General features: G+C 64.8%; 100 protein-coding genes (2 of these 100 cut by a window edge). 48 read left to right on the forward strand and 52 right to left on the reverse strand.

The genetic code is table 11. The features are described 5' to 3' along the window. Both ACZ9H4_RS11940 and dacB read right to left on the reverse strand, forming a co-directional pair. Positions 1 to 46: the beginning of a sterol desaturase family protein gene (locus tag ACZ9H4_RS11940; protein ID WP_476119125.1), read on the reverse strand. The gene continues 917 nt to the left of window position 1, outside the view; the window shows 46 of its 963 coding nt (coding positions 1–46); the start codon lies at positions 44 to 46; its stop codon lies beyond the left edge, outside the window. A gap of 218 nt (positions 47 to 264) precedes the next feature. Further along, the gene (dacB, locus tag ACZ9H4_RS11945; protein WP_408140481.1) at positions 265 to 1,920 is read right to left on the reverse strand and encodes a D-alanyl-D-alanine carboxypeptidase/D-alanyl-D-alanine endopeptidase; all 1,656 of its coding nucleotides are present in this window, start codon (positions 1,918 to 1,920) and stop codon (positions 265 to 267) included. 221 nt (positions 1,921 to 2,141) lie between these two features. On the opposite strand from dacB, the gene ACZ9H4_RS11950 reads away from it, so the two are divergent. The 6 genes from ACZ9H4_RS11950 to ACZ9H4_RS11975 all read left to right on the forward strand — a co-directional run bounded on the left by ACZ9H4_RS11950 (position 2,142) and on the right by ACZ9H4_RS11975 (position 7,924). After that, positions 2,142 to 2,804 (forward strand): response regulator, encoded by a 663-nt coding sequence (locus ACZ9H4_RS11950; protein ID WP_408140483.1) that lies wholly within the window; start codon positions 2,142 to 2,144, stop codon positions 2,802 to 2,804. 4 nt (positions 2,805 to 2,808) lie between these two features. Next, a complete protein-coding gene (locus ACZ9H4_RS11955; RefSeq protein ID WP_408140484.1) occupies positions 2,809 to 4,110 on the forward strand; it encodes an ATP-binding protein in 1,302 nt (433 codons plus the stop codon). A gap of 153 nt (positions 4,111 to 4,263) precedes the next feature. Next, positions 4,264 to 5,787 (forward strand): DegQ family serine endoprotease, encoded by a 1,524-nt coding sequence (locus ACZ9H4_RS11960; RefSeq protein ID WP_408140486.1) that lies wholly within the window; start codon positions 4,264 to 4,266, stop codon positions 5,785 to 5,787. Positions 5,788 to 6,087: 300 nt separating this feature from the next. Beyond that, entirely contained in the window at positions 6,088 to 6,585 is a 498-nt protein-coding gene (locus ACZ9H4_RS11965; protein WP_476119127.1) for a peptidase associated/transthyretin-like domain-containing protein, read from the forward strand. Between the two features lie 150 nt (positions 6,586 to 6,735). After that, a complete protein-coding gene (locus tag ACZ9H4_RS11970) occupies positions 6,736 to 7,128 on the forward strand; it encodes a DUF427 domain-containing protein (RefSeq protein WP_408140490.1) in 393 nt (130 codons plus the stop codon). A gap of 34 nt (positions 7,129 to 7,162) precedes the next feature. Continuing rightward, a complete protein-coding gene (locus tag ACZ9H4_RS11975; protein WP_476119128.1) occupies positions 7,163 to 7,924 on the forward strand; it encodes a CoxG family protein in 762 nt (253 codons plus the stop codon). 240 nt (positions 7,925 to 8,164) lie between these two features. On the opposite strand, the gene ACZ9H4_RS11980 is transcribed toward ACZ9H4_RS11975, so the two are convergent. Continuing rightward, on the reverse strand, positions 8,165 to 9,160 hold the full coding sequence (locus ACZ9H4_RS11980) for a helix-turn-helix domain-containing protein (protein WP_408140494.1): 996 nt from the start codon (positions 9,158 to 9,160) through the stop codon (positions 8,165 to 8,167). A gap of 184 nt (positions 9,161 to 9,344) precedes the next feature. On the opposite strand from ACZ9H4_RS11980, the gene ACZ9H4_RS11985 reads away from it, so the two are divergent. Continuing rightward, positions 9,345 to 9,977, forward strand: coding sequence for an isochorismatase family protein (locus tag ACZ9H4_RS11985; RefSeq protein WP_476119129.1), 633 nt, complete (start codon positions 9,345 to 9,347; stop codon positions 9,975 to 9,977). A gap of 208 nt (positions 9,978 to 10,185) precedes the next feature. On the opposite strand, the gene ACZ9H4_RS11990 is transcribed toward ACZ9H4_RS11985, so the two are convergent. Continuing rightward, positions 10,186 to 10,827, reverse strand: a complete 642-nt coding sequence (locus ACZ9H4_RS11990) for a TetR family transcriptional regulator (RefSeq protein WP_408140925.1) — start codon at positions 10,825 to 10,827, stop codon at positions 10,186 to 10,188. A gap of 428 nt (positions 10,828 to 11,255) precedes the next feature. On the opposite strand from ACZ9H4_RS11990, the gene ACZ9H4_RS11995 reads away from it, so the two are divergent. The 3 genes from ACZ9H4_RS11995 to ACZ9H4_RS12005 are packed head-to-tail and all read left to right on the forward strand — an operon-like array spanning position 11,256 to position 17,304. Then, positions 11,256 to 12,488: an efflux RND transporter periplasmic adaptor subunit gene (locus tag ACZ9H4_RS11995; RefSeq protein WP_408140498.1), complete on the forward strand. Its 1,233-nt coding sequence runs from the start codon at positions 11,256 to 11,258 to the stop codon at positions 12,486 to 12,488. 18 nt (positions 12,489 to 12,506) lie between these two features. Further along, entirely contained in the window at positions 12,507 to 15,728 is a 3,222-nt protein-coding gene (locus ACZ9H4_RS12000; RefSeq protein WP_476119130.1) for an efflux RND transporter permease subunit, read from the forward strand. A 1-nt stretch (position 15,729) separates the two neighbouring features. Beyond that, on the forward strand, positions 15,730 to 17,304 hold the full coding sequence (locus ACZ9H4_RS12005; protein WP_476119132.1) for an efflux transporter outer membrane subunit: 1,575 nt from the start codon (positions 15,730 to 15,732) through the stop codon (positions 17,302 to 17,304). A 153-nt stretch (positions 17,305 to 17,457) separates the two neighbouring features. Here ACZ9H4_RS12005 and ACZ9H4_RS12010 read toward each other — a convergent pair whose 3' ends face one another. Next, complete coding sequence (locus ACZ9H4_RS12010) at positions 17,458 to 18,867, reverse strand: nucleobase:cation symporter-2 family protein (protein WP_476119134.1); 1,410 nt, start codon at positions 18,865 to 18,867, stop codon at positions 17,458 to 17,460. A gap of 455 nt (positions 18,868 to 19,322) precedes the next feature. On the opposite strand from ACZ9H4_RS12010, the gene ACZ9H4_RS12015 reads away from it, so the two are divergent. The 3 genes from ACZ9H4_RS12015 (at position 19,323) to fghA (ending at position 23,017) form a co-directional block, all read left to right on the forward strand. Beyond that, positions 19,323 to 20,804: a xylulokinase gene (locus ACZ9H4_RS12015; protein ID WP_476119136.1), complete on the forward strand. Its 1,482-nt coding sequence runs from the start codon at positions 19,323 to 19,325 to the stop codon at positions 20,802 to 20,804. A gap of 239 nt (positions 20,805 to 21,043) precedes the next feature. Then, on the forward strand, positions 21,044 to 22,150 hold the full coding sequence (locus ACZ9H4_RS12020; RefSeq protein ID WP_042321278.1) for an S-(hydroxymethyl)glutathione dehydrogenase/class III alcohol dehydrogenase: 1,107 nt from the start codon (positions 21,044 to 21,046) through the stop codon (positions 22,148 to 22,150). Positions 22,151 to 22,165: 15 nt separating this feature from the next. Next, positions 22,166 to 23,017 (forward strand): S-formylglutathione hydrolase, encoded by an 852-nt coding sequence (gene fghA, locus ACZ9H4_RS12025; protein ID WP_476119139.1) that lies wholly within the window; start codon positions 22,166 to 22,168, stop codon positions 23,015 to 23,017. Positions 23,018 to 23,143: 126 nt separating this feature from the next. Here fghA and ACZ9H4_RS12030 read toward each other — a convergent pair whose 3' ends face one another. The 4 genes from ACZ9H4_RS12030 to ACZ9H4_RS12045 all read right to left on the reverse strand — a co-directional run bounded on the left by ACZ9H4_RS12030 (position 23,144) and on the right by ACZ9H4_RS12045 (position 26,556). After that, entirely contained in the window at positions 23,144 to 23,926 is a 783-nt protein-coding gene (locus tag ACZ9H4_RS12030) for a metal ABC transporter permease (RefSeq protein ID WP_408140510.1), read from the reverse strand. Next, positions 23,919 to 24,890 (reverse strand): ABC transporter ATP-binding protein, encoded by a 972-nt coding sequence (locus ACZ9H4_RS12035; RefSeq protein ID WP_408140512.1) that lies wholly within the window; start codon positions 24,888 to 24,890, stop codon positions 23,919 to 23,921. The genes ACZ9H4_RS12030 and ACZ9H4_RS12035 overlap by 8 nt, the downstream gene beginning before the upstream one ends. Continuing rightward, a complete protein-coding gene (locus ACZ9H4_RS12040) occupies positions 24,887 to 25,879 on the reverse strand; it encodes a metal ABC transporter solute-binding protein (protein ID WP_408140514.1) in 993 nt (330 codons plus the stop codon). The genes ACZ9H4_RS12035 and ACZ9H4_RS12040 overlap by 4 nt, the downstream gene beginning before the upstream one ends. A gap of 197 nt (positions 25,880 to 26,076) precedes the next feature. Beyond that, positions 26,077 to 26,556 (reverse strand): Fur family transcriptional regulator, encoded by a 480-nt coding sequence (locus tag ACZ9H4_RS12045; RefSeq protein WP_408140516.1) that lies wholly within the window; start codon positions 26,554 to 26,556, stop codon positions 26,077 to 26,079. Between the two features lie 309 nt (positions 26,557 to 26,865). Here ACZ9H4_RS12045 and ACZ9H4_RS12050 point away from each other — a divergent pair, with 309 nt between their 5' ends. The 7 genes from ACZ9H4_RS12050 (at position 26,866) to ACZ9H4_RS12080 (ending at position 33,336) form a co-directional block, all read left to right on the forward strand. Then, positions 26,866 to 27,648, forward strand: a complete 783-nt coding sequence (locus ACZ9H4_RS12050; RefSeq protein WP_408140518.1) for an L-iditol 2-dehydrogenase — start codon at positions 26,866 to 26,868, stop codon at positions 27,646 to 27,648. A gap of 100 nt (positions 27,649 to 27,748) precedes the next feature. After that, on the forward strand, positions 27,749 to 29,071 hold the full coding sequence (locus tag ACZ9H4_RS12055) for an ABC transporter substrate-binding protein (RefSeq protein ID WP_476119142.1): 1,323 nt from the start codon (positions 27,749 to 27,751) through the stop codon (positions 29,069 to 29,071). A 179-nt stretch (positions 29,072 to 29,250) separates the two neighbouring features. Next, complete coding sequence (locus ACZ9H4_RS12060; RefSeq protein ID WP_408140521.1) at positions 29,251 to 30,186, forward strand: carbohydrate ABC transporter permease; 936 nt, start codon at positions 29,251 to 29,253, stop codon at positions 30,184 to 30,186. A gap of 38 nt (positions 30,187 to 30,224) precedes the next feature. After that, entirely contained in the window at positions 30,225 to 31,058 is an 834-nt protein-coding gene (locus ACZ9H4_RS12065; protein ID WP_408140927.1) for a carbohydrate ABC transporter permease, read from the forward strand. Next, positions 31,055 to 31,768 (forward strand): HAD family hydrolase, encoded by a 714-nt coding sequence (locus ACZ9H4_RS12070; protein WP_476119143.1) that lies wholly within the window; start codon positions 31,055 to 31,057, stop codon positions 31,766 to 31,768. The genes ACZ9H4_RS12065 and ACZ9H4_RS12070 overlap by 4 nt, the downstream gene beginning before the upstream one ends. A gap of 103 nt (positions 31,769 to 31,871) precedes the next feature. Then, positions 31,872 to 32,981 (forward strand): ABC transporter ATP-binding protein, encoded by a 1,110-nt coding sequence (locus ACZ9H4_RS12075; protein ID WP_408140525.1) that lies wholly within the window; start codon positions 31,872 to 31,874, stop codon positions 32,979 to 32,981. A 58-nt stretch (positions 32,982 to 33,039) separates the two neighbouring features. Further along, the gene (locus ACZ9H4_RS12080) at positions 33,040 to 33,336 is read left to right on the forward strand and encodes a DUF1330 domain-containing protein (protein WP_168664795.1); all 297 of its coding nucleotides are present in this window, start codon (positions 33,040 to 33,042) and stop codon (positions 33,334 to 33,336) included. A 25-nt stretch (positions 33,337 to 33,361) separates the two neighbouring features. Here the strand turns inward: ACZ9H4_RS12080 and ACZ9H4_RS12085 are convergent, their stop codons facing one another. From ACZ9H4_RS12085 to dalD, 3 genes are all read right to left on the reverse strand, one after another. After that, positions 33,362 to 34,309 (reverse strand): sugar-binding transcriptional regulator, encoded by a 948-nt coding sequence (locus ACZ9H4_RS12085; RefSeq protein WP_476119145.1) that lies wholly within the window; start codon positions 34,307 to 34,309, stop codon positions 33,362 to 33,364. Positions 34,310 to 34,390: 81 nt separating this feature from the next. Further along, complete coding sequence (gene xylB, locus ACZ9H4_RS12090) at positions 34,391 to 35,872, reverse strand: xylulokinase (protein WP_476119146.1); 1,482 nt, start codon at positions 35,870 to 35,872, stop codon at positions 34,391 to 34,393. A gap of 118 nt (positions 35,873 to 35,990) precedes the next feature. Continuing rightward, positions 35,991 to 37,400 (reverse strand): D-arabinitol 4-dehydrogenase, encoded by a 1,410-nt coding sequence (gene dalD / locus ACZ9H4_RS12095; RefSeq protein WP_476119147.1) that lies wholly within the window; start codon positions 37,398 to 37,400, stop codon positions 35,991 to 35,993. Positions 37,401 to 37,954: 554 nt separating this feature from the next. Between dalD and ACZ9H4_RS12100 the strand changes: the two genes are divergently transcribed. The 7 genes from ACZ9H4_RS12100 (at position 37,955) to ACZ9H4_RS12130 (ending at position 46,094) form a co-directional block, all read left to right on the forward strand. Beyond that, complete coding sequence (locus ACZ9H4_RS12100; RefSeq protein ID WP_408140534.1) at positions 37,955 to 38,935, forward strand: AraC family transcriptional regulator; 981 nt, start codon at positions 37,955 to 37,957, stop codon at positions 38,933 to 38,935. Positions 38,936 to 39,073: 138 nt separating this feature from the next. Then, on the forward strand, positions 39,074 to 40,027 hold the full coding sequence (locus ACZ9H4_RS12105; RefSeq protein ID WP_408323564.1) for an ABC transporter substrate-binding protein: 954 nt from the start codon (positions 39,074 to 39,076) through the stop codon (positions 40,025 to 40,027). 59 nt (positions 40,028 to 40,086) lie between these two features. After that, entirely contained in the window at positions 40,087 to 41,607 is a 1,521-nt protein-coding gene (locus ACZ9H4_RS12110; RefSeq protein ID WP_476119148.1) for a sugar ABC transporter ATP-binding protein, read from the forward strand. Next, complete coding sequence (locus ACZ9H4_RS12115) at positions 41,594 to 42,601, forward strand: ABC transporter permease (protein ID WP_408140540.1); 1,008 nt, start codon at positions 41,594 to 41,596, stop codon at positions 42,599 to 42,601. The genes ACZ9H4_RS12110 and ACZ9H4_RS12115 overlap by 14 nt, the downstream gene beginning before the upstream one ends. A gap of 55 nt (positions 42,602 to 42,656) precedes the next feature. Continuing rightward, entirely contained in the window at positions 42,657 to 43,745 is a 1,089-nt protein-coding gene (locus tag ACZ9H4_RS12120; RefSeq protein WP_408140542.1) for an alcohol dehydrogenase catalytic domain-containing protein, read from the forward strand. A gap of 70 nt (positions 43,746 to 43,815) precedes the next feature. Then, positions 43,816 to 45,360 carry an FGGY-family carbohydrate kinase gene (locus ACZ9H4_RS12125; protein ID WP_408323565.1) on the forward strand — a complete coding sequence of 515 codons (1,545 nt, stop codon included), beginning with the start codon at positions 43,816 to 43,818 and terminating at the stop codon, positions 45,358 to 45,360. Then, positions 45,357 to 46,094, forward strand: a complete 738-nt coding sequence (locus ACZ9H4_RS12130; RefSeq protein WP_476119150.1) for an SDR family oxidoreductase — start codon at positions 45,357 to 45,359, stop codon at positions 46,092 to 46,094. Before ACZ9H4_RS12125 ends, ACZ9H4_RS12130 begins: the two co-directional genes overlap by 4 nt. Positions 46,095 to 46,127: 33 nt before the next feature. On the opposite strand, the gene kynA is transcribed toward ACZ9H4_RS12130, so the two are convergent. Genes kynA through kynB form a run of 3 tightly spaced genes read right to left on the reverse strand, consistent with a single transcriptional unit; the run spans position 46,128 to position 49,017 of the window. After that, entirely contained in the window at positions 46,128 to 47,060 is a 933-nt protein-coding gene (gene kynA / locus ACZ9H4_RS12135) for a tryptophan 2,3-dioxygenase (RefSeq protein ID WP_476119151.1), read from the reverse strand. A 10-nt stretch (positions 47,061 to 47,070) separates the two neighbouring features. Next, positions 47,071 to 48,321 (reverse strand): kynureninase, encoded by a 1,251-nt coding sequence (kynU, locus tag ACZ9H4_RS12140; RefSeq protein ID WP_476119153.1) that lies wholly within the window; start codon positions 48,319 to 48,321, stop codon positions 47,071 to 47,073. Between the two features lie 57 nt (positions 48,322 to 48,378). Beyond that, positions 48,379 to 49,017 carry an arylformamidase gene (gene kynB / locus ACZ9H4_RS12145; protein WP_476119154.1) on the reverse strand — a complete coding sequence of 213 codons (639 nt, stop codon included), beginning with the start codon at positions 49,015 to 49,017 and terminating at the stop codon, positions 48,379 to 48,381. 130 nt (positions 49,018 to 49,147) lie between these two features. On the opposite strand from kynB, the gene ACZ9H4_RS12150 reads away from it, so the two are divergent. Continuing rightward, on the forward strand, positions 49,148 to 49,663 hold the full coding sequence (locus tag ACZ9H4_RS12150) for an Lrp/AsnC family transcriptional regulator (protein ID WP_042321345.1): 516 nt from the start codon (positions 49,148 to 49,150) through the stop codon (positions 49,661 to 49,663). A 181-nt stretch (positions 49,664 to 49,844) separates the two neighbouring features. On the opposite strand, the gene ACZ9H4_RS12155 is transcribed toward ACZ9H4_RS12150, so the two are convergent. Next, entirely contained in the window at positions 49,845 to 50,354 is a 510-nt protein-coding gene (locus ACZ9H4_RS12155; protein ID WP_408140553.1) for a flavin reductase family protein, read from the reverse strand. Positions 50,355 to 50,610: 256 nt separating this feature from the next. Here ACZ9H4_RS12155 and msrA point away from each other — a divergent pair, with 256 nt between their 5' ends. Next, positions 50,611 to 51,159, forward strand: a complete 549-nt coding sequence (gene msrA / locus ACZ9H4_RS12160) for a peptide-methionine (S)-S-oxide reductase MsrA (protein ID WP_408152403.1) — start codon at positions 50,611 to 50,613, stop codon at positions 51,157 to 51,159. A 12-nt stretch (positions 51,160 to 51,171) separates the two neighbouring features. Here the strand turns inward: msrA and ACZ9H4_RS12165 are convergent, their stop codons facing one another. From ACZ9H4_RS12165 to pdxH, 3 genes are all read right to left on the reverse strand, one after another. After that, positions 51,172 to 52,611 carry a DUF72 domain-containing protein gene (locus ACZ9H4_RS12165; protein ID WP_476119155.1) on the reverse strand — a complete coding sequence of 480 codons (1,440 nt, stop codon included), beginning with the start codon at positions 52,609 to 52,611 and terminating at the stop codon, positions 51,172 to 51,174. A 70-nt stretch (positions 52,612 to 52,681) separates the two neighbouring features. Next, a complete protein-coding gene (locus ACZ9H4_RS12170; RefSeq protein WP_408140559.1) occupies positions 52,682 to 53,896 on the reverse strand; it encodes a class I SAM-dependent methyltransferase in 1,215 nt (404 codons plus the stop codon). A gap of 140 nt (positions 53,897 to 54,036) precedes the next feature. Beyond that, the gene (gene pdxH / locus ACZ9H4_RS12175; RefSeq protein ID WP_476119156.1) at positions 54,037 to 54,678 is read right to left on the reverse strand and encodes a pyridoxamine 5'-phosphate oxidase; all 642 of its coding nucleotides are present in this window, start codon (positions 54,676 to 54,678) and stop codon (positions 54,037 to 54,039) included. Between the two features lie 222 nt (positions 54,679 to 54,900). Here pdxH and tcdA point away from each other — a divergent pair, with 222 nt between their 5' ends. Further along, positions 54,901 to 55,758, forward strand: coding sequence for a tRNA cyclic N6-threonylcarbamoyladenosine(37) synthase TcdA (gene tcdA / locus ACZ9H4_RS12180; RefSeq protein WP_476119157.1), 858 nt, complete (start codon positions 54,901 to 54,903; stop codon positions 55,756 to 55,758). A 112-nt stretch (positions 55,759 to 55,870) separates the two neighbouring features. Here tcdA and trxA read toward each other — a convergent pair whose 3' ends face one another. Together trxA and ACZ9H4_RS12190 are read right to left on the reverse strand one after the other, a co-directional pair. Next, positions 55,871 to 56,719, reverse strand: a complete 849-nt coding sequence (trxA, locus tag ACZ9H4_RS12185) for a thioredoxin (RefSeq protein ID WP_408140565.1) — start codon at positions 56,717 to 56,719, stop codon at positions 55,871 to 55,873. Positions 56,720 to 56,822: 103 nt separating this feature from the next. Then, positions 56,823 to 57,698, reverse strand: a complete 876-nt coding sequence (locus tag ACZ9H4_RS12190; protein WP_408152409.1) for a pirin family protein — start codon at positions 57,696 to 57,698, stop codon at positions 56,823 to 56,825. A 178-nt stretch (positions 57,699 to 57,876) separates the two neighbouring features. Between ACZ9H4_RS12190 and ACZ9H4_RS12195 the strand changes: the two genes are divergently transcribed. Next, positions 57,877 to 58,758 (forward strand): EamA family transporter, encoded by an 882-nt coding sequence (locus ACZ9H4_RS12195; protein ID WP_408140569.1) that lies wholly within the window; start codon positions 57,877 to 57,879, stop codon positions 58,756 to 58,758. Between the two features lie 103 nt (positions 58,759 to 58,861). On the opposite strand, the gene ACZ9H4_RS12200 is transcribed toward ACZ9H4_RS12195, so the two are convergent. Both ACZ9H4_RS12200 and tsaE read right to left on the reverse strand, forming a co-directional pair. Continuing rightward, positions 58,862 to 60,457, reverse strand: coding sequence for an N-acetylmuramoyl-L-alanine amidase (locus ACZ9H4_RS12200; protein WP_408140571.1), 1,596 nt, complete (start codon positions 60,455 to 60,457; stop codon positions 58,862 to 58,864). Beyond that, entirely contained in the window at positions 60,439 to 61,014 is a 576-nt protein-coding gene (tsaE, locus tag ACZ9H4_RS12205; protein ID WP_476119158.1) for a tRNA (adenosine(37)-N6)-threonylcarbamoyltransferase complex ATPase subunit type 1 TsaE, read from the reverse strand. The genes ACZ9H4_RS12200 and tsaE overlap by 19 nt, the downstream gene beginning before the upstream one ends. A 17-nt stretch (positions 61,015 to 61,031) precedes the next feature. Here tsaE and queG point away from each other — a divergent pair, with 17 nt between their 5' ends. The 3 genes from queG (at position 61,032) to xerD (ending at position 63,832) form a co-directional block, all read left to right on the forward strand. Continuing rightward, complete coding sequence (gene queG / locus ACZ9H4_RS12210) at positions 61,032 to 62,270, forward strand: tRNA epoxyqueuosine(34) reductase QueG (RefSeq protein ID WP_408140575.1); 1,239 nt, start codon at positions 61,032 to 61,034, stop codon at positions 62,268 to 62,270. Positions 62,271 to 62,411: 141 nt separating this feature from the next. Next, entirely contained in the window at positions 62,412 to 62,882 is a 471-nt protein-coding gene (locus tag ACZ9H4_RS12215) for a methylated-DNA--[protein]-cysteine S-methyltransferase (RefSeq protein ID WP_408140577.1), read from the forward strand. Then, positions 62,879 to 63,832 (forward strand): site-specific tyrosine recombinase XerD, encoded by a 954-nt coding sequence (gene xerD / locus ACZ9H4_RS12220; RefSeq protein WP_408152415.1) that lies wholly within the window; start codon positions 62,879 to 62,881, stop codon positions 63,830 to 63,832. The genes ACZ9H4_RS12215 and xerD overlap by 4 nt, the downstream gene beginning before the upstream one ends. 42 nt (positions 63,833 to 63,874) lie before the next feature. Here xerD and ACZ9H4_RS12225 read toward each other — a convergent pair whose 3' ends face one another. After that, the gene (locus tag ACZ9H4_RS12225; RefSeq protein ID WP_408323575.1) at positions 63,875 to 65,434 is read right to left on the reverse strand and encodes a class I adenylate-forming enzyme family protein; all 1,560 of its coding nucleotides are present in this window, start codon (positions 65,432 to 65,434) and stop codon (positions 63,875 to 63,877) included. Between the two features lie 369 nt (positions 65,435 to 65,803). Here ACZ9H4_RS12225 and ybaK point away from each other — a divergent pair, with 369 nt between their 5' ends. Both ybaK and plsY read left to right on the forward strand, forming a co-directional pair. Next, complete coding sequence (ybaK, locus tag ACZ9H4_RS12230; RefSeq protein WP_408152419.1) at positions 65,804 to 66,295, forward strand: Cys-tRNA(Pro) deacylase; 492 nt, start codon at positions 65,804 to 65,806, stop codon at positions 66,293 to 66,295. A 125-nt stretch (positions 66,296 to 66,420) separates the two neighbouring features. Continuing rightward, positions 66,421 to 67,056, forward strand: a complete 636-nt coding sequence (gene plsY, locus ACZ9H4_RS12235) for a glycerol-3-phosphate 1-O-acyltransferase PlsY (protein WP_476119159.1) — start codon at positions 66,421 to 66,423, stop codon at positions 67,054 to 67,056. Between the two features lie 346 nt (positions 67,057 to 67,402). On the opposite strand, the gene ACZ9H4_RS12240 is transcribed toward plsY, so the two are convergent. Further along, a complete protein-coding gene (locus ACZ9H4_RS12240) occupies positions 67,403 to 67,888 on the reverse strand; it encodes a YajQ family cyclic di-GMP-binding protein (RefSeq protein ID WP_007180572.1) in 486 nt (161 codons plus the stop codon). Between the two features lie 185 nt (positions 67,889 to 68,073). Here ACZ9H4_RS12240 and murB point away from each other — a divergent pair, with 185 nt between their 5' ends. Next, entirely contained in the window at positions 68,074 to 69,126 is a 1,053-nt protein-coding gene (gene murB / locus ACZ9H4_RS12245; protein ID WP_476119160.1) for a UDP-N-acetylmuramate dehydrogenase, read from the forward strand. 259 nt (positions 69,127 to 69,385) lie between these two features. Here the strand turns inward: murB and ACZ9H4_RS12250 are convergent, their stop codons facing one another. Beyond that, positions 69,386 to 70,612 carry an argininosuccinate synthase gene (locus ACZ9H4_RS12250; RefSeq protein WP_408152422.1) on the reverse strand — a complete coding sequence of 409 codons (1,227 nt, stop codon included), beginning with the start codon at positions 70,610 to 70,612 and terminating at the stop codon, positions 69,386 to 69,388. A 255-nt stretch (positions 70,613 to 70,867) separates the two neighbouring features. Continuing rightward, positions 70,868 to 71,797 (reverse strand): ornithine carbamoyltransferase, encoded by a 930-nt coding sequence (gene argF / locus ACZ9H4_RS12255; protein WP_408140591.1) that lies wholly within the window; start codon positions 71,795 to 71,797, stop codon positions 70,868 to 70,870. Between the two features lie 439 nt (positions 71,798 to 72,236). On the opposite strand from argF, the gene ACZ9H4_RS12260 reads away from it, so the two are divergent. After that, on the forward strand, positions 72,237 to 72,584 hold the full coding sequence (locus tag ACZ9H4_RS12260; RefSeq protein WP_168665907.1) for a DUF3579 domain-containing protein: 348 nt from the start codon (positions 72,237 to 72,239) through the stop codon (positions 72,582 to 72,584). 219 nt (positions 72,585 to 72,803) lie between these two features. On the opposite strand, the gene rpsT is transcribed toward ACZ9H4_RS12260, so the two are convergent. Further along, positions 72,804 to 73,082, reverse strand: coding sequence for a 30S ribosomal protein S20 (rpsT, locus tag ACZ9H4_RS12265; RefSeq protein WP_408140593.1), 279 nt, complete (start codon positions 73,080 to 73,082; stop codon positions 72,804 to 72,806). A 538-nt stretch (positions 73,083 to 73,620) separates the two neighbouring features. On the opposite strand from rpsT, the gene murJ reads away from it, so the two are divergent. Beyond that, positions 73,621 to 75,171: a murein biosynthesis integral membrane protein MurJ gene (murJ, locus tag ACZ9H4_RS12270; protein ID WP_408140595.1), complete on the forward strand. Its 1,551-nt coding sequence runs from the start codon at positions 73,621 to 73,623 to the stop codon at positions 75,169 to 75,171. 5 nt (positions 75,172 to 75,176) lie between these two features. Then, positions 75,177 to 76,019, forward strand: a complete 843-nt coding sequence (locus tag ACZ9H4_RS12275) for a SirB1 family protein (RefSeq protein WP_408140928.1) — start codon at positions 75,177 to 75,179, stop codon at positions 76,017 to 76,019. 94 nt (positions 76,020 to 76,113) lie between these two features. Here ACZ9H4_RS12275 and ACZ9H4_RS12280 read toward each other — a convergent pair whose 3' ends face one another. From ACZ9H4_RS12280 to lpxK, 5 genes are all read right to left on the reverse strand, one after another. Further along, complete coding sequence (locus tag ACZ9H4_RS12280; RefSeq protein ID WP_408140596.1) at positions 76,114 to 76,872, reverse strand: 3-hydroxyacyl-CoA dehydrogenase; 759 nt, start codon at positions 76,870 to 76,872, stop codon at positions 76,114 to 76,116. A gap of 249 nt (positions 76,873 to 77,121) precedes the next feature. After that, entirely contained in the window at positions 77,122 to 77,787 is a 666-nt protein-coding gene (adk, locus tag ACZ9H4_RS12285; RefSeq protein WP_408140597.1) for an adenylate kinase, read from the reverse strand. Positions 77,788 to 78,010: 223 nt separating this feature from the next. Next, the gene (gene kdsB, locus ACZ9H4_RS12290; protein ID WP_408140599.1) at positions 78,011 to 78,811 is read right to left on the reverse strand and encodes a 3-deoxy-manno-octulosonate cytidylyltransferase; all 801 of its coding nucleotides are present in this window, start codon (positions 78,809 to 78,811) and stop codon (positions 78,011 to 78,013) included. A gap of 151 nt (positions 78,812 to 78,962) precedes the next feature. Further along, the gene (locus ACZ9H4_RS12295) at positions 78,963 to 79,166 is read right to left on the reverse strand and encodes a Trm112 family protein (RefSeq protein ID WP_121315547.1); all 204 of its coding nucleotides are present in this window, start codon (positions 79,164 to 79,166) and stop codon (positions 78,963 to 78,965) included. Next, the gene (gene lpxK, locus ACZ9H4_RS12300; protein ID WP_408152425.1) at positions 79,147 to 80,163 is read right to left on the reverse strand and encodes a tetraacyldisaccharide 4'-kinase; all 1,017 of its coding nucleotides are present in this window, start codon (positions 80,161 to 80,163) and stop codon (positions 79,147 to 79,149) included. The genes ACZ9H4_RS12295 and lpxK overlap by 20 nt, the downstream gene beginning before the upstream one ends. Before the next feature lie 569 nt (positions 80,164 to 80,732). Here lpxK and xseA point away from each other — a divergent pair. From xseA to ACZ9H4_RS12315, 3 genes are all read left to right on the forward strand, one after another. Then, positions 80,733 to 82,112, forward strand: a complete 1,380-nt coding sequence (gene xseA / locus ACZ9H4_RS12305) for an exodeoxyribonuclease VII large subunit (protein WP_408140602.1) — start codon at positions 80,733 to 80,735, stop codon at positions 82,110 to 82,112. Positions 82,113 to 82,331: 219 nt separating this feature from the next. Beyond that, positions 82,332 to 82,910: a superoxide dismutase [Fe] gene (gene sodB / locus ACZ9H4_RS12310; protein WP_042321432.1), complete on the forward strand. Its 579-nt coding sequence runs from the start codon at positions 82,332 to 82,334 to the stop codon at positions 82,908 to 82,910. 997 nt (positions 82,911 to 83,907) lie between these two features. After that, positions 83,908 to 84,480 (forward strand): glycine zipper family protein, encoded by a 573-nt coding sequence (locus tag ACZ9H4_RS12315; RefSeq protein ID WP_476119161.1) that lies wholly within the window; start codon positions 83,908 to 83,910, stop codon positions 84,478 to 84,480. 322 nt (positions 84,481 to 84,802) lie between these two features. On the opposite strand, the gene ACZ9H4_RS12320 is transcribed toward ACZ9H4_RS12315, so the two are convergent. Then, positions 84,803 to 86,257 (reverse strand): NYN domain-containing protein, encoded by a 1,455-nt coding sequence (locus tag ACZ9H4_RS12320; protein ID WP_476119162.1) that lies wholly within the window; start codon positions 86,255 to 86,257, stop codon positions 84,803 to 84,805. A 373-nt stretch (positions 86,258 to 86,630) separates the two neighbouring features. Then, entirely contained in the window at positions 86,631 to 87,278 is a 648-nt protein-coding gene (gene clpP / locus ACZ9H4_RS12325; protein ID WP_476119163.1) for an ATP-dependent Clp endopeptidase proteolytic subunit ClpP, read from the reverse strand. A gap of 271 nt (positions 87,279 to 87,549) precedes the next feature. Between clpP and ACZ9H4_RS12330 the strand changes: the two genes are divergently transcribed. Next, positions 87,550 to 88,533 carry a sigma-70 family RNA polymerase sigma factor gene (locus tag ACZ9H4_RS12330; RefSeq protein WP_476119164.1) on the forward strand — a complete coding sequence of 328 codons (984 nt, stop codon included), beginning with the start codon at positions 87,550 to 87,552 and terminating at the stop codon, positions 88,531 to 88,533. Here ACZ9H4_RS12330 and ACZ9H4_RS12335 read toward each other — a convergent pair. From ACZ9H4_RS12335 to ACZ9H4_RS12345, 3 genes are all read right to left on the reverse strand, one after another. Continuing rightward, on the reverse strand, positions 88,489 to 89,763 hold the full coding sequence (locus ACZ9H4_RS12335; protein WP_168664603.1) for an EAL domain-containing protein: 1,275 nt from the start codon (positions 89,761 to 89,763) through the stop codon (positions 88,489 to 88,491). The two genes, ACZ9H4_RS12330 and ACZ9H4_RS12335, sit on opposite strands and share 45 nt — an antisense overlap. 236 nt (positions 89,764 to 89,999) lie before the next feature. After that, positions 90,000 to 91,460: a multidrug transporter subunit MdtD gene (mdtD, locus tag ACZ9H4_RS12340; protein ID WP_408140613.1), complete on the reverse strand. Its 1,461-nt coding sequence runs from the start codon at positions 91,458 to 91,460 to the stop codon at positions 90,000 to 90,002. Positions 91,461 to 91,600: 140 nt separating this feature from the next. Beyond that, positions 91,601 to 93,016 carry an aminotransferase-like domain-containing protein gene (locus tag ACZ9H4_RS12345; protein WP_476119165.1) on the reverse strand — a complete coding sequence of 472 codons (1,416 nt, stop codon included), beginning with the start codon at positions 93,014 to 93,016 and terminating at the stop codon, positions 91,601 to 91,603. Positions 93,017 to 93,219: 203 nt separating this feature from the next. Between ACZ9H4_RS12345 and ACZ9H4_RS12350 the strand changes: the two genes are divergently transcribed. Further along, positions 93,220 to 93,525, forward strand: a complete 306-nt coding sequence (locus tag ACZ9H4_RS12350; protein WP_408152428.1) for a DUF2917 domain-containing protein — start codon at positions 93,220 to 93,222, stop codon at positions 93,523 to 93,525. Between the two features lie 53 nt (positions 93,526 to 93,578). Here the strand turns inward: ACZ9H4_RS12350 and ACZ9H4_RS12355 are convergent, their stop codons facing one another. Continuing rightward, positions 93,579 to 94,820 (reverse strand): citrate/2-methylcitrate synthase, encoded by a 1,242-nt coding sequence (locus ACZ9H4_RS12355; RefSeq protein ID WP_476119166.1) that lies wholly within the window; start codon positions 94,818 to 94,820, stop codon positions 93,579 to 93,581. A gap of 127 nt (positions 94,821 to 94,947) precedes the next feature. Between ACZ9H4_RS12355 and ACZ9H4_RS12360 the strand changes: the two genes are divergently transcribed. Next, on the forward strand, positions 94,948 to 96,339 hold the full coding sequence (locus ACZ9H4_RS12360; RefSeq protein WP_476119167.1) for a CoA transferase: 1,392 nt from the start codon (positions 94,948 to 94,950) through the stop codon (positions 96,337 to 96,339). Positions 96,340 to 96,353: 14 nt separating this feature from the next. Here the strand turns inward: ACZ9H4_RS12360 and ACZ9H4_RS12365 are convergent, their stop codons facing one another. Continuing rightward, positions 96,354 to 97,100, reverse strand: a complete 747-nt coding sequence (locus tag ACZ9H4_RS12365) for a GntR family transcriptional regulator (RefSeq protein WP_042321463.1) — start codon at positions 97,098 to 97,100, stop codon at positions 96,354 to 96,356. 192 nt (positions 97,101 to 97,292) lie between these two features. Here ACZ9H4_RS12365 and ACZ9H4_RS12370 point away from each other — a divergent pair, with 192 nt between their 5' ends. After that, a complete protein-coding gene (locus ACZ9H4_RS12370) occupies positions 97,293 to 98,138 on the forward strand; it encodes an aldo/keto reductase (protein ID WP_476119168.1) in 846 nt (281 codons plus the stop codon). 56 nt (positions 98,139 to 98,194) lie between these two features. Here ACZ9H4_RS12370 and ACZ9H4_RS12375 read toward each other — a convergent pair whose 3' ends face one another. From ACZ9H4_RS12375 to ACZ9H4_RS12430, 12 genes are all read right to left on the reverse strand, one after another. Next, positions 98,195 to 98,668, reverse strand: a complete 474-nt coding sequence (locus tag ACZ9H4_RS12375) for a hypothetical protein (RefSeq protein WP_408152432.1) — start codon at positions 98,666 to 98,668, stop codon at positions 98,195 to 98,197. Positions 98,669 to 99,031: 363 nt separating this feature from the next. Beyond that, the gene (locus ACZ9H4_RS12380; RefSeq protein ID WP_476119169.1) at positions 99,032 to 99,886 is read right to left on the reverse strand and encodes a hypothetical protein; all 855 of its coding nucleotides are present in this window, start codon (positions 99,884 to 99,886) and stop codon (positions 99,032 to 99,034) included. A gap of 479 nt (positions 99,887 to 100,365) precedes the next feature. Continuing rightward, positions 100,366 to 102,552 carry an ABC transporter ATP-binding protein gene (locus ACZ9H4_RS12385; protein ID WP_476119170.1) on the reverse strand — a complete coding sequence of 729 codons (2,187 nt, stop codon included), beginning with the start codon at positions 102,550 to 102,552 and terminating at the stop codon, positions 100,366 to 100,368. Further along, entirely contained in the window at positions 102,549 to 103,415 is an 867-nt protein-coding gene (locus ACZ9H4_RS12390; RefSeq protein ID WP_476119171.1) for an ABC transporter permease, read from the reverse strand. The genes ACZ9H4_RS12385 and ACZ9H4_RS12390 overlap by 4 nt, the downstream gene beginning before the upstream one ends. Beyond that, positions 103,412 to 104,422, reverse strand: a complete 1,011-nt coding sequence (locus tag ACZ9H4_RS12395; protein WP_476119172.1) for an ABC transporter permease — start codon at positions 104,420 to 104,422, stop codon at positions 103,412 to 103,414. Before ACZ9H4_RS12395 ends, ACZ9H4_RS12390 begins: the two co-directional genes overlap by 4 nt. A 31-nt stretch (positions 104,423 to 104,453) precedes the next feature. Further along, on the reverse strand, positions 104,454 to 106,118 hold the full coding sequence (locus ACZ9H4_RS12400) for an ABC transporter substrate-binding protein (RefSeq protein WP_476119173.1): 1,665 nt from the start codon (positions 106,116 to 106,118) through the stop codon (positions 104,454 to 104,456). 341 nt (positions 106,119 to 106,459) lie between these two features. Beyond that, positions 106,460 to 107,479 (reverse strand): HoxN/HupN/NixA family nickel/cobalt transporter, encoded by a 1,020-nt coding sequence (locus ACZ9H4_RS12405; protein ID WP_408140632.1) that lies wholly within the window; start codon positions 107,477 to 107,479, stop codon positions 106,460 to 106,462. Positions 107,480 to 107,509: 30 nt separating this feature from the next. Continuing rightward, complete coding sequence (locus tag ACZ9H4_RS12410; RefSeq protein WP_408140634.1) at positions 107,510 to 108,037, reverse strand: cupin domain-containing protein; 528 nt, start codon at positions 108,035 to 108,037, stop codon at positions 107,510 to 107,512. Between the two features lie 203 nt (positions 108,038 to 108,240). Next, positions 108,241 to 110,346, reverse strand: a complete 2,106-nt coding sequence (gene fusA / locus ACZ9H4_RS12415; RefSeq protein WP_408140636.1) for an elongation factor G — start codon at positions 110,344 to 110,346, stop codon at positions 108,241 to 108,243. Positions 110,347 to 110,648: 302 nt separating this feature from the next. Continuing rightward, the gene (locus ACZ9H4_RS12420) at positions 110,649 to 111,158 is read right to left on the reverse strand and encodes a DUF192 domain-containing protein (protein WP_408140638.1); all 510 of its coding nucleotides are present in this window, start codon (positions 111,156 to 111,158) and stop codon (positions 110,649 to 110,651) included. 145 nt (positions 111,159 to 111,303) lie between these two features. Next, positions 111,304 to 111,498 (reverse strand): hypothetical protein, encoded by a 195-nt coding sequence (locus tag ACZ9H4_RS12425; RefSeq protein WP_408140640.1) that lies wholly within the window; start codon positions 111,496 to 111,498, stop codon positions 111,304 to 111,306. Positions 111,499 to 111,964: 466 nt separating this feature from the next. Then, the gene (locus ACZ9H4_RS12430) at positions 111,965 to 112,534 is read right to left on the reverse strand and encodes a pseudouridine synthase (protein ID WP_408152439.1); all 570 of its coding nucleotides are present in this window, start codon (positions 112,532 to 112,534) and stop codon (positions 111,965 to 111,967) included. Between the two features lie 338 nt (positions 112,535 to 112,872). Here ACZ9H4_RS12430 and icd point away from each other — a divergent pair, with 338 nt between their 5' ends. Further along, on the forward strand, positions 112,873 to 113,234 hold the 5' portion of the coding sequence (gene icd / locus ACZ9H4_RS12435) for an NADP-dependent isocitrate dehydrogenase (protein WP_408140644.1). It continues 895 nt past the right edge of the window; only the first 362 of its 1,257 coding nucleotides appear in the window; its start codon is at positions 112,873 to 112,875; its stop codon lies off the right edge, out of view.

Consider the following 113,234-nt stretch of genomic DNA (forward strand, 5'->3'; position numbering starts at 1 on the left):
AGACTGGCGCCATGGCGAGCAGCAGCAATTCAGCATCGAATTGCATGGTGTCTTCCTCCGTGGTCCCTGACCGCAGCGCTGTGCGCAGCGGGTCGTGTCGTTATTGTTCGAGCGAGCCGCGCAGCTTTCGGAAGAAGTCCCTTCGGAGAACCGTGCCGGGCGCGCGCTTTGCGCGACACGCATGGCGCTGCGTGCGTGTCGATCGCTGCCCGACAGCGTACACGCTTAGGACCTTCGCGCGCACGGCTTCGCTAGAAGAAATCCTCAGTGGCTCGCGCGCTTGCGCGGGTTTTTCCTGGGCTTGCCGCGCGGTTCGTCGACGGGGTCGGCGATCTTCCTGAAGCCTTGCGACGGTCCTTCGTAGACCCATTCGAGCAACGCGTCGTGCGCGGCGCGCGCCGCTTCCGAATGCGGATCGTTGATCAGGCTGACGACCACGTAACTGTTGCCGTCCGCCGACGCGACATAGCCCGCGATCGCGCGCACGTCGCGCAAGGTGCCGGTCTTGATGTGCGCGTTGCCGCCCGCGCCCTGATTGGCCAGGCGATTGCGCATCGTGCCGTCGACGCCCGCGATTGGCAGTGACTCGACGAACACCTGCGCGACCGGGCTCGCATTGGCCCGCTGCAACACGTCGGCGAGTGCGAGCGCGGTGATGTGCTCGTCGCGTGAGAGGCCTGAGCCGTTGTCGAGCGTCAGGTATTCCGTGTTGAGGCTGTCGCGGCGCAGGAACGCCTCCACGGCGCGCGCCGCTTTGGCGGGCGTCGCGGGCGCCCTCTCTTCGGCCGCGCCGATCGTCAGGAACAGATTGCGCGCCATCGTGTTGTTGCTGAACTTGTTGATGTCGCGAACGATGTCGGAGAGCACCGGCCCCTGGTGCGTGGCGACCAGTTTCGCGCCGACGGGCACCGCGCCTTCACGCGTCGTGCCGCTGAACGTGCCGCCGGTCTGCTGCCACAGCGCGAGAAAGCCGCCCGCGAAAAAGGTCGAGTGATCGAGCACCGCGACGTTGATCGTGCGCGGGTCGCAGCGTATCGAATAGTCGCCGGTGAACGAGGCCACGAGGGTGCCGTTCGGCTGCTGCGTGACGGTGGGCGACACGGAGGCCGCATCGCCGCGGCAGGGGCCGTTGACCGCGCGCATCTGATTGTCTATTTGCAACTGCGCGAGCGCCGGCAGCACGTCGATCGCGACGCGGCCGTCGGGCGACGGCGTCACGGTGAACGACAGCGATTTGAACGCGTACAGCAGCGGATCGGGGCCCACGTTGTACGGCGCGGTGGCGTCGTCGTCGAACGGCGGGAGGTCGCGTGTCGACGGATCGAAGTAGCGCTTGTCGAGCACCAGCGCGCCGTCGATGCCGGTGATGCCCGCCTTGTGAATCTTCTGCACGAGATCGATCAATTCTTCCGGCACAAGCTTCGGATCGCCGGTGCCTTGAATGTACAGACTGCCGTGCAGCACGCCGTTGCCGTCCAGGGTGCCGTCCGCGTATGCACTCGTGCGCCAGCGATAGTCCGGGCCGAGAATCGACAGGCCGGAGTAGGTGGTGACGAGCTTCATCGTCGACGCGGGCATCATCGGCTTGCCGGCATTGAGCGCGACGATCGGCGTGCGGTCGCCAACCTTCTCCACCACCACGCTGATCGACGACAGCGGCACGTGCGCGCGCTGCAACGCGGCCATCACCGGTTGCGGCAGCACCGTCGTGACGCTGACGCTTGGATGCGCAGCCTTGACGCGCGCCTGCGCGGCGAGTGGCAACGCCGCGGCCGAACTGAGCGCGGCGCACACGATGAGCCATGCCGACGCGAGCGGCGCGAGCCGGTGCGGCGTGCGCGCGGCAGCGGCGGGTGCCGCGGAACGGCGCGGACGCAACGCCACGCGGCGTGCGATGGAAGACAGGAAAGCGTGCGTCATGAACGGGTGAGGAACTCAATTTTGGGGCGTGGGGCTTGCGGCAACCCACGCAGCATTGATTCATTGCGCGGCGCGTGCGGGGCGAATTGCGGCCACGCGACGCAAAGCGCCCATTGTAGTGACCTGCCGCCAGGCTGCGGTGAGAAAAAAGCATCACGCACCGCGCAGGGCGGGGGCGGCGCTAGAATGCGGCATCATCAAACGTTTCGGAACGTATAACCATGCGCATTTTGCTAGTCGAAGACGACCGGATGATCGCGGAAGGCGTGCGCAAGGCGCTGCGCGGCGAAGGCTTCGCGGTCGACTGGGTGGAAGACGGCGAAGCCGCGCTGAGTGCGGCGAGCGGGCAACCTTACGATCTGGTGCTGCTCGACCTCGGCCTGCCCAAACGCGACGGTCTCGACGTGCTGCGCACGTTGCGCGCACGCGGCCACGCGCTGCCGGTGCTGATCGTCACCGCGCGCGACGCGGTGGCCGAGCGCGTCAAAGGCCTTGACGCCGGCGCCGACGACTACCTCGTCAAACCTTTCGATCTCGACGAACTCGGCGCCCGCATGCGCGCACTGATCCGGCGCCAGTCCGGGCGCAGCGATTCGACGATCCGCCACGGCACCCTCACGCTCGATCCCGCGTCGCACCAGGTCACGCTCGACGGCGCGCTAGTCGCATTGTCTGCACGTGAATTCGCTTTGCTGGAAGCGCTGATCGCGCGGCCCGGGGCGGTGCTGTCGAAGAGCCAGCTCGAAGAAAAAATGTACGGTTGGGGCGAGGAGATCGGCAGCAATACCGTCGAGGTCTACATTCACGCGTTGCGCAAGAAGCTCGGTGCGGACCTGATCCGCAACGTGCGCGGTCTCGGCTACATGATCGCGAAGGACGCCTGAGCCGATGCGTTCGATTCGCCGACAACTGCTGGTCTGGCTGCTGGCGCTGGTGTTGCTCGGCGTCGGCATCGCGGGCTGGCTGATTTACCGGCAGGCGCTCGCCGAAGCCAACGAACTGTTCGATTACCAGTTGGAGCAGATCGCCGCGGCGCTGCCATCGGAGCCGTTCTCGCAGGTGCTCGGTTCGCGCGACACCGGCGACGAAGGCATCGTGCTGCAGATCTGGAATCGCAACGGCGTGCTCATGTACTACTCGCGGCCGCGTGCGCCACTTGCACCGCGCGCCGAACTCGGCTTTTCGACTGAACGCACGGAGCGCGGCGAATGGCGCGTGTATGGCGCGATCGTCGGCGATAACGTCGTGCAACTGGCGCAGCCGCTGTCCGTGCGCAACCGGCTCGCCGCGAATGTGGCGCTGCGTACCTTGTGGCCGTTGATCGTGCTGCTGCCGTTGCTGGGTCTCGCCGTGTGGGTGATCGTCGGACGCGGGCTGCGACCGTTGCGGCGCGTGACGAGCGCGCTCGACGCGCGTCATCCCGAGGCGCTCGATCCGTTGCCGGACCGGCGCTTGCCGCTCGAAGTGCAGCCGCTCGTGCGCGCGTTGAACGGACTGCTTCAGCGGCTCGCGACCGCGCTCGATATTCAGAAAGCCTTCGTCGCCGACGCCGCGCACGAATTGCGCACGCCGCTCGCCGCCGTGCAGATTCAGGCGCAACTGGTGGCGCGCGCGAAAGACGATGCCGCCCGCAATGAGGCACTCGCGGATCTGCAGGCGGGCGTCACGCGTGCCACGCGTCTCGCCGAGCAATTGCTCGCGCTCGCGCGCTCCGAACCGGATGGTGTGGCCATCACGGACGCGATCGATCTGCGCAGGCTGTTGCAGGAGTGCGTGGCGGCCTACGCGCCACTCGCGCTGAATCGAGGTGTCGATCTCGGTGTCGAGGCGAGCGAAGCGGCCACGGTGATCGGCGATGCCGATGCGCTGCGCGTGATGTTCAACAACCTCGTCGACAATGCCACCAAGTACACGCCGCAGGGTGGCCGCGTCGATGTCAGCCTGCGCGTCGAAGGCGGGCATCCGGTCGTGCGGATTGCAGACAATGGACCGGGGATCGACCCGGCCGACCGCGATCGCGTGTTCGATCGCTTCTACCGTGCCGGCGCCGGCGCGAATCGCGCGCGCGCCGATGTGGCGGGAACCGGGCTGGGCCTCGCGATCGTGCGCCGCATCGCGACACAACACCACGCGAGCGTCTCACTCGACGAATCGCCTGCGGGCGGCTTGCAGGTCACGGTGCACTTCTGACGATGAGCCTTTCTTTTCTCAATCCGGGTTGATCGAGGGTTAAACGTATCGCGAAAATCGGTTTTTGCCGATTGACGCTGCTTAAGACTCTTTTAAGCGATCCCACGTACGCTCCCCGACATCCCAGAAGCTCTCTCCAGTCAGGAGTACACGATGAACGCGAAAACCTTGTCTCGCAGCGCTGTTGCAGTAGCTGTCGCCGTTGCGCTTTCCGCCGGCTATGTGGCGGGGCATCGCGATGTGCCCGCACCGCAGGTGATCTCGCCGGCGCAAGCCGCGATGATGCCTGCCGAAGCCGCGGCCAAAACCGGCATCCCCGATTTCTCGGGTCTGGTCGAAACCTACGGGCCGGCCGTCGTCAACATCAGCGCGAAGCACGTGGTCAAGCGCACCGCGCTGCGTGGTAATGGCGGCAACGCCAGCGGCAATCAGTTGCCGATCGATCCGAGCGATCCGTTCTATCAATTCTACAAACGCTTCTTCGGCGGCATGCCGGGCATGCAAGGTGGTGGCGACGGCGACGGCGGCGGCGATGCGCCCGATCAGCCGAGCGCGAGCCTGGGCTCGGGGTTCATCCTCAGCAATGACGGCTACATCCTGACCAATGCGCACGTCGTGGACGGCGCGAACGTCGTCACTGTGAAGCTCACCGACAAGCGCGAGTTCAAGGCGAAGGTGGTCGGCGCCGACAAGCAGTCCGATGTCGCCGTGCTGAAGATCGACGCGAGCAACCTGCCGACCGTGAAGATCGGCGATCCGCGTCAAAGCAAGGTCGGTCAGTGGGTGGTCGCAATCGGCTCGCCTTATGGCTTCGACAACACCGTGACCTCGGGCATCATCAGCGCGAAGTCGCGTTCGCTGCCGAACGAAAACTACACGCCGTTCATCCAGACCGACGTGCCAGTGAACCCGGGCAATTCGGGCGGCCCGCTGTTCAACCTGCAGGGCGAAGTGATCGGCATCAACTCGATGATCTATTCGCAGACCGGCGGCTTCCAGGGCCTGTCGTTCGCGATTCCGATCAATGAAGCGATCAAGGTCAAGGACCAGCTCGTCAAGACCGGTCACGTGAGCCGCGGCCGTCTCGGCGTCGCGGTGCAAGGTCTGAATCAGACGCTGGCCGATTCGTTCGGCATGCAGAAGCCGCAAGGTGCGCTGGTCAGCTCGGTCGATCCGGGCGGCCCGGCTTCCAAGGCCGGTCTGCAGCCGGGCGACGTGATTCTGTCGCTGAACGGCGATCCGGTCGCCGACTCGTCGGATCTGCCGTCGAAGGTCGCAGGTCTGGCGCCAGGCAGCTCGGCCACCGTGCAGATCTGGCGCGACAAGGCTACCAAGGACCTGAAGGTGACCATCGGCTCGTTGTCGGATACGAAGGTTGCGTCGAACAAGGCCGATGAGCCGACGCAGTTGCAAGGCCGTCTCGGCGTCGCGGTGCGTCCGCTGACGCCGGAAGAGAAGAGCGGCGCGTCGGTGTCGCACGGTCTGCTGGTGCAACAGTCGGGCGGCGCGGCGGAGAACGCCGGCATCCAGGCGGGTGACGTGATTCTGGCGGTCAACGGCCGTCCGGTCAGTAGCGTGGATCAGCTCAAGCAGATGATCAGCAGCGCCGGCAACAGCATCGCGTTGTTGATCCAGCGGGACAACGCGCAGATCTTCGTTCCGGTCGATCTCGGCTAACAGGTTGTTTTGAACGGCCGGCCCGGTGATCGTCGAGGCGGCAGTTTGACCGACGCATCGCCCGCTCTGTCCGGCTTTGGCAGTACCTTTTGCCGGTCCTTGCATTTACTGCAAAGGACCGGCTTTTTTTTCGCCTGTCAAAAAGTGCGTGAAAAGCGTGGCGCACCCCTGCGACGCCGCGTGGCAGCGGTTTGCGGACGACGTCCCGGCGACTGGCACGCAGGTTGCACCTGCCTTGATCCGGACCCATCGCGGACACCGGATATACCGGACGACAAGTCCTCAACAAGGAGCGAACCGATGAAAACCCAACGCAATCAGCGAGGGATCGTAGTCGCCGCGCTTTGCGCGGCGCTCACGCTCGGGCTGGCGGGCGGCGTGCAGGCACAACAGGCGAGTGAGGTCACCGGTGGCACCACCACCGACGACAGCAGCGCGGGCAACACCAATGGCGGCGGGCTGCCGCAAATCCAGCAGCAGGGCGACGTCTCATTCGTGTCGGGCGGTGTCGGCCTCGACGAATCGAAAGCGCTGCAACACGCGCAGAGCCAGTGGCCGCTGTCGCTGCGCTTTACCGGTCCCAGCTCCGAATTTCTCGCTGACGTTCATGTGCGAATAGTCGACGCCCATAACAGCGAGGTGTTGAACACCAGCTCGCGCGGGCCTTACATGCTGGTCAGGCTGCGCCCCGGCCGCTATACCGTGCACGCGAGCTACAAGGACCAGGAACAGTCCAAGGCGGTGACCGTCCAGGCCAAGGGCAGCGCCAGGTCGGCGTTCTACTGGAATACGAAGTAAGCGGGTGCGGCTTCACGACGGCAATGCGGCTGAGGTGCCCGCTGCACGAGGAAGCCCGCGCAATCGGCGGCGGTTTGGCCGATAATGAAGCCACGGGCGCGCCCGTGGCTTTCCTGTTTGTACGACCGCACACCATCACGGAGCCGAGACATGAGCGATGCCTTGACACCACACGGTAGCCCCGGCGCGAGCACGGGCGGCCACACGATCACGATCCGTAGCAACAGCCACCGGGTGCGCGTGATCCACGGCGGCGTGACCATGGCCGACACCCAGGCGGGGCTCACGCTCACCGAGACCGGTTTGCCGGACGTGTTCTACTTCCCGCGTGAGCACGTCAACATGGCCCGGCTCGAACGCTCGACGCATACTTCGCACTGTCCGCACAAGGGCGACGCTTCTTACTTTCATCTGCGCACCGAAGACGGTGTGGTAGAAAACGCCGTGTGGAGCTACGAGGCGCCGTTCGAGCCGGTTGCGCGGATCAAAGGGTATCTCGCGTTTTACGCATCGCGCGTCGACCGCATCGATCAGACGTCCTGATCCCGCTGTCGCGCGTTCATCGGAAGAGGCTGCCATGGAACTGAACAACGCGTTACGGATTCCACTTGCGCCATCCGATGTCTGGGACGCATTGCAAGACCTCGCGATGTTGCGCGCCAGCCTCGATAACTGCGAGTCGTTCACGCGCCTCGCGCACGGCGAGTACGAGTTGATCATGACCGTGCCGCTCGGCCCGTTGCGCGCGCGTTACGAAGCGCGCGCCCACGTGGCCGGCCAGGACTCCGGACCGGCGGATGCCCAGCGCCGCACAATCAATTTCAAGGCGCGCGCCGAGGGCATCGGCGCGTTGCGTGGGCAGATCGAAGTGCGCTTGCGCGCGGACGAAAGCGCGCACGGCGCCGGCAAGGAGCGCAGCACGCGTATCGACTATACGATCTGGGCAACCTCGTCCGGACCGCTTGCCGAATTGCCGACGCGCCAGCTCGAAAACGCGCTGCATCAACTCGCCGATGATTTTTTCACCGAATTCGACGCGGTGGTCCGGGCGAGGCACGGACAAGGCCCGAACCGCGCGCGCGGTTCGCCTGTGCGTCGGCAGCATGTGTTTTTAAGGCCGATCACGCTGGCGGGCATCGCCCGGCGTACGCGCATGGAGCACGGCAACGCGATGACAGGGCGGGTGGCGAGTGCGTCGCACGGCGTTTCGCAGGGTCTGTCGCATGGCGTCTCGCGGCGCGAGCACGGTTCGCACGTGGTTCCGAATTGGGCGTGGGCCGTGATGATTTTTCTGGTCGCGCTGTTACTGTATGCGGCGCGGTGGCTTAGCGAGGCTTGACGACGGTACGATCGTCGCGCAGCCATTGCGCGGCGATGACGAATCGCGCTGCTGTCGCGTCGGCGCGACTACGAAATCACGGTGGACCACTACGGAACACTGTTGATCGCTGACATCCCCAGGCGCGTTCCCTGAACGCGTTAGTCTCGCCTCTATCGTTGTTCTCGCGCTCGCCGTTCATGTCCCCGCGCTTTCACCCGGTGTCGCCGACTCTCAGCCGCGTGCGCGCAACATCTTTGCTCAGCCGCCACCAAACTCCCGTCGCCACGCGGATGGCGACGTGCGAAACGCATCCCCGAAATGTTGCCGCAGCGAAGCCGCCGAGCCGAAGCCCGCAGTCCCCGCGATCGCTTCCACCGACGCGTCGGTGCTTTCCAGCAACTGCTGCGCGCGGGCAAGCCGCTGCGCCAGCAGCCACGCGCCGACCGTCGTGCCGGTGGCGAGCCGAAAGCGTCGCGTGAAGGTGCGGCGGCTCATCAACGCGCGCCCGGCGAGCGTGTCGAGCGTGTGCGGCAGGTGCAGATTGCCGCTCACCCAATCAAGCAGGCCGGACAGCCGGTCGCCGCGCAGGTTCGGCGGCATCGGCTGCTGGACGAATTGCGCCTGGCCGCCTTGCCGGTGCGGCGGCACCACCAGCCTGCGCGCCACGTAGTTCGCCGCCTGCGCGCCGCACATCTTGCGCAGCACGTGCAGGCAGCAGTCGAGGCCGGCGGCGGTGCCGGCCGAGGTCATCACATTGCCGTCGTCCACGTACAGCACGTCGGGGTCGAGCCGCACGCGCGGATAGCGGCGCGCGAAATCGTCGGCCCATGCCCAATGGGTCGAGGCAGGACGATCGTCGAGGATGCCGGCGGCGGCCAGCACGAACGCGCCCAGACACAGCCCGACCAGTTGCGCGCCGCGTGCGTGAGCCGCGCGCAACGCGTCGAGCAACGCGGCGGGCGGCGTCTCGTCGGGATCGCGCCAGCTCGGCACGATGATCGTGTGCGCCTCGGCGAGCGCGTCGAGTCCGTGCGTGACGGCGATCGAGAAGCCGGCCGTGGTCGTCAGCGCGCCCGTCTCGGCGGCGCAGACGCGCAAGTCGAAGTCCGGCAGGCCGCCGCCGCGGCGATCCTCGCCGAATACCACGCACGGCACCGACAAATGAAACGGGCTGATGCGGTCGAACGCGACCACGGCCACGATGTGGCGGGGTGCGCCGTCCAGCAGGGCGCCCGGCGGAGCGGGATGCGCCATCGATCACCTCCTGACATTCAACGGATGGCCCGATTCTAGCGAATCTTGTCGTTCGGGCCGCTGTCGCGAAAACGGCGACGGGCGAACAATGCAGTCATCGCGTCACCGAGCCGCTCGGCACCACGCCAAGCCGCGCGGCGCGAACCTTTCCCCGTTCATTCCATCATCCGCCAGGAGCCTTGCCATGACCACGCCGCGCCGTGCGCTGATCGTCATCGACGTGCAGAACGAATACGTGACCGGCGATCTGCCGATCGAATTCCCGGAAGTACAGACTTCGCTCGCCAATATCGGCCGCGCGATGGACGCGGCGCGGGCCGCCGGCGTGCCGGTGGTGGTCGTGCAGAACGTCGCGCCGGCCACCTCGCCGCTGTTCGCGCGCGGCAGCGCGGCGGCGGAGCTGCATCCGGTGGTCGGCTCGCGCCCGCACGATCACTACGTGGAGAAGTCTTTGCCGAGCGCGTTCACCGGCACCGATCTGGCCGACTGGCTCGCCGCGCGGCGCGTCGACACGCTGACCGTGGCCGGCTACATGACGCACAACTGCGACGCGTGGACCATCAATCACGCGGTTCACGCGGGGCTCGCCGTCGAATTCCTGCACGATGCGACCGGCTCGGTGCCGTACGAGAACAGTGCGGGCTTTGCCAGCGCGGAGGACATCCACCGGGTATTCAGCGTGGTGCTGCAATCGCGCTTCGCGGCGGTGGCGAGTACGGACGAGTGGATCACGTCGGTGCAAGGCGGGGCGCCGCTCGCGCGCGACAATATCTATACGTCGAATCAGGCGGCACGGGCGCGACGGGCGGTTGCCTGAAGCGGGAGCATGATGAGGCAAGGCATGCGTCGGCTGGGTGAGGCGGTTTGGGGCTGCTGTCGCAGCTCGTAGTCACACGACCCAAAGCGGCCGCACCCACCACCAGCTGTCGCGCCCAAACGAAAGCGGGCGAGGTTGCTTACCCCGCCCGCTTTTCTGGCGCTAACGACGCCGCCCCTCAAGCCGCGGCATGCGCACCGCGCGGCCGTTACGCCGTCCGCTTGCGCAGCGCCGGGCTTAGCCGCAGCGCGTCGAACATGCCTTCGACCATCTGTTGCGCATGCGCGCCGAAATCCGTCGCATCGGGCAGGAACAGCATGTCGCGCAGCGAGCCGCTGACAAACGCATGCACCATCGCCGCCGCGAGTTTCGTATCGAGATCCGCGGGCATTTGTCCCTTCGAGACCGCGTTGCGCAGACCGCCTTCAATTTTGGCGAGCCCCTCGCGCATATTGGTCTGATAGCGTTCCATCACCGGGCCCATTTCCTCGACCAGCTCGCACTTCAGAAACAGGATGTCGAATACGCGCCGGCGGCGGGGGTCGTTGGCGGTGTCGCGCAGGCAGACCACGCAGATTTCCATCACGCGCTTGAGCGGATCGGGTTCGTTGGGGTCTTGCGACGCGGCTTTGAGTTCGTCCAGCGGTAGCAGCACGCGGTCGAACATTTCGGTGAAGAGGTCGCTTTTGTGGGCGAAGTGCCAGTAGATTGCGCCGCGCGTGACGCCGGCGGCCTGGGCGATATCGGCGAGCGAAGTGCGCGATACGCCTTTCTCGAAGAACACGCGTTCGGCCGCGTCGAGAATACTGGTGCGCGTCTCTAACGCCTCTTCTTTGGTTCTTCTGACCATATTGGTATGACCTGCCCTGATTGTGGGGTTTTCCCGGGCGTTTTTAAGTCGGCCCGATGACAATCTGTCTACTATTTCGGAATTTCGGAACCATTCTTGCGAGCCCCCCGCCCACAAGAGATGTAAATGCACTTTTACATGCATTCGTGAACGTATATATAATAGCACCCCACGACCGGATAGCCCAAGCCGTGACGACCGGTTAATATCCGTCACTGTTGCCTTCCAAAACGCTCTGCGCGTTGCCCGAGAGGGCGGCGCCGTGCGGCATTCCACGGTATGGCGCATTCGCACCACGATGCCCCGGCAGGTGCGCGGTGCAGCCACGGGCTTCCGGTCAAGCGTCGCAAGACGCATGTGTGCGCCGCGGTCCCCGGGGTAGGGATGCGCGCACTTTTTCATTCTCAGTCTTTGACAGAGGTCGCTCCATGCGCGTCGAACGGGTTCCATTCCGCTTAATCAGTGCCGCGACGGCTGCCGTATTGCTGGCAGCGTGCGGACCAAAACAATCTGCCCCGCCGCCACAGACGCCCGAAGTCGGCGTCGTCACCGTCGAGCCGACGACCGTGCCGGTTGTCACCGAACTGCCTGGCCGCACCAGCGCTTTCCTCGTCGCGCAGGTGCGCGCACGGGTCGACGGCATCGTGCTGCGCCGCGAGTTCACGGAAGGCAGCCAGGTGAAGGCCGGTCAGCGCCTGTACAAGATCGATCCGGCGCCGTACATCGCGACGTTGAACAACGCGAAGGCGACGCTTGCCAAGGCGCAGGCCAACCTCGTGTCGACCAGCGCGCAGGCCAGCCGCTTCAAGGTGCTGGTCGCCGCCAACGCGGTCAGCAAGCAGGACTACGACAACGCGGTCGCCGCGCAAGGCCAGGCCGCGGCCGACGTCGCCGCGGGCAAGGCCGCGGTCGACACCGCGCAGATCAACCTCGGCTATACCGACGTGACGTCGCCGGTGACCGGCCAGATCGGCGTGTCGCAAGTCACGCCGGGCGCGTTCGTGCAGGCGAGCGCCGCGACGCTGCTCGCCACGGTCCAGCAACTCGATCCGGTCTACGTGGACCTGACCCAATCGAGCCTCGACGGTCTGAAGCTGCGCCGCGACGTGCAGGAAGGGCGCCTGAAGACGAGCGGTCCGGGCGCGGCGCAGGTCTCGCTGATTCTCGAAGACGGCCGCGTTTATTCGGAGAAGGGCAAGTTGCAGTTCACCGACGTGACGGTCGACCAGGGCACCGGCTCGGTCACGGTTCGCGCGATCTTCAAGAACGCGGACAAGGTGCTGCTGCCGGGCATGTTCGTGCGCGCGAAGATCGAGGAAGGCGTCAACCAGAACGCACTCGTCGTGCCGCAGATCGGCATCACGCATGACCAGAAAGGTCAGCCGACCGCGCTCGTCATCGGCGCCGACAACAAGGTGGAGCTGCGTTCGCTCGTCACCGCCGGCACCTTCGGCACGAACTGGGTGGTCGCAGGCGGCCTGAAGCCGGGCGATCGCGTGATCGTCCAGGGCACCGACAAGGCGCGCCCGGGCCAGCAGGTCAAGCCAGTTGCCGCGCAACTTCCCGCCACCCCCGCTTCCGACGCAGCCGCCCAAGGCGCGCCGGCCGCCAGCGGTGCTGCCCAGACGGCTCAACCAGCCTCTGCTGCATCGGGCGCGTAATAACAGGGAGCCCGCCTCATGGCAAAGTTCTTTATTGATCGCCCGATTTTTGCATGGGTGATCGCCATCATTCTGATGCTCGCGGGTATCGCGTCGGTCTTTACGTTGCCGATCGCGCAATACCCGACCATCGCGCCGCCGGCCGTGCAGATCAGCGCAACGTACCCGGGCGCATCGGCGAAGACGGTGGAAAACACCGTCACGCAGGTGATCGAGCAGCAGATGAGTGGTCTCGACCACTTGCTGTATCTGGCGTCCACCTCGGACGACTCGGGCACGGCAACCATCACGCTGACGTTCGCGGCCGGCACCAATCCCGACATCGCGCAGGTGCAGGTGCAGAACAAGCTGCAGCTTGCCACGCCGCTCTTGCCGCAAGCCGTGCAGCAGTTGGGCACCAAGGTCACGAAGTCGAGCAGCAGCTTCCTGCTGGTGATGGCGTTCGTGTCCGAAGACGGCAGCATGAGCAAGTACGACCTGGCGAACTACGTCGCGTCGAACATTCAGGATCCGGTCAGCCGTATCGACGGCGTGGGCACGGTGACGCTGTTCGGCTCGCAGTACGCGATGCGGGTCTGGCTCGACGCGAACAAGCTCAACAACTTCGGCCTCACGCCGGTCGACGTGGAAACCGCGTTGCAGGCGCAGAACGTTCAGGTGGCAGGCGGTTCGCTCGGCGGCACGCCGTCGGTGCCGGGCCAGGTGCTGCAGGCCACCATCACGCAGGCGACGCTGCTCAATACGCCTGAACAGTTCGGCAACATCCTGCTGAAGGTGAACACGGACGGCTCGCAGGTGCGTCTGCGCGACGTGGCGCGTATCGAGCTGGGCGGCGAAAACTACAACTTCGACACCAAGTACAACGGCCAGCCGACGGCCGGCTTCGGTATTCAGCTCGCCACCGGCGCGAATGCGCTGGCCACCGCGAAGGCGGTGCGCGCGAAGGTCGCCGAACTGTCGAAGTACTTCCCGCACGGTCTGGTCGTCCAGTATCCGTACGACACCACGCCGTTCGTGCGTCTGTCGATCGAGGAAGTGGTCAAGACGCTGCTCGAAGGTATCGTGCTGGTGTTCCTGGTCATGTACCTGTTCCTGCAGAACCTGCGCGCCACGCTGATCCCGACGATCGCCGTGCCGGTGGTGCTGCTGGGCACGTTCGCGGTCATGGGTCTCGTGGGCTTCTCGATCAACACGCTGTCGATGTTCGGGCTCGTGCTGGCAATCGGCCTGCTGGTGGACGATGCGATCGTGGTGGTGGAGAACGTCGAGCGGGTGATGCAAGAGGAGGGTTTATCGCCTCGAGAGGCGACCCGCAAGGCGATGGACCAGATTACCGGCGCGCTGGTCGGCGTGGCGCTCGTGCTGTCGGCGGTGTTCGTACCGGTGGCGTTCTCGGGCGGTTCCGTCGGCGCGATTTACCGGCAGTTCTCGCTGACGATCGTGGCGGCGATGGTGCTGTCCGTGCTGGTCGCGTTGATTCTGACGCCGGCGCTGTGCGCGACGATCCTCAAGCCGATTCCGCAAGGGCACCACGAAAAGACCACCGGCTTCTTCGGCTGGTTCAACCGTACGTTCAACAAGAGCCGCGACAAGTATCACTCGGGCGTGCACCACGTGATCAAGCGCTCGGGTCGTTGGCTGATCATCTACATGGTGGTGATCTTCGCGGTCGGGCTGCTGTTCGTCAGACTGCCGAAGTCGTTCCTGCCTGATGAAGACCAGGGCACGATGTTCGTGCTCGTGCAAACGCCGTCGGGTTCCACGCAGGAAACCACTGCGCGCGCGCTGAAGGACGTGTCGGACTATCTGCTCACGGACGAGAAGTCGATTGTCGAATCGACCTTCACGGTGAACGGCTTCAGCTTCGCCGGCCGTGGCCAGAACGCGGGTCTCGTGTTCGTGCGGATGAGGGACTACGCGCAGCGCCAGCATGCGGACCAGAAGGTTCAAGCGCTGGTCGGGCGTCTCTACATGCACTTCGCCAGCTACAAGACCGCGGTGGTGTTCCCGGTCAATCCGCCGTCGATTCCTGAACTCGGCACGGCTGCGGGCTTCGACTTCCAGTTGCAGGATCGCGCGGGTATCGGCCACGCGAAACTGATGGAAGCGCGCAACATGCTGCTGGGTCTCGCTGCGAAAGATCCGACGCTGGCGCAGGTGCGTCCGAACGGCCTGAACGATACGCCGCAGTTCAAGGTGAACATCGATCGCGAGAAGGCGCAGGCGCTCGGCGTGTCCGTGTCCGACATCGACCAGACGTTCTCGATTGCCTGGGCATCGGCATACGTGAACAACTTCCTCGATACGGATGGCCGGATCAAGAAGGTGTATCTGCAAGGCGAGGCGCCTTTCCGGATGAAACCGGAAGACGTCAGTGCCTGGTTCGTGCGCAACAGCGCCGGCGCGATGGTGCCGTTCTCCGCGTTCGCCAGCACCGAGTGGGCGTTTGGTTCACCGAAGCTGGAGCGCTACAACGGTATCTCGTCGGTGGAAATCCAGGGCGCGGCCGCGCCGGGCAAGTCGACCGGTCAGGCGATGACGGCGATGGAAGCACTCGTGGCGAAGCTGCCCGCGGGCGTCGGCTACGAATGGACGGGCTTGTCGTTGCAGGAACGCCAGTCCGGTTCGCAGGCGCCGATTCTGTACGGCATCTCGATTCTCGTCGTGTTCCTGTGTCTCGCGGCGCTGTATGAAAGCTGGTCGATCCCGTTCTCGGTGATCATGGTGGTGCCGCTCGGCGTGATCGGCGCACTGCTGGCCGCGACGCTGCGCGGGCTCGAGAACGACGTGTTCTTCCAGGTGGGTCTGTTGACCACGGTCGGGTTGTCGGCGAAGAACGCGATTCTGATCGTGGAATTCGCCCGCGAACTGCAGCAGGGTCAAGGCATGGGGCCGATCGAGGCCGCGCTGGAAGCGGCGCGTCTGCGGTTGCGTCCGATTCTGATGACCTCGCTCGCGTTCATTCTCGGCGTGATGCCGCTCGCGATCAGTAACGGCGCCGGTTCGGCCAGCCAGCACGCGATCGGCACCGGCGTGATCGGCGGGATGTTGACGGCGACCTTCCTCGCGATTTTCATGATCCCGATGTTCTTCGTCGTGATTCGCGCGAAGTTCGGCGGTGAGAAGGAAGACCCGGATGAGGCGCTCGCACACTACGAACAGCACCATCCGCATGATCCGCAAGGTGGCGGTGCGGCTGGCGGGTCGACTGATGAAGGCTCGGGCAAGGACGGACATTGAGATGCAAAAACATTCTCTGATTGCAGTGGCGGTCGCGTTGTTCGCCGCGGGTTGCACGATGGCGCCGCGGTATCAGCGCCCCGATGCGCCCGTGACGGCAACCTTCCCGACCGGTGGCGTGTACGACACGCAACCGGGCGCGACCCAACCGGGCGCGACCCAGCCGGATGCGGCCCAGCCGGATGCGGCCCAGTCTGGCTCCGCCGGCGCGCGCAGCGCCAACGGCCAGCCGGCCGCCGACATCGGCTGGCGCGATTTCTTCGTCGATCCGCGCATGCAGCGGCTGATCGAAATCGCGCTGAAGAACAACCGCGATCTGCGCGTGTCGGTGCTGAACATGCAGGCGTCGCAGGCGCAGTACCGGATCGTGCGCGCCGGTCTGTTCCCGACGCTCGACGCTGCGGCTTCCGGCACCCGCTCGCGCACGCCGCGCGACCTCTCGTTCACCGACCAGCTGATTACCTCGTCGTATTCGGTGGGTCTGAATGCGTCGTGGGAAATCGACTTCTTCGGGCGGATCCAGAGCCTGAAGGATCAGGCGTTGGCGACCTACCTGGGCACGACTCAGGCGCGCAAGGCGGCCGAAATCGCGCTGGTCTCGCAGGTGGCGAACCAGTATCTGACGGTGCTCGAACTGGATGACCTGCTGAAGGTCACGCAGAACACGCTGAAGACCGCGGACGAGTCGTACCGGATCAACAAGGTTCAGTTCGATACCGGTACGGGTTCGGAACTCGATCTGCGTCAGGCGCAGACGGTGGTCGAGGTGGCGAAGGCGAATCTGCAGGCGCAGATGCGTCTGCGGGCGCAGGCCGAAAACGCGTTGGTGCTGCTGCTCGGCGAGGCGATCCCCGCCGACCTGCCGCCAGGAATGACGTTGGACGACCAGAATCTCCTGACGGACATTCCGGCGGGTCTGCCGTCCGATCTGCTGACGCGTCGGCCGGACATCATGGAGGCCGAGGAGAATCTGCTGGCGGCCAACGCGAATATCGGCGCGGCGCGCGCGGCGTTCTTCCCGCAGGTCACGCTGACCGGCAGCGTCGGCACGCTGAGCCCGACGCTGGGCGGTCTGTTCAAGGCGGGTTCTGCGGCGTGGAGTTTTGCGCCGTCGATTACGGTGCCGATCTTCCAGGGCGGCGAGCTCAAGGCCAGCCTCGATGTCGCCAACATCCAGAAGAACGTCCAGATCGCCACGTACGAAAAAGCGATCCAGACGGCCTTCCGCGAAGTGGCGGACGGACTGGCGGCGCGCGGCACCTACGACCAGCAGATCGAAGCGCTGGAACGCGATACGTCGGCCGAACAACGCCGGCTGGATTTGTCGAACCTGCGGTATTCGAACGGGGTCGACGGCTATCTGGCGGTGCTGACCGCGCAGACCGCGCTGTACCAGTCGCAGCAGTCGCTCGTGACCGCGCGCATGGAACGCCTGCAGAACCTGGTCACGCTGTATCAGGCGCTCGGCGGCGGCTGGATCGAGCATACCGGCGAGCAGCCGCGTCCGGCGGATGCGCCGGTCGACTACGGCGCAGCCAGTGCGCCGGTAGCGGCTTCGGCACCGAGCGCGGGCTGACTGAGTTGAGCTTTTCACCAGCGCTTGCGTGGAGCGGTCTCTGATTCAGGGAAGCCGCTTCGCGTAGCCGGACAAACAAAAACGCCACGGCATGCCGTGGCGTTTTTTTATCGCTGCCGCAGCTCACACCGCGCTAGTCAGCGGCAGCGACGCTCAGTGCAAATCCACCGTGCGCAGCATCTCGTCGCCTTGCGGTTCCGCACCGCCGCGTCCGTCGAAGTCATGCCCCGCGCGGCGAATCTCGCACTGCGCCTTCTTCTCGCTCTTCACGCCGTTGAAGATCAGGTTCAGCACCACTGCCGACACCGACGCCAGCAGAATCCCGCTATGCAAGAGCGGCGACAGCGCCGGCGGCAGCTTCGAAAAGAAGTGCGGCGACACCACCGGCACCAGACCCAGACCGATACTCACCGCGACGATGAACAGGTTGTGCGGGTTCCTCACGAAGTCGACTTTCGACAGAACCTTGATGCCGTTCGCCGCAACCATGCCGAACATCACGATACCCGCGCCGCCGAGCACGAAAGCCGGCACCGACGCGACCACCTGCGCCATCTTCGGGAACAGGCCGAGCAGCACGAGGATCACGCCGCCCATCGCGCAGACGAAGCGGCTCTTCACGCCGGTTACGCCGATCAACCCGACGTTCTGCGAAAACGACGTATGCGGAAACGAGTTGAAGATGCCGCCGATCAGCGTGCCCAGGCCGTCGACGCGCAGGCCGCGCACCAGCGTCTTCTGATCGACCGGACGATCGACCATGTCGCCGACCGCGAGGAACATGCCGGTCGATTCGATGAAGGTGACGAACATCACGGTGACCATCGTCGCGATCGATAGCGGGTCGAAGTGCGGCAGGCCGAAGTGGAACGGCATCACGAAGCCGACCCACGGTGCGAGCGTGACGCCTTCCATGTTGACGCGGCCGAGCGCCAGCGCGATCACGAAGCCCGCGACGATGCCGAGCAGCACCGAGATGTTCGCAAGGAAGCCGCGCGCGAATTTGTTGATCAGCAGGATCAGCATCAGCACGAGCAGCGACAGCCCGAGGTAGACCGGGCTGCCGTAGTCGGGATTGCCCACGCCGCCGGCTGCCCAGTTGATGCCGACTTCCATCAGCGACAGGCCGATCACCGAGATCACCACGCCGATCACCACCGGCGGGAAAAAGCGCAGCAGCTTGCCGACCGCGGGCGCGAGCAGGATGCCGACCACGCCGGCCGCGATCGTCGAGCCGAAGATGTCGAGAATGCCGAGCGAAGGATTCGTGCCGATCGCGACCATCGGACCGACGGCCGCGAACGTGCAGCCCATGATGACCGGCAGACGGATGCCGAAGATCCATAGCCCGAGCGTCTGGATCAGCGTGGCGATGCCGCACGAAAACAGATCGGCGCTGATGAGGAAGGCGATCTGGTCCTTCGGCAGCTGGAGCGCCGCGCCGACGATCAAGGGCACCGCGACGGCGCCCGCGTACATCACCAGAACGTGCTGAATGCCGAGGGTGAGCAACTGGCCTGCGGGCAGTCGCTCGTCGCACGGGTGAACCGTGTTCGGTTGCATATCGTCTGTCTCCACCATCTGTTTTGGGATGGCTCCAAGGTATCGGGGACGAAAAGGTGCAACAAGACCACTGGGGCCTATTCCGGCATTCCCGGTGACGATATGCGCGCGCGTCGTTTGAAAGCTGAATTAAAGGTGTGTGCATGGCCGATCGGCGGTGAGCCCTTGGCAGTGGCGCTGCGAGGCCGCTCGCCGCGCGTGCCCGGCGCGCCGGGATATATGTGAGAATCAATGAGGTGTATCGCGGCTGGCGCATAGTCCTGTTTTCATGCGGCTCGCGGCGTGGCGGGGTTAACCCGCGATTGGCGATTTTCAGCGTGCGTTCTGGTGCGAGTGCTCGTGTGCGCATCAGGGCGTTTTTCAGCGTGAACGTTGGCGCGTTTCGCGCATGCCCGATGTCGCTTCTCCATGCACTCAATACGTCCAATCCCCACCCATCTGACGACCCATCGCCTATGAGTTTTCTCGGCATCGACCTCGGCACCGGCTCCCTCAAAGCGGCAATCGTCGACGAACACGGTCGCGAGCAGGCGGTGGCGAGCGTCGCTTATGCGCTCGACACGCCGCACGCGGGTTGGGCTGAAACGCCGGTGCAGACATGGTGGCGCGCGCTCTGCGATGCGATGGCGCGCTTGCCCGAAGGCTTGCGCCGCGACGTGCAGGCGATCGGCTTTTCCGGACAGATGCACGGCGTCGTGCTGATCGACGCGGCGGGCGAAGCCGTGCGACCCGCAATGCTCTGGCCCGACACGCGCGCGGTGGACCTGCTCGATGCGTGGCCCGAGCCGCAGCCGAATCCGGTCGCGCCGGGCATGGCCGGTCCGTTGCTGCGCTGGATCGTGCTGCATGAACCGGAGGCCGCGCGCCGCACGCGTTGGGCGCTGCAACCGAAGGACTGGCTGCGCGTCGCACTCGGCGGCGCGGTGGCGACCGACCCGTCCGACGCATGTGCGACCGCGCTCGCCGATCCCGCCGGCGTGTGGGACGCGGCGCTGCTCGAACGCTTACGGATACCGCGCGAATGGTTCGCACCGCTGGCGCCGTCGTATGCGGCGGGGGGCGTGTTGTCGGAGAGCGCGGCGCGCGCGCTTGGCCTGCGCGCCGGCATCGTGCTCGCCACCGGCGCCGCGGATACGCCCTGCGCGGCGCTCGGCAGCGGACTCGCGCACGACGGCGACGCGTTGCTCACCACCGGCACCGGCGGACAGATCGTCGTGCTCGCCGCGCATGAGCCCGCGGCGGTGAAGGGCTTGCATCGCTATCGGGCGGCGAGCGATCACTGGTATCGGATGGCGGCGATGCAAAACGTCGGCATCGCCTTGGAAAGGGCACGCGGATGGCTGTCGTATGAATGGGCCGATGCTTATCGTGATGCATTCGGTGATGCATTCGGTGATGCATTCGGTGATGCATTCGGTGATGAAGCGGGCAGGATTGCCAACGACCACGCCACCCCGACCTTCCTGCCTTACCTCACAGGCGAGCGCACGCCATGGCTGAACCCGCAGGCGCGCGGCGGCTGGCTCGGTCTCGCGCTCGATCACACACGCGGCGCATTGATGCGCGCCGCGTTCGAAGGCGTCGCGTTCTCGCTGCGCGCCGGGCTCGACGCGGTTCGTGCGAGCGGCGCCACGGTGACGGCCTTGAAGCTCGCCGGCGGCGGTTCCGTCGACGCGCGTTGGCGCCAGTTGCTCGCCGATGCGCTGAACGTCGAACTGCATGCGGTCGATTGTCCGAATGCCGCGCCGCGTGGCGCAGCCATGCTCGGCGGCCTGGCGAGCGGCCATTGGCGCGCGGACGATCTGGCCGCGCTCGCGCCGGGCACGACGCGCGTCGCGGGTCCGCAAGGCGATGCCGCGCTCGAAGCGCGCTATGCGCGCTTTCTCGATCTGTATGGCCGCGTCGAGACATGGTTCGGCGGCCCGACGCCGCGCTAGCCGCGGCAATGTCCGGTCAGGACAATGTGATGACGCGCTTTGCAATACCATTACGCTTTTCGCGCGCTAAGCTGCAAGCCGGCCTGCGCCGCTGGCCGTCACCGCTTCGGCACCGGCCACCGGCGTCGCGCACGAATCACGTGCAGCAGGCGCAACGCAACACCCGCGGATCACCCGCGCGCCGCGATGTAACGAACCACGGCGCGCGTCGCATTCACAGACTCACAGGAGCATTGACGATGAAGACCAAAGCAGCAATCGCATGGAAAGCCGGCGCCCCGTTGACGATCGAGGAAGTCGATCTGGAAGGGCCGCGCGCCGGTGAAGTCCTGATCGAAGTGAAGGCGACGGGCATCTGCCATACCGACTACTACACGCTGTCGGGCGCCGATCCGGAAGGCATCTTCCCGGCGATTCTCGGCCACGAAGGCGCGGGCGTGATCGTCGATACGGGGCCGGGCGTCGGCACGCTGAAGAAGGGCGACCACGTGATTCCGCTGTACACGCCGGAATGCCGTCAGTGCAAGTTTTGCCTGTCGCGCAAGACCAACCTGTGTCAGGCGATCCGCTCGACGCAAGGCAAGGGCTTGATGCCGGACGCCACGTCGCGATTCTCGCTCGACGGCAAGCCGCTGTTTCACTACATGGGCACGTCCACGTTCTCGAACTACATCGTCGTGCCGGAAATCGCGGTCGCGAAGGTGCGTGAAGACGCGCCGTTCGACAAGATCTGCTACATCGGCTGCGGCGTGACGACCGGCGTCGGCGCCGTGGTGTATTCGGCGAAGGTCGAGGCGGGTGCGAACGTGGTCGTGTTCGGTCTCGGCGGCATCGGCTTGAACGTGATCCAGGGCGCGAAGATGGTCGGCGCGGACAAGATCATCGGCGTCGATCTCAACCCGGGCCGCGTCGAACTGGCGAAGAAGTTCGGCATGACTCACTTCATCAACCCGAACGAAGTCGAAAACGTGGTCGACCACATCGTGCAACTCACCGATGGCGGTGCGGACTATTCGTTCGAATGCATCGGCAATACCAAGGTGATGCGCCAGGCGCTGGAGTGTACGCACAAGGGCTGGGGCCAGTCGTTCATCATCGGCGTGGCGGCGGCGGGCGAGGAGATCAGCACGCGTCCGTTCCAGCTGGTGACGGGCCGCGAATGGAAGGGCTCCGCCTTCGGCGGCGCGCGCGGGCGCACCGACGTGCCGAAGATCGTCGACTGGTACATGGAAGGCAAGATCAATATCGACGACCTCATCACGCACCGTCTGCCGCTCGAACGCATCAACGAGGGCTTCGATCTGATGAAGAAGGGCGAGTCGATCCGCTCGGTGGTGCTGTACTAAACGGGGAGCGTCGCGATGCTTGAACTATTGTCGTCGCATGCGTGCCATGGGGGCGAGCAGCGGTTTTATCGGCACGACTCTCAGACCATCGGTTTGCCGATGCGCTTCTCGGTCTTTCTGCCGCCGCAGGCTCTGCAGGCCAACGCAAAGGTGCCCGCGCTGTTCTATCTCGCGGGTCTGACTTGCACGGAAGAAACCTTTCCGATCAAGGCCGGCGCACAGCGCTTCGCCGCGCAGCACGGCATCGCGCTGATCTCGCCGGACACCAGTCCGCGCGGCGCGGGCGTGCCGGGCGAAAGCGCGGCGTGGGACTTCGGCGTGGGCGCGGGCTTTTACGTCGACGCGACCCAGGAGCCGTGGGCGAAGCACTACCGGATGTACTCGTACGTGCGCGACGAGCTGCGCGACACGGTGCTCGCGAATCTGCCGGTGGATGGCGCGCGCCTCGGCGTGTTCGGGCATTCGATGGGTGGTCACGGCGCGTTGATGCTGGCGCTGCGCAATCCGGAGCTCTATCGGTCGGTGTCGGCGTTCGCGCCGATTGCCGCGCCGACGCGCTGTCCGTGGGGCGAGAAGGCGTTCAGCGGTTATCTGGGCGATGACCGCGAGGCGTGGAAGCAGTACGACGCGAGCGAACTGGTCGTGCATGCGTCCCGCAAGTTCGCGGCTGGGATTCTGGTCGATCAGGGGCTCGCGGATCAGTTCCTCGCCGAGCAGTTGAATCCGGATGTGTTCGAGGCCGCTTGCCGGACGGCAGGGCAGCCGCTGACGCTGCGTCGTCATGCGGGCTATGACCACGGCTATTACTTCATCTCGACGTTCATCGAGGATCATCTCGCGCATCACGCGGAGGTGCTGCTCGGGTGATGTCGTTGTAGTTCGCGAGGGCGATGGCGGCGGCATGGAGGTGCGCTGCCGCCATCGGCGAGGCATGGCACGCAAGCGGCCGATGAGCCGCGCGCCAATCTCGCAGCGGCTTGGCCGCTCACTGACTCAACGCCGCTTCAACAAACTCCCGCCATACACCAGCGCCGACAACACGGTGATCCAGAAGCTCGTCGGCCAATCGGTGTAGAACGCCAGCGTCAGACCCAGCCACGCCTGCAGCAACGCGAACACGGCGGCGAGCACGAGACCGGTCGACAGCCGCGTCGTCACGTTCTGCGCCGCGGCGGCCGGGCCGACCATCAGCGTGAACACCAGCAGCACGCCGACGATCTGCGTGCACGCCGCGACGGCCAGCGCGGCAATCGCGAGAAACAGCACCGACACCCGGCGCAGCGACACGCCCTTGGCCTCCGCCAGTTCCGGCTGCAACGACGCGAACAGCAGCGGCCGCATGATCGCCGCGAGCGCCGCCAGACTGACTATGCCCAATGCCGCGAGCACACCGAGCGTCGAGGTATTCACGCCGAGCACGTTGCCAAACAGCAGCGCGGTGACCTGCGTCGCGTACGCGGTGAAGAAATGCAGGAACAACAAGCCGAAGCCGAGCGACAGCGACAGGACCACGCCGATCGCGACATCGCGTCCGGCGAGCCGCTCGCCGAGCGCGCCCATGCCGACGCCCGCCGCGAGCGTGAAGCCGATCATCCCCCAGATCGGCGAGATGCCGATCAGCACCGCGCCGGTCGCGCCGGTGAAGCCGACGTGCGAGAGCGCGTGGCCGGCGAAGGTTTGTCCGCGCATCACCAGAAAATAGCCCACCACGCCGGCCAGCACCGCGACGATCCCGGACGCCGCGAAGGCATTCACCATGAAATCGTATTCAAACATCGTGCGTGTGTCCGTCGCGTGAGTCGTGCTGGTGGGAATGGCCGTGCGAGTGCCCGTGAGCGTGCGAGTGACTGTGGCCGCCGTCCTCGTCGTGTTCGTGCTCGTGATCGTGCTTTTCGACTTCGACGTCGCCCGACATCACGAAGATGCGGCCGTTCACGCGCATCACGTCGATCGGCGAGCCATAGAGGCGCGACAGCACCGGCCGCGTGATCACTTCGTCGACGGTGCCGAGCGCCGCCACGCCGCTACCGAGATACAGCACGCGGTCGAGCGAGTTCAGCAGCGGATTCAGCTCATGCGCGGAAAACAGCACGGCGATGCCAAGTTCGCGCTGCACACTGCGCACCAGTTCGACCACGCTCTTCTGATGATGCGGGTCGAGGCTGATCAACGGTTCGTCCAGCAGCAGCAGTTTCGGATTGCCGAGCAGGCACTGCGCGAGCAGCAGCCGCTGACGCTCGCCGCCCGACAGTTCCGACAACGGCCGCTCGGCCAGCTTGCGGCCGCCGACCAGATCGAGCACGCGCTCGACGTCGGCGCGGGTTTTCGCATCCGCATGCGGCAAGCCCCAGCGGTGGCCGTCGGCGGCCATCGCGACGAAATCGCGGCCCCGCACGCGGCGGCCGGCGAGCGCGCTGCGCGTCTGCGGCATATAGCCGATCGACGCGTTGCCGCGCTCGACCGGCTGCCCCAGCACGCGGATCGCGCCTTGCGCCGCGGGCACGAGGCCGAGCACGGCGCGCATCAGCGTGGTTTTACCCGCGCCGTTCGGCCCGAGCACGCCGATGAATTCGCCCTGATTCACCACGAAGCCGGTGTCGCGCAAGATGGTGCGGCCGCCGAGTTCGAGGGTCACATGATCGAGTTCGAGCACAGGCGCGGTGCGGGGGGCGCTTGCGGCGGCGCTTGCCGCCGGGCTGCCTGAAGCGCTGGCTGGCGCGTTGCGGCCAGTCAAGGTCATTGGGTTTTTCCTTTGGCGCCAGAGCTTGCCGATTTCGCCGCCTTCGCATTGTTCGCACCGCTCGCACCGTTCGTGCCGCCCACGGCCAGCGCCGCGCCCAGCGCGTCGAGCTGCGTGAGCATCCACGTCTGATAGGTCTCGCCGGCCGGCTGGGTTTCGGTGACGCTCATGGTCGGCACCTGCGATTGCTGCGCGAGCTTCAACATGCGTTGGGTCAGGGCCTCGGTTGCCTGGCTGTTATAGATCAGAACGCGTACCCGCTTCTCGCGCAGATCGCGTTCGAACGCGGCGATATCGGCCGCGCTGGCTTCGGTGTCGTTCATGGCCGCGAGCTGGAAGCGCTGATTGCGCATCGTCAGCCCCAGCGCGTCCGACATGTAGCCGAACACCGGCTCGGTCGCCGTGACCGGCGCGCCCGCATAGCGGCCATGCAGTTCGGCGACCTTGGCGTCGATCGGCTTGAGCGAAGCGAGAAACTTCGCGAGGTTCGCATCGTACGCCGACTTGTGCGCCGGGTCAGCCGCGACGAGCGCGTCGCTCACCGCGCGCGCCACTTTCGGCATGGTCGCCGGGTCGTACCAGAGGTGCGGATTATCGCCGCTCTTCCTGCCAGTGAGGTCGGCGGCGACGATCGTGGTGCGCTTTGCGCCCTTTGACGCGGCCAGCAGTTTCGCCATCCACGGATCGTAGTCGGCGCCGTTGTAGATCACAAGGCTCGCATGCTGCAACGCGCGCGCGGTCTTCGGGCTCGCTTCGAACAGATGCGGGTCCTGATCCGGATTGCTGAGAATGCTCGTCACGTCGACGCGATCGCCGCCCAGTTGCTGCACCACGTCGCCATAAAAATTCTCGGCGGCGACGACCGGGATTTTCGCGTCGGCGGCCAACGCGCCGTGGCCGAACGCGAACGCCGCCGCGCCCGCGGCCAGGTACTTCGACAGCTTCAGCGCACGGCGCGCCCCGATCAACATCGAGCCGATTTTTTTCATCGTTGTTTCCTGCTGCGTGAGAGTTGGGTGGGTCACAAATGTTGAGACGGGCGCGCCCGCTGGCGGCGACGTTCGTCCAGGTCCTGTGCGGTTCGCTGTGCTGCTTCAGCCATCACGGCTACATGCATGGCAGCCGCCGTGCGTGGTTTCGGGTGGGCGTTCGTGCCCGGCGTCATGCACTGCCTCATACGGAAGCCTCATGCCGAAGCCCCGGCCGGCCGCGCGGCGCGGGCGCACATGGCACACAGGCCGCTCAGCTCGATCACCTGCCGATGAACCTCGAAACCATGTGCCGGCGCGCTATGCGACAACTGATCGGCAAGGTCGTCGCCGGGAATCTCGACGGTCGCGCCGCAGCCGTCGCACATCAGAAACTGGCTGCGGTGCGGCACGCCGATTTCACAGCAGGCGACGTATGCATTCTTCGATTCGATCCGGTGGACGAAGCCGTGCGCGAGCAGAAAATCGAGCGCGCGGTAGACGGTGGTGGGCGGCATCCGTCCGCGCTGCGGCGCGAGCGCATCGAGCAGCTCGTACGCGCCGACCGGCCGCTCGCTGGCGACGACCGCCGCATACACCTGACGCCGCAGCGGCGTCAGCGCGAGTCCGTGCAACGCGGCGTGGGCGTCCGCATGCGCGAGCCGCACGGCATGGTGTTCCGCAATCGACGTGGCCATCGGCATGGACCTCCTGGCGGCAAAAGGCTTCGAAACGAAGCGAGGTCGAAATGATATAACGTATCTCGAATTTTTGTCAGCGGCTTGCGCAGAATGTTGTTTGGCTGATCCCCGCACGCCGTCATCGTGCGGCCGAAGGCGGCAGAAGGGTGCGCGGGTCTCCTGTCGCGCTGCACCATCGAAATCTGGTCGAGCGCCTTGACATGACCCGGTCCGTATCCGATCATTCGATCACTAACAGAGCAATTGTTCGCGCAATGAGCGTTCGCTCACTGCGCCACAAAAAGCAGAACGAACCGGAGACATGCGGTGGCGGCACGATTGCAAGACAAGGTGGCCATTCTGACGGGCGCGGCCAGCGGCATCGGTGAAGCGGTGGCCCGGCGCTATCTGGACGAGGGCGCGCGCTGCGTGCTGGTCGACGTGAAGCCGGCCGACAGTTTCGGCGACGCGCTGCGCGCAGCCCACGGCGAGCGCGTGCTGAGCGTGAGCGCCGACGTCACGCGCCGCGATGACATCGACCGGATTCTCGCGAGCACGCTCGCGCGCTTCGGCCAGGTCGACATTCTGTTCAACAACGCGGCGCTCTTCGATATGCGCCCGATCCTCGATGAATCCTGGGACGTGTTCGACCGCCTTTTCGCGGTCAACGTGAAGGGCATGTTCTTCCTGATGCAAACCGTCGCGCGCCGGATGGTCGAGCAGGGCCGCGGCGGCAAGATCATCAACATGTCGTCGCAAGCCGGGCGGCGCGGCGAGGCGCTGGTGTCGCACTACTGCGCGACCAAGGCGGCGGTGTTGAGCTACACGCAGTCCGCGGCGCTCGCACTCGCGCCGCACCGGATCAACGTGAACGGCATCGCGCCGGGCGTCGTCGATACGCCGATGTGGAATGAAGTCGACGCGCTCTTCGCCCGCTATGAAAACCGGCCGCTCGGCGAGAAGAAGCGGCTGGTGGGCGAAGCGGTGCCGCTCGGCCGCATGGGGGTGCCGGACGATCTCACCGGCGCCGCGCTATTTCTCGCCTCCGCGGACGCCGACTACATCACCGCGCAAACCCTGAACGTCGACGGTGGCAACTGGATGAGCTAGGCGAATGCGTCGGGCGCAGGCCCTCGAAACCCGCGCGCGCCATCGCCATTTCCGTAAAACAAACGCAGCACCACATAACGTACGAGAAAGGAGACAACACATGAAACCAGCATTCAAATCCACGCTGAAGGCGGTCAGCGCCGGCGCGGCAGCATGTTTTGCGTTGAGCGCATCGGCGGCCACGGTGACGATCGCGACGTTGAACAACCCGGACATGATCGAGCTGAAGAAGCTCTCGCCCGCGTTCGAAAAAGCGAATCCGGACATCAAGCTGAACTGGGTGATTCTCGAAGAAAACGTGCTGCGTCAGCGCGCCACGACCGACATCACCACCGGCAGCGGCCAGTTCGACGTGATGACGATCGGCGCCTATGAAACGCCGCAATGGGGCAAGCGCGGCTGGCTCACGCCGCTCACCAATCTGCCCGCCAGCTACGATCTGAACGACGTCGTGAAGACGGCCCGCGACGGGCTGTCGAGTGGCGGCCAGCTGTACGCGCTGCCGTTCTACGTCGAGAGTTCGATGACCTATTACCGCAAGGATCTGTTCGACAAGGCCGGCCTGAAAATGCCCGACCAGCCGACCTATGACCAGATCGCGCAGTTCGCCGACAAGCTCACCGACAAAGCCAACGGCCAGTACGGCATCTGCCTGCGCGGCAAGGCAGGCTGGGGCGAGAACATGGCGTACAGCACGACGGTGGTGAACACCTTCGGCGGCCGCTGGTTCGACGAGAAGTGGAACGCGCAGCTCACGTCGCCGGAATGGAAAAAGGCGATCACGTTCTACGTCGATCTGCTGAAGAAGAACGGCCCGCCGGGAGCCAGCTCGAACGGCTTCAACGAAAACCTCACGCTGATGTCGTCGGGCAAGTGCGCGATGTGGATCGACGCGACGGTGGCGGCCGGCATGCTCTACAACAAGAACCAGTCGCAGATCGCTGACAAGGTCGGTTTCGCCGCGGCGCCGATCGCGGTCACGCCGAAGGGTTCGCACTGGCTGTGGGCGTGGGCGCTGGCGATTCCGAAGTCGTCGAAGCAGGCCGAATCGGCGAAGAAGTTCATCACGTGGGCGACGTCGAAGGAATACATCGAACTGGTCGCGAAGGATGAAGGCTGGGCTTCGGTGCCGCCGGGAACGCGCCAGTCGACCTATGCGCGCCCCGAGTACCAGAAGGCCGCACCGTTCGGCGCGTTCGTGCTGAAGGCGATCGAAACGGCGGACCCGGATCACCCGACCCTCAAACCGGTGCCTTACACCGGCGTGCAGTTCGTGGGGATTCCTGAGTTTCAATCGTTCGGCACCGTGGTCGGTCAGAGCATTTCCGGTGCGATTGCCGGTCAGATGACGGTCGGTCAGGCGCTGGCGGCGGGCAACGCCACCGCGGATCGCGCGGTGAAGCAGGCCGGCTATCAGAAGTAACGTAGCAACCCAGCCACGTCAGTGATGTGGCACGCGCCGGCTGACGCCCGTCAGCCGGCTCACGCAGCACAGCGGGGCCGTCCCGGCCGCGAGCGAGCGGTTGGGGCGTCGCACGATGCCGCAACGGTTCATGCGGCTCACGCGGACGCCCCCGCGCATTACCGAACAGGTGGTCAATCATGCGTCCTTTGCGCCTACCTCTCATGCATGCCCAGCCCCAGACCGAAAAAGAACGCGAAACCCGTAAAGCCAATTCCGCCCGCTGGCTAGTGTCGCCATCGGTCGCCGTGCTGGTGCTGTGGATGGCGATTCCTCTCGCGATGACGATCTGGTTTTCGTTCTCGCGCTACAACCTGCTGAATCCGGATCTGCGCGGCTTCGCCGGCCTCGACAACTATCGCTACCTCGCGAGCGACCCGTCGTTCTGGCCGTCGATCGCCAACACGCTCGAGTTGATCATCTCCGTGCTGGTGATCACGGTGGTCGGCGGCGTGCTGATGGCGATCCTGTTCGACCGCAAGTTTTACGGCCAGGGTGTCGCGCGGCTGCTCGCCATCGCACCGTTCTTCGTGATGCCGACCGTGAGCGCGCTGATCTGGAAGAACATGATCCTGCATCCGGTGTACGGCCTCGTCGCGCAGGGCATGCGCGCGATCGGCCTGCAGCCGATCGACTGGTTCGCCGTCTATCCGCTCACCGCGGTGATCATGATCGTCGCGTGGCAGTGGCTGCCGTTCGCGTTCCTGATTCTGTTCACGGCGATCCAGTCGCTCGATCAGGAGCAGAAGGAGGCGGCGCGCATCGACGGCGCGGGTCCGTTCTCGATGTTCTTCTACATCACGCTGCCGCACCTGAGACGCGCGATCGCGGTGGTGGTGATGATGGAAACGATTTTCCTGCTGTCGATCTTCGCCGAAATCTATACGACCACGGGCGGCGGTCCGGGCACCGCGACCACCAACCTGTCGTACCTGATCTTTTCGCTGGGCCTGCAACAGTTCGACGTCGGTCTCGCGTCGGCGGGCGGCATTCTTGCTGTCGTGCTGGCCAACATCGTGTCGTTCTTCCTCGTGCGGATGCTCGCGAAGAACCTGAAAGGGGAGTACGAAAAATGAGCCACGTTGCCTCTACCCCGGCATCGACGACCACGCCGATGACCGTGCCGACCAAGTCGCCGTTCGATGCAATCCGTCGCGGCATCCCCGGCGTGATTGCGTGGCTCGTCGCGCTGCTGCTGTTCTTCCCGATCTTCTGGATGACGATCACCGCATTCAAGACCGAGCAGCAGGCGTACTCGTCGTCGCTCTTTTTCGTGCCGACGCTGGAGAGCTTTCGCGAGGTGTTCGCGCGCAGCAATTACTTTTCGTTCGCGTGGAATTCGGTGCTGATTTCGGTGGGCGTCACCGTCTTGTGTCTGATTCTCGCGGTGCCCGCCGCGTATGCGATGGCATTCTTTCCGACGCGCCGCACGCAGAAGGTGCTGCTGTGGATGTTGTCGACCAAGATGATGCCGTCGGTCGGCGTGCTGGTGCCGATCTACCTGCTGTGGAAGAACAGCGGCCTGCTCGATACGGTGTCGGGTCTGGTGATCGTCTACACGCTGATCAATCTGCCGATCGCGGTGTGGATGTCGTTCACGTACTTCGCCGAGATTCCGCGCGATATTCTCGAGGCAGGGCGTATCGACGGTGCCGCGACCTGGCAGGAAATCGTCTATCTGCTGATGCCGATGTCCCTGCCCGGTCTCGCGTCCACCGCGCTGCTGCTCGTGATCCTTTCGTGGAACGAAGCGTTCTGGAGCATCAATCTTTCCAGTTCAAACGCCGCGCCGCTCACGGTGTTCATCGCGTCGTATTCGAGTCCTGAAGGCCTGTTCTGGGCCAAGCTGTCGGCGGCTTCGCTGCTGGCGGTCGCGCCGATCCTGATCGTCGGCTGGCTGTCGCAGAAGCAACTGGTGCGCGGCCTCACGTTCGGGGCGGTCAAATGACGGCGGGAGCAAGTGGGGGCGCGTTGTCAAGCAACTATGCGTTGATCTGCGATTGCGACGGCGTGCTGATCGACAGCGAAGCCGTGGCGGCGCGCATGCTGGTGCACGAACTCGAAGCGCGCTGGCCCGATACCGACGTCGAACCGGTAGTGCTGCCGCTGCTCGGACTGCGAATCGAAAAGGTGCTGCAGAGCACGGCGGCGCAACTCGGCAAAAGCCTTAGTGTTGCCGAGATCGACGCGATTCGCCGCGCGGTGGAAGCCGCGGCGATCGAAGCGCCGGCGGTCGAAGGCATCGAGGCCGCGCTCGCCCAGGTGCCGCTCGTCAAGGGCTGCGCGAGCAACAGCTTCCGGCCTTACGTGGAGACCGTGCTGACGCGCACGGGTCTCGTGCGCTTTTTCGGCGAGCGGCTGTTTTGCGCCGACGCGGTGCCGAATCCGAAGCCCGCGCCCGACGTCTATCTGGCGGCGGCGCGCGGACTCGGGCTCGCGCCTTCCGCGTGCCTCGTGGTGGAGGACAGCGTGACCGGCGTGACGGCGGCGAGCGCGGCGGGCATGACGGTGCTCGGTTTCATCGGCGGAGGTCATGCGAGCGACGCGCAGATCGACAAGCTGCATGCGGCCGGCGCGCGTCACGTATTCGACGACATGCGGCAATTGCCGGACATCGTCGCGCAATGGACGCTGAGCGCGACGGCGGCGGCGCCCTGAGCGCAAGCCCGGCTCGCGACGGCTAAAGGTCAGCGGTCAACGGCCAGGCATCGAACGCACACAGCAACACATAGCGACACACAGCATTACACGGAGACACATCATGGCAAGCGTAACTCTGCGCAACATCAGAAAGGCCTACGACGACAACGAAGTGATGCGCGACATCAACCTCGACATCGCCGACGGCGAGTTCGTCGTGTTCGTGGGCCCGAGCGGCTGCGGTAAATCGACCTTGATGCGGATGATCGCCGGTCTCGAAGACATCAGCGGCGGCGACCTGACCATCGACGGCGTGCGCGTGAACGACGTGCAGCCCGCCAAGCGCGGCATCGCGATGGTGTTCCAGTCGTACGCGCTGTATCCGCACATGACGCTGTACGACAACATGGCGTTCGGCCTGAAGCTCGCCGGCACCAGGAAGCCCGAGATCGACGCGGCCGTGCGCAACGCCGCGAAGATCCTGCATATCGATCATCTGCTCGATCGCAAGCCGAAGCAGCTTTCAGGCGGGCAGCGCCAGCGCGTGGCGATCGGCCGCGCGATCACGCGCAAGCCGAAGGTGTTCCTGTTCGACGAGCCGCTGTCGAATCTCGACGCCGCGCTGCGCGTGAAAATGCGCCTCGAATTCGCGCGTCTGCACGACGAACTGAAGACCACGATGATCTACGTGACGCACGATCAGGTCGAAGCGATGACGCTGGCCGACAAGATCGTCGTGCTGTCGGCGGGCAATCTCGAACAGGTCGGCAGCCCGACCATGCTGTATCACGCGCCCGCCAACCGCTTCGTCGCCGGCTTCATCGGCTCGCCGAAGATGAACTTCATGGAAGGCATCGTGCAGTCGGTCACGCACGACGGCGTCACGGTGCACTACGAAACCGGCGAGACGCAACGCGTCGCGGTGGAGCCGGGCTCGGTCAAGCAGGGCGACAAGGTGACGGTCGGCATCCGCCCCGAACACCTGCACGTGGGCATGACCGACGACGGCGTCTCGGCCCGCACGATGGCCGTCGAATCGCTCGGCGACGCGGCGTATCTGTATGCGGAATCGAGCGTCGCGCCGGACGGACTGATCGCGCGGATCCCGCCACTCGAACGACACGCAAAAGGCGAAGTGCAAAAGCTCGGCGCCACGCCCGAGCACTGCCATCTTTTCGACAGCGAAGGGAAAGCATTCCAGCGTAAGATCGTTGAAGTGCTGGCCGCGTGACGCGATGGGAAGCGGCGGGCGCGCCGCTTTCCTTTCCACCACGCTGCGGGGAACGCTCATGTCCGCCTACGTCGTCATCACGCGCGAGAAAACGCTCGACCCCGCGAAGCTCGAAGAATACAAACAGGTCGCGCCAGCCACCTTCGATCAGCGGCCGGTCGTGATGCTGGCGAGCCACGGGCGCAGGGAAGTGCTGGAGGGGCCCGCGCTCGAAGACATCCTGATTCTCGAATTCACCGGCTACGACGAAGCGCTCGCGTGGTATCGCAGTCCCGCGTATCAGGCGGTCAGCGAAACGCGGCTGCAGGGCGGCGACTATCGGATCATCGTCACCGAAGGTTTGCCGCAGATATAGCGCCTCGGTGCGCCTGCCGCCGGCGTCATGCTTCCAGCGCGGCGCGCGCGCACAACTCGTCGGTCACCAGTCCCGACAACCAGCCGCCCTTGAGCACCGCGATCAGCGCTTCACGCTTGCGCTGGCCGCCGGCGAAACCAATCGTCGGACGACGTGGCGGCGTATCGAGCGCGATGCTCGTCACGCGCCGGCCGGTCGGCGATTCGACGTGCGCGCCGGCTGCATCGATTGGCAGTCCGAGCATTTCGGCCACGGCGCCGTTGTGCATCAATTCCTTCACTTCCGCCGACGTGATGAAGCCGTCTTCATGCAGCGGACACTTCGGCCCGATATTGCCGATCCCGACAAACGCGACATCGGCCTGCGCCGAGAGCGACTGGACGATCCGGTACAGCCGGTGATTGCACCACTGCGCGCGCTCGGCCTCGCTATCGGCAAGCAGCGGCGCGGGCAGCAGAAAATACTTGCCGCCGGTCTTTTCGGAAATGTGCAGCGCGACGTCGTAGCGGTTCGACGAGCCGTCCTGCGCGATCGCCCCGACCATCGACACCAGCCGATGCTGCGGACGGTCCAGCTGCGCGATCTGATCGACCGCGGCCTTCAGCGTGCGGCCGCTGCTCACCGCGACCACCATCGGCTTTTCCGCGCCGAGATAGCGCTCCATCACCTGCGCGCCGGCCACCGCCAGCTTGCGGTCGACTTCGTCGGAGGTGTCGCCGTCGATCGGCACCACTTCGCACATGCTCAGGCCGTAGCGCGTCGACAGCTGATCGGCGAGCAACAGACAGTCGGCGAGTTTGTGATCGACACGCACGCGAATCAGATTCTTTTCCACCGCGAAGGCGACCAGCCGTTGCGCGACCGGACGTGAGACCTGCAGCTTCTCGGCAATTTCGTTCTGGGTGTTGCCGGCGACGTAGTAGAGCCACGCGGCGCGGGTAGCAAGATCTAGTTTTTCTGAGGACTTGGGCACGGTAACGGCTCGCTTGAGGTGCGCCGATGATAGCAGCCGGCCGGCGTCTCTCAACGCCAACCGGCCGTGGCTGCCGCTGGCTCAGGCGAGCGGCGCGCGCGCCGGGTCGAACAGCGGCCGCACGTGACGGTATAGCGCCCGGTACGCTTCGAGCCGCGTGCGCAGTTCGGCATGGCGGCGCGGATTCGGCGTGAACTCCTTTTCGATCGGCGGCTTGGTCAGCACCGTGGCCGGGTCGCCGCCCGCGGCCAGCCAGCCGAGGCGGGCTGCGCCTAGCGCCGCGCCGGTTTCGCCGCCGCCGTGCTTGCGCGTCGCGGTGTCGAGTGCATCGGCCAGCAGTTGTGCCCAGTAGTCGCTGCGCGCGCCGCCGCCAAGCAGCGACAGCGCCTTCGCCTCAGTGCCGGCCGCGCGCAACGCGTCGAGGCCGTCGGTGAGCGCGAGCGTCACGCCTTCGAGCACCGCATAACCGAGCAACGCGCGATCGGTCGCGTGATTCATGCCGAAGAACACGCCTTGCGCATACGGGTCGTTGTGGGGCGTGCGTTCTCCGGACAGATACGGCAGGAACAGCGGCGCGGTGCTCAATGCATCGGCGGGCAGTGCCTCGATTTCGGCGAGCAGGGTGGGCTCGTCGGTCGAGGTGAGCTTGCAGACCCAGCGCAGGCAACTCGCCGCCGACAACACCACGCTCATCTGATGCCAGCGATCCGGAATCGCATGACAGAACGCGTGCACGGCGGAGGCCGGATTCGGCCGGAAACTGTCGCCGACCACGCACAGCACGCCCGACGTGCCGAGCGACACGAAGCCGTCGCCCGGTTGCGTCGCGCCGATGCCGATTGCGCTGGTGGCGTTGTCGCCGCCGCCCGCCGCGACGATCACGCCGTCGCTCAGGCCGAATTCGCGCGCGAGCGACGGCAGCAGCGTGCCGGACGGCGCGCTGCCTTCGGCGAGGCTCGGCATCTGCGCACGCGTCATGTTGCAGGCGGCGAGCAACGAGTCCGACCAGTCGCGCCTCGCGACATCGAGCCACAACGTGCCCGCCGCATCCGACGGATCGGACACCTTGCCGCCCGTCAGTTGCAGGCGCAGATAGTCCTTGGGCAGCAGCACGCAAGCGGTCCGCGCGAAAATCTCCGGCTCATGGCGTGCGACCCACAGCAGTTTCGGCGCGGTGAAACCCGGCATCGCCAGATTGCCCGCCACGCTGTGCAGATCCGGCGCACGCTCGGTCAACTCCGCGCACTCCTTGTCGCTGCGCATGTCGTTCCACAGGATCGCGGGACGCAGCACGCCGTCCTCGGCATCGAGCAGCACCGCGCCGTGCATCTGCCCCGACAGGCCGATGCCGCGAATCTGCGCGAACTCGTCGGGATGCCGCTCACGCAACGCGGTGAGCGCCGCGCGCGTGCCCGTCCACCAGTCCTCGGGATTCTGCTCGGCCCAGCGCTGATGCGGACGCGAAACGGTAAAGGGGGAGCCTGCCGTGCCGATCACGCGTCCATCGGAGGCGAGCAGCAGAACTTTCACTTCGGACGTGCCGAGGTCGATGCCGAGATACATGGGCGCGAAACCTTCGTCGTTAGGGATGCGCTACTTTAGCCGCACCTGACGCGCGCTGCCATGCGCATTAAGCCTGGCACTGCGCGCGATCGATTCGAAACAGGACGCACCGGAGTGCTCAAACCGCGCCGCGTTGGGCGAGCCAGACATCGACGCGCGCGAGCGCACCTGCGAGCGCCGATTCCAGCTCCGGTGTCTGCGCCATGCTGCCCCACAGCAGCCGGTCGGCGGCGAACGCCTGCAACGGGTCGGGCGCCGCGAAGAAGCCGTGCGCGACGCGCTCGCCCATCACGCCGTCCTGATAGGCATACGGCAGCTTGCCCGCATGCCAGCGTTCGAGAAAGCGGAAAAACAGCGCGGGCAGCATCGCCGTCGCGGCCGGCGTGACGCCCCGTTCGAAACACTCGGACAGCGTCGGCGCGATGAAGCCGGGCAGCTTCGAAAAGCCGTCGGCCGCGACGCGCTGGTTGGTGTCCTGGATATATGGATTGCTGAAGCGTTCGAGCACCACGTCGCGATAGCGTGCGAGATCGAGCGGGCTCGGCGAGAGGCACGGGATCACGTCTTCGGTCACGTAGTCGAACGCGAACTGGCGAATGTCGGCGTCGAGCGTGCCTTCGTGAATGTAGTTCAGCCCGACCAACGTGCCCGCCCACGCGATGCAGCTATGCGGCGCGTTGAGAATGCGGATCTTCGCTTCCTCGTACGGCAGCACCGAGTCGACCAGTTCCGCGCCGACCTTTTCCCATGCGGGGCGGCCCGCGATGAAGCGGTCTTCGATCACCCACTGGATGAACGCTTCGCCCATCACCGGGCACGCGTCGTCGAAGCCGGTCGCGGCCTTGACGCGCTCGCGCACGTCCGGTGTCGGACGCGGTGTGATGCGGTCGACCATCGAGCTAGGACAGGCGGTGTTGTTGTCGAACCATTGCGCGAGACGGTCCGCGCCACGTCGTTCGAGAAACTCGCTCATGCCCGCGTGAAAGCGCTCGCCGTTGCTGCGCAGGTTGTCGCAAGTCTGCAGCGTGACGGGGCCCGCGCCGCGTTGCATGCGTGCGTCGAGAATCGCCGCCAGCGCGCCGTAGATGGTGGTGTGGCCGCCTTTCAGGTCGGCGGCGAGATCGGCGTTGCCGGTGTCGAGCCGGTCGTGTTCGTCGAGGTAATAGCCGCCTTCGGTGACGGTGAACGCGATGATCTTGCAGGCCGGATCGGCGCCCGCTTCGATCAGCGCGTCGAGGCTTTCGGTCCACGGCACCACGCGTTCGATCGAGCGGATCGTCTCGTAGGCGCGCTCGCCCTGCGGCGTGACGGTTTCGAGCGTGTAGACGCCGTCCTGCGCGGCGAGTGCTTCGAGCACCGCGTTCATGTCGCTGCGGATATTGCCGACCGTCAGCGACCAGTGCTCGCCCTGCAGCTTCGCCTCGTTCAGCCGATGCAGATACCACGCCTGATGCGCGCGATGAAACGATCCCGCGCCGATGTGCAGGATCACGTGTGCGGCCGCGCCGCTGCCTTGCCCGGTATCCATGTGCGTCTCCTATGTCGACCGGAGTTGGCGCTTTAGCGCCTACTCCGGTCCCATGATGGTTTTCTGTTGGCGCTTTAGCGCCTACTCCGGTCCCATGATGGTTTCCTGTTGGCGCTTTAGCGCCTACTCCGGTCCCATGATGGTTTCCTGTTGGCGCTTTAGCGCCTACTCCGGTCCCATGATGGTTGCTGTTGTCGCACGGCTCGAAGCGTGCGTTTTCTCGTGACGGAGCATTTGCTCTGCGTGTGAGCGAATGATCGTACCCGGCGAAACGAAAGTCAAGGCGGCGTCAGCGGCTTTTCGTGGCGCAGCGCGGCGTGGGCGGGCCTTCCGGGTGACCGGCAAGGCGTGGCCGGGCGAGCCGCCGTGCCTCGACGTGCGTTTTGCATTGCATCAAATTTGACCTGGGGAACGTCAGGACTAACCCGAATGCAAAAAAGTATTGGTCCGCGGTCTCATTTTTAGTGGTGGCCGGCGCGGTTGCAGGCTACTTTTCGCTATACAAGACGAAGAGCAGCGGCCCCCCCGGCGGCCCGCTTCATGGAGGCAAGACAGTGCAACCCGATCTGGAAATCGTGGCCGTGCGCCGCGACGAATCGTTCAAGGTGTGGTCGCATGGCTATCCGTACCGAACGGTGCGCTGGCATTTTCATCCGGAATACGAAATTCATCTGATCGTTGCGACGACCGGCAAGATGTTCGTCGGCGATCACATCAGCAGTTTCGCGCCCGGCAATCTGGTATTGATGGGCCCGAACCTGCCGCACAACTGGGTCAGCGACGTGCCCGAAGGCGAGACCATCGCGCAGCGCAACCTGGTCGTGCAGTTCGGCCAGGAGTTCGTGTCGGGCTGCCTCGACAGCTTTCCCGAGTGGCGCCAGGTCGAGGCGCTGCTGGCCGACTCGCGCCGGGGCGTGTCGTTCGGCGCACGCACCAGCGCCGCGGTCCAGCCGCTATTCATGGAGTTGCTGACTGCGCGCGGGCTGCGCCGTCTCGTGCTGTTCATGTCGATGTTAGAGATCCTGATGAATGCCGAGGACCGCGAGACGTTGGCGAGTCCCGCCTATCAGGCCGACCCGACCGGCTTCGCGTCGACCCGCATCAATCACGTGCTGTCGTATATCGGCAAGAACCTCGCGAACGAACTGCGCGAGTCGGATCTGGCGCAGCTGGCCGGGCAGAGCGTCAGCGCGTTCTCGCGCTATTTCCGTCGCCATACCGGCTTGCCGTTCGTGCAGTACGTGAACCGGATGCGCATCAACCTCGCGTGCCAGTTGCTCACCGACGGCGAACTGAGCGTGACCGATATCTGTTTCAAGGCGGGCTTCAACAACCTGTCGAATTTCAACCGGCAGTTCCTCGCGGTGAAGGGCATGGCGCCGTCGAAATTCCGCCGCTATCAGCAACTGAACGACGCGAGCCGCGACGCGTCCGAGGAAGCCGCGGCGCGCGGCGCGGGCATCGACGACGCGCCGGCCATCGTGCTCGCACCGGGGTTGCCCCGCAACGTTTGCGCCGCCTATCCGTTCACCTAGCCAGCAGCAACTGCGCCGCTGCATTGCCCGTCGCCGGGCGTTCAGCCGAAGCGTTTTACTTCAACCGCGTTTCAACACGTATCGCGCTGTGCGAGCACAGCGTGAGGGACGTGCTCACTTTTAATAACGGAGACAACCATGACGCAATCCCTTTCGAAGCAGACCTCGCTGCAGACCCTGGCGCGCCGTTCAGCGGCGCTGGCGACGCTCGCATTCGGCCTGTCGCTGATCGCCGCACCGGCTGCGCAAGCCGCGCCGCTGAAAATCGGCATGACGTTTCAGGAACTGAACAACCCGTACTTCGTGACGATGCAGAAGGCGTTGAACGACGCGGCCGCTTCGATCGGTGCAACGGTGGTCGTCACCGACGCGCATCACGACGTGAGCAAACAGGTCAGCGACGTCGAGGACATGCTGCAAAAGAAGATCGACATCCTGCTCGTGAATCCGACCGATTCGACCGGCATCCAATCGGCGGTGACGTCGGCGAAGAAGGCGGGCGTGGTGGTCGTCGCGGTGGATGCGAACGCGAATGGCCCCGTCGATTCGTTCGTCGGCTCGAAGAACTATGACGCGGGCGTGATGGCCTGCGAGTACCTCGCGAAGTCGATCGGCGGTAGCGGCGAAGTGGCGATTCTCGACGGCATTCCGGTCGTGCCGATTCTCGAACGCGTGCGCGGCTGCAAGGCGGCGCTCGCGAAAGCACCGGGCGTCAAGCTCGTAGACACGCAGAACGGCAAGCAGGAACGCGCGACCGCGCTGTCCGTCACCGAGAACATGATTCAGGCGCATCCGAATCTGAAGGGCGTGTTCAGCGTCAACGACGGCGGCTCGATGGGCGCGCTCTCGGCGATCGAAGCGTCGGGTAAGGACATCAAGCTGACCAGCGTCGACGGCGCGCCGGAAGCGATTGCCGCGATCCAGAAGCCGAACTCGAAGTTCGTCGAAACGTCCGCGCAGTTCCCGGCCGACCAGGTGCGTATCGCCCTCGGCATCGCGCTCGCGAAGAAGTGGGGTGCCAATGTGCCGAAAGCGATTCCGGTCGACGTGAAGATGATCGACAAGAGCAATGCGAAGGGCTTCAGCTGGTAACGCGAACGCCCGTTGCCGCGCTCATCGAAGCGCGGCGACGGGCGGCACAGGAGCACCCGATGGACACCATTCTCAAGCTCGACAACATCACCAAAAGCTTTCCCGGCGTGAAGGCGCTGCAAGGCATTCATCTGCAGATCGCGCGCGGCGAGATTCACGCGCTGCTCGGCGAGAACGGCGCGGGCAAATCGACGCTGATGAAAATCCTGTGCGGCATCTATCAGCCGGATGAAGGCACGATCACGATCGACGGCGAAGCGCGCCACTTCACGAACTATCACGATGCGGTGGCCGCGGGCGTCGGCATCGTGTTTCAGGAATTCAGCCTGATTCCGTATCTGAACGCGGCGGAGAACATGTTCCTCGGCCGCGAGTTGAAGAACGGCCTGGGCCTGCTCGAGCGCGGCAAGATGCGCCGCGCCGCGGCCGCGATATTCCAGCGGCTCGGCGTCGCGATCGATCTGTCGGTGCCGATTCGGGAACTCTCGGTGGCGCAGCAGCAGTTCGTCGAAATCGGCAAGGCGTTGTCGCTGGAGGCGCGCATTCTGATTCTGGATGAGCCGACCGCGACGCTCACGCCCGCCGAGGCCGAGCATCTGTTCGCGATCATGCGCGACCTGAAGAAGCAGGGCGTCGCGATGATTTTCATCTCGCACCACCTCGAAGAGATCTTCGAAGTGTGCGACCGCATCACGGTGCTGCGCGACGGCCAGTACGTCGGCATGACCGAGGTCGCACAATCCGACGTGGGGCGTCTCGTTGAGATGATGGTGGGGCGCCGCATCGAAAGCAGCTTTCCGCCGAAGCCGACCTTGCGCGCCGACGCGAAGATCGTGCTGGACGTCGACAAGCTGCAATTGCTCAAGGACAGCCCGGTGCTCAAATTCACGCTGCGTGAAGGCGAGATTCTCGGTTTCGCCGGACTGGTCGGCTCGGGGCGCACGGAGACCGCGCTTGCGGTGATCGGTGCGGACCCGGCCTATGCGAAGGAGATTCGCATCAACGGCGCGGCTGCGAAGCTGGCCGATCCCGCCGACGCATTGCGCGCCGGTGTGGGCATCCTGCCGGAGAGCCGCAAGACCGAAGGCCTGATCACGGATTTTTCGATCAAGCAGAACATCTCGATCAACAACCTCGGCAAGTATCGCTCGCTGCGTTTTTTCATCGACCAGCGCAGCGAAGCGCGCGCCACCGCCGACATCATGAAGCGCGTGGGGGTGAAGGCGCCGACCATGCACACCGAGGTCGCGACGCTCTCGGGCGGCAATCAACAGAAGGTGGTGATCGCGCGCTGGCTGAATCACCACACCAACATCCTGATCTTCGACGAACCGACGCGCGGCATCGACGTCGGCGCGAAGACCGAAATCTATCTGCTGATGCGCGAACTCACCGCGCGCGGCTACTCGATCATCATGATCTCGTCCGAACTGCCGGAGATCGTCGGCATGTGCGACCGCGTCGCCGTGTTCCGCCAGGGCCGCATCGAGGCGATGCTCGAAGGCGACGCGATCAACTCGAACGCCGTGATGACCTATGCGACCGCGGGCTCGCTTGGAGCAACTCATGAACACGCCTAATCCTTCTTCGTCGCCCAAGACGTCCACTGTTAGCAGCGATACCCCAGGCGCGCCGGTGCGCTTCACCTGGGCCGCGCTGAAACGCTCGACACTTTTCTATCCGTTCATTGGCCTGCTGGTGGTCTGCATCGTGATGGTGTTCGCGAGCGACAGCTTTCTCTCCGGCGCGAACATCGAGAACGTGCTGCGCCAGGTGTCGATCAACGCGATCATCGCGGTGGGCATGACCTGCGTGATCCTGACGGGCGGCATCGATCTCTCGGTGGGCTCGGTGATGGCGCTCGCGGGCACGCTCGCCGCCGGTCTGATGGTCGCCGGGATGAATGCGGTGGCCGCGCTCGCCGTCGGCGTCGCGGTCGGGCTCGGCTTCGGCGCGGCCAACGGCTTTTTCGTCGCGTATGCCGGCATGCCGCCGATCATCGTCACGCTCGCGACGATGGGTATCGCGCGCGGTCTCGCATTGATCTACACGGGCGGCTATCCGATCGACGGTTTGCCCGACTGGGTCAGCTTCTTCGGCAGCGGCAAGATTCTCGGCATCCAGGCGCCGGTCGTGATCATGGCGGTGATCTACGTGATCGCGTGGGTGCTGCTCGAGCGCATGCCGTTTGGCCGCTACGTCTACGCGATCGGCGGTAACGAACAGGCGACGCGTCTGTCCGGCGTACGCGTCGCGCGCGTGAAGCTGATCGTCTACACGATCGCCGGTCTCACGTCCGCGTTCGCCGCCATCGTGCTGACCGCACGGTTGATGAGCGGTCAGCCGAACGCGGGCGTCGGCTTCGAACTCGACGCGATCGCCGCCGTCGTGATGGGCGGCACGTCGATCTCGGGCGGACGCGGCTCGATCATCGGCACGTTGATCGGCGCGCTGTTGCTCGGTGTACTGAACAACGGTCTGAACATGGTCGGCGTGAATCCGTATGTGCAGAACGTGATCAAGGGCGGAATCATTCTGCTCGCGATCTACATCAGCCGCGACCGTAGAAAGTAACGCTTCCCACTGACCTTCCTTTTCTTCTTTTTCCTCCTTTCCGCAGGACCATGCAATGACGACTCAATCCGACAAGCAGAACATGACCGCCATCGTCTGTCATGCACCGAAAGACTATCGCGTCGAACAGGTGTCGAAACCGCAGGCCCGCGCGCATGAGCTGGTGATTCGCATCGCCGCATGCGGCATCTGCGCGAGCGACTGCAAATGCCATTCGGGCGCCAAAATGTTCTGGGGCGGCCCGAGTCCGTGGGTGAAAGCGCCGGTGATCCCGGGGCACGAATTCTTCGGCTACGTCGAGGAGATCGGCGAAGGGGCGGCCGAACACTTCGGCGTCAAGAAGGGGGAGCGCGTGATCGCCGAACAGATCGTGCCTTGCGGCAAATGCCGTTATTGCAAATCCGGTCAGTACTGGATGTGCGAGGTGCACAATATTTTCGGTTTCCAGCGTGAAGTCGCGGACGGCGGCATGGCCGAGTACATGCGCATTCCGCCGACGGCGATCGTGCACAAGATTCCCGACGGCATCTCGCTCGAAGACGCCGCTATCATCGAGCCGCTCGCGTGCGCGATTCACACGGTCAATCGCGGCGAACTGCAACTCGACGACGTGGTGGTGATCGCGGGCGCCGGTCCGCTCGGTCTGATGATGACGCAGGTCGCGCATCTGAAAACGCCGAAGAAGCTGGTGGTGATCGACCTCGTGGAAGAACGCCTCGCGCTCGCACGCGAATACGGCGCGGACGTGACGATCAACCCGCAGAAGGACGATGCGCTCGCGATCATCCACTCGCTCACTGACGGCTACGGCTGCGACGTGTACATTGAGACCACCGGCGCGCCGATCGGCGTGAACCAGGGGATGGACCTGATTCGCAAGCTCGGGCGTTTCGTCGAGTTTTCGGTGTTCGGCGCGGATACGACGCTCGACTGGTCGGTGATCGGAGACCGCAAGGAGCTCGACGTGCGCGGCGCGCATCTCGGACCGTACTGCTATCCGATCGCGATCGATCTGCTCGCGCGCGGACTCGTGACGTCGAAGGGTATCGTCACGCATGGCTTCTCGCTTGAAGAGTGGGACGAGGCGATAAAGGTCGCGAACTCGCTCGATTCGATCAAGGTGCTGATGAAGCCGCGTGCGTGAGCGCGGAATGCGCGCGCGAACGCGACGCGGCCATCGGCGCGTGACAAGGGGCACATAAAACGGAGACTGTATGAACTACGTCATCGGCGTCGATATCGGCACGCAGAGCACCAAGGCGCTGCTGGTCGATCAGCACGGCGCGATCGTCGCGCAGCATGCGTCGAGCTATCAGCCGGATACGCCCAAACCGCTGTGGGCCGAGCAATGGCCCGCGGTGTGGTTGAAGGCGGTAGTGGAGTGCGTCGCCGCGTGCGTCGGCGCGGCGAAACAGGCCGGCATCGCCGCGAGTTCGATCAAGGCGCTATGCGTGAGCAGCCTGTACGGCGGCTCGGGCATTCCCGTCGATAGCGACATGCGGCCGCTCGCGCCCTGTCTGATCTGGATGGATCGCCGCGCGACCGCGCAGGTCGAGTGGGTGCGCGGCAACGTCGATCTCGAACGGCTTTATGCGATCACCGGCAACGGCGTGGACAGCTACTACGGCTACACGAAGATGCTGTGGCTGCGCGATCACGAGCCGGACGTGTGGGCACAGACGCGCTTTTTCCTGCCGCCGAACGCATATGTGATCTACATGCTGACCGGCGAAGTGGCAGTCGATCACAGTTCGGCGGGTAACATCGGCGGCGTCTACGATATCGCGAAGCGCGACTGGTCGGACGAAGCGCTCGACATGCTAGGCATTCCCGCGACGATGATGCCGGAGCGGCTGGTCGAATCGTCCGATGTGGTCGGCGGGCTGCTGTCGCAGTGGACGGAACAGCTCGGACTCGACGCAGGCACGGCGATCGTCGCGGGCGGCGTGGATGCCGCGATGGCGACGTTCGCCGCCGGCGTGACCCGCGCCGGCCAGCATGTCGCGATGATCGGCACGAGCATGTGCTGGGGCTACATCAACCAGAGCGTGGACGCGCGGCACGGATTGGTCAGCATGCCTCACGTGTTCAACGGGCTGCACGATATCTATGTGTTTGGCGGCGCGATTACGGCGGGCGCGTCGGTCACGTGGTTTCGCGAGCAGTTCTGCCATGCCGAGATCGAAGCTGCACGCGCCACGCCGCATGGCGACCCGCATCGTCTGCTCGAAGAGAACGCTGCCAAAGTGCCGGCCGGCTCGGACGGCGTGATGTTCCTGCCGTATCTGATGGGCGAGCGCAGTCCGGTGTGGGACGCGAAGGCCAGCGGCGCATTTGTCGGGCTGAGCCTGTTTCACACGCGCGCGCATCTGTATCGCGCGGTGCTGGAGGGCGTGTCGTTCGCGCTGAAGCACAACATCGAGGCGGGACGCCAGGGCGCGCAATCGCTCGACGACAAGTTGATCGTGGTCGGCGGCGCCGCGCATTCGGACCTGTGGATGCAGATCATCGCGGACACTACCGGTTATCCGGTCTACACGATCGAACAGGACGTGGAGGCGGCGATGGGCGCGGCGTTGCTCGCGGCGCTCGGCGTCGGGCTGATTTCACGCGAAGCGGCCCAGGGCGGCTGGGTCACGCTGATCGAACGCGCGCAGCCCGACGCGGCGCGGATGGTGTTGTACGAACAGCGCTTCGGCGTTTATAAGGATTTGTATCCGGCCTTGAAGCCGGTCATGCATCGGTTGCAATCATCATGAATGCTACTTTCGATTTTTCCGGACGCTCGATTCTCGTCACGGGCGCCTCCAGCGGCATTGGCCGGGCAACGGTCGAAGCGCTGTGCGCAGCGGGCGCGGCGGTGGTGGCCGCCGCGCGCAACGTGAACGAGCTGGCGCGGCTCGCCGAGGAAACCGGCTGTGAGCCGTTGACGCTCGACGTGAGCGACGAAGCCGCGATCGACGATGCGTTGGCGTCGCTCGATGTGTTCGACGGGCTCGTGAATTGCGCGGGCATCGCGTTGCTCGAGCGCGCGGTGGACACCACCGCGGCGAGTTTCGATCGCGTGATGGCGGTGAATACGCGTGGCGCGGTGCTGGTGGCGAAGCACGTCGCGCGTGGGATGATCGAGGCGAAACGCGCGGGCAGTATCGTCAACGTGTCGAGTCAGGCTGCGCTCGTGGCGCTCGACGATCATCTCAGCTATTCGGCGTCGAAGGCGGCGCTCGATGCGGTGACGCGAGCGCTGTGCATCGAGTTGGGGCCGGTCGGGATTCGCGTGAACAGCGTGAATCCGACCGTCACGTTGACGCCGATGGCGGTGCTGGCGTGGAGCGATCCCGCGAAACGCGATCCTGCGTTGCAGGCGATTCCACTGCGGCGCTTTGCGGAATCCGAAGAGGTGGCCGCGCCGATCATGTTTCTGTTGAGCGACGCGGCGTCGATGATTAGCGGCATCTGCTTGCCCATCGACGGCGGATATACGGCGAGGTGAACCGTGCCGCGCGAGCGTGGCGACGGCAGCCGGCTACAGCATCGTCCTCACGTGCCAAAGCTCGGGAAACAGCACCACGTCCAGCATTTTGCGCAAATACGGCGCGCCGCTGGTTCCCCCCGTGCCCTGCTTGAAGCCGATGATGCGCTCGACCGTGGTCACATGCCGGAACCGCCATTGACGGAACGCGTCTTCGAGATCGACCAGTTCTTCGGCCATCTCATACAGCTCCCAATGCTGCGAGGGATTGCGATACACCTCCAGCCAGGCGGCTTCGACCGAGGCGTCGTGCGTGGTCGGCTGCGTCCAGTCGCGCGCGAGCCTCGCCGGTGAAATCGCAAAGCCGCGGCGCGCCAGCAGACGCACCACCTCGTCGTAGAAGGAGGGCGCTTCGAGCGATGCCTTCACCTCGGCGAACACGTCGGCGCGATGCGCGTGCGGCTTGAGCATCTGCTCGTTCTTGTTGCCGAGCAGAAACTCGATTTGCCGGTACTGATACGACTGAAAGCCCGACGAACTGCCGAGATACGGCCGCATCGCGGTGTATTCGGACGGCGTCATGGTCGCGAGCACGCTCCACGCCTGCACCAGTTGCTCCATGATCCGCGACACGCGCGCGAGCATCTTGAACGCTGGCGGCAACTCGTCGCTACGCACCGCCTGCAGCGCGGCGCGCAACTCGTATAGCGCGAGCTTCATCCACAGTTCGCTCGTCTGATGCTGGATGATGAACAGCATCTCGTTGTGATCCGGCGACAACGGGTGCTGCGCATCGAGCACCGTCCCGAGCGACAGATAATCGCCGTAGCTCATCGAGTCGGAGAAGTCGAGCTGCGCGTCGTGCCAGCCGGAGTCGGGTGCATCGGCAGCCGCAGAAGCCACGGAAGCCACGCCCCCATGCCCGAACGGGCATCTCTGCGTCACGGTCTCTTCCGGCAAACCCGGCGTTTGCATGTGATCGGTCATCGCGCGCTCCTCAGGTCACGGCGCCGCGAGCGGCGAATTCGGGTGCGCGCCAGGTCTCCTGCGTGAGCACGTCACGCAAGGTTTCGACCGCGTCCCACACATCGACGAAGCGCGTATAGAGCGGCGTAAAGCCGAAGCGCAACACATGCGGCTCGCGGTAATCGCCGATCACGCCGCGCGCGATCAACGCCTGCATCACCTCGTAGCCATGCGGATGTTCGAAGCTCGCATGCGAGCCGCGTTGCGCATGTTCGCGCGGCGTCACGAGCGTGAGCGGAAACTCGCCGCAGCGCGCTTCGACCAGTTCGATGAACAGATCGGTCAGCGCGAGCGACTTCTTGCGGACCGCCTGCATGTCGGTTTGCAGGAACACGTCGAGTCCGCATTCGACCAGCGCCATCGACACCATCGGCTGCGTGCCGCACAGGAAGCGGCCGATGCCGTCATCCGGCCGGTACGTCGGGTTCATCTCGAACGGCGCGCGATGACCCCACCAGCCGGACAGCGGCTGCGCGAAGTCATTCTGATGGCGCTTGGGCACCCACACGAACGCGGGCGAACCAGGACCGCCGTTCAGATACTTGTACGTGCAGCCGACCGCGTAGTCCGCGCCGACGCCGTTCAGATCGACCGGCACCGCGCCCGCCGAGTGCGCGAGGTCCCACAGCGCGAGCGCGCCCTTGTCGTGGATCAGCTTCGTCAGCGCGGCCATGTCGTGCATGTAGCCGGTACGGTAGTTCACGTGCGTGATCATCGCGATGGCGGTGTCGTCGCCGATCGCGGCGGGCAGCTCGGACGGATCGTCGACGAGGCGCAATTCATAGCCGCGGTCGAGTTGCTCGATCAGGCCTTGCGCGATGTACAGATCGCTCGGGAAATTCGAGCGTTCGGACACGATCACGCGACGCTTCGGATCGCACGCATTCGCCACCCTCACGGCGGCGGACAGCAGCTTGAACAGGTTGATCGAAATCGTATCGGTGACGACCACTTCGTCGTCGGCCGCGCCGATCAGCGGCGCGAGCTTGTTGCCGAGGCGGCGCGGCAGCGCGAACCAGCCGGCGCCATTCCAGCTGCGGATCAGGCCTTCGCCCCATTCGGCGGCGATCACGGTCTGTGCGCGCTGCGCGGCGGCGGCCGGCGGCACGCCGAGCGAGTTGCCGTCCAGATAGATGGTGGTCGGCGACAGCGCGAACTGGTCGCGCAGCGCCGCGAGCGGGTCGGCGTTATCGAGCGCCAGTGCTTCGTCACGGTGGTTCATGGTCAGTCCGTCGGTCGGATCAGTGAAAGTCGGTGAGGTCGATGCGTTCCGCCTGGGTCAGCGCGCGCCCGGCAGCGCGCGCAGCACCGCGCGCACCGGGCTCGCATCGAGCGTGGTCAGCTTGAGCGGCAGGGCGATCAGTTCGTAGTCGCCGGGGGCGATGTCATCCAGCACGATCCCCTCGAGAATCGCCATGCGATGCGCGCGAATTCGCAGATGAGCGTCCATCGTCTTCGATTCCTGCGGGTCGAGAGAGGGCGTGTCGATGCCGATCAGTTTCACGCCGCGTGCGGCCAGCAGATCGATCGTGTCCGGCGCGACCGCGCAGAACGCGCTGTCCCAGGCCGTCGTCGGGGCGTTTTTGTAAGTGCGCAGTAAGACTCGCGGCGGCAGCTCGTCGAGCGAACCGGCCAGGTGTTGTGGCATCACAACAGGTGAGGCGCCGATGCAATGAATCACCCTGCATAAACCGAGATAGGCGTCGAGCGGCACTTCGCCGATCGCCGCGCCGTTTTCGTCGTAGTGCAACGGGGCGTCGGTATGCGCGCCGGTGTGCGGCGACAGCGTCAGACGCGCCACGTTGACCGGCGAGCCCGCCTCCATGCGCCATACGCGTTCGATGCCGACCGGCGTGTCGCCGGGCCAGACGGGCGTCGCGGTATCGACGGCGGGGGTGATGTCCCAGAGTGTTTGCATGTCTCCATCGGCGAATGGTGTGTATCAAGCAATGATAGGTGGATCGCCGCACAATGTGATTGCGAAAAAATCTCCTTCTGAGCCGTGTCTTGGAACATAATTTGAGTCAAACGGGAAAGGGAGACCGAATATGAACGCGATCTCGCTCGACGCCACCGATTGCCGTATCTTGACGGTGCTTCAGCAAGAAGGACGGATCAGCAATCTCGACCTCGCGGAGCGTATCTCGCTCTCGCCATCGGCCTGTCTACGGCGCCTGCGTCTGCTGGAGGAGCAGGGCGTCATCGAACATTACCGCGCGTGTCTGAACCGCGAGGTGCTCGGTTTCGAACTGGAAGCGTTCGTGCAGGTGTCCATGCGCAACGATCAGGAGAATTGGCACGAGCGCTTCGCGGAGGCGGTGCGCGACTGGCCAGAAGTGGTCGGCGCGTTCGTCGTGACCGGCGAGACGCACTATCTGCTGCGGGTTCTCGCGCACAACCTCAAACACTATTCGGATTTCGTGCTGCAGCGGCTCTACAAAGCGCCCGGCGTGATGGATATTCGCTCGAATATCGTGCTGCAGACGCTCAAGGAAGATTCGGGCGTGCCGGTGTCGCTGGTGAAGAAGAGCGCCGGGCATGGCGCGTCGCATAACGACCGTTGAAGACGGGCAGGCATGATGTGGCGCCGGCTGTGTAGCGGTCTAGCGGCTAGCGGTGGGTTGTAGCGGGCGCTGGCCGCAGTTGCGAGCGATGCGGCGCATTCCGCCGCCGCGCTTTGTGCGGCAGACACTCCTGCACCGCCGGCATTCTTGCCCCGCGTCCAGCCAGGACGCGGCGACACGTTCAGAGCGACTTGAGGCCGTGGAACAGCCCGTTCTGAAACACCAGCGGCGAGATCTCCGCCGCTTTCTCATGCACGCCGCAGCGCTCCACTTCGCCGACGAAAATCACGTGGTCGCCTTCTTCGTAGCGGCTGCGGTTATGGCATTCGAACCACGCGAGCGCGCCGTCGAGCACCGGCATGCCGGTATCGCCCTGCGCGTGCGACACGCCTTCGAAGCGGTCGCCCTTGACGGTCGCGAAGCGTTTGCACAGATCGAGCTGCGAGGCGGCGAGCACGTTGACCACGTAGTGACTGTTGGCGCGGAACACCGGCATCGAGGCCGAGCGCGTGGCGAGGCTCCACAGCACCAGCGGTGGATTGAGCGACACCGAGTTGAACGAGCTGGCCGTGATGCCGATCAACTGGCCGGACTCGGCGCGCGTTGTAATGACGGTGACGCCGGTGGCGAACTGGCTGAGCGCCTGTCTGAAGGCGGGCTGGTCGAAATTGGGCGGGCTGGCGCGCTTCATCGGACGCAAGTCCGTGACAACGACCAAGGCGAGGCCGGGCGGAACCCGTCGAGCGCACGGTCGGAAACAATTGATTCGAAAGTCATAGTGAAAATCGTCGATTTGTCCCAATTTTAACTGCAATCGTGGCGCACGGGCCGCGATCACAGCCGGTCATTGGAAAACCCGCTAAGCTGGCAAGTCCCGCTCGTGGCACGAGCGTTGCGGCGAAGCAGGACCGGCATCGGCCGATTATCAGGATCAAGGAGCGAGCAGCATGAGTCAGACAGGCGAAGTCGCCACCCTCGGTGGCGGGTGTTTCTGGTGTCTCGAAGCGGTGTATCTGGGCGTCGACGGTGTGAACTCGGTCGAGTCGGGCTATGCGGGCGGCCAGACCCGCGCGCCGACCTACGAACAGGTTTGTGATGGCGAGACCGGTCACGCCGAAGTGGTGAAGGTCGATTTCGATCCGGCGAAGATCAGCTATCGCGAGGTTCTCGATATTTTCTTCGCAATTCATGATCCGACCCAGTTGAACCGGCAGGGCAACGACGTCGGCACGCAGTACCGGTCGGTCGTCTTCACGCATTCCGACGCGCAGCGTGAGACGGCGCTGCAGGCGATCCGCGAGATCGGCGAACAGCGGATTTACGACGGGCAGATCGTCACCCAGGTCCTGCCGCTCGACGGCAACTACTGGCCGGCCGAGGCGTATCACCAGAACTATTTCGCGCAGCATCCGAATCAGGGGTACTGCTCGTTCGTGGTGGCGCCGAAGGTCGCGAAGTTTCGTCAGAAGTTCGCGCATCGGATCAAGGCGGGGTAAGACGGCGTCCGCTCAACCCGGCTCGCTGCCGGGTTCGCCGCCAGCTTCCTGCGGCTGAGGTTCATCCGGCTGGGACTGTTCGCCATCGCTCTCGTGCTCACGTTCGTGAGCACGATGCGCGTAGGCGTCGATAATCGCTCGCGCCAGTTCCACACAGCTTAGCGGCGCCGATCCCTCCGCCTTGTTGTTGATCGCGATCACCACCGGCTGGCCGGCCAGCGCGTAGCGCGCGGCCAGTTCGGCGAGCGACGCGCGGGTGGCCGGGTCCTGATCGACCAGCTGGTTGAACGGCTCGTACTTGGCCTTCGCCTGCTCGTATTTGAAGCCGCCGTGCAGACTCCAGCGCACGATCAGCGGGCCGGCCGGTTCGCCGTCCAGCAGCGCGAGCGCCGCGGCCTGACGCAGCGGGTCCGGCATCCGCGCGTGAATCCCGACGCAATACCGCACGCCCGCCGCTTTCAGCGCGCGGATGAAGCGCGGCGTGAGCAGACTCGCGTCACGGATTTCGATCGCGTAGCACGTGCCGTCCGGCAGTGTCGGCAACGCCATCAGAAACCCGGCAAGACGTTCGATGAACACCGTCGGCTGCGCCAGCATCTGGTCCGGCAGCGGCGACAGCTGGAACACCAGCGCGCCGGCTTTCGCGCCGAGCCCTTCGAGACAGGGCGTGACGAATTCGTCGATCGCCATCTGCGCGTTCAGGAAGCACGGGTTCAGCGATACCGGTTCGCCGCGCTCGGCGCGCACGGTGGCGTCGGTGATCGTCATCGGCGCTTTGACGATGAAGCGGAAATGCTCGGGGACCTGCTGCGCGTAGCGCAAGTAATCGGTGACCGGCAGCGTCTGATAAAACGACCGGTCGATGCTGACCGTCTTCAGCAGCGGATGCGCACCGTAGGCGGTGAGTCCGTCGCGCGAGAGTTTGCTGTTGCTGTACTCGTCGCCGTAGACGATGCCGTTCCAGCCGGGAAACGACCACGTCGAGGTGCCGAGATGGATCTGCGGCGGCAGTTCGGCTGCAAGCGCGAGCAGTTCGGGTGACGGCGGGGCGGCGAGGATGTCGCGGCCACGGCGCTTTTTGGGGGTATCGGCGGGGGCGGGCGGGGAATCGGCAGAGGCGGGCGACGCGGCGTTCCCGGGCGCATCGTCTTCCTGCCAGAGCGAGGCGGCTGCGCCGGGTTTCGTGCGCGGTTGCCGCCGACGTTCGGGCTGGGCGGCGGCAGGGGGCGCGGTAGCGTGGGTATCGGCGGCAGGCTGCCCGGCTCCAGCCCCGGCTTCGGCTACCGCGCGCGGCGGCTTACCGCCCCCAGCATCCGCCTTCGACGAAACGCCCGCGTGCTCCACCGGCATCCCGAACAGATCGAACTGCACGGCTTCGCCGCCAGCGTCGTCATTATTACGGTGCTCGCCGCCTGGCGGCTGTTCAACTTCGCTTGTCCCGCTCTGGTCCATCGATGTCCGATCTGCCGTTCAAAGTTGCGCCGCGCCGGTCCGCTCATGCACGCGCCGCGGCGCAACCGTATCACAGCGGTTTTTCGTACATATAGCGGCGCGACCACGGCAAGGTTTTCGCGCTGCGGCCGGCTTTGCGGCACACCACCTGGTAGATCGATACGTCGTCGTTTTCGAAGGCGTACGCGCAGCCGGCGAGGTACACGCGCCAGATGCGGAATTTTTCGTCATCGACCAGCTTGCGGGCTTCGTCCGCATGCGCCTCGAAACGTTCCGCCCACAGGTCCAGCGTGTGCGCATAGTGACGGCGCAGGCTTTCGACGTCAACCGCTTCGAGCCCGCCGCGCTGCATCGATTCGAGCGCGAGGCCGATGTGCGGCAACTCGCCGTCCGGGAACACGTAGCGGTCGATGAATTCGCCGCCGCCGAGCGCGGTTTCGCCGCTGTCGGAATCGCTCGACGTAATGCCGTGGTTCATCGCGATGCCGTCGTCGACCAGCAGGTCGCGGATTTTCTCGAAGTAGCCCGGCAGGTTCTTGCGGCCCACATGCTCGAACATGCCGACGCTCGTGATGCGGTCGAACTGCCCGGTGACGTCGCGATAATCCTGCAGACGGATCTCGATCTGGCCTTCCAGACCCGCGGCTTTCACGCGGGCGGTGGCGAGGTCGAACTGATTCTGCGAGAGCGTCACGCCCACGCACTTCGCCCCGAACTTCTGCGCCGCGCGCAGCACGAGCGCACCCCAGCCGCAGCCGATGTCGAGCAGACGCTGGCCGGGCTGCAACTGGATTTTGGTGAGGATGTGGTCGATCTTCTTGATCTGCGCGGCGGCGAGATCTTCGTTGCCGTTCTCGAAGTACGCACACGAGTAGACCATGTTCTCGTCGAGCCACAGCTTGTAGAACTCGTTCGAGACATCGTAGTGATACTGGATCGCCTTTTTGTCCGACGTCTTCGAATGATTGAAGTAACGTCGCACGCGCGCGAGCTTGCTCGCGCTGGTCACGGTGTTGCGCGCCAGCTGATAGCCGATGTTGATGATGTCCGACAGCTTGCCTTCGATGTCGATCTTGCCCTTCACGTACGCCTCGCCGAGATTGTCGAGGCTCGGTTCGAGCAGATAGGGCAACGCCGTCGCGCTCTTGACGTGTAGCGTGACCTGGGGCGCGGCGAACTGCCCGAAGTCATGTTGCTGACCGTCCCACAGCACGAGGCGTGCAGGCAGGTTAGCCTTGATTTTTACTTCTTCCACCCACTGCGCCAGCTTCTTCTCCCAGAACATGTGATCTCTCCGTGTCCGTTGAATTAAAGCAAAGCTTGTGTGGACCACGGCCCGGCGCGGCGCAACTCCCATGCCGCGAGACGCGATCCGGCCGGCGCGCGCTGCTGCGTTGGCGGCGCGCTGCCAGCGTCATATTCGATTCAAGGCGATAGGCGGGAGATTTGCCAGTCGCCGTTTTCGCTTGCGCGCGTATAGAGCAGCCGGTCGTGCAGACGCGACGGCCGGCCCTGCCAGAATTCAATTGCTTCGGGGACCAAACGATAACCGCCCCAGTGTGGCGGACGCGGTGGCTGGTCGCCGTATTGCAGGCTGATTTCGCGTTCGCGTGTTTCGAGCTGCGAACGGCTTTCAATTAGCTGACTCTGATTCGAGGCCCACGCGCCGATGCGTGAACCGAGCGGGCGCGACGCGAAATACGCATCGCTTTCCTCCGCGCTGGTTTTGACGATGCGCCCCTCGATGCGCACCTGGCGTTCGAGTTCGATCCAGTAAAACAGCAGGCTCGCGTACGGATTGGCAGCCAGTTCGCGGCCCTTGCGGCTTTCGTAATTGGTGAAGAACACGAAGCCGCGCTCGTCGACACCCTTGATCAGCACGATGCGCGCCGACGGCCGGCCGCGCGGGTCAACCGTGGCCAGCGTCATCGTATTCGGTTCGGGCAGCTTGGCGTCGACGGCTTGTTGAAACCAGGTGTCGAACTGACGAAACGGGTCGTGGTCGACATCGGCAACGTCCAAAGAACCCAGCGAATAGTTTTTTCGAAGTTCGGCGAGTGAGGTCATGTTCTTATGCGAACGCTACAGTCAAGCAAGTATAGCTAAGGAGTTAATTTTTTGCGCGTGAGCAGGGCAAGACCGCGCGCCATGCATGGCTTTCCGCCTTCGCTGCCACCGCACCTGCGGCGATGCCGATCGACGCGTTCAGGCAAAATACGGGCTGAGCGCGCCAAACCACTCGAGCGCCGTCACTTTCCGTCTTGCCTGTATTCAACGAGCCCCGCCATCATGTCCAGCACCACCGCGCAATCCGATCTTACTACCAGCCTCGACGGGAGTGAAACCGCCGACCGCGCGCGGCGCTTCGGCGGCATCGCCCGCCTGTACGGTGCGCCGGGGCTCGCCGCGTTCGAAGGCGCGCACGTCGCGGTGATCGGCATTGGTGGGGTGGGGTCATGGGTGGCCGAGGCGCTCGCGCGCAGCGCGCTCGGCACGCTGACGCTGATCGATCTGGACAACGTCGCCGAAAGCAACACCAACCGGCAGATCCATGCGCTCGACGGCAACTACGGAAAGCCGAAAGTCGAAGCGATGGCCGAGCGCATCGCCGCGATCAATCCGTATTGCGACGTGCGGCTGATTGAAGACTTCGTCGAGCCGGACAACTTCGCGGCGACGCTCGGCGGCGGCTTCGACTACGTCATCGACGCGATCGACAGCGTGCGCACGAAGACCGCGCTGATCGCATGGTGTGTCGAGCGTCAACAGGCGTTGATCACGGTGGGCGGCGCGGGCGGTCAGCTCGACCCGACGCGCATCCGTATCGACGATCTCGCGCTGACGATCCAGGACCCGCTGCTGTCAAAAGTGCGCGGCCAGTTGCGCAAACAGCACGGCTTTCCGCGCGGGCCGAAGGCGAAATTCAAGGTGAGCGCGGTGTATTCCGACGAGCCGTTGATCTACCCGGAAGCGGCCGTCTGCGACATCGACGCGGAAGCCGAGCACGTGAGCACGTCGCCGGGGCATACGGGACCGGTGGGGTTGAACTGTGCGGGATTTGGATCGAGCGTGTGCGTAACGGCAAGCTTCGGCTTTGCCGCCGCCGCGCATGTGTTGCGAGCGTTGGCGAAGCAGGCGGTGGCTTGAAGCGGTGGGGCGAGTGCCGCGCGACTGCGCGGCATGGTGAGGTGCGATAGCCGCACATTCAGGCGCACTAGCCGCGCTTGCTCGCGGCCACCACGCCTGAATCCGGCGCAAATCAGAACAACGACGCGCTCAGCTTGCGCCGCCACTGCGACACCAGCTCCGGCTGATGCGCGGCCAGATCGAACACCGACAACATCGTCTTGCGGCCGATATCGTCGCGGAACGTGCGATCGCGTTGCACGATCGCGAGCAGGTGTTCGAGCGCTTGGGCGTATTTGCGACGCGCGATCAGCGCGCTCGCCAGATCGAAGCGCGCTTCGAGATCGTCCGGAGCGGCCGCGACTTTGGCCTCCAGCGCATCGGTCGGCGGCAGTTCGGCGGCGGCATCCACTGCATCGAGCCGCGTCTTGATCGCGTTGAAGCGCGCGTCGATGCCTTGCGTCGTTTTCGGCGACAGCAGATCGACCTCGTTGCGCGCCTCGTCGATGCGGTTGTCTTCGAGCAGCAGTTCGATGCGGTCCATGCGCGCTTCGTCGAAGCCCGGGTCGTAGGCGAGGGCGGCTTGCAGCGCGTCGTACGCGTCTTCACGGCGGCCTTCCGCCAATGCGGTCTGCGCTTCGAGGCGCGCCGCATCTGCGCCTTGCGGCACGAGCCGCTCGATAAACTCGCGCAACTGACCTTCAGGCAACACGCCGATGAACTGATCGACCGGCCGGCCGTCGGCAAAGGCGACCACGTGCGGAATGCTGCGCACCTGGAAGTGCGCGGCCAGTTCCTGGTTCTCGTCCACGTTGACTTTCACCAGTTTCCATTTGCCTGCCGCTTCGGCTTCGAGCTTTTCGAGCATCGGGCCGAGGCTCTTGCAGGGGCCGCACCACGGCGCCCAGAAATCGACCAGCACGGGGGCCAGTGTCGACGCCGCGATGACGTCCTGTTCAAAAGTGGCCAGAGTGGTGTCCATTGCGTCCTCGTCGATAAAACGGTTTGTGGTTAATTGGGGCCGAACGGCGCGGATTCAATGCGGGCGGCCGTTGACTTGCGTCGACCGGCGGCGCTCCTTGCGCTCAATTTCGTTCCGGCAACGGAATCCATTCGGTTTCGCCCGGCACCTTGCCCATCTCCTGATGGGTCCACGCGAGTTTCGCGGCTTCGATCTTCGCGCGCGAACTGGCGACGAAATTCCATTCGATGAAGCGCTCGCCGTCCAGCTTCTCGCCGCCCAGCAGCATGACGCGCGCGCCGTGCGTGCTGGCGAGCGTGACGGTTTCGTCGAGCGCGAGCACTGCCATCTGGCCGGCTTCGAGCGGCGCGCCGTCGATCTCCAGATCGCCATCCACGAGATAGACGCCGCGTTCCTCGTGCTCCGGTTCGAGCGCGAAGGCGCCGCCCGGCGCGAATTCCGCGGCGACGTACAGCGTGCCCGAAAACGTCCTGACCGGCGACTCCACGCCGAACGCCGTGCCGGCGATCACGCGCAGCGACACGCCGTTGCGCTCGACCACCGGCAGCGTGTCGGCGGCGTGATGCGCGAACGACGGCTCGACCTCTTCGTCCGCGAGCGGCAGCGCGACCCAGGTCTGAATGCCGTGCATCGTCAGGCCGCTCGCGCGGTCTTCAGCGGGCGTGCGCTCGGAATGGACGATGCCGCGCCCCGCGGTCATCCAGTTGACGTCGCCGGGGACGATCTTCTGCTCGGAGCCGAGGCTGTCGCGATGCATGATCGAGCCTTCGAACAGATAGGTCACGGTGGCGAGACCGATGTGCGGATGCGGGCGCACGTCGAGCCCGACGCCGGGTTCGAGCGTCGCCGGGCCCATGTGGTCGAAGAAAATGAACGGGCCGATCAGGCGCGCTGCCATGGCGGGCAGCACGCGCCGCACGGTCAGACTGCCGACGTCGCGCAGATGCGGTTTGAGGACTGCTTTGATCGAGGAAGTCATGGGCGGGCTCGGCTGAAATGGTCGGTGGGGATTCGGCTTAATGGACGATTCTACTGCGCCGCGCGCGATGCCGACGGCTCGGGGCACAGCGGCGCTGCGAGAACTCGTAGCGTGGGCGATCACGCCGCGCTGCCGGCTCCGCTAAACTGCCGGATTGGACAATCAATCGGAGACCGGGATGTCGCCCAGGGACTTGCTGCTCGCGCTGGTGGTGGTGCTCGCGTGGGGCGTCAATTTCGTCGTGATCAAGGTGGGGCTGCACGGAGTGCCGCCGATGCTGCTCGGCGCCTTGCGCTTCACGGTCGCGGCGGTGCCGGCGGTGTTCTTCGTCAAACGTCCGAACTTGCCGTGGCGCTGGCTGCTCGCGTACGGTGCGACGATCTCGTTCGGGCAATTCGCTTTTCTGTTCTCGGCGATGTACGTCGGCATGCCGGCCGGGCTCGCTTCGCTGGTGCTGCAGGCTCAGGCGTTCTTCACGCTGATGTTCGCCGCGGTGTTCCTGCACGAGCGCTTTCGTCTGCCGAACGTCGCGGGCTTGCTGATCGCGGCGGGCGGCCTCGCGGTGATCGGCCTGCAAGGCGGCCACTCCATGAGCGTCGCCGGTTTCATGCTGACGTTGTGTGCCGCGTGCATGTGGGCGCTCGGTAACATCGTCACGAAGAAGGTCGGCAAGGTCGATCTCGTCGGCCTGGTGGTGTGGGGCAGTCTGATCCCGCCGCTGCCGTTCTTCGCCGCGTCGTATCTGTTCGAGGGGCCGCAGAAAATGGCCGCGGCGCTGACGGGCATCAGCGCGATGTCGATCTTCGCGATCGTGTATCTCGCCTTCATCGCGACGTTGCTCGGCTATGGCTTGTGGAGCCGCCTGCTGTCGCGTTATCCGGCGAGCCAGGTCGCGCCGTTTTCGTTGCTGGTGCCGATCGTCGGCCTGGCGTCGGCGTCGCTGTTGCTCGATGAGCAATTGACCATGGCGCAGATCGGGGGCGCGCTGCTGGTGATGGCGGGCCTCGCCGTGAACGTGTTCGGCGGCCGGATCGTGCAGCGGTTGACGCCGGCGCGTTGAGCCTGTCGAGCGCCGGACGTGCGCGTGAAGGCATCATGAAAAACGGCCGCATCAGCGGCCGTTTTTCATTGCATTGCACCGCGTGTGGCTGCACGCCAACGCATCACGTCATGCGGTTTTTCGCCAGCGGCGGATTCGCCGCGAAATAGCGCTTGATGCCGCTCATGATCGCGTCGGCCATCTTCTCGCGATACGCGTCGTCGTTCAGACGGCGCTCCTCATCCGGGTTGCTGATGAACGCGGTCTCGACGAGGATCGACGGAATGTCCGGCGCCTTCAGCACCGCGAACCCCGCCTGTTCGACCGAGCCCTTGTGCAGCTTGTTGATCCCGCCGATTTCCTTCAGCACGAAGTTGCCGTAGCGCATCGAATCGCGAATCTGCGCGGTGGTCGACATATCGAACAACGCACGGTTGACCGTGGCGTCGGCGGACTTGATGTTGATCCCGCCGATCTGATCCGACGAGTTTTCCTTGTTCGCCATCCAGCGCGCGGCGGCGCTCGACGCGCCATGCTCGGACAGCGCGAACACCGACGAGCCCTTCGCCTCCGGCGTGGTGAACGCGTCCGCGTGGATCGACACGAACAGGTCCGCGCCGACGCGCCGCGCCTTCTGCACGCGCACGTTCAGCGGCACGAAGAAGTCGGCGTCGCGCGTCATCATGGCGCGCATGTTCGACTGCGCGTCGATCTTCGCGCGCAGCTTCTTCGCGATGTCGAGCGCGACGTGCTTCTCGTAGGTGCCCGAGCCGCCGATTGCGCCGGGGTCTTCGCCGCCATGACCCGGGTCGATGGCGACCGTCAGCAGACGCACGGTGTTGCTCTTGCCGGATTTGGGCGTGCTGAACGCGTAGGTGTCGCCGCCGTCCGTATCGTCGCTGTCCTGGTTGCGTGCGCTATTGCCGCTGTTGCCGCCTTTGTTGTTGCGCGCAATCGCGGCGGGCGGTGCGAGTGGTGCGAGCGGCGCGGCCGGCTTGCCCGCGATGATCGGCGCGCTGGGCGTGGGGGTGACGTGCACGGGCGGACGCGGCGCATTCGGCGCAGTGTTGCCACCGCCGCCGTTTTGCGCATAGCGCTCGAAGAACGCCTCGCTGTTGTCGGCGGTGGGCGGCGTGCCGGGGCCGTTCAGCGTGGCGGGCGGCACGCCGTTCTCTTCGTTCAGCGTCTGCTGCTTGTGCTCGGTCTGCGCGAGCAGGTCCATCAGCGGGTCGGGCGCGACCGCCGGATAGAGGTCGAACACCAGCCGGTACTTGTACGCGCCGACCGGCGGCAGCGTGAACACCTGCGGCTTCACCGAGCCCTTCAGGTCGAACACCATGCGCACCACGTGCGGCTGATATTGTCCGACCCGCACCGACGAAATTTGCGGATCGTTCGGCGTGATCTTCGAGACGAGATCCTTGAGCGCCTGATCGAGATCGAGGCCGCTTAGATCGACCACCAGCCGGTCCGGTCCCTGCAACAGCTGCTGTGCGTTCTGCAACGGCTGATCGGATTCGATCGTCACGCGCGTGTAGTCGCGCGCCGGCCAGACGCGCACGCCGAGCACCGAACTGGCCATCGCCAGACGCGGCGCGACGAGGCCGAGCACGAGCGTGGAGGCGCCCGCCCGCAGAATCTGCCGGCGCCGCCAGTTATGTGTTGCGGTGGCCGCCGATTCGATCGAGCGGAACGGTTTGATCAACATCTTTCGAGACATGCCTTTCCTGATTCGCTGTATGCCCGTGCGACGAGCACGCGGCCGTCGCCGTCGCTGTCGAGGTCGAGCGAGAAGACGAGATCCGGCACGCCGAGAAGACGCCCTGCGCGTTGCGGCCATTCGACGAGGCAGACCGCGCCGCGGTCGAAGTATTCGCGAAAGCCCGCGTCGGCCCATTCGGCCGGATCGGTGAATCTGTACAGATCGAAGTGATAGAGCGCGAGTTCCCCGAGTTCGCCTGGTTCCCCTTGCCGTGGTTCGAGCACGTAAGGTTCGACGAGCGTGTAAGTGGGACTGCGTACGCGGCCGGTGTGGCCGAGGCCGCGCAGGGTCGCGCGCACGAGCGTGGTCTTGCCCGCGCCAAGGTCGCCGACGAGTTGCACCTGCAGTCCGTGGAACGCGTTGCCACTTTGGGCGATCGCCGCGCGCACGCTTTCGATCGCCTGCGCGAAGCGCTCGCCGAAGGCGAGCGTGGCGGCTTCGTCCGCGAGCGCGAAGACGCGTTCGAGCAGGACGGCGGCGGGCGGTTGAATCGCGTGATCGGAGTTGGCAGGCATTCTCGTAAAATGGCGTGATGAACCGAAGTCCGGAGTCCCCTGTTTCCAGCATGCCCGCGTCCGTCGACGCCGCGCGTGCCGTGCGTCATTTCGATGAAGCGGCGCTGAATGCGCTCGCGCTTAACATCAAAAGCTGGGGCCGTGAATTGGGTTTCGGGGCGATCGGCATTAGCGACACCGATCTCTGCGCTGCCGAAGCGCCGCTTGCAGCGTGGCTGGAAGCGGGGTGCCACGGCGAGATGGATTATATGGCGAAACACGGGATGAAACGCGCGCGCCCGGCTGAGCTTGTGGCCGGCACGCGACGCGTAATTACCGCGCGCATCGCCTATTTGCCGTTCGACACGCTGAGCGGCAACGCGAACCAGACCACCACGCAGGAAGGGCCGCTCGCACGCGAGTGGCGCGCAGCCGAGCAGGCGCGGCTCGCGGACCCGTCGGCGGCGGTGGTGTCGATCTATGCGCGCGGCCGCGACTATCACAAGGTGATGCGTAACCGTCTGCAACATCTGGCCGAGAAAATCGAAGCCGAGATCGGCGCGTTCGGCTACCGCGTATTTACCGATTCGGCGCCGGTGCTGGAAGTAGAACTTGCGCAGAAGGCGGGCATCGGCTGGCGCGGCAAGCACACGCTGCTGTTGCAACGCGACGCCGGATCGCTGTTCTTCCTCGGCGAAATCTATGTCGATGTGCCTTTGCCGACCGACGCCGAAACCTTGCCCGAGGTCGCGCCCGAGACGCCGGGCTCGCATTGCGGCAGTTGCACGCGCTGCATCGGCGCCTGTCCGACCGGGGCGATCGTCGCGCCTTACAAGGTCGATGCGCGCCTGTGCATCTCGTATCTCACGATTGAACTCAAAGGCAGTATTCCCCTGGACATGCGGCCGCTGATCGGCAATCGTGTGTATGGCTGCGACGATTGCCAGCTCGCGTGTCCATGGAACAAGTTCGCGCAGGCTGCGCCGGTCGCCGATTTCGATGTGCGGCATGGGCTCGATCGCGCGTCGCTGGTCGAGCTGTTCGCGTGGAGCGCGGACGAGTTCGATACGCGCATGCAGGGCAGCGCGATTCGCCGCATCGGCTACGAGAGCTGGCTGCGTAATCTCGCAGTGGGGATGGGCAACGCGCTCAGAGCGCCTGCGGAAAGTTTGAATGGCGCGGCGCGCGAGGCGATCGTGCAGGCACTGCGGCAGCGCGCCGACGATCCTTCCGCGGTCGTGCGCGAGCATGTGGAGTGGGCGTTGGAAGCGGCGTAGAGTAGCGGCAGTTCAATCAGCGGATGTTTTTGTACGGCGCGGTTTGCGCATACGGTTCGCGTAGAACGCCTGCACGTCCATGCAGGTACGCTACGTTGCCGTTGCAAGCCAGGGCGCCGCGTTTGTCAGGAGCAGGCAATCATGTTCAACGCAGTGATCGATGCGCCATTCGGCAAGGTCGGCATTCGTGTCGAAGGCGAGGCCGTGCGCGAGATCGTCTATCTGCCGGATTCGGTGCGGAGCGTCGCGCCCGACACGCCGTTGGCGCGGCAAGCGGTCGAGCAGATCGAACGATATTTCGAGCAGCCGTCCGCGCGGTTCGAGTTGCCGCTGGCATCCGTCGGCACCACGTTTCAGCGGCGGGTGTGGCAGGCGCTCTGCGAAATTCCGCCCGGCGTCGTACTGACCTACGGACAGTTGGCGAGGCAGTTGGGCAGCGTGCCGCGCGCGGTCGGACAGGCTTGCGGCGCGAATGACTTTCCGATTGTGATTCCGTGTCATCGCGTGGTGAGTTCGAGCGGTATCGGCGGCTTCGCGCATCACGCCGAAGAGGGCTTCTTTCGCAACGTCAAGCGCTGGCTGCTGGCGCATGAGGGCATTCCGTACGCATGAGCGACATCACCGCAGACGGCGCGAGCGTCGTGTCACCTTCATCCGCTTCAGCACCGGAGTTGCTCGCGAGCCTGGCGTCGATCGATGTGTTCTGCGACGCGCTGTGGCTCGAACACGGCCTGTCGCGCAACACGCTCGATGCGTACCGCCGCGACCTGCGGCTGTTCTCGGAATGGCTCGCGGCGAGCCGCAACATGTCGCTCGATACAGTCGGCGAAGCCGAACTCAACGCGTACAGCGCCGTGCGGCAGCACGACAAATCGACCTCGGCGAACCGGCGTCTCTCGGTGTTTCGCCGCTACTACGCGTGGGCGGTGCGCGAGCATCGCGCGGCGGTCGATCCGACACTGCGCATCCGTTCGGCGAAGCAGCCGCCACGTTTTCCCTCGACACTCACCGAAGCGCAAGTCGAAGCGCTGCTCGGCGCGCCCGACATCGACACCGCGCTGGGCTTGCGCGATCGCACGATGCTGGAGCTGATGTACGCGAGCGGCCTGCGCGTCACTGAACTCGTCACGCTGAAGACGGTGGAAGTGGGGCTGAACGAAGGCGTGGTGCGCGTGATGGGCAAGGGCTCGAAGGAGCGTCTGATTCCGTTCGGCGAAGAGGCGCACGGGTGGATCGAGCGTTATCTGCGCGAGGCGCGCCCGGTGTTGCTCGGCGCGCGCGCCACCGATGCGCTGTTCGTCACGAGCCGCGCCGAGGGCATGACGCGCCAGCAGTTCTGGAACATCATCAAACGCCACGCGGCGGCGGCCGATGTGCACGCGCCTTTGTCGCCGCACACGTTGCGGCACGCGTTCGCCACGCACCTGCTCAATCACGGCGCGGACCTGCGCGTCGTCCAACTGCTGCTCGGCCACACCGATATCTCGACCACGCAGATCTACACCCACGTGGCCCGCGAACGGCTGAAGTCGCTGCATGCGCAGCATCATCCGCGAGGATGAGGCGCGCTTGCGTTCAGCGTGGCGCGTGCCGTTGCGCCTGCTTCAGACGAATTCACGCAGCCGGTGTTTGAGGATCTTGCCGGTCGAGGCGGCCGGCAGCGCGGCGAGCACCTTCAATTCGGCGGGCCGCTTGTACGGCGCGAGACGCTCGCCGCACCACGCGATCAAGTCGGCGGGCGTGACGGTCGCGCCCGCCGTCAACTCGACGAACGCGATCACTTCCTCGTTGCCCTCGACCGCGCGTCCGATCACCGCCGACTGTACGACTTGCGGATGCGCGTTCAACACATGCTCGACCTCGGCCGGATAGACGTTGAACCCCGAGCGGATGATCAACTCCTTGCTGCGCCCGGCGATATGCAGCGCGCCGTCCGCGTCCTGTCGCGCGAGATCGCCGGTCTTGAGCCAGCCGTCCGCGGTCACGGCCGCGCGGGTTTGCTCCGGACTGCGGTAGTAGCCGAGCATCACATTCGGCCCGCGCACCCATAGCTCGCCGATTTGTCCCGGCGCCGCGTCGACGCCATCGAGTCCGACGAACTTCACCTCGACGCCCGGAATAACCTCGCCGACCGAGCAGTCGCTGCGCGGCGCGTCGAGCATCGTGTGCGACACCGTGGGGCTGCTCTCGGTCATGCCGTAGCCGTTGTGCAGCGGCAGACCGTAGACGGCTTCGACCTGCGCCTTGAGCGCGGCGTCGAGCGGCGAGCCGCCCGAGTAGGCAAAGCGCAGGTGCGGCGCGGACCACGGAAGGCCACACGTCTGCAGATGGTCGAGCAGTTTGGCGTGCATGGCCGGCACGCCCTGGAAGATCGACACGCGTTCGTCGGCGAGGGCGCGGCGCACGGCTTCCGGCGCGAAGCGCGGTGCGAGCCGCAAGGTCGCGCCCGCGTGCAGGCTGCCGAGGCACACCGACGCGAAGCCGTACACGTGCGAGATCGGCAGCACGGCATAGACGACGTCGCCGGGACCGACCTTGCGCAGGCGGCTCGACACCGCGGCGATGTACAGCAGATTGCGATGCGACAGCATCACGCCTTTCGGCGCGCCGGTGGTGCCGGTGGTGTAGATCAGCGCGGCGCATTGGCGATGGTTCGCGGGTTCGACCGGTTCGGCTTGCGCTGCGCTGTCCACCGTGTACGACCATGCGCCGATGTCCGGCGTGATGGCCGGCGCGGCCGTCGCCTGGTGGCGCAGCGCGTGCTGCTGGGCATCGCCGGATTCCACCGCATACGCGACCATGCGAGGTTGTGCGTGCGCGCGGATCGCGTCGAGTTCGGCCGCGGACAGGCGGGCGTTCGACACCAGCGCCCACGCGTCGAGCCGCGCGGTTGCGAACAGCAGCACGATCTGCGCGATGCTGTTTTCCGCGACGATCATTACGCGGTCGCCGCCGCGCACGCCCCATGCGCGCAGCAGGTCCGTGACGGAGTCGACGGCTTGCAGCAGTTGTGCACTGGTCAACTGGCGCGCGTCCTCGATCAGGGCGATGTGCTGCGGATCGCGCGCGGCGGCGAGCGCCGGAATCTCGGCGATGCGCGCGGGCAGCGCGGCGAGCAGGGCGGGGATGTCGATTGTGGAACGGCTGGATGAATCGGGGTTCAACGTTGTCTCCTGTGTCGATCGGAGTTGGCGCTTTAGCGCTTACTCCGATCCCATGCCCCAAGGCGGTCGATCGGAGTTGGCGCTTTAGCGCTTACTCCGATCCCATGCCCCAGGGCGGTCGATCGGAGTTGGCGCTTTAGCGCTTACTCCGATCCCATGCCCCAGGGCGGTCGATCGGAGTTGGCGCTTTAGCACCTACTACTCCTCAGTCCCACGCAAAATAACTACTAAAAACGATTCGCCGCGCAGCATCAAATCCACGGCTACGACGACACCCAATATCCGAACGATCGTGCCACACCCGCATGGACCGCACAATTGGCCGTTCGGCAAATAGCCGTCGTGCAAACTCGCCATTACAATGCGCCGATGAGCAAATCCAGACACGTTTCCGAAACGCCGGCCACGCAGTTTCTGCGCCGCCACGGCGTCACGTTCGGCGAGCATCCTTACGATTACGTCGAGCACGGCGGCACGGCAGAGTCGGCGCGCCAGCTCGGCGTGGACGAGCATCATGTCGTGAAGACGCTCGTGATGGAAGACGAGCACGCGAAGCCGCTGATCGTGCTGATGCACGGCGACCGCACCGTCAGCACCAAGAACCTCGCCCGGCAGATCGGCGCGAAGCGCGTCGAGCCCTGCAAGCCCGAAGTGGCGAACCGGCATTCCGGCTATCTGATCGGCGGCACGTCGCCGTTCGGTACGCGCAAGCAGATGCCGGTCTATGTCGAGTCGAGCATTCTGGAAATGGACAGGCTCTGGCTGAACGGCGGCCGGCGCGGCTTTCTGGTCAGCATCGAGCCGACGGTGCTGACCGATCTGCTGGCGGCGAAGGCGGTGCAGTGCGCGAGCGTCGATTGACGTTTGCGCGAATGTTTTCCGGGCGGCCGCGTTCGGTAGAATATGCGCCGCTTTGTTCCGAGTTGCGTTACCTGTTGCGGTTGGAGTATCGAGTTTCAGACCGCTGATCCTTATAAGAGTCCCAGATGCAAAACCTGATCGTTGCTGTCGTTGCCTACCTGATCGGTTCGGTGTCGTTCGCCGTGATCGTGAGCGCCGCAATGGGCCTCGACGACCCGCGCTCATACGGCTCGGGCAACCCCGGCGCCACCAACGTGCTGCGCAGCGGCAGCAAGAAGGCGGCGATTCTCACGCTGATCGGCGACGCCTTCAAGGGCTGGCTGCCGGTGTGGTTCGTCGTGCACTTCGGCGCGCGCTATGGGCTGGACGAGACGTCGGTGGCGATGGCGTCGGTCGCGGTGTTTCTCGGCCACCTGTATCCGGTGTTCTTCCGCTTCAAGGGCGGCAAGGGCGTGGCGACCGCAGCGGGCGTGCTGCTCGCGATCAATCCGACGCTCGGCATCGCGACCTTGCTGACGTGGCTGATCGTTGCGTTCTTCACGCGTTATTCCTCGCTGGCGGCGCTGGCCGCGGCGGTGTTCGCGCCGCTTTTTTACGCGTTCCTGTTCGGGCCGCGCGTGATCGCGCTGGCGATCGTCGTGATGAGTTCGCTGCTGGTGTGGCGCCATCGCGGCAACATCGCCAAGCTGATGCACGGGCAGGAAAGCCGCATCGGGGACAAGAAGAAGGCGCCTACGCCGGCGGCGGGTAACGATCTTTGAGGGACGGATGGGGCGCGTGGAGGCCACACGTGTCGCGCTCCGATTGATCGCGGATCTCGCCTCATTTGGCCTGTCCGCAGGCCGCTCGCTGATGCCGCGCGGGCGGTGTGCGGGTGTTACGGGATTTCATTCGAGTTGCTCGCTGGCTCCGCCCAGGCAGTGCGCAGCGAGCGCGAAACCCGAGGCGCCCGGCTAGCCGGCAAGTTACGCGTACTCGTTGGGCGGCGCACGGGTAAGGCGGCCTCGGCGCGTAGGGCCCGCAAGCCCTGCGCGAGGTACACCTCGCGCTTGCCCGTTACTCATTGTCCGTTCTGCTCCCTTGGGCGCGTACCCGCGCCATTGAGACTCAGTCGCGGAAGTTGTTGAAGTCGAGCGGCGTATCGGTCACGTCCTTGCGCAGCATCGCAATCACGCTTTGCAGATCGTCGCGCTTGCCCCCGGTGATGCGCACCGCGTCGCCCTGAATGCTCGCCTGGACCTTGATCTTGCTGTCCTTCACGAGACGCACGATTTTCTTCGAGAGATCGCCGGACACGCCCTTCTTGATCTTGATGACCTGCTTGACCTTGTCGCCACCGATCTTCTCGATCTTGCCGTAGTCGAGAAAGCGCACGTCCACGTTGCGCTTGGCCATTTTCGACAGCAGCACGTCCTTCACCTGGCCGAGCTTGAAGTCGTCGTCGGCGTAGGCGGTGATTTCGTTTTCCTTATGTTCGACGCGCGCGTCCGACCCTTTGAAGTCGAAGCGCGTGGAAATTTCCTTGTTGGACTGTTCGATCGCGTTCTTGACTTCGATCATGTTCGCTTCGCAGACGACGTCAAACGATGGCATTGCATTCTCCCAATAGTGCTGCGGTGCGTGACGCGGCCGGTCGGCTGCGCACGGGGCACTCGCTATAATCACGAACCGGACGTCATTTTACCGACGCCACTCCCTTTTGCCCAAGACCGCCGCGCATTGTCGGGCGGCCGGGGCGCGATCTGGTCTCTTTCGCTGTTTCATTCTCCTCGATTCCGATGTCCCACTCCGATTCCGCCGCGTTCATTGCCGGCTATCCGCTGAAGGCACACAACACCTTTGGTTTCGATGTCCGCGCGCGGTTTGCATGCCGGATCGAGCACGAAGCGCAATTGATGGCGGCGGTGCGCGACGCCCGCGCGGGAGGACTGCCGCGCCTCGTGCTGGGCGGCGGCAGCAACGTCGTGCTGACCGGCGACTTCCCCGGGCTGGTGCTGCTGGTCGCGCTGCGGGGCCGCCGCGTCGTGCGCGAGGACGATGACGCATGGTACGTCGAGGCGGCCGGCGGCGAACCGTGGCACGAGTTCGTCGCGTGGAGTTTGTCGCAGGGATTGCCGGGACTGGAGAATCTCGCGCTGATTCCGGGTACGGTCGGCGCGGCGCCGATTCAGAACATCGGCGCGTACGGACTGGAAATGTGCGAGCGGTTCGCCTCGTTGCGCGCGGTGGAACTGGCGACGGGCGACGTCGTCGAGCTCGATACCGAGGCTTGTGGGTTCGGTTATCGCGACAGCTTCTTCAAGCGAGAAGGGCGTGACCGGTTCGTCATCACGTCGGTGACGTTCCGCTTGCCGAAGCTCTGGCAACCGCGCGCCGGTTACGCCGATCTGGCGCGTGAGTTGGCCGCGGGCTCGGAGCATGCCGCTGGCGGTGACAGGCCGCCGACCGCGCAGGCCATCTTCGATGCGGTGGTGGCGGTGCGGCGCGCGAAGCTGCCCGATCCGCTGGAACTCGGCAACGCCGGGAGCTTCTTCAAGAATCCAGTGGTCGACGCGGCGCAGTTCGACGCGCTGAAGAGCCGGGAGCCGGATGTCGTGTCCTATCTTCAGGCGGATGGGCGGGTGAAGCTCGCGGCAGGCTGGTTGATCGACCGATGCGGCTGGAAAGGCCGTGCGATGGGCGCGGCGGCCGTGCATGAGCGGCAGGCGCTGGTGCTGGTGAATCGCGGCGGCGCGAGCGGCGCGGAGGTGTTGGCGCTTGCCAGAGCGATCCAGCGGGACGTGCTCGAGCGATTCGGTGTGGAGTTGGAAGCGGAGCCGGTTTGTTTGTGACGCGGCGGCGCGGATAGCGGCCGACTGAGCTTGAGGCGCCGAAGTCTTGCTGCCAGCGCTCCCGGAAGTGGTTCGACGGTGCGCTGACGGACACTGAGTCGACTGGGCGCGTTGTGACTGGTTAGGCGGCACGCTGAAATGCAAAAAAGCGCCGGGAGTTTTCTCGCGGCGCTTTTTTATCGTCTGCGTTTGGATCAGGCCGCGCCTTCGGCGCTTGACTCCGCTCGCGCGAAATTAGCCTTCACCGAAACGCCCACCCTCAGCCACGCTGACGGCGCGCATTTTCCGCAATCCGCATACGCAGTGCATTCAACTTGATGAAGCCGCCGGCGTCCGCCTGGTTGTATGCGCCGCCGTCGTCGTCGAACGTAGCGATGGTCTTGTCGAACAGTGTTTCCTTCGAATCGCGCGCGACCACCGAGACGCTGCCCTTGTACAACTTCACACGCACCCAGCCATTGACCTTTTCCTGCGTGTGGTCGATCAGCACCTGGAGCGCGCGGCGCTCCGGGCTCCACCAGTAGCCGTTGTAAATCAGCGACGCGTAGCGGGCCATCAGGTCGTCTTTCAGGTGAGCGACTTCACGGTCGAGCGTGATCGACTCGATGCCGCGGTGCGCCTTCAGCATGATCGTGCCGCCCGGCGTTTCATAGCAGCCGCGCGACTTCATGCCGACGTAACGGTTTTCCACCAGATCCAGACGGCCGATGCCGTGTTTGCCGCCCAGGCGGTTCAGTTCGGTCAGCATTTCCGCCGCCGACAGACGCTTGCCGTTGATCGCGACCGGATCGCCGTGCTCGTATTCGATGTCGAGGTATTCGGCCTGGTCCGGCGCCTGTTCGGGCGACACGGTCCAGCGCCACATATCGGCTTCAGCTTCCGCCTTCGGATCTTCCAGGTGACGGCCTTCGAACGAGATGTGCAGCAGGTTCGCATCCATTGAATACGGCGCGCCGCCTTGCTTGTGCTTCATTTCGATCGGAATACCGGCCTTTTCCGCGTACGCGAGCAGCTTTTCGCGCGACAACAGGTCCCATTCACGCCACGGTGCGATGACCTTGATGCCCGGTTCCAGCGCGTAGTAACCGAGTTCGAAGCGAACCTGGTCGTTGCCCTTGCCGGTTGCGCCGTGCGACACCGCCTGGGCGCCGGTGGCGCGGGCGATTTCGATCTGACGCTTGGCGATCAGCGGACGCGCGATCGACGTGCCCAGCAGGTACTCGCCTTCATAGACCGTGTTGGCGCGGAACATCGGGAACACGAAGTCGCGCACGAATTCTTCGCGCAGGTCTTCGATGAAAATGTTTTCCTGCTTGATGCCGAGCTGCAGGGCCTTCTTGCGCGCCGGCTCCAGCTCTTCGCCCTGGCCGATGTCGGCCGTGAACGTGACGACTTCGGCGTCGTAATTGTCCTGCAACCACTTCAGGATGACGGAGGTGTCGAGGCCGCCCGAATAGGCGAGCACGACTTTCTTGATATCGCTCATGGTGAACTCGTAGCTGGAAAAAGCGGGAAAACAAGGCGCGCCGGCGGTTCCGGAGCGCGGAAAACCACTATTTTGACACTAAACCGCCGGGCGCCCGCGTTTTTGGGGCAGTGCGGTCATGCGGCCGGGTCCCGTTGCAACCGTGGACGCCGGCCCGATGCGCGGCGCGGACGTGGATGCCTTGCCTCGTAGTCGAGGCCCCGGCGCGCTTCACGCAGGTTTCACGCGAGTGCTGCAGAGGGTAAAAAAGCTCGCTCAGTGATTCAGCTTGCCGAGCAGCAGATATTCCAGCAACGCTTTTTGCACGTGCAGGCGATTTTCCGCCTCGTCCCACACGACGCTTTGCGGGCCGTCGATTACTTCCGCGCTGACTTCCTCTCCACGGTGGGCGGGCAGGCAGTGCATGAAGAGCGCGTCCGGGTTGGCGCGCGCCATCATTTCGGCGTCGACGCACCAGTCCGCGAAGGCCTTCTTGCGTGCTTCGTTTTCGGCTTCGAAGCCCATGCTGGTCCAGACGTCGGTGGTGACGAGATCGGCGCCCGCGCAGGCTTCGTTCGGGTCGTCGAATTCTTCGTAGAACGGCGCGCTTTCGGCGGCGACCATCGCGCGGTCGAGCTTGTAGCCCGGCGGCGTGGACAGGCGCAGCCTGAAGCCGAGGATCTGCGCGGCTTCGATCCACGTGTACAGCATGTTGTTGGCGTCGCCGACCCATGCGACCGTCTTGTCGCGAATCGGGCCGCGATGCTCGAAGTACGTGAAGATGTCGGCCAGCACCTGGCACGGGTGGTATTCGTTGGTCAGCCCGTTGATCACCGGCACGCGGGAATTTTCCGCAAAGCGCTGGATGATGTCCTGGCCGAACGTGCGGATCATGATGATGTCGACCATGCGCGAAATCACTTGCGCAGCGTCTTCGATCGGTTCGCCGCGACCGAGCTGCGTGTCGCGCGTGCTCATGAACACGGCGTGGCCGCCCAGCTGGAAGATGCCGGCCTCGAACGACAGGCGGGTGCGTGTCGAATTCTTTTCGAAGATCATGGCCAGCGTGCGATCGTGCAGCGGGTGGTAAGTCTCGTAGTTCTTGAATTTACGTTTCAGAATGCGCGCGCGTTCCAGCACGTACTCGTAGTCTTCCAGCGAGAAATCCTTGAACTGCAGATAGTGGCGAATTTTCTTGGCGGTCATGAAACAAATACGGCGGTCTCACCCGGCAGGATTGCCGGACGGCGCCGCCGTCGTTTGTGGTAACTCAATGCAGCATAAAGGATTTCGCCCCGTTTGACGAGTCGGCGAAAAGGCCGGGAAAGCTGTCTGAAAGCCTCCCGCCCCGGTCGGACGAAGCTTGTGTGCGCTGCGGAAAAAGGTCCGCTGCGCTATAATCTGGCGGTTCTCCCAAAGCCCGGCAGGCCGGAATCCGGCCTGCGGGACACGGCTCGCGCGGTTCGGAAAGCCTGCTCGCGGTGCGCCGTCATGACAAGCGACGAGGCTGCCCAGCCGGCCCGTGGCGGTTTCTGGTGGCGCGGCTCGCCATCGCGGCGTACAGCCGCGAATTCAGGCATTTGAAGCCGGCGCGTGCCGTCGGCTTTGCCGTCATCACGCTGGGCAGTTACACAGGTATTCCTACATGGCCGAAGCAGCTCCAACCGAATTCTTCATTCAGGGCATTACGTCGACCGGAAAGCGATTCCGGCCGAGCGACTGGTCGGAGCGGCTCGCCGGAGTGATGGCATGTTTTGGGCCGGGAGCGAAGAAGGGGCCGAACGCCTATATGCAGTACTCGCTGTACGTGCGGCCGACCATGATCGGCGATCTCAAGTGCGTGATTCTCGATTCGCGCTTGCGCGACATCGAACCGATGGCCTTCGACTTCGTGCTCAACTTCGCAAAAGACAACGATCTCGTCGTGACCGAGGCGTGTGAGTTGCAACTCGAGCATGCTGCCGTGCCGCAAGCCAAAAGACACGTGATATAGCGCAGGCGGCACCGGATCTGCAAAAGCAAAAAACCCGCAATTAGCGGGTTTTTTTGTGTGACGTCGGGGCGGCAGGGTGGCCCGGCAATCACAAGCGCGTCGCGCTGAAGCGTTGCGGACACGTGCGAATCGGTCTGTTTCAAGCAAAAAAGCCCGCCGAGGCGGGCCTTTCTGTGCAGCGGAAACAGGAGGTAGCCCACCGAAGCGGGCTGACCGGAATTACTGCGCTGCGGACGCTTGCAGACCCTTGAGGGCTGCAGCGAGACGGCTCTTATGGCGAGCAGCCTTGTTCTTGTGAACGATGTTCTTGTCGGCGATGATGTCGATGGTCTTCGACGATGCCTGGAAGATTTCAGCGGCCTTGGCCTTGTCGCCGGCGTCGATCGCCTTGCGAACAGCCTTGATAGCCGTGCGGAACTTCGAGCGCAGTGCCGAGTTGTGCGAGTTTGCCTTGGCGGCCTGGCGGGCGCGCTTGCGTGCTTGTGCGGAGTTAGCCATGACGGTTCCTTATCCTGTTCCTGTTTCCAGTACCTGACCTTCAAGTGGTGAGGTGCTGCTTTTAGATCCGAACTCTTGGAAGCGATTGCCCAAGAGCGCAAAAAGTGTCGAAAAAATCGATCGAACTACGCGAAGGCGGGCCTGGATTTCCGGCGATTCGAGGACGTTGCCAGGCGGCGTGGAGCCGACCTTGCCCATGTCCTTGAGCGCGTCCGAAAACTGAGCGAGCTTCGAAACCGGCGATTATAGCAACAAAATCAGGCACGTGGCAACGGGAATGCACGAGCGCGCCGCGCGGGCCTTTAGCGGGAAGGCTCGCGTCCTTCGGCGGCCATGGGTTGGCGAAAGTGGCGCGGCCGGTGCGACGCGAGGCCGGAATACGCGTTCCGGCGCGCGTTCGTGACGCACGGCACGACCCGACCCACTGCAAAAAAATGCGCCAATCAGCCGATCGGACCGAACGTCTGCGCAGCAAATCGGTCCGAATCGCGTTCCGGCTCGTCGTCCGCACTTGCGGCACCCGTATAATAAGCGCCCCATGAATCTAATCCGAGCCCTGCTGACGGTCAGCGGCTTCACGCTGCTGTCGCGCGTGACCGGACTGGCCCGCGAAACGCTGATCGCTCGCGCGTTCGGCGCCAGTCAATACACTGACGCGTTCTACGTCGCCTTCCGTATCCCCAACCTGCTGCGCCGCATTTCCGCCGAAGGCGCGTTCTCGCAGGCCTTCGTGCCGATTCTCGCCGAGTTCAAGAACCAGCAGGGCCACGACGCCACCAAGGCGCTCGTCGACGCCACCTCGACCGTGCTCGCGTGGGCGCTGGCGGTGCTGTCGGTGATCGGCGTGGTGGGCGCGTCGGGCGTGGTGTACGTCGTCGCCTCGGGTCTCGCGCACGAGGGCGAGGCGTACGCGCTCGCGGTCACGATGACGCGCATCATGTTCCCGTACATCATTTTCATTTCGCTGACCTCGCTGGCGTCGAGCGTGCTGAATACGTACAAGAACTTCTCGCTGCCCGCATTCGCGCCGGTGTTGCTGAACGTGGCATTCATCGTCGCCGCGGTGTTCGTCGCGCCGCGTCTGCAAACGCCGGTCTATGCGCTCGCGTGGGCGGTGATCGCCGGCGGCATCCTGCAATTCATCGTGCAGTTGCCGGGGCTGAAAAAGATCGACATGGTGCCGCGCATCAGCCTGAATCCGTTGCGGGCGCTCGCGCATCGCGGCGTAAAGCGGGTGCTGTCGAAGATGGTGCCGGCGATGTTCGCCGTGTCGGTCGCGCAGATCAGCCTCATCATCAATACGAATATCGCGTCGCGCATCGGGCCGGGCGCGGTGTCGTGGATCAACTACGCCGATCGGCTAATGGAGTTTCCGACTGCGCTGCTCGGTGTCGCGCTGGGCACGATCCTGCTGCCGAGCCTGTCGAAGGCGCACGTCGACGCCGACGCGCACGAGTATTCGTCGCTGCTCGACTGGGGTTTGCGCGTTACGTTCCTGCTGGCCGCGCCGAGCGCGGTCGCGCTCTTCTTCTTCGCGCAGCCGCTGACCGCCGTCCTGTTCAACTACGGCAAGTTCGACGGCCACTCGGTCGTGATGGTGAGCCGTGCGCTGGCCGCTTATGGCGTCGGGCTGATCGGTCTGATCCTGATCAAGATTCTCGCGCCCGGCTTCTACGCGAAGCAGGACATCAAGACGCCGGTGAAGATCGGCGTCGGCGTGCTGATCGCCACGCAATTGAGCAACTACGTGTTCGTGCCGCTTTTCTCGCATGCGGGCCTTACGCTGAGCGTCGGGCTCGGCGCTTGCGTCAATGCGTTGCTGCTGTTTGTCGGTCTGCGCAAGCGCGGCATTTATATGCCGTCAGGCGGCTGGCTCAAGTTTTTCGTACAGTTGTTCGGCGCCTGTCTGGTGCTGGCCGGCACGATGCGTTGGCTGGCGATCAATTTCGACTGGATCGCCATGCATGACCGGCCGGTCGACCGGATGGTGCTGCTAGGCGCGTGCCTCGTGCTGTTCGCCGCGCTATATTTCGGTATGCTTTGGCTGATGGGCTTCAAGTACGCGTATTTCAAAAGGCGAGTGAAGTGATCACGATGACGCGGGTTCTCGACTATTTCAGCACGCTCGTCGCCGAAGACGACAGTCTTCCACTGACCGAGGCGGCGCTCTCGCTCGCGCAGGACGCTTACCCCGATCTCGATCTGCAAGCCACACTGGCCGAGATCGACGAACTGGTGGTGCGTCTGCAGCGCCGCATGCCGGCCGACGCCGACATCAGACAGAAGCTCGGCGTTCTGAACCGGTTCTTCTTCCGCGAGCTCGGCTTTGCCGCCAACCTCAACGACTATTACGATCCCGACAACAGCTATCTGAACGCGGTGCTCAAGCGCCGCCGCGGCATTCCGATTTCGCTCGCGGTGCTGTATCTGGAGATGGCCGAGCAGCTCGGCATTCCGGCGCGCGGCGTGTCCTTTCCGGGGCACTTCCTGCTGCGCGTGACGACGCCCGACGGCGAAGAGATGCTCGATCCGACCACCGGCCAGTCGCTGACCGAAACGCAGATGGTCGAGATGCTGGAGCCGTATGTGGCGTCGGCGGGCGAGTCGGTGAGCCGGGCGCTGCGCATGCTGCTGCAGCCGGCCACGCGCCGCGAGATCATCGCGCGCATGCTGCGCAATCTGAAGTCCACCTATCTGCAGACCGAGCGCTGGCAGCGCTTGCTGGCGGTGCAGCAGCGTCTCGTGATCCTGCTGCCGGACAACATCGAAGAGGTGCGCGATCGCGGCTTCGCGTACGCGCGGCTCGATTACCTGCGCCCCGCGCTCGAAGACCTCGAAAGCTATCTGGGCGACCGGCCGGATGCCGAGGACGCGACGGTGGTCGAGTCGCAGTTGCATGAGCTACGCCAACGCACTCAACACGACGATCGCGAATAGCGCCCTGCCGCTTTAAAACAGAACGCCCGCACATCAATCATGTGCAGGCGTTTTTTTTCGGGCATGCCGCATCAGGCGGCAGGTGGGCGCGTCGTTACTTCGGCTGCATGCGGATGGCGCCGTCCAGGCGAATCACCTCGCCGTTGAGCATCGGATTATCGAAGATCTGTTTGGCCAGCATCGCGTATTCGGCCGGTTTGCCGAGGCGCGGCGGGAATGGCACCATGGCGCCGAGCGCGTCCTGCACTTCCTGCGGCATGCCGAGCAGCATCGGCGTTTCGAAGATGCCCGGTGCGATCGTCATCACGCGAATCGCGTTGCGCGACAGGTCGCGAGCGATCGGCAACGTCATGCCGACCACGCCGGCTTTCGATGCCGCATAGGCCGCCTGGCCGATCTGGCCGTCGTACGCGGCCACGGATGCCGTGTTGATGATGACGCCGCGCTCGCCATTCGCGTTCGGCTCGTTCTTTGACATTGCCGCGGCGGCGAGCCGGATCATGTTGAAGGTGCCGATCAGATTGATCGAGATGGTGCGTGCGAACGAGTCGAGCGGATGCGGGCCGTCCTTGCCGACGGTCTTGACGGCTGGCGCTACGCCAGCGCAATTGACGAGACCGCGAAGCGTGCCGAGCTTCGTTGCGGCTTCGACGGCCTGGATCGCGTCGTCTTCGCGGCTCACGTCGCATTTGACGAACACGCCGCCGAGTTCTTTGGCGAGCGCCTCGCCGGCATCCTGATTCAGGTCGGCGAGCACGACCTTGCCGCCGTTCTCGACGAGCAGGCGCGCGGTGGCGGCGCCAAGACCCGATGCACCGCCGGTGATCAGGAACGCATTGTCACGAATCTCCATGTCTACTCCTTTGCTACGGTTGTCCAGTCGTCTTTCGATCGAATATATTTTCGATGATCGATTGTAGCGGCTATGCTGCAATGCGGAAAGCGCGGCGTAAGCAGGGCAAACCGATACGGATGTCTAACTAATCTGAATGCGCGTGATCGGCAGGAAATGGAAAGGGCGGCCAGCACGGGCCGGTGGCCCAATTAAAAACCCGCCGGCAGGGGCGGGTTTTTCGTCAAACAGACGCAGTTCGCAGCGAGCTTACTTCAACGCGTCGAATGCGCGAGTACGAATCTCATCGACGCTGCCGAGGCCCGAAATGCGGCGGTACTGCGGCGCCTTCAATGCGGTCGATGCATCGCCGTTCTTTGCCCAGCTGTTGTAGTACTCGATCAGCGGCTTGGTCTGCGCCTCATACACGTCCAGGCGCTTCTTGACCGTTTCTTCCTTGTCGTCGTCGCGCTGGATCAGCGGTTCGCCGGTCACGTCGTCCACGCCTTCGACTTTCGGCGGATTGAACTTGACGTGATACGTACGGCCCGACGCGGCGTGCGAGCGGCGGCCGCTCATACGCACGATGATCTCGTCGAACGGCACGTCGATTTCCAGCACGTAGTCGATCGCGACGCCGGCCTGCTTCATCGCTTCCGCTTGCGGAATGGTGCGCGGGAAACCGTCGAACAGATAGCCGTTCGCGCAGTCCGGTTGCTGCAGACGTTCCTTCACCAGGTTGATGATGAGTTCGTCCGTGACCAGCTCGCCGGCATCCATGAAGCGCTTGGCTTCGAGACCCAGCGGCGTGCCTGCCTTGACGGCCGCGCGCAGCATGTCACCGGTGGAAATTTGCGGAATCCCGAATTTTTCCTTGATGAAGTTTGCCTGAGTGCCCTTGCCCGCACCGGGTGCACCCAAAAGGATCAAACGCATGTGATATCTCCAGATCTATGTGAATTCTTCGATGACGCTGCAGCCATCCCACGATTCGTCGAGGGACCCGCATCGGCTGCCGTTGCAGGTCTCGCGCTGCACGTCGAAACACGACGGCGCTGCAAGAAGGCAACGGTGCGACCGGGCAAACCCTGAGTTTCGCTGCTTTCGCTGGTGATGGGAGGCGCGCACAACCGTCCGATTATGCCACGGGTTTTTGTGCTCAAGACCCGAATAAAGCCTGTACGCGCGCGAGATCCGCAGGTGTGTCGACGCCGGGCAGCGGCACGTCCGGCGTGACGAGCACCGCGATTCGCTCGCCATGCCACATCGCGCGCAACTGTTCGAGCGCTTCGACCTGTTCGATCGGCGAGATCGCGAGACTCGGGTACGTACGCAGGAATTGCGCGCGATACGCGTACAGGCCGATATGCCGGTGAACCACTGCGGGTGCAGGCGGGGCGGGCATCGACGCGACATTGGGCCAGTGCGGCTGATAGGCGTCGCGGGCCCACGGAATCGGCGCGCGCGAGAAGTACAACGCGACGCCGCGCGCGTCGAGCACGACCTTGACGACGTTCGGATTGAAGATTTCAGCGGGGTCGGTGATCGGATGGGCGGCGGTGGCGATCGCACAGCCGCTGCTCGCCGCGAGGTGCGACGCGACGCCGCACACCAGTGCCGGATCGATCAGCGGTTCATCGCCTTGCACGTTGACGACGATCGTCTCGTCGCTCCAGCCGAAATGTGTCGCGACTTCAGCGAGACGGTCGGTGCCCGACGGATGGTCGGCGCGCGTCAACACAGCTTCGAAGCCGTGATCGCGTGCTGCGTCGAGCACGGCCTGCGCGTCCGACGCGACCAGCACCTGCTGCGCGCCCGACTCGCGCGCGCGTTCGGCGACCCGCACCACCATCGGCTTGCCGCCGATATCGGCGAGCGGCTTGTTGGGCAGACGCGTCGAAGCGAGCCGGGCCGGTACGACGGCAATGAACGGGGCAGCGGTGGTATGGGCTTGGGTCATCGGGAAGACAAGCGGGAAGACGAGCAGCGATAAAACCGGAGGAAGCGGCCGCGCATGCCGCGCGGGCGCAAACGGAAAAGACGGTCGCCGGCGCGCAGCAACGGCGCGAGGCTTGCAGGCGCGTTGCTGCCCCCTGCGGGCAAACCTGAACTCAGGCGACCGAGCCCGGATTCAGATCAACCGGGGTGCCTTCCACGGTCTGCCGCGCTTCGTCGACGAGCATCACGGGAATGCCGTCGCGGATGGGGTACGCGAGCTTGTCCGCGTTGCAGATCAGCTCCTGCGCGCCACGGTCGTAGCTGAGCGGGCCCTTGCAGATCGGGCAGACGAGAATTTCAAGCAGGCGAGCGTCCACGAACTTTCTCCACAACTAATGCAATGAGGCGATGATCGAGCGCGGCTTCGACCGGGACAACCCAGATGCGCGCATCGTGCCAGGACCCTAATTTTACCGCATCCTTTTCCGTTATCAGGATCGCATCGGCGTCGACGTCCGTAAAAGGATTGCGCTCGAACGCGTAGTGATCGGGCAGTGCGCGCGTGGTGGGCGCGAGACCGGCGGCGCGCAGCGTCGCGAAAAAACGCTCCGGCGCGCCGATGCCGGCCGCGGCCAGCACGCGCTCGCCGCTGAATTGCGCGAGCGGACGGCGCAGCGCGGGGTTCTCCAGATGCCACGCGTCGGCGGGGGCGAGTTGCAGCGCGAACGTGTTCGGCCAGGGCGGCAGCGTGCGCGCGTAGGGATCGTTGATCAGTGTTGCATCGCGGCGGCGTGCCAACGGCTCGCGCAGCGGGCCGGCCGGCAGCAGAAAGCCGTTGCCGCCGAGACGGTGGTCGAACACGACCAGCTCGGCGTCGCGTGCGAGGCGGTAATGCTGAAGGCCGTCGTCGCTCACGATCACGTCGACGTCGCGATGCGCGGCGCACAGCGCCTGCGCGGCGGCCACCCGGTCCGGGCAGACCCACACCGGCGCGCGGGTGCGGCGCGCGATCAGCAACGGCTCGTCGCCGCCGACCGCTGCCGCCGATGCGGGCGTGACCGGCGTCGGCGTCCTCACGCGCGCACCGTACCCGCGCGACACCACGCCGGGACTGAAGCCCGCGGCGCGCAAGGCTTCGACCAGCGCGATCACGGTCGGCGTCTTGCCGGTGCCGCCGACAGTCACGTTGCCGACCACGACCACCGGCACACCGACGCGCACGGATTTTAACCAGCCCAGCGAGAAGGCGGCGCGCCGTGCGCCGGCAATCGCACCGAACAGGCACGCGAGCGGCGTCAGCGCCCATGCCAGAGGGCCGCGCTGTTGCCATTCGCGGGCGAAACGGGCTTCGAGACGATCGCCGAGTTCGCTCATGGGCGAGTCGCGCGGACGAGCGGCGCGCCGTTCGCCGGACGGGGGCGGCGCGCCGGCGTGGAGGCGCCAGGCGCAATACGCGGGATCAGCATCAACGCGGTTCTCCGGACAGTCGAAAGTGAGGCGAAAAATGAAGCATCGGCGCGGTCCGCCGCACTTGCGCGGCAGACCGCATCGGCGTGCCTTGCGCGGCGTTCGGCATGCCGTCGAACCCACCACTCTAGCGCCTGGGCGTCCCGCCCGGCAAGTCGCCAGGCGCGTATGCGGCGGTGAGTTGCCGTTGAGCGCGCTCTTCACGGCCTGTGGATAACTTTGTGGAGAACCTGCCGTCGAACCGCCGGAAAGGGCCGTTGTGAGCCTCGCGCATCGGAGAGTGTCGCTGTTGCCCAGTTATAAACGCCATATAAATCAACGCTATGCCTGAAATCCATGCGCGCTGGTGGGAGATCTGGCGGGTTCTGTCTGGCGACTCCCGCCATGTGGACACTTTTAACAATTCAGCGACTATGCTGGACGCCGATAGCCAGTCGGTCTATCGTCTGTCCGGCCAGTCACAGATATTCCCTCGCATGAATCCCGAAAGTCCTTTTTCTTCGTCGGCGGCGCCCGGCGGTGAGGTCGTCGTTCCCGTTTCCGCGCTCAATCGCGCGATCGGCACGATGCTCGAACGGTCGTTTCCGCTCGTCTGGGTGGCCGGCGAAGTGTCCAACTTCACCCGCGCCGCGAGCGGCCACTGGTATTTCTCGATCAAGGACGCGCAGGCGCAAATGCGCTGCGTGATGTTCCGCGGACGGGCTCAATACGCCGAGTTCACGCCGCGCGAAGGCGACCGCATTGAAGTCCGTGCGCTCGTCACGATGTACGAGCCACGCGGCGAACTGCAACTGAACGTGGAGGCGGTGCGCCGTACCGGTCAGGGGCGGCTGTACGAAGCGTTTCTCAGGCTGAAGGCGCAGCTCGAAGCCGAGGGGCTCTTTGCCGCCGAGCGCAAGCGCGCGTTGCCGACCCATCCGCGGGCGATCGGCATCGTGACATCGTTGCAGGCTGCGGCGCTGCGTGACGTGCTGACCACGCTGGCGCGCCGTGCGCCGCACATTCCGGTGATCGTTTATCCCGCGCCCGTGCAGGGCGTGGGCGTCAGCGGCAAGCTCGCGGCGATGGTCGAGGCGGCCGGCGCGCGACGCGAAGTCGACGTGCTGATCGTGTGCCGTGGTGGTGGCTCGATCGAAGACCTGTGGGCATTCAACGAAGAAGTGCTGGCGCGTGCGATCGCGGAAAGCGCGATTCCCGTGGTGAGCGGCGTCGGCCACGAAACCGATTTCACGATCGCCGATTTCGCTGCCGACGTGCGCGCGCCGACGCCGACCGGCGCCGCCGAACTCGTCAGCCCGCAGCGCGTGCTGCTGCTGCGCGAACTCGATCATCGGCACGCGACGCTCGCGCGCGGCTTCGGCCGCATGATGGAGCGGCGTGCGCAGCAACTCGACTGGCTCGCACGCCGTCTCGTGTCGCCGGCGGAGCGGCTCACGCGGCAACGCACGCATCTGCAGCAATTGAGCGTACGGCTCGCGTCGGCCGGCGCGCGTCCGGTGCGTGACGCGCGAGCGCGTTTTTCGCTGCTACAAATGCGCTGGCAGCGTTGGCGTCCCGACCTCGCCGCGCATCGGACGAAGCTCGGCAATCTTGCGCAACGTCTGGACGCGGCCTTGTTGCGCCAGCACGAGCGTCAGGTTGCGCGGATCGACACGCTCGCCGCGCGGCTCGAAGTGCTGAGTCCGCAGCGCACGCTGGAGCGGGGTTATGCCGCGATGATCGACGCGCAGAGCGGTCGTGCGGTGCGCGCGCCATCGTCGTTGCGACCGGGGCGGCGCCTGACCGTGCATCTCGCCGAAGGCTCGGCCGACATCGCGCTGGCCGACGTGCAAGCGCGTCTCACCGACGGTTTCTGACACTTCGCCGACACCCGCGACAGCCGTCGATGCGACTTGCGGATGACCCGGGCACGCGCCGTGCGAACGCATTGTTTACGCCATGCGTGCGGGCTGTTTTCCGCTGCCGGGCGTAAAGTCCGTTGGTTTGCGGGGTTATTCCAACTCGCCTACAATCGAGTGCTCTTAAGCGTTATCCGCAGACTCCCCCACAACAGATACAGACAGAAGGAAAGCACCATGGAACATACGCTCCCGCCGCTGCCGTTCGCGAAAAACGCACTCGCTCCGCATATGTCGGAAGAGACGCTCGAGTTTCACTACGGCAAGCATCACCAGACCTATGTGACCAACCTGAACAATCTGATCAAGGGCACGGAGTTCGAAAACCTGTCGCTGGAAGAGATCGTCAAGAAGTCGTCGGGCGGCGTGTTCAACAACTCGGCTCAGGTGTGGAACCACACGTTCTTCTGGAACAGCCTCTCGCCGCAAGGTGGCGGTGCACCGACCGGTGCGCTGGCTGACGCGATCAACGCCAAGTGGGGTTCGTTCGACAAGTTCAAGGAAGAATTCGCGAAGACCGCAGTCGGCACGTTCGGCTCGGGCTGGGCATGGCTCGTGAAGAAGGCCGACGGTTCGCTCGACCTCGTGTCGACGAGCAACGCCGCTACGCCGCTGACCACGGATGCCAAGGCGCTGCTGACGATCGACGTGTGGGAACACGCGTACTACATCGACTACCGCAATGCGCGTCCGAAGTTCGTCGAAGCGTACTGGAACATCGTCAACTGGGAATTCGCGTCGAAGAACTTCGCGTAAGGTTGCCGGTTGCCGCGTGACGGGCGGATTCGTGTCGCCTGATTGCATTCGGCCGATATGAATTCGATGCTGTCGTAGCGATGGCAACTGTTGCGAAAAACGAAAGCCCTCCGCAGTGAGGGCTTTTCTTTTTTCGAGCCTTGAAATGATGGGGTGGGCCGTGTTCGCGTGGCGTTGCTGGCGGCTCCTGGCCGTGGAGTGTTGATTCCCCGGCTCGGTGACTTGACTGAGTTCGGCAATCGTTAAATTGACCAGCGCGCTCGCGACTTTTAAGGCTGAGTTGAAAACCCGTTTTTGTCACCCCTGGTAACGGCGACGCTGCGCGTCAACGACGTGCATCACATGGCCGTTTCGGCCTTGCCAGGCCTCGCAGGTGGATGGATCATGGCGGTGTCGATGCTCCGCCGTCCCCCTCCGAATTGCTCGACGTCTGCCGATGCCGATGACCGCGACCGCCGCCAGGCGGCGCCACCGGACTAGTGGGCGCAGGCGGCGGCGGATGGTTCATGTACTGGAAATTCTGCGCGATGGCCGCGCTCGGAAATGTCGTAGCCGGCTGCTGAATCGCATCGGCAGGCAAGCTCAAATCCGACTGCGCAAAGACGGACGATACGCAGGCGGCGCAAATCATGCCGACAGTCAAAGCCAGACGGTTCATTGAGTCATCCTTTCTTTTATGGACACGCAGCAATAGCCGCATGCTGCGAGTGCGCGTATAGTCGAGCCCCGCGCGTCACCGGGACCGGCTCTTGCGGCAGGTGGGTTTGCGCAGTAGCGTGGCAAGCGAGTCTAGGCGACTCGACGCGAAATTTGATTGCCAGCGCGCTTACAAGCGTTACCCGATTTAACACCGGCGACGCCGTGCGCGATGCGAGACACGCTCTCGATTCACCGGCCGCGGCGCACGGCTTGGCGAAAAACTTTCTGTAACTATCCGGTAACCATGGATTGCACCGATTGGCTTAACGTTTGAATTCCCATTTCGAAATGCACCCGCATGATGTCCAGCACTAAATCGATAAGTATGGCGATACCCGCCGCCGTTGTTGCGCTTGCACTCGGCGGCTGCGCGGTGATGCCGCCGAGCGGCCCGAGCATCGTCGCGCTGCCGCACAGTGGCGAATCGCTTGAACAGTTCCAGCAAAACGACTATGCATGCCGCGATTACGCAAACCGTTCCACTAACTCGTCCGGGGCCGCGCAGGCGGCCACCACGAATAGCGTGAACAGCGCGGCGCTGGGCACGTTTGGCGGCGCGGCAATTGGCGCGCTGCTCGGTGCGGCGGCCGGCAATGCAGGCGCGGGCGCGGCGATTGGCGCGGGCAGCGGACTGCTGATCGGTGGCGCGAACGGCGCGAATAGTGCGGAGTATTCCGCGGCCGGCTTGCAGGCGCACTATGACGCCGCTTACGCGCAGTGCATGACCTCGAAGGGTGACACGATCGCGCAGCCGCGGCCGTATTACGCCGCGCCGCAACCGGTGTACGTCGCGCCGCAGCCTTACTATGCGCCGCCGCCGGGATACATCGCGCCACCGCCGGTTATGTATGCACCTTATCCGTACTACTGAACTCGTTCTGCTGAGTCTTATTGATGGTGATTCGACGGCATATCCGGCCCGTTGACACCAGCAGGGGAAATGGGGCGATGGCGGTTCTGGAAAAATTAGCGCTTATGGTTGCTTGTCGCTTTGGCAATGGACGTCGAACTTCGTTTGGCTGAGGACGCGCCTGCGTTTTCTTTGCGCGACGGGCACATAGTGGATCAGCGCTGCAAAGCCCCTGCTCGTGATGAGCAGGGGTTTTGTGCTTAATGCGCACGATGTTCCGCCGCATGCGCATTGCGATGGTCCGCATCGAGCTAATCAGCATGATTCACGCAATGTGCGCCACTTACTCCGTTTCGCTCGTCGCCGCTGTCTTACGCGGACGACGGCTACGCGGCGCGGCCTTACGCGCTGCCTTCCTGCCGGCTACAGGAGCTTCCTCTGTGTCGACAACCGGTGCCGGTGCTTCAACTGGCGCGGCGATCTCGGGCGCGTCATCGATCGTTCGAGGCGTGCTTTTCTTCGCTCGCTTCGCGGCGGTCTTGCGCGGCGCGCGTGTCTTGCGACGCTCGGCCTGATTGCCGTCCGCTTCCGCAGCGTTGTCATTGCCACCGACCGCATCCGGCTCAGCAGCGTTGTTCCGCGGTTCTACCAAAGTGGCTTCCGGCCATTCGACATGGGGCGCACTGGCCGACGGTGCCTGATGCTGCTCCGGCTCGCGTGCTAGTGCCTCGTCCTCCCAAGCTTGCCCGTGACCTGCTCGCTCAACGGCGGCTCGCTCTTCCTGAGCGGCTTCCTGCTGACCACGTGCCGACTTGCGATTGCCGCGGCCCCTGCGACGCGCCTCGTGCTTGCCCGCAGGCTCGACAGCGGCAACCGACGTTTCGGCAACCTGCGCCTCATACAACTGTTCGGCCGATTCGGATTCGCCAGGCTCATTTACGCTTTCGCCCGCCGCGCCCGCCGCCGTGCTGCGGTACACGTACGCCCCGGACTTTTCATCGCGGCCAAACTCGAGCAGCCCACGCGCATGCGCCTCTTCCAGCAGATTGCCGAACGCGCGAAAACCGTAGTACGTCTCGTTGAAATCCGGTTTGCGGCGCTTGATTGCGTTCTTCAACACGGATGCCCAGATCTTGCCGCTGTCGCCACGTTCGGACGCTAGCGCATCGAAGGTTTGCACCGCGATCTCGACTGCCTTGGTACGGCGTTTTTCCAGATCCTCCTTGTGGCGGCTCTTGTCTTCATCGGGCGCGCGTTTGGCCGTTTGCTGAGCGTTTTGCTGCGGGCGCGCCGACTCGCGCTTCACGACCGCACGCTGGCTTTCTCGCACGAGGTCGTCGTAAAAGAAGAACTCGTCGCAGTTAGCGATCAGCAGGTCAGACGTGGATTGCTGTACGCCAACACCGATCACCTGCTTGGCGTTCTCGCGCAGCTTCGACACTAGCGGCGAAAAATCCGAATCGCCGCTGATGATGACGAACGTATTGACGTGCGATTTCGTATAGCAGAGGTCGAGCGCGTCGACCACGAGCCGGATATCCGCGGAATTCTTGCCTGATTGGCGCACGTGCGGTATCTCGATCAACTCGAAATTGGCCTCGTGCATCGCGCCTTTGAAACTCTTGTAGCGATCCCAGTCGCAATACGCCTTCTTGACGACAATGCTGCCCTTGAGCAGCAGACGTTCGAGCACCAGCTTGATATCGAACTTGTCGTACTTTGCGTCGCGCACGCCGAGCGCGACGTTTTCGAAGTCGCAGAATAGCGCCATGCTGACGTTTTCGTTGGATGACGCCATGTATATCTCCATTGAAGCGATCGTCGAATTCGACGGATCGCGACCATGATAGCGATTCCAGCGAAGGTGAGCAGCTTTTGTGTTCTCGCCGCACCGACCGGACAGAAAAAAAGCGGTCGCGCGGGTGGTCAGGGCGGACGCCAGCGCCTGTTCCTGTAACGAGGAGCGCGCGTGGTGCTCGAGCGAGTTGAGCGGAACGGGTTTGAATGGCGCATTGAGTTTGCTTGTATGAAATGGAAGCGGCGTGCTTGCGTGCTCGGGGCGCCTGCGAACGGAGGCACCTCCACCGCGGCGGAAATGCGAGAGGACGCCGAACACAAGCTTTGACTTTCGGACCTTTGTTGAAGGTCAGAAAGGTGACGGGTTAGCGCCGCTACATATCGCGCCGCCGTAGCGTTTCGCCCAGCCCTGCGCGCGTTTCCAGCACGCCGTCGATCAAGCCATACCCCTTGGCTTCATGCGCCGACATGAAATTGTCGCGGTCCGTGTCGCGCACGATTTCCTCGATGCTGCGCCCGGTGCGCTCGGCCATCATGGCGTTCAGGCGCGCTCGCAGATACAGCACTTCCTTCGCCTGAATCTCGACGTCTGCCGCCGTGCCCTGGCTGCCGCCGGAGGGCTGGTGAATCATGATGCGCGCGTTCGGCAGCGCATACCGCTTGCCGCGCTGGCCTGCACTCAGCAGGAACGTTCCCATGCTCGCGGCAAAGCCGGTACACAACGTCGACACCTCGGGCTTGATGAACTGCATGGTGTCGTAAATCGCCAGGCCGTCGTACACCGAGCCGCCTGGCGAGTTGATATAAAAGGAAATATCCTTGTCGGGATTTTCGGATTCCAGAAACAGCAACTGGGCGACAATCAGACTGGCAGATTGTTCGTTGACCGGCCCGACCAGAAATACGATGCGCTCGCGCAGCAAACGGGAGTAAATGTCGTACGCACGCTCGCCGCGCCCCGACTGTTCGATCACAGTGGGAACGAGGCCGAGACCGGTGACGGATGGATGGATCGAGTGCATAGGTGTCCTGTAATTGGCGGTGCGGTACGAACAGGCGATGAATGCCGATTGCCGCGGCTGGTTCACAAACCGCGCGCCCTATGCGCCGGTTGTTGCTCATTTGACGAAGCAGCCCGTGGCCGAGTGACAGGAATATTTTTGCGCCGCGCTGTCACATCGGCATGTGCTCGTGCGTCAAGCTGAAAAGAATGCAGTCTATGGCGAGCGCCTCGACAGTCCCGCAGGCAGGTAAGGCGCGCTTTTTCACCACGCACGATCTGGAGGTCTACGTATGACGGAACATGGAATCAATAAGGCATCCAGTTTCGAGGCCGTCCGCGCCCGCCTGCTCGCGCTGGCGTACCGTATGCTCGGCAGCCGCGCCGAAGCGGAAGACGTGGTGCAGGACGTCTGGCTCAAATGGCAGCTCGCAGACACGCGCGCAGTGCAAACCCCGGCCGCCTGGCTCACCACGATCGCCACGCGCACGGCGATCGACCGTCTGCGGCATGTGCAGCGCGAACGCTCGCAGGCCGCGGGCTGGCTGCCGGAACCGTGGCTCGACGAGATGGCGCCGTCGGCGGAGGAACTCGCGTTGCGGGCGGCGGAAATGTCCTACGGCGTGATGCTGCTGCTCGAACGTCTGAAGCCCGACGAGCGCGCGGCGTTCGTGCTGCACGAAGCCTTCGATTGCGATTACGCGGAAATCGCAAAAATTCTCGAGCGCACACCGGCCAGTTGCCGGCAGATCGTCCACCGGGCCAAAGCGCGTTTGCAGCGCGCAGGTGCGCCGTTGGAGCGGACCGACCCCGTCGCGCATGCGCGCATCGTCGAGCGCTTGCGCGCGGCGCTGGAGGCGCAGGATCGGACGGGGCTGCTGCGGCTCTTCAGCGACACGCCGGATGTTGTCAGCGACGCGCCCGTGTGCGCGCCTGCATGCGCTCGCGAGCCGGCAGCGGCAGAGTGGGTGGACACGGTCACGTCGCTTGCGCAGCAGGCGAGCAATGCCGAGGTGGTGTCGATCGAAGGGAATATGTGTGTCGCCCTGTTCTTCGAAGGCGACGTCGTCGGCGTGCTCGACGTGTGGACGAACGGCGTGGCGGATGGCACGACAAAGATCATCGCACTGCGCATCGTGACCAGCGCCACGCGCTTGCAAGCTGCCAACCGGGTGCTGGGCCGTGCCGCCGTCGCGCAGTTGCTCTCGCGCATCCGGCGGTACCCGGCGCCCTCAGTTGCGATGCGCCGCGAGTTCCCAGTTGATGTCGACGCATAGCACTTGCGTGCCATGCGGCGTATGCGCTGCGATCGAGGCGGTGACACACAGATGCGCTTCGTTGATCGACAGATAAGGCGGCGTGAGATGTACCTGGCCGGGCACGCGCATCGCCTGGATAAAGTAAGGCCGGCGTTCCCAACTGGCGCCTTCCGAATGCAACAGCGGCCGGAAACGCTTCGCGCGTTGCGACGTGCGCCCGGGCGGCAGCACGTTGTCGCCGATCTGCCGGCCCGAACCGTCGAGCACGAAGCAGCGTGCAGTTTCTCCGAGCAACAGCAATGGGGCGGTAGCGTGGGCGATCGACTCGCCGGCCATCAGTTGTGCGGCGGCTGTCTCCAGCGCCGTGACGTAGGGCGCGAGGCGCGCGGATTGCGCGCGTTGGCGTGCGGTGACCCGTTCGCGCAACGCGGCCGAGAGCGAGTCCATCAGGCCGGCCGCGGCTTGCGGCTTGACCGGCTCGACGCTCGGACCCGCGAAGAATGCGCCCTGCACGAAGTCCACGTTGCATTCGAGCGCGATCAGCGCGTCGCGCTCGGTGCTCAGGCCGCCCATCAGCACCAGTTGCCCGGACTCGTGCAGCAGCGAGACGAGACCCGGCAGCACGCGTTCGATATGCGAGTGTTCGCTGGCTTGCGCGAGGATGCAGCGGTCGAGTGTGACGATGTCCGGACGCAGATTCCACACGCGGTCGATGTTCGAATGTTTCGCGCCGAAGCCGTCGAGCGCGATCAGAAAACCGGATTTGCGCAGCGAGTCGATGATTTCAGCGAAGCGCGTGGTTTCGCCGCCCGCCTGCTCGGACACTTCGAGCACCACACGTTGCGGCGGCAGGCCGAGCGCCTTAAGACCGGCCAGCAGCGCATCGCCATAGCTGGTGTCCATCAGCGCGGCCGGGTGCAAACTCAGGAAGAGCCACTCATCGTGGCTGTCGAACGCGTTGAAGTTGCCGAGATGCAGCGATTCGGCCAACCGGCCGAGTTCCAACAGGTCGCCGCGCCGCGCGGCCTGCGTGAACACCTCGTGGGAGGGCACTTGCTGCGCATGTTCGTCGTGGGCCCGCAGCGACGCATGGTAGCCGATCGCGCGCCGGTGCGACACCGAGAAAACCGGCTGAAACACGCTGAAGACGGTATAGCCGCCATACAGAACGGTGCGCCGGGAGCCTTCGTCGCCGGCCATCGGGCGCGGCGGCTGGAAGCCGGGAGGATCGAGTTCGATCATGCTCATCATGTCGGTCGTATGGAGTGGGCGGCGCGCTGCGGCTCGATACGAATGCGCGCGCAAAACGAGAGTTTACAGGATAGGCGAGCAAGAACTATGCGCATGCGGAAACACAGCCTGCGCGTGTCGCAGCCGCGTGCTGATAAGACGATTGTGCGTCAGCCCGGGTGCGAACGCGACGCCTCGCACTTCGCTGGTGCGGGTTGCGCCCCGTTGCGGGTCGGCGACGGGCGCGATGCATGTCAGGTCCGCTCTGACGGATCGGTCTTTTTCGCCGGGGTGCGGATGTCCGGCGACAGTTGCGCGAAGATCCACGACGAGCACGCGGTGATGATGCCGACACACAGGAACGTCGCATGAAACGCGGGCAACGAGTTGATCGCGGTCACCCGCTGCAACAGGCCGGTGAAGGTCGCGAGCAGCGCGCCGGCAACGGTCACCCCGAGACTCATCGACAGCATCTGGACCAGCGAAAACAGGCTGTTGCCGCTGCTTGCACCGCCGGTGCCCAGGTCCTTGAGCGTCAGCGTGTTCATCGCGGTGAACTGGATCGAGTTGACGGCGCCGAAGACTGCCAGTTGCACGAGCCGCAGCCACAGCGGCTGATTCGCGCTGGTCAGTGCGAAACTCGCCATGACCAGGCCGACCAGTACCGTGTTGGCGATCAACACGCGCCGATAGCTGTAGCGCACGATCAGCTTCGTCACGAGGCGTTTGGACGCCATGCCGGCGGCGGCCACCGGCAGCATCATCAGGCCGGCTTCGAATGCGCTGTAGCCGAGGCTCACCTGCAACAACAGAGGGATCAGGTAGGGCATCGAACCGCTGCCGATCCGCGCGAACAGATTGCCGAGCAGGCCGACGCTGAACGTGTGGATCTTGAAGAGGTCGAGCGGGAAGATTGGCGCGGGTTCGCGCACCGCATGCAACGCGTAGGCGACGAAACAGGCGAGGCTCAGGATCAGCAGCACCAGCACCGTTGCGTGCTGAATGCCGAACTCGGTGCGCCCGTCGAGCGCGAAGGAAATTGCCACCATGCCGACGATCAGCAGCAGGTAGCCTTTCATGTCGAACTTGCCGGTGTGTTCGTTGCGGCTATCCGGCATGAAGATGAATGTGGCGATGCAGCCCACGATCCCCACTGGCACGTTGATCAGAAAGATCCAGTGCCACGAGGCGATCTTCACGAGCCAGCCGCCGAGTGTAGGACCGATCAGCGGTCCGATCAGCCCAGGAATCGCGACGAACGACAGCGCTGCCAGATAGCGTTCCGCCGGAAAGGTACGCAGCACCGCGAGCCGTCCGACCGGCAGCAGCATCGCGCCGCCCACGCCTTGCAGGATGCGGAAGAACACCAGCTCGTTCAGCGTATGCGCGTTCGCGCACAGCAGCGAACCGACCGCGAACACGAGGATCGCGCTGAAGAACACGCGTCGCGTCCCGAGTTTGTCGGCGAGCCAGCCGGATACGGGGATCATCACCGCCATCGTCAGCGAATAGGCGATCACTACCGATTGCATGCGCAGCGGCAACTCGCCGAGGCTCGTCGCCATCGCGGGGAGCGCGGTGTTGACGATGGTCGAGTCGAGCGTCTGCATGAAGAAGCCGGTGGCGACGAGCCACAGCATCACGGTGAGGGAGCGGGCCGAAGGTCCCGAGGGGGCGTTGACAGCGGAGGCGGGCGGAGTCGGCGTCGTGGACATGGAGGGCGGCTGGGCGCGCAGGACGGGCAGGGACTCGCTATTCTAGGGAAAAGCGTGGCGCAGCGCACTCGAAGAAGGGGTGTGCGTGGCGGGAGAGAGGCGTTGAGCGTGGGCCTTGGGACGCGATAGGAGGGAGGTGCTCAGGCCCGCTCCAACGCCGCCGCCGCGTGAAAAAACGCCTGCGCCCGCGGCTCATTACCAAACGCCACATGAATCCTGATCCACGGGCTTGTCTCCATATTGGGACGGAAGTAGCTGCCCGGCACCACCGTCACCCCAAGCGGCGTACCGCATGCCACGAGCCGTTCGGCATCGGCGACATGCGGCACGCGCGCCCACACGAACTTGCCGCCCACAGGCTTCTCGAAAATGTCCCAGCCCGCGTCTTCGAGTGTCTGGATCGTCGAGCCGAGCGCGTCGCGCATGCGGCGACGCATGCGCTCCAGATATTTCCGGTACGCGCCGCGCTCCAGCAGCGACACCGCGACCGCTTCCGCAAAGCGCGAGCAACCGATGCTCGTCAGCATCTTGATGTCGACCAGATCCTTGATGATCGCGTGGCTCGCCACCACGCAGCCGATCCGCAGCGACGACGACAGCGTCTTCGACAAGCCGCCCACGTAGATCACGTGCTCGAGCTGATCGAGCGTGGCGAGGCGGTCGGTAAGCTCGGTCTGGAAGTCGGCGTAGATGTCGTCCTCGATGATCGAGAAGCCGTGCTCGCGCGCCAGTTGCAGCAGCCGGAAGGCCACTTGCGGCGCGACCGTGGTGCCGGTCGGGTTATGGAACACGGTATTGATGAACAGCAGCCTCGGCCGATGCGACTTGAGCTGCTCCTGCATGACGTCGAGGTCGGGGCCGTTGCGGGTGCGCGGAATGCCGATCAGCTTCACGCCGTGCAGCTTCAGCAAGCCGTACAGGTTGTAGTAGCCGGGGTCTTCGACAAAGATCGTATCGCCGGGCTTGAGCATGTAACGCATCAGCAGATCGAGCGCCTGGCTCGCGCCGTTGGTGATGAGGATCTGCGACGCGTCCGCCTGAATGCCCAACTGTCCGATCCGGCTTTGCAGATGCTCGCGCAAAGTCAGGTTGCCGAGCGGCGTCGCGTAATCGACCATGCTTTGCCGGTCGGTGCGCGACACGTGGCGGATCGCTTGCGCGAGGCTGTCCGTATCGCGCCAGCTTTCAGGGATGAAGCCGCTGCCGAGCTTCAACGTTTCGCCAGGGTGGTTGAATTGCTGCAGTAGATGTCCCGATTCGTCTTCGGCGCGGCGCGGGTCCGATGCACCCTGACAAAGCGTGGACGCCGGCTGACGGTCGGCGACGTAAAAGCCCGAACCGTGGCGCGAATCGACGTAGCCGAGCGACACCAGTCGGTCATACGCTTCGATCACCGGAAAGCGGCTCACGCCGAAGTCGGCGGCGAACTGGCGGATCGACGGCAGCTTGGAGCCGGGGTGCGCGGTACGCGAGCGGATCCACGCGGTGACGCCCGCGACGATCTGTTCGGTGAGCGGCACGCCATTATCGCGATCGAGCTGGATTTCGAGTTTCATGCGCTTGCTTCCTTCGAACCGGATGACACGCTGCCAGGCGTGGCCGAGTGCGCAAGCGCCTGATTCATGACGCATCAGTCACCCAACTGTCCGGTTTTTCGACTGAACAGTTCCACTGAAAGTGTTCGGAACTGTGCATGGGTATTCGATCATCGCACGTCAATAATCGATACAACAGAAAAGTTCTTTGAAGGAGAACGGCGATGCGTGAAGTGCGGATTTTCGAATTGGAACAGGGCGAACCCGTGACGGCCTGGCGTGTCGTGCGTCCGTCGACCTTCAAGGTGCTCTCGGGCGAAATCTGGCTGACCGTCGAAGGCAGGAGCGAGGATCACTGGCTCGCCGCGGGCGAGTCGGTCGAGTTGCCGCGCCGGGCGCTCGCGTGGATCAGCGCGGGCCAAGGCGGCGCGCGCTTTTCACTGGCGAGCGGCTCCGAGCAAGTGGCGCCGAAGCCGGGGCTGAGTTTGCCGGCGTTCGGCCGCTTGCCTCGTTGGCTCGGCATGGCCTGAGAGCGCTTTGGCGAGCGTCGGTTGACCTGTCAGCCGACCTCGATCCTCAATCCTCAGCCCGGACCCGCCGCGTCATAGTCGCCGATGTACCGCGCCCTCGGCCGGATCAACCGTCCATCGCGCGTCTGTTCCATCGCATGAGCGATCCAGCCGACGACCCGGCCCACCGCGAATAGCGTGAACGCGGCGCCGGCCGGCAGACCCAGCACGCGCTCGATCGCGGCGAGCGCGAAGTCGACGGTCGGTTCCGCGCCGGTCGTGTCGCGCACCGTGCGCGCAAGCCGCAGCACGTCGCCAAGCGGCGAGCGCGCCGGCGCGCAGTCGGCAAGCATTCCTAGCAGCAGCCGCGCTCGCGGATCGCCATCCGGATAAAGCGGATGGCCGAAGCCCGACAGCAGCGGCCCCTGCGCGCCGGGTTCGTCGCGCGTGAGGCGATTCGCCAGATAGCGATCGAGATCGGGCGCGCGCGACGCTTCTTCGAGCAGCGCGGCGATCCGCACCGTCTCGCCGCCATGGCGCGGGCCCGCCAGGGCCGCGAGCCCTCCCGCCACGGCGCCGAACAGGTGCGTTCCCGTCGACGTGATACAGCGGACCGTGAAAGTCGACGCGTTCAGCTCGTGATCCGCGCAGGCAACCAGCGCCGCGCGCAGCAGCCCGGCCTGCTGCCGGTTGCGCACCTGCCACGCGGAAGCGAGTTGCCGGTGCAGCGGCTCGTTCGACGGCGCCGCCGAGATCATCGCGGCGGCCAGCAGCCGCATGACGGCGCAGGCGGTATCAAGCTGCGCATCGCGGCCGAGCGCCCACACGCGCGGCATTTGCGCAGCGGCGGCCGGCAGCAGCACGAGCGCGCGATCGAGCGGCGTGCTGTCGCTCCACAGCTTGAGCCACGCAGCCCACTGTGCGGCGGCGAGCGGCACGGCGGGCGCCTCGGCGATGCGCCGCGCGCTGCACTCCCACAGCAACGCCGCCATGTCCTCGAGCGACGCAGTGCGCGCCAGTTCCATCGCATCGTGGCCGCGATACATCAGGCGGCCGTCGGCAACCAGTGTGATCGACGATTCGAGCACCGGCACGCCCCAGTCCAGCACCTTCTGCGCGACCTTGCCGGCGCGCTTGCCGTCCGCCTTGCGACGCGCGAGGCGGCGCACCTCGGCCGCGTCGTAGAGCCGGTTCTTGCCTTGTGCATCCGGCGACGAACTCAGCATGCCGCGGCTCACGTACGCATACAGCGTGGGCAAGCTGATGCCGAGCGTGGCGGCGGCTTCGGTGGCGCTCAGGAACGTAGTGGTCGGCATGGGAATGCGGAGAAACCGAAGAAATCAATATATATTGATTATCATAATCAAGATTGATTGCGGCGGGTCGGAATTCTAGACTCAGGTCACTTCGCGGTTCACTTCCACCTGCTCCGGTATGAACGCCATGACGCCCGAACTCGCTCTCAAACATATCTGGACCATCGCCGGTTGCGACCCGAGCGCGCTGCGCTCGGTGGCGCTGAGCGGCGCGGACCCCGGCTTGCCATCGATCTACCGGGTCGGCAGTCTTGCGTCGGCGACCATCGCCGCGACCGGCCTCGCGGCGGCCGAATACCAGCGCTTGCGCACGGGCCGCAGGCAGCACGTGTCGGTGCAGATGCGGCGCGCGCTGGCGGCGTTTCGCAGCGAACGCTATTTGCGCGTCGACGAGGGTCCGCCGCCGGCGTTGCGCGATCCGGTCACGGGTTTCTACGAGACACGCGACGGCCGCTGGATTCAACTGCATACGAACTTTGCGCATCACCTTCAGGGTGTGCTGAAGGTGCTCGGTTGCGGCAATGATCCCGCCGCGGTGGCCGCCGCGATTCGCGGCTGGGACGGCGCGGTGCTCGATCAGACGCTCGCCGACGCGGGCCTGTGCGCCGCGTTGATTCGCACGCCGGACGAATGGGCCGCGCTCGACCAGGCAAAAGCGATTGCGGGATTGCCGCTGTTCGAGATCGAGCGCATCGGCGACGCGCCGGCCGAGCCGCCGCACGCCAGCGGCGCGGAGCGGCCGCTGGAGAGGGTGCGAGTGCTGGACCTGTCGCGCATCATCGCGGGGCCGGTGGCCGGGCGAGCGCTCGCGCATCATGGCGCGGACGTGTTGACGATCAACGGGCCGCATCTGCCGAACATCGCGCCGCTGGTAATCGATAACGGACGCGGCAAGCGCTCGGCGCTCATCGATCTGCGCGACGCGGGCGGGCGCGAGACCTTGCTCGGCCTCGCCGGTGACGCCGACGTGTTTCTGCAGGCGTATCGTCCAGGCGCGCTGGCGGCGCGCGGCTTCGGTCCCGAAGAGCTGGCGCGGTTGCGGCCGGGGATCGTATATGTGTCGGTGTGCGCGTATGGACACGAGGGACCTTGGGCGCAGCGGCGCGGGTTCGATAGCCTCGTGCAGTCGGCGAGCGGCATCGCCTTTGCCGAACGGCAGGCGGCGGGCTGCGATGAGCCGAAGCATCTGCCGTGTCAGGCGCTCGATCATGCGACCGGCTATCTGGCCGCGTTCGGCGCGATGGTCGCGTTGACGCGGCGCGCGAGCGAAGGCGGCAGCTGGCACGTGCGGGTCTCGCTCGCGCAAACGGGGCGGTGGTTGCAGTCTTTTGGGCAGATCCCCGACGGCTGGCGAACCCCCGATGTCACCCTCGATGACGTGCGGGATTGCGTCGCGACCGTGCAGTCGGAGTTCGGCCGGGTGCTGGGGGTGCAGCCGGCGGAAGAGATGGAAGAGACGCCCGCTTTTTACGCGTTGCCGCCTGTGAGGGTCGGCACGCATGAAGCCAGGTGGGTGTAACGGCTCTTCGCCAGCTACTTCCGCAACTCCGCAACAAAGTCGTAGTAATCGTTGCGGCAGTACGTGTCCGTCAATTCGATCGCCCGCTGATCGGCGGTGTAGCCCACGCGAGTGATCAACAGCAGCGCCTCGTTCGGCGCGATGCTCATCTGCTGCGCGATCTCCTCGCTCGCATTCACCGCGCGAAAGTGCTGCAGCGCCCGCACGATCGTCAGGCCGCGATTTTCCAGGTAGGTGTACAGCGAATCGCCGATGGCTTGCGGATCGGGAATCACCGCTGCCGGAAACGTGGAGTTCTCCACCGCCATCACGATGCCGTCGGCCAGCCGCAAGCGCCGCAGACGCGTTACCGCCGCGGCCGGCGACAGGCCGAGCTGAATGACCTCGTCGCGATTGGCCGGCGAAATCTCGCGCGACAGCCATTTCGAGCTCGGCGTAAAGCCGCGCCGCCGCAGCATTTCGCTGAAGCTCGACAGACGCGACAGCGGATCTTCGTAGCGCGGCGTGATGAAACTGCCCGCGCCCTGGGTGCGGCGGATCAATCCCTGTTCGACCAGCAACGCGATCGCCTTGCGCGAGGTGATTCGCGATACGCCCAGCGCTTCCGACAGTACGCGCTCGGAAGGCAGCGCTTCACCGGCATTCCAGCGGTTTTCGTGGATGGCGCTGCCGAGCTTGCGGGCAAGTTGCAAATAAAGCGGCGTGTCGTTTTCCGGGTCCGGGCGCAGGTCGCGCCAGCGGTCTTCCGAGGCAGAGGTCATGGGGCTTACGCAAGATAGGCAAGCGGCAATTCTATGACATCGGCGCGTCCCGTTATAGCGGACTTTTGCCTGGGGCACGGCCGCGGCCGCGTCGAGCCGCTAAACTCGTCGCTATGATTTTTCGTAGGGGCGTCGCGCGCAGCACGTGGCGCCGCCGCATCGGTTTGCATCCAGACACTTCGAGGAGTCCGTATGACGAGCGATATCGCGAGCGTGAGCCTGCCCGATGGCGAACGCATCCCGGCACTGGGGCAGGGCACATGGGAAATGGGCGAAGCACCGGCGCGGCGGGCGGCGGAAATTGCCGCGATGCGCTGCGGCATCGAACTGGGCATGACGCTGATCGATACCGCGGAAATGTACGGCGACGGCGCGACCGAAACGCTGCTCGGCGAAGCGCTGGCCGGTTTGCGCGACCAGGTGTTCCTGGTCAGCAAGGTGTATCCGCACAACGCCAGCCGGCGCGGTGTGATCGCCGCGTGCGAGCAGAGCCTGAAGCGTTTGAAAACAGACCGGCTCGATCTGTATCTGCTGCACTGGCGCGGCTCGGTGCCGCTCGCGGAAACCGTTCAGGCGTTCGAGACGTTGCGTGCGGCGGGAAAGATCCGGCATTGGGGCGTCAGCAACTTCGACACCGACGACATGGAAGAGCTGCTTGCCGCGCCGGGCGGCGACGCGTGCGCGACCAATCAGATTCTCTACAACGTCGCGCGCCGCGGACCGGAGTTCGATCTGCTGCCATGGCTCGCCGCACGCAAGATGCCGGCGATGGCATACAGCCCGGTCGATCACGCGCGCCTGCCGAAACGCTCGCCGCTCGACGACATCGCCGACGCGCGCGGCATCTCGGTGTTTCAGGTGGCGCTCGCGTGGGTGTTGCTGAAGCCGGGCGTGTGTGCGATTCCGAAGACGGGCCGCATCGAGCACGTGCGCGACAACCATCGCGCATCGCAATTGCGGCTAAGCGCAGACGAGCTTGCCGCTCTCGACACGTATTTCAAACCGCCGCGCAGCAAGCGTGCGTTCGAGATGCTGTAAATGGGGTGAGCGCGGCCGCGAGTGCCTGGGGCACGGCGGCCCGCCGCGCGGGGTGCTCAGGTGCAGGCGTGGTGCATGTGGACGGAGCCCAGCACGGCGACTTCGGCGGGGGTGTGCTTGAGGGCCTCGTCGTCGACCTGGGCGGCGTCCGCGAGGAAATCGGCGACGATCGACGACACCGGTATGTCGCGCAGACACAGCGACACGCGCTGCGTCTCGTTGGCGGGCAGTGCCGCGCGCTGGCCGAGGAACAGGACGCCGTACTGATAGCCGTGAATGATGCCGCGGATCGCGCCGACGCATTGGCCTTGCGCGGCGTTGTCGTTTCTCTGCTTGCACATCTGCACGAGCGTGTAGGCCGAGAAGCTGGGGTCGACCGGGGGCGCCGCCTGCGACATGGTCGGCGGCAGAGGTTTGGCGGGAGGTTGCGCCGGTGTTTGGGCATGAGCGAGCGATGCGAGGCCCAAAGCGGCAACCATCAGCAGGCCGGTGGCCGCGCGTGCCGCGGAGGGAGGAACGTTTCGTTGCATGTTGTAGGCCCTCATATCGAACGTTGAATTTGATATGAGGCGATCGCCCCGGAATGGTTCCATAACACGGGTGCGCGACCGCCTGTTTTGTTCGTCTGCCGTGAGCGGCGCGGTTCGTGTGCAGGTTCGCGTGAAGGTTCGCGTGACCATGGGTGGGCGACTGGCGGCACGATGTCCGGGAGATGACAGCGTGCCTGCCGCGTTTCGCGAATCGCTTTTCGCGACCGGCCTCGGGCGGTGACGCTCGACCGGGGGATCGAGACATCACCGCCGATGCCAGCGGATAGCGGACGCGATGCCCGGCGCATAACGCCGGCGGAGAGCAGGGCGCGGGGGCACCCCTACCCCAGGAGCGGGCGCCTGCTAGTGCCCGTTCCCTCCGCCATTGCCGCCACCGTTGCCGCTGCCGCCACCCTTGCCTCCGTGACCTCCGCCGAAGCCTCCGCCGAAGCCTCCGCCAAGGCCGCCGCCGAAACCGCCACCGGAGCCACTGCCTTTACCACCGCCGAAACCACCACCAAAGCCGCCGCCTTGGCCACCGCCGGGGCCACCGCTGGGGCCACCGCTGGAGCCGCAGCTGGAGCCGCCGCAACCGCAGCCGCTCCCGCTTCCACCGCCGCTGCTGCCACCGCCGCTGCTGCCACCGCCGCTACTTCCACCACCGCTGCTTCCACCACCGCTGCTTCCACCGCCGCTACTTCCACCACCGCTACTTCCACCACCGCTACTTCCACCACCGCTACTTCCACCGCCACCATTCCCCTTGCCGCTCCCACCTGCGCCTCCGCTGGAACTGCCGCCTCGTCCCGCGACAGCCGCCCCAGCCCCAGCCCCAGCCCCAGCTCCAGCCCCAGTGCCGCTGCCGCCCGACCCCGATCCGCTATTGGTGGCGCTCGCCGCGCCGTTGTTGCCACCGCCACCGCCACCGCCACCCGCGTGGCGACCGCATCCGCCGACACCGGTGCCGGTGCAGTCGCGCGGCACGAAGACCGCGGCGGCATCGTCGTCGGCGGTCGCGTCGCCGAGCGCGCTGCCGGTAGCCACGGCATCCGGCGGCGCGCTTTCGCTCTGCGCGACTTGCGTCGGACCTCGCTCGCTGCTGCCCGGCACTGACGCGTCGGTCGACACCATCCACTTTGGGATCACATCGATCGATGCCGGGTACGCGAACTCGATCGTCAGTGCAATCACGCCCGCGACGATCACAGCGCTGCGCATCACCCCGCAGTAGTACTGATCGAATTTTCTGGTCCTAATCGCATCTCTCCCGAGGGAACGACGGTACCTCGTTGCCGCCATTCCCAGGCTGACCCCGCAGCGGCGGCCCTGTCTGAACGCGGACCTCAGCGCCCCGGCTCTGCGTGGCCGATGCCACACAGCCACCCGTCGTTGTCTTCTGTGCTGCGTAGCCGGTGCATCGATGTCGGCACTCGCATGAGCATCGCCGCGATATGGTTGCCGTGATCTTCGCGGTCAGTGCGTCGCTTCGCAGCGAACCTGTTAAGGCGAAGATCCCGTGTTCCTTCGCAGTAGTTCGGCTTCGACTTTCTGGACGACACTTAGCGATATCCATGCCATTGGTTGCGAAGCCTTGCGCCGGCAAGCGTGCGATAGGGATGTGCGATGCGTACGCTGAAAAAGCGCATGAAAACGTTTCGAGGATGAAACGCGTCGGCGCAAAGGCGCCGTCTACTGCGCTATGCGTTGCGGCCGGCGTTCTGCGGCGCGTGAGGGGAGTGGTCGTCGGCGGGAACTTCGCGCAGCTCATCGCGTGAGCCGCTTTGCAGCGCGCGCAAGGTGTCGACGGGGATATGGCAGCGGATTCGATGCGCGGCCGATGGGGCAGCGTCGCCCTTGCCGTTACCGGCGTCGGCGTCGAGAAAGGGCGGATCCTGCTGCTCGCAGATCGCACCGAGCTTGCGCGGACAGCGTGTGTGAAAGACGCAACCCGACGGCGGCGAGATCGCGCTGGGCAGATCGCCGGACAAGCGGATGCGAGCCCGCTTGTCCTGAACATTGAGCGTCGGCACCGACGACAGCAGCGCCTCGGTATAAGGATGCTGCGGCCCGTCGAACACGGCCGCAGCCGGCCCGATTTCAAGGAGCCTGCCGAGATACAGCACGGCGATGCGATCCGCGAGATAGCGCACCACATGCAGGTCATGCGAGATGAACACGTAGCTGACGCCGCGCTCGCGTTGCAGGTCGGCGAGCAGGTTGAGGATCGCGGCCTGCACGGAGACATCGAGCGCGGAAGTCGGCTCGTCGCAGACCACCACGCGCGGCTCGCCGGCAAACGCGCGGGCAATCGCGACGCGCTGCTTGAGGCCGCCCGACAACTGCCGCGTGCGCGAGTCGAGATAGCGCTCCGGCAAACGCACGGCCGACGTCAACGCGGCGAGCCGTGCGTCGATCGCCGGGCCGCGCAAGCCGGTGAGGCGCGTCAGCGCGCGGCCGATCAGCCGCTTCACCGAATGCGCGCGATTGAGCGCCGAGTCGGGATTCTGGAACACGATCTGCAGCGACTTCACCTGCTCGTCGCTGCGTCGTGTGACCCGCGCGGCGAGCGGCGCGCCGTCGAGTTCGAGCACGCTGCCCGCATCGGGCGTGAGCAGGCCGAGCATCAGCTTCGCGAGCGTCGTCTTGCCGCTGCCCGATTCGCCGACGAGGCCGAGCGTTTCGCCGCCGGCGAGGTCGATCGAGACATCGTCGAGCGCGCGCAGCGAGGCGCCGGATACGGGGAACGTCTTCGACAGTTTGCGTGCGCGTAGCACGACTGTGGCCGATGAATCGTCCACCGAGCCGCGTTGACTTTCAACCGGTGCGTCCGGCATCGCGCGCGGCAACTCGATTGCGCGCTCATGGTAGTGGCAACGCGACATCTGATCGCCGTGCGTGACCGAGAGCCGGTATGGCGGCGGCGCTTCGCGGCGGCAGCGCTCGTCGGCGAGACGGCAGCGGTCTGCGTAAATGCAGCCCTGCGTGACCGAGCCCGGTGACGGCAAACCGCCCGCGATCGTATCGAGCCGCTCGCTGTCCTTGCTGCGCCCGGTCGTGGGCAAGCAGCGCAACAGCCCGACCGTGTAGGGATGACGCGGCCGCGTGAAGACATCGCGGGTCGCGCCTTCTTCGACGAGCTTGCCCGCGTAGAGCACGCCGACGCGCTCGCACATTCGCCCGATCACCGCGAGGTTGTGGCTGATGAAGAGCACGGCGGTGCCGAGTTCCTCGCGCAACTGCGCGACGAGGTCGAGCACTTCCGCTTCGACGGTGGCGTCGAGCCCGGTGGTCGGTTCGTCGAGAATCAGCAGCGCGGGGTTCGATGCGAGCGCCATCGCGATCACCACGCGCTGCTGCATGCCGCCCGATAATTGATGAGGATAGCTGTCCATTACCTGTTCGGGCGCGGCAATGCGCACACGCTTGAGCATGTCCAGCGCGCCGTGCAGTGCGTCCTCGCGCGTGGCGCCCGCGGCTTCGAAGGCTTCGGAGACCTGCCGCGCGATCGTCAGCGATGGGTTCAATGCGCGCCCCGGGTCCTGATAGACCATTGAAATGCGGTTGGCACGCAGCTCGCGCAGCGCATCGGCATCGAGCGTCTGCACGTCAGCACCGGCGATCATGATCTTGCCCGCCTTCACCGTGCCGTTACGCGGCAGATAGCGCACCGTCGCCATTGCGACGGTCGATTTGCCGCAGCCCGACTCGCCGACGAGCCCATAGGCTTCGCCGCGCCGCACGCGAAACGAGACATCCTGCAGCACTTCGCGATCGCGTCCGCGAATCCGGTAGGTGACGGTCAGGCCGACCACCGTGAGCGCATCGGTGCGATCGCTTTTCGACACGTCGAAGGCGGCGAACGGGGAGGGCGGCGTTGTGTTCATCGGTCGAGCACGCCTTGCACGCTGTCGGCGATCAGATTCACGCCGACCACCAGCGTCGCGATCGCGCCGGCCGAGAACACCACGGTCCACCATGCGCCGCCCGCCATCAACGTGTACGACTCGGACAGCGCGAGCCCCCAGTCGGCCGACGGCGGTTGAATACCGAAGCCGAGAAACGACAGCGTGGCGACCGCGAAGATCGCATAGCCGAGGCGCACGGTCGCCTCGACGATGATCGGCGGCAGCACGTTCGGCAGGATCTCGACGAACATGATGTACGGCGCGCGCTCGCCGCGCAGTTGCGCGGCGGCCACGTAGTCGAGATGCCGTTCGGCGAACACGGCGGCGCGCACGGTGCGCGCGGTGATCGGCGTGAAGGTGATGCCGATCACGAGGATCACCGTGACGTTGCTCGCACCGACCGCCGCCAGTGCGAGCAACGCGACGATCACAAGCGGCAGCGCGAGCACCGCGTCGATCGCGCGGCCGACCACGTTGTCCACCCAGCCCTCGAAATAGCCGACGATCAGACCCAGCGCCGTGCCCGCCGCCGTGCCGAGCAGCGTCGCGAGCGGCGCGATCGTGAGGATGTCGCGCGCGCCGACGATTACGCGCGAGAACACGTCGCGGCCGAGCTGGTCGGTGCCGAACCAGTGCGTATGGTCGGGCGGCAGCAGCGAATTGAGCGGATCGGACGCATACGGATCGAGGCGCACGATCCACTGCCCGGCGAGCGCGCAGACGATCCACCACACGACGATCACCACGCCCACCACGAAGGTGGGCGAACGCAGCAGGAGGCGCAGCTGATCGAAGCGCGGTTCGGTGGCCGCGGCTCGAGAGGGAGGTGCGAGCGTGCTCATTCCGCGCTCCTCACGCGCAGCCGCGGATTGAGCAGCACATGCAGCGCATCGGCGACGAGATTGGCGAGCGTGTAGACCACGCCGATCGTCAGCACGCCCGCTTCGAGCATCGGAAAGTCCTTGGCCTTGGCGGCGTTGTAGATCAGCGAGCCGATGCCCTGATAGTGGAACAGCGTCTCGACCACCACGAGCCCGCCGATCATGTAGCCGAGCTGCGTCGCGGCCACCGTGATGGTCGGCAACAGCGCGTTGCGCAACACGTGCCGCCAGATCACGATATGGCGCGGCAAACCTTTGAGGATCGCAGTGCGCGTGTAGTCCGCGTCGAGCGCTTCGACGGTGCCCGCGCGCGCCATTCTCGCGATGTAGCCGAAGAACACCAGCACCAGCGGCAGTACCGGCAGCACCAGATGCCGTAGCTGTTCGAGCGCGCTCGCTTGCGGCGGATACGACGCTTCGATCGGCAGCCAGCGCAGCCACACGCCGAACACCAGAATCAGCACGATCGACGAAACGAATTCCGGCACCACGGTCGCCGACAACCCGGCGATGCTGATCGTGCGGTCGAGCCAGCGGCCCGCGTGCATGGCCGACCACACGCCGCCCGCAATGCCGAGCGGCACGACGACGATGAACGCGAGCAGCCCGAGCCTGGCCGAATGCGCGAGCGCGTCGGCGATGAACGGCCCGACCGGCTCGCGATACGCGTACGAGAGCCCCATGTCGCCGCGCACGAAATGCGTGATCCAGTCTACGTATTGCGTGAAAAGCGGCCGGTCCGCGCCGAGCTGATGATTGAGCGCGGCGACTGCCTGCGCATCGGCGAGCGGCCCGAGCACCGCGCGGCCGATGTCGCCGGGCAGCAACTGGCCGCCCGCGAACACGATCACCGACAACAGCCACAGCGTGATCAACGACAAGCCCACGCGCGTGCCGAGAAACCGCGCGACGCGGCCCGCGTTGCCGTTCGATGCGCGGGGGGCGGAGGGGGACGCCGTGGCCGACATCGTAAGCTCCTGCCGAAGGCGGCGCCGGCGCTTACGCGCTCAGCACCGCGCGGTCGAAATAGAGTTGCGCGAGCGCGGTGAAGCGCACGCCGTTTACGCCTTTGCGCATCGCGATGAGCTGATCGTAGAAGAACGGAATGATGACCGGCGTTTCGTCGAGCAGCAGCGTCTGGATCTGTCCGGAGATCTTCTTCTGCGTGCCGAGGTCGATCGCCGCGACGAATTGCGCGACCAGCTGATCGTATTGCGGATTCCTGAAATGCGCGGCGTTCCACGTGCCGGTGCTCGTGAGCGGCGCATTCAGAAACACGTTCGGCACGCCGCGATGGCCGTAGTCGGTAATGCCGAGCGGCGAGTCGAGCCAGTCGGATTTGCCTGGCGTGCCCGCGCCGTAGTACAGCGACTGACTCTCGACCTTCAGATTGATACGCACACCGATCGCCTTCGCCGCGTTCTGCACGACCACCGCGAGGTCGGGAATCTCCATGTACTTCTCGGTGGTCAGCGTGACGTCGAAACCGTTGGGCACGCCCGCTTGCGCGAGCAGCTGCTTTGCCTTCGCGATATCGACCTTGCGTTGCGGCACGCCCGCATCCGATGACGGAAACACCGGCGCGAACGGACTGTCGTTGCCGAGTTGTGCGCGCCCCTTGAAGAGGCCGCGCACCAGCACGTCGCGATCGAGCGACAACGCCAGCGCTTCACGCACGCGCTTGTCCTTGAACAGCGGATTGTCGTTGCGCATGTGAATCTGCCGATGCGCGCTCGACTTCACTCCGATGGCCTTGTAGTCGGGATTGTTCAGAATGCCGGCGCCGCCCTGCACGGTGAAGGTGCCCATCACGTCCGCCTGATGGCCTTGCAAAGCGAGCAGCTGGGCCTGCTGATCGGCGTAGAACGAAAACTGTACGCGTTGCGGTAACGCTTTCTCGCCCCAGTAGTCGGGATTGCGTACGAATGACGCGCCGACCTTGGGCTGATACTTCTCGAACCTGAACGGACCCGTGCCGATGAAGCTCTTTTCATAACCGCCTGCGTAGTTCGCGGGCAGGATCACGGCGTTGTAATTGTCCGAGGAGACGTAGTACGGGAAGTTGCCGTTCGGCGCATCGAGATGAAACGCGACCGTGTGCTCGTCGACGACTTTCGCGCCGCCTTTCGACAGCACGCCCTTTAGCACGGAGAGCGCCGCCGACCCGCTCGCGGGATCGGCCAGACGGTCGAACGTGGCGGCCACGTCTTTCGCGGTGAACGGCTGGCCATCGTGGAACTTGACGTTTTGGCGCAGCTTGAAGGTCCACACGTCGCCCTTGTCGTTCGGTTGCCACGACAACGCGAGCGCGGGTTTGAGCATCAGCTTTTCGCCGTCGTCGTCGATCAGGAATTCGCCGGTCTGGTTCAGCAGCGCGAGACTGGCGGCATCGGTGACGGTGAGCGGATCGACCGCGCCGGCGGGCGTCAGGTGGGCGACGCGGATCGTCTGGTTGCCGGCACCCGGCGCGCCTTGCGCTCGTGCTCGCGGCGCAGTCAGCACGCCGCCGCCCGCGAGCGCCAAACCGATTACGCTTGCATGGCGCAGCAGCTCGCGGCGCGTGATGCGGCCGGTGAGGAATTCGTCGATGGCGTGGTTGCCGTAGGCGTCGGCGGTGAGGCGGGCTGCGTCGAGTGCGAGAAATCGGTCCGCGGGATTTTTCATCGATGGAAAGTCCAGTCCGTTCGGTTGCCGGTTCTGAAGAGCTGCGCAAGCCTGCGCAAAGCCGGTTCAGTGTAAGCGATTGCTCGCGGGTCTGGCGCGCCTGCGACGCTCGGAGGTGGCCGATTGGCCGATAAAAGAGCCGCTGTGTATCGTCATCACAACGTTCGACGCCGGCCTTGCAGCGCAGGTGGAATTCGCGCGCGGGTGCTTATTCAGGGTAATGAGCAGCTTCATGAGCACGCTCATGCGTCGCATCGGGCCATGCGGCGGCGCCGTCGCGGACGAATCGCCAATGCCGCGCCGCCATCCTTACCGGCCGCCTCGCCCGCATCGGGTTGGATTTACCGCGCCACCGCGCCCGGCCGCCGCCAGCGATGGAACAGCACCGAGCCGATCCAGCACGCCATGAAGGCCGCGACGATCGCGTAACCCAGCGCGCCGAAGCGCTCGTTGACGCTCGCCACCGCGTCCCACATGCCGCCGCTCCAACCGAGCTTGTCCGACAGCAGCCCGAGCGCCTCGACACCGCCGATCACGATCGCCACCATCGCCGACACGAACGTGATGCTGGCGTTGTAGTAGAGCTTGCGCTTCGGGTCGTCCATCGCCCAGCCGTAGGCGTGCACCATCAGCACGTTGTCGGTGGAATCGACGAGCGTCATGCCCGCGGTGAAGAGCGCGGGGAACACGAGGATCGAATACAGCGGCAGACCGGTGCCCGCCTGCGAGGCGGCGATCGCGAGCAAGCCGATCTCGGTTGCGGTGTCGAAGCCGAGGCCGAACAGCACGCCGACGGGGTACATGTGCCAGCTTTGGGTGACGAGCCGGAACAGCGGGCGCAAGGCGCGCGACAGCAGGCCCGCTGGCGCGATCGAATCAACCGCTTGCGCTGGCAGCTCACCGCCGCGTTGAACATGACGATAACGGCGCCACACGTCGCGCAGAATCACGAGGTTGACGCCCGCGAGCACCAGCAGGAAGGTCGCGGACACGAGCGTGCCGACCGTGCCGCCCACTTCCTTGAAGGTCTCGAAACGGCCGTGCAGCGAATGCGCGGTCCACGCAATGCCGATGGTCGCGGCGATCACGATCGTCGAGTGTCCGAGCGAAAACGCGAGACCCACGCCGAGTGGCCGCTTGCCGCTTTGCATCAGCTTGCGCGTGACGGCGTCGATCGCCGCGATGTGATCCGCGTCGACCGCATGACGCAGGCCGAAGCCGTACGCGAGCAGCGCGGTGCCGAGCAGCAGCGGGTAGTGGCGAAAGGCGATCAGCGCCCACGCCCAGGCGCCGAGATTGGCGGCAATCAGGATCGCGTACAGCGAGAGCAGGCGAGGGCGCAGCGAAGCGGTCGGCGTCATGAGTCGCGGGGTGATGGGTGGATAGTCGAGTTAGTGATCGTGCGGATGCTTGTGAATCGGATCGACCCAGTAGACCGTTTCGGGCGCTTCCGCGGCGTCGATGTTCAGATTGACCACCACCGCTTCGTTGTCGCTGCGCACCAGCACGCATTCGAGCGGCTCGTCGGTGCTCGCGTTGATCTCCTGATGCGGCACGTAGGGCGGCACGAAGATGAAGTCGCCGGGGCCGGCCTCAGCGGTGAACTCCAGATGCTCGCCCCAACGCATGCGAGCCTGGCCGCGCACGACGTAGATCACGCTTTCGAGCGCGCCATGATGATGCGCGCCGGTCTTCGCATTCGGATGGATCGTGACGGTGCCGGCCCAGATTTTCTGCGCGCCGACCCGGGCGGCGTTGATCGCGGCGGCGCGGTTCATGCCCGGCGTTTGCGCGGTGTTGCTGTCGAGCTGGTCGCCCTTGATGACCTTCACACCGTGCTCGCGCCAATCGACGGGCGTGGCCGGTTGCTCGGCGCCATGTTCGGCGCGGTAGTGCGGGTGTTCGTGATCCTGGCTCATGGTGTCTCCTCCTGGGCATTGCCCCGGTGCTCGGCTCGGCGCCGTCAGGCATTTTTGCACGTTCAAAAACGGCTGTGTGGACAACCGCATCAACGCCGCCCCCGCCGGGCGAGGGACGAAAAAAAGCCCGTTCACGTGGAACGGGCTCCGGGTGCTCCGCGTGGGCCGCTGCAAGCGCGGCGGCTTGGTTGCAGCGCTTGCGCTTACTTCTGCTTCGCGTTGATCACGGCTTCGGCGACGTTATTCGGCGTTTCCGCGTAATGCTTGAACTCCATCGTGTAGGTCGCGCGGCCCTGGGTGGCCGAACGCAGCGATGTCGAGTAGCCGAACATCTCCGCGAGCGGCACTTCGGCGCGCACCAGCTTGCCGCCGCCGCCGGCGATGTCTTCCATGCCCTGCACGAGTCCGCGACGGCTCGACAGGTCGCCCATCACGTTGCCCATGAAGTCTTCGGGCGTTTCCACTTCGACGGCCATCATCGGTTCGAGCAGCACGGGTTTGGCCTTGCGCATCGCTTCCTTGAACGCCATCGAGCCGGCCATGCGGAACGCGTTTTCATTCGAGTCGACGTCGTGGTACGAACCGAAGGTCAGCGTCACCTTCACGTCGACCACCGGATAGCCCGCGAGCACGCCGGCCTTCAGCGTTTCCACGATGCCCTTGTCGACGGCCGGAATGTATTCGCGCGGAATCACGCCGCCCTTGATCGCGTCGACGAACTCGTAGCCCTTGCCTTGCGGCGCCGGTTCGAGCGTGATGACCGCGTGGCCGTACTGACCGCGCCCGCCCGATTGCTTGACGAATTTGCCTTCGATATCTTCGACCTTGTTGCGCACGGTTTCGCGATACGCGACCTGCGGCTTGCCGACGGTCGCCTCGACGCCGAACTCGCGCTTCATCCGGTCGACCAGAATTTCGAGGTGCAGCTCGCCCATCCCGGAGATGATCGTCTGGCCGGATTCCTCATCGGTTTGCACGCGGAACGACGGGTCTTCCTGGGCGAGACGGTTCAGTGCGATGCCCATCTTTTCCTGATCGACCTTGGTCTTCGGTTCGACGGCTTGCGAGATCACCGGCTCCGGGAAGATCATCTTTTCGAGGATGATCACGTGGTTCGGATCGCACAGCGTGTCGCCGGTGGTCGCTTCCTTCAGGCCGACGGCCGCGGCGATGTCGCCCGCGTAGACTTCCTTGATTTCCTTGCGCTCGTTCGCGTGCATCTGCAGGATCCGGCCGAGACGCTCTTTCTTTTCCTTGATCGCGTTGTAGACCGTGTCGCCCGAATTCACCACGCCCGAATAGACGCGGAAGAAAATCAGCTGGCCGACGAACGGGTCCGTCATGATCTTGAAGGCGAGCGCGGAGAACGGATCGGTGTCGTTCGGATGACGCTCGATTTCCTTGTCGTGTTCGTCGTGACCGGTAATCGCGGGCACATCGACCGGCGACGGCAGGTAGTCGATCACCGCGTCGAGCATGGCCTGCACGCCCTTGTTCTTGAACGCGCTGCCGCACAGCATCGGCACGATTTCATTGGCGATGCAGCGCGCGCGGATGCCGTGCTTGATTTCGTCTTCGGTGAGCGTGTCGCCGCCCAGGTATTTTTCGAGCAGCGTCTCGTTCGCCTCGGCGGCGGCTTCGACCATCTTGTCGTGCCACTCCTTCGCCGTAGCCGCGAGTTCCGCCGGAATATCGCGGTACTCGAACTTGATGCCCTGGTTCTCTTCGTCCCAGAAGATCGCTTTCATCTTGACCAGATCGACCACGCCCTGGAAGTGCTCTTCCGCGCCGATCGGAATCTGGATCGGCACCGCGACGCCCTTCAGGCGATCGCCGATCTGCCGCTGCACGCGAAAGAAATCCGCGCCGACGCGGTCCATCTTGTTGACGAACGCGATGCGCGGCACCTTGTACTTGTTCGCCTGGCGCCACACGGTTTCGGACTGCGGCTGCACGCCGCCGACCGAGTCGTACACCATGCACGCGCCGTCGAGCACGCGCATCGAGCGCTCCACTTCGATCGTGAAGTCGACGTGGCCCGGGGTGTCGATGATGTTGATCCGGTGTTCGGGATAGTTGCCGGCCATGCCTTTCCAGAAGGCGGTGGTGGCCGCCGACGTGATGGTGATGCCGCGCTCCTGCTCCTGTTCCATCCAGTCCATCGTCGCCGCACCGTCGTGAACCTCGCCGATCTTGTGGGTCACGCCGGTGTAGAACAGGATGCGTTCAGTGGTGGTGGTTTTGCCGGCATCGATGTGAGCGCTAATGCCGATATTCCGGTAGCGCTCGATGGGAGTCTTGCGGGGCACGTGAACCTCCTTGGAATGGCGCGCCTGAAACGCTTGCCGGGCGGCGCTCTGGCCGCCCGGGGAACCTGGTGCTGCTTTACTGAGATTACAAGGATAGCGCGTCGGCCTGTCTTTTGCAGGAATCTTGCCAGCCGGGCGCGAGCGCCTGCCAGCGGGGCTTCGGCCGCCGCGCATGGCGCAATGACGCGACGGCGGCGAGGCGGCCCGAATGTAAAAAAGCCGGCGCCTCGCGAGAGGCACCGGCTTTTCGACGAGCGGTGAAACCCGGCGAGAGCGCCCGCCGATACCGTCGTCGAAACGGCTTATTGCTGTACCGCCGGCAAACCCTGAATCTGCATCCCCGGTTTGATGCCCTTCGACGTGAACCAGCCTTTGGGCATTTCCAGCGCGAACACACCGTTGTGCGTCGGGCAATGGTTGTTGGTGGTCTCGGCCTGCATCTCATCGATGTCGGTGATCGTGCCGTCCGCGCGCATGAACGCAATCGACAGCGGGATCAGCGTGTTCTTCATCCAGAAGCAATGCCCTGCGTTCTCGTTGAAGACAAACAGCATGCCTTCGTTCGGCCCGAGATTCGTGCGGTACATCAAGCCTTGCTCACGGTCCGCGTCGTTGGCGGCGACGGCGGCATCGATCACGAACATGCCCGCGGTCAGCTTCACACGCGGAAATTCGTTGGGCTGCTTCGCACCAGCCGGCATCTGCTGCGCGTGAGCAGGGGCAGCGGTGGTGGCGGTGAACGACAACGCGGCGAGTGGCAATGCAACGGCAACAGCGAAACGCGCAATCAACGAGCGCATGGGAAATCGCACGGCATGACTCCTTGCTGGAAATTAACCCGCGAATGTTACGCGAGCGCGTCAAAAACAAAAAGGCAGATCGCCTTGCGGTGATCTGCCTTACAACGCCGTAAGAACGGCAGTGAAGCTTGTTCTTGACTGCGTTTTTACAACAAACTTACTCCGATGCTGCCGAAGCTGCAGCAGCAGTTGCTGCCTTCTTGTGCGACTTCTTGTGAGCGTGCTTCGTGGTCTTCTTTGCCGACGAAGCTGCTGCTGCCGGAGCTGCCGAAGCTGCTTCCGGTGCCGAAGCTTGTGCGAATGCTGCCGTTGCGAAGAGGCCAGCGACCAGAGCGGCGATCAGTTTGTTCATTGTGTGAATCCTCAGCTTGAGTTAATTAACCAAATGACCCGGCTATATGTAGAGTCATGTCGGTAAACGTGCCATCCACCTTTCGGTTGACAGGCGCATCGAACAAATTTTTTTCGACACGTCTGCGTAGCGCTCAGACTCCCCGCGCGCGCCGCAAAACGGCTTGCGCAAAGGGCCCTTCAGGCTGAATGCCGGATAGCTTCGGGCGGCATCTGCGTCGAATAACGCGTGAGCTCGCACACCGGTTGACGAAAATTTTCTGGAAATTTCTATCGTGAAAGCGCGATGTCGATGTGTAGCTTCGCTGCTATCGCAAGCGTGTTGGTTTCACGTTTTTTTGCGGAAGTTTCACGCGTGTTTTTGTTTGCCGATACAACGGCTTAGCTTTTTTATTCGGCGTGAAACGTGCACACGTGAAGCGAGTTTCGCGAACGCGCGCGCAGACGGTCGAGCGTTCGGATCACACTCAGACGACACCTTCCCAAGGCGCCTTCGATGGTAATTCGACACTTTCTCCGGGTTGAAGGCCGAGTGAAAAAATGTCAAGCGCACCGATGCCGACGCGCACCAGACGCAGCGTCGGAAAACCGACCGCGGCTGTCATGCGGCGCACCTGACGGTTCTTGCCTTCGGTGATCGACAACTCGATCCACGTGGTCGGTATCGCCGCGCGATAACGGATTGGCGGCGTGCGTGTCCAGAGCGTGTCGTTCGGTTCGACATAGTCGGCGCGGCAGGGGCGCGTCACGTAATCGCCGAGATCGACGCCGCGTGCGAGCTTCTTCAACGCGGCTGTGTCGAGCGCGCCTTCCACTTGCGCCCAATATCGTTTGACGAGCTTATGACGCGGCTCGGCGATGCGGGCTTGCAGCGCGCCATCGTCGGTGAGAAGCAGCAGTCCTTCGCTGTCGGAGTCGAGTCGGCCCGCCGGATAGACGCCGGGCACCTTGACCCAGTCGGCCAGCGAGGCACGCGTCTCATGCGGCGAGAATTGACAGATGGTGCCGAACGGCTTGTTCAGTGCGAGAAGGCGCATAGGGAAACGAATGTGAGTCGCGCGGACACGGGCGCGACGGCCAGCGTCGCGAAATCTTCGGGGGAGCCGCCGGCGCGGCGTTGAATGGCGCGATGATAAGGCATAAACGGAGACGGTCTTTCTCCCGTCTTATAAAAGACCCATGAGTCGGCGCGAGGGTTCACGGTTTGCGTCCATGTTGGAAAACCCCGAGCCGTTGCCGGATGGCTGCGCGGGGCGCGTGGGCTAGAATAGCGGCCAGGCTTGCTTGCGAGCGTCCTGGCATTGCGCGTAGCGAGGAGCGCCCATTTTCGCAGTCTCCCTTCAGCTTTCTGCACAGCCTTCACTGGAGTCCGATCATGTCGTATCAGCACATCAAGGTTCCGACCGGTGGTGACAAGATCACTGTCAACGCCGATTTCTCGCTCAATGTTTCCGACCAGCCGATCATTCCGTTCATCGAAGGCGACGGTACGGGTCTCGACATCACGCCGGTCATGCTGAAGGTCGTGGATGCAGCGGTGGAGAAGGCGTACGCAGGCAAGAAGAAAATCCACTGGATGGAAATCTACGCGGGCGAGAAAGCGACCAAGGTGTACGGCCCGGACGTGTGGCTGCCGGAAGAGACGCTGCAGGTGGTCAAGGAATACATCGTGTCGATCAAGGGGCCGCTCACCACGCCGGTCGGCGGCGGCATCCGTTCGCTGAACGTCGCGCTGCG

It is taken from the genome of Paraburkholderia sp. TE9906, from assembly GCF_056279605.1.

Coding starts and splice junctions, on each gene's coding strand:
- ACZ9H4_RS12395 (WP_476119172.1), bottom strand. CDS start 104,422: ATGTCGGCCACGGCGTCCCCCTCCGCCCCCCGCGCATCGAACGGCAAC.
- ACZ9H4_RS11990 (WP_408140925.1), bottom strand. CDS start 10,827: ATGGTCAGAAGAACCAAAGAAGAGGCGTTAGAGACGCGCACCAGTATT.
- ACZ9H4_RS11975 (WP_476119128.1), top strand. CDS start 7,163: ATGGAACTGAACAACGCGTTACGGATTCCACTTGCGCCATCCGATGTC.
- mdtD (WP_408140613.1), bottom strand. CDS start 91,460: ATGTCCACGACGCCGACTCCGCCCGCCTCCGCTGTCAACGCCCCCTCG.
- ACZ9H4_RS12355 (WP_476119166.1), bottom strand. CDS start 94,820: ATGCCGACCACTACGTTCCTGAGCGCCACCGAAGCCGCCGCCACGCTC.
- ACZ9H4_RS12280 (WP_408140596.1), bottom strand. CDS start 76,872: ATGGAGATTCGTGACAATGCGTTCCTGATCACCGGCGGTGCATCGGGT.
- kdsB (WP_408140599.1), bottom strand. CDS start 78,811: ATGACCCAAGCCCATACCACCGCTGCCCCGTTCATTGCCGTCGTACCG.
- ACZ9H4_RS12120 (WP_408140542.1), top strand. CDS start 42,657: ATGACGACTCAATCCGACAAGCAGAACATGACCGCCATCGTCTGTCAT.
- ACZ9H4_RS12075 (WP_408140525.1), top strand. CDS start 31,872: ATGGCAAGCGTAACTCTGCGCAACATCAGAAAGGCCTACGACGACAAC.
- ACZ9H4_RS12105 (WP_408323564.1), top strand. CDS start 39,074: ATGACGCAATCCCTTTCGAAGCAGACCTCGCTGCAGACCCTGGCGCGC.
- ACZ9H4_RS12055 (WP_476119142.1), top strand. CDS start 27,749: ATGAAACCAGCATTCAAATCCACGCTGAAGGCGGTCAGCGCCGGCGCG.
- xseA (WP_408140602.1), top strand. CDS start 80,733: ATGAATCCCGAAAGTCCTTTTTCTTCGTCGGCGGCGCCCGGCGGTGAG.
- ACZ9H4_RS12080 (WP_168664795.1), top strand. CDS start 33,040: ATGTCCGCCTACGTCGTCATCACGCGCGAGAAAACGCTCGACCCCGCG.
- queG (WP_408140575.1), top strand. CDS start 61,032: ATGAACCGAAGTCCGGAGTCCCCTGTTTCCAGCATGCCCGCGTCCGTC.
- xylB (WP_476119146.1), bottom strand. CDS start 35,872: ATGTATCTCGGCATCGACCTCGGCACGTCCGAAGTGAAAGTTCTGCTG.
- ACZ9H4_RS12380 (WP_476119169.1), bottom strand. CDS start 99,886: ATGCGCAGCGCTGTGATCGTCGCGGGCGTGATTGCACTGACGATCGAG.
- ACZ9H4_RS12165 (WP_476119155.1), bottom strand. CDS start 52,611: ATGGACCAGAGCGGGACAAGCGAAGTTGAACAGCCGCCAGGCGGCGAG.
- xerD (WP_408152415.1), top strand. CDS start 62,879: ATGAGCGACATCACCGCAGACGGCGCGAGCGTCGTGTCACCTTCATCC.
- trxA (WP_408140565.1), bottom strand. CDS start 56,719: ATGGACACCACTCTGGCCACTTTTGAACAGGACGTCATCGCGGCGTCG.
- adk (WP_408140597.1), bottom strand. CDS start 77,787: ATGCGTTTGATCCTTTTGGGTGCACCCGGTGCGGGCAAGGGCACTCAG.
- ACZ9H4_RS12370 (WP_476119168.1), top strand. CDS start 97,293: ATGACGAGCGATATCGCGAGCGTGAGCCTGCCCGATGGCGAACGCATC.
- sodB (WP_042321432.1), top strand. CDS start 82,332: ATGGAACATACGCTCCCGCCGCTGCCGTTCGCGAAAAACGCACTCGCT.
- ACZ9H4_RS12410 (WP_408140634.1), bottom strand. CDS start 108,037: ATGAGCCAGGATCACGAACACCCGCACTACCGCGCCGAACATGGCGCC.
- ACZ9H4_RS12390 (WP_476119171.1), bottom strand. CDS start 103,415: ATGAGCACGCTCGCACCTCCCTCTCGAGCCGCGGCCACCGAACCGCGC.
- kynU (WP_476119153.1), bottom strand. CDS start 48,321: ATGAACCACCGTGACGAAGCACTGGCGCTCGATAACGCCGACCCGCTC.
- ACZ9H4_RS12215 (WP_408140577.1), top strand. CDS start 62,412: ATGTTCAACGCAGTGATCGATGCGCCATTCGGCAAGGTCGGCATTCGT.
- ACZ9H4_RS12020 (WP_042321278.1), top strand. CDS start 21,044: ATGAAGACCAAAGCAGCAATCGCATGGAAAGCCGGCGCCCCGTTGACG.
- dacB (WP_408140481.1), bottom strand. CDS start 1,920: ATGACGCACGCTTTCCTGTCTTCCATCGCACGCCGCGTGGCGTTGCGT.
- ACZ9H4_RS12330 (WP_476119164.1), top strand. CDS start 87,550: ATGACGGAACATGGAATCAATAAGGCATCCAGTTTCGAGGCCGTCCGC.
- ACZ9H4_RS12360 (WP_476119167.1), top strand. CDS start 94,948: ATGACGCCCGAACTCGCTCTCAAACATATCTGGACCATCGCCGGTTGC.
- rpsT (WP_408140593.1), bottom strand. CDS start 73,082: ATGGCTAACTCCGCACAAGCACGCAAGCGCGCCCGCCAGGCCGCCAAG.
- ACZ9H4_RS12125 (WP_408323565.1), top strand. CDS start 43,816: ATGAACTACGTCATCGGCGTCGATATCGGCACGCAGAGCACCAAGGCG.
- ACZ9H4_RS12375 (WP_408152432.1), bottom strand. CDS start 98,668: ATGCAACGAAACGTTCCTCCCTCCGCGGCACGCGCGGCCACCGGCCTG.
- msrA (WP_408152403.1), top strand. CDS start 50,611: ATGAGTCAGACAGGCGAAGTCGCCACCCTCGGTGGCGGGTGTTTCTGG.
- ACZ9H4_RS12030 (WP_408140510.1), bottom strand. CDS start 23,926: ATGTTTGAATACGATTTCATGGTGAATGCCTTCGCGGCGTCCGGGATC.
- ACZ9H4_RS12365 (WP_042321463.1), bottom strand. CDS start 97,100: ATGACCTCTGCCTCGGAAGACCGCTGGCGCGACCTGCGCCCGGACCCG.
- ACZ9H4_RS12015 (WP_476119136.1), top strand. CDS start 19,323: ATGAGTTTTCTCGGCATCGACCTCGGCACCGGCTCCCTCAAAGCGGCA.
- ACZ9H4_RS12195 (WP_408140569.1), top strand. CDS start 57,877: ATGTCGCCCAGGGACTTGCTGCTCGCGCTGGTGGTGGTGCTCGCGTGG.
- ACZ9H4_RS12110 (WP_476119148.1), top strand. CDS start 40,087: ATGGACACCATTCTCAAGCTCGACAACATCACCAAAAGCTTTCCCGGC.
- ACZ9H4_RS12275 (WP_408140928.1), top strand. CDS start 75,177: ATGACGCGGGTTCTCGACTATTTCAGCACGCTCGTCGCCGAAGACGAC.
- ACZ9H4_RS12155 (WP_408140553.1), bottom strand. CDS start 50,354: ATGAAGCGCGCCAGCCCGCCCAATTTCGACCAGCCCGCCTTCAGACAG.
- ACZ9H4_RS12335 (WP_168664603.1), bottom strand. CDS start 89,763: ATGAGCATGATCGAACTCGATCCTCCCGGCTTCCAGCCGCCGCGCCCG.
- ACZ9H4_RS12040 (WP_408140514.1), bottom strand. CDS start 25,879: ATGAAAAAAATCGGCTCGATGTTGATCGGGGCGCGCCGTGCGCTGAAG.
- ACZ9H4_RS11985 (WP_476119129.1), top strand. CDS start 9,345: ATGACCACGCCGCGCCGTGCGCTGATCGTCATCGACGTGCAGAACGAA.
- murJ (WP_408140595.1), top strand. CDS start 73,621: ATGAATCTAATCCGAGCCCTGCTGACGGTCAGCGGCTTCACGCTGCTG.
- ACZ9H4_RS12250 (WP_408152422.1), bottom strand. CDS start 70,612: ATGAGCGATATCAAGAAAGTCGTGCTCGCCTATTCGGGCGGCCTCGAC.
- ACZ9H4_RS12400 (WP_476119173.1), bottom strand. CDS start 106,118: ATGAAAAATCCCGCGGACCGATTTCTCGCACTCGACGCAGCCCGCCTC.
- lpxK (WP_408152425.1), bottom strand. CDS start 80,163: ATGAGCGAACTCGGCGATCGTCTCGAAGCCCGTTTCGCCCGCGAATGG.
- plsY (WP_476119159.1), top strand. CDS start 66,421: ATGCAAAACCTGATCGTTGCTGTCGTTGCCTACCTGATCGGTTCGGTG.
- ACZ9H4_RS12315 (WP_476119161.1), top strand. CDS start 83,908: ATGATGTCCAGCACTAAATCGATAAGTATGGCGATACCCGCCGCCGTT.
- murB (WP_476119160.1), top strand. CDS start 68,074: ATGTCCCACTCCGATTCCGCCGCGTTCATTGCCGGCTATCCGCTGAAG.
- ACZ9H4_RS12000 (WP_476119130.1), top strand. CDS start 12,507: ATGGCAAAGTTCTTTATTGATCGCCCGATTTTTGCATGGGTGATCGCC.
- ACZ9H4_RS12200 (WP_408140571.1), bottom strand. CDS start 60,457: ATGTCTCGAAAGATGTTGATCAAACCGTTCCGCTCGATCGAATCGGCG.
- clpP (WP_476119163.1), bottom strand. CDS start 87,278: ATGCACTCGATCCATCCATCCGTCACCGGTCTCGGCCTCGTTCCCACT.
- fghA (WP_476119139.1), top strand. CDS start 22,166: ATGCTTGAACTATTGTCGTCGCATGCGTGCCATGGGGGCGAGCAGCGG.
- ACZ9H4_RS12425 (WP_408140640.1), bottom strand. CDS start 111,498: ATGAACAAACTGATCGCCGCTCTGGTCGCTGGCCTCTTCGCAACGGCA.
- ACZ9H4_RS12035 (WP_408140512.1), bottom strand. CDS start 24,890: ATGACCTTGACTGGCCGCAACGCGCCAGCCAGCGCTTCAGGCAGCCCG.
- ACZ9H4_RS12320 (WP_476119162.1), bottom strand. CDS start 86,257: ATGGCGTCATCCAACGAAAACGTCAGCATGGCGCTATTCTGCGACTTC.
- ACZ9H4_RS11980 (WP_408140494.1), bottom strand. CDS start 9,160: ATGGCGCATCCCGCTCCGCCGGGCGCCCTGCTGGACGGCGCACCCCGC.
- ybaK (WP_408152419.1), top strand. CDS start 65,804: ATGAGCAAATCCAGACACGTTTCCGAAACGCCGGCCACGCAGTTTCTG.
- ACZ9H4_RS12240 (WP_007180572.1), bottom strand. CDS start 67,888: ATGCCATCGTTTGACGTCGTCTGCGAAGCGAACATGATCGAAGTCAAG.
- ACZ9H4_RS12385 (WP_476119170.1), bottom strand. CDS start 102,552: ATGAACACAACGCCGCCCTCCCCGTTCGCCGCCTTCGACGTGTCGAAA.
- ACZ9H4_RS12065 (WP_408140927.1), top strand. CDS start 30,225: ATGACCGTGCCGACCAAGTCGCCGTTCGATGCAATCCGTCGCGGCATC.
- ACZ9H4_RS11960 (WP_408140486.1), top strand. CDS start 4,264: ATGAACGCGAAAACCTTGTCTCGCAGCGCTGTTGCAGTAGCTGTCGCC.
- ACZ9H4_RS11970 (WP_408140490.1), top strand. CDS start 6,736: ATGAGCGATGCCTTGACACCACACGGTAGCCCCGGCGCGAGCACGGGC.
- ACZ9H4_RS12150 (WP_042321345.1), top strand. CDS start 49,148: ATGAACGCGATCTCGCTCGACGCCACCGATTGCCGTATCTTGACGGTG.
- dalD (WP_476119147.1), bottom strand. CDS start 37,400: ATGGATACCGGGCAAGGCAGCGGCGCGGCCGCACACGTGATCCTGCAC.
- pdxH (WP_476119156.1), bottom strand. CDS start 54,678: ATGACCTCACTCGCCGAACTTCGAAAAAACTATTCGCTGGGTTCTTTG.
- ACZ9H4_RS12430 (WP_408152439.1), bottom strand. CDS start 112,534: ATGCGCCTTCTCGCACTGAACAAGCCGTTCGGCACCATCTGTCAATTC.
- ACZ9H4_RS12005 (WP_476119132.1), top strand. CDS start 15,730: ATGCAAAAACATTCTCTGATTGCAGTGGCGGTCGCGTTGTTCGCCGCG.
- ACZ9H4_RS11965 (WP_476119127.1), top strand. CDS start 6,088: ATGAAAACCCAACGCAATCAGCGAGGGATCGTAGTCGCCGCGCTTTGC.
- ACZ9H4_RS12130 (WP_476119150.1), top strand. CDS start 45,357: ATGAATGCTACTTTCGATTTTTCCGGACGCTCGATTCTCGTCACGGGC.
- ACZ9H4_RS11955 (WP_408140484.1), top strand. CDS start 2,809: ATGCGTTCGATTCGCCGACAACTGCTGGTCTGGCTGCTGGCGCTGGTG.
- ACZ9H4_RS12010 (WP_476119134.1), bottom strand. CDS start 18,867: ATGCAACCGAACACGGTTCACCCGTGCGACGAGCGACTGCCCGCAGGC.
- ACZ9H4_RS12260 (WP_168665907.1), top strand. CDS start 72,237: ATGGCCGAAGCAGCTCCAACCGAATTCTTCATTCAGGGCATTACGTCG.
- ACZ9H4_RS12345 (WP_476119165.1), bottom strand. CDS start 93,016: ATGAAACTCGAAATCCAGCTCGATCGCGATAATGGCGTGCCGCTCACC.
- ACZ9H4_RS12060 (WP_408140521.1), top strand. CDS start 29,251: ATGCGTCCTTTGCGCCTACCTCTCATGCATGCCCAGCCCCAGACCGAA.
- ACZ9H4_RS12190 (WP_408152409.1), bottom strand. CDS start 57,698: ATGACTTCCTCGATCAAAGCAGTCCTCAAACCGCATCTGCGCGACGTC.
- ACZ9H4_RS12170 (WP_408140559.1), bottom strand. CDS start 53,896: ATGTTCTGGGAGAAGAAGCTGGCGCAGTGGGTGGAAGAAGTAAAAATC.
- ACZ9H4_RS12045 (WP_408140516.1), bottom strand. CDS start 26,556: ATGGCCACGTCGATTGCGGAACACCATGCCGTGCGGCTCGCGCATGCG.
- tcdA (WP_476119157.1), top strand. CDS start 54,901: ATGTCCAGCACCACCGCGCAATCCGATCTTACTACCAGCCTCGACGGG.
- ACZ9H4_RS12405 (WP_408140632.1), bottom strand. CDS start 107,479: ATGACGCCGACCGCTTCGCTGCGCCCTCGCCTGCTCTCGCTGTACGCG.
- ACZ9H4_RS11995 (WP_408140498.1), top strand. CDS start 11,256: ATGCGCGTCGAACGGGTTCCATTCCGCTTAATCAGTGCCGCGACGGCT.
- tsaE (WP_476119158.1), bottom strand. CDS start 61,014: ATGCCTGCCAACTCCGATCACGCGATTCAACCGCCCGCCGCCGTCCTG.
- kynB (WP_476119154.1), bottom strand. CDS start 49,017: ATGCAAACACTCTGGGACATCACCCCCGCCGTCGATACCGCGACGCCC.
- ACZ9H4_RS12070 (WP_476119143.1), top strand. CDS start 31,055: ATGACGGCGGGAGCAAGTGGGGGCGCGTTGTCAAGCAACTATGCGTTG.
- ACZ9H4_RS11950 (WP_408140483.1), top strand. CDS start 2,142: ATGCGCATTTTGCTAGTCGAAGACGACCGGATGATCGCGGAAGGCGTG.
- kynA (WP_476119151.1), bottom strand. CDS start 47,060: ATGACCGATCACATGCAAACGCCGGGTTTGCCGGAAGAGACCGTGACG.
- argF (WP_408140591.1), bottom strand. CDS start 71,797: ATGACCGCCAAGAAAATTCGCCACTATCTGCAGTTCAAGGATTTCTCG.
- ACZ9H4_RS12350 (WP_408152428.1), top strand. CDS start 93,220: ATGCGTGAAGTGCGGATTTTCGAATTGGAACAGGGCGAACCCGTGACG.
- ACZ9H4_RS12115 (WP_408140540.1), top strand. CDS start 41,594: ATGAACACGCCTAATCCTTCTTCGTCGCCCAAGACGTCCACTGTTAGC.